Genomic DNA, 115,343 nt, shown 5'->3' with positions numbered 1-115,343 from the left:
TACTGGCACTCTCGGAGGCTCCTTGCAGATCGTGGGTCACCGCCGCCCGGCGGCACGCACACCACACGTACGATGCCATCGTAGGCGAGACTCAGAATGGTCTAGGTCACCCTGCGACGCAATCCCGGCCCGCGTTCAACCCTCTGACACCCGTCCGGGACAATCATCCTGAACACTCTGAGGGGAGGGGCCCAAATTGTCCGATGAGTACGGCTCGCACGCCGGACGGCCGAGTTCCTGGCTGGCGGTCACCGTGATCTTCGCCGGCTTCACCGTGGGCGGAGTCGCGCTCTGCCTGGGACCGCAGTGGGTGCTGTTCTGGGTCGGAGCCGCGATCATCGCGGTCGGCCTGGTCCTGGCCGCGCTCGTGCACCTTTTCGCCGACGTCGTGGTGGACGCGCCGCGCGTCCTGCCCGAGATCGTGGACTACTCGGTCTTCGGCAGCCGCACGAACAAGCGCCGCGGCGGCCTGGCCGGCGAGGCGAAGAAGGCGGTCATGTCCGACGCGCAGCAGGGCGCGCACGGCTGATCCCCACCCGCGTCCCGCCGGAGCAGCGCACCCCGCGCACCCGACGGGACGGCGACCGGCCACCGCGCTCGGTGCTCGGCGATCGGCGATCGCACCGCGGTCGTCCGACCCGATCGGCGGCCTCGACCGTCCGGCCCGCCGGACCTGGATCCGCGTTCCTCCCCCGAGAAGGGACGCCCCTCCAGGCCCCGGCGGGCCGACGCGTTTCCAGGGGCCGATCCTCACCTCGGCCTGCCGGCCGCCGCATCCCCAAGGGCCGTTACTCATCTCGGTCTTCCGGAGTCGTCCGGATCTCGGCGAGTTCCCCGACCCTCGTCACGTTCAGTGCGCTCCTGTGACCGAGCGTGCATTCCCTTGTGACCCACCATGACCTGGACGCGCTTCACGAACTCCTGAAGGACGACACCGCAGCCGAGCCCGTTGATCACGGCAAGGAAACTCGAGGAACCGCGTCCCGAGGGGGCTGGTCGCGTCGAACGCGCCCACCATCCGGGCGAGGTCACATCGGCGGCGGCGTCCCGCCCCCGGCCGCCTGGACGGCAGGCTCCCGCCCCCGGCCGCCTGGACGGCAGGTTCCGGCGGCAGGATCGCCGGGGCGGGTGCTCCAAGCCCCGGCCCCCGGGCCAGTGCGCCCCTCAGGCCCTTTCGACGAGCTGCTTGATCGCCGGTTCGGCGCGTTCGACGCGGACCGAGTCGCATCCCACCCACTCGGCGGCGCCGCGGAGCGCGACGCGCAACGCCTCCGCCCCCTCCTCCAGACGGGCGGCCGACCTGGTGAGACGTGGTTCGAGGGAGACCTGCCGCGCGACGAGCGTCGTCCCCTCGCGGGCCGGGTCGACGCGTCCGATCAGGCGTCCTCCGGCGAGCAGCGGCATCGTGAAGTAGCCGTGCACGCGCTTCGCCTTCGGGACGTACGCCTCCAGCCGGTGATCGAAGTCGAAGACGCGGGACGTCCGTCCCCGGTCCCACACCAGCGAGTCGAACGGGGACAGCAGCGTCGTGGCGTGCCTGCCGCGCGGCGGCGTCACCAGCGCCTCCGGATCGGCCCACGCCCGCTGCCGCCAGCCCTGGACCCGCACCGGCACCAGCCCGGACGCCTCGATCACCGCGTCCACCTGCTCGGCCTTGATCCGGTAGTAGTCGGCGAGGTCGGAGCGGGTCGCCACGCCGAGCGCCCGTCCCGCCAGCCGGACGAGCCTGGTCAGGCACTCGGCATCGTCCGGTTCGGCTCCGTACAGGTCGTCCGGGACGACCCGCTCGGCCAGGTCGTACACGCGCCGCCAGCCGACCCGCTGGACGCACGCGACCTCACCGATGTCCCAGAGCCACTCGATGCCGATCTTGTGGTCGCTCCACTCCCACCAGTCGCCTCCGGCCTTGGCGCCGCCGAGTTCCCTGGTCGTCAGCGGCCCTTCCGCCTTGAGCTTCGCGCGGATCTCGTCGCACACCCCGTCCGGCACCTTGTGCCAGCGGACGCCCTTCCGCCGGAACTCCCGCCGCCGGAAGGCCAGGGTCGGCCATTCCTCGATCGGCAGGATCGACGCCGCGTGCGCCCAGTATTCGAACGCGAACGGCCCGGTCGCTTTCGCGCGCCTGTTGATCGACCGCCGATCACTCGCGCCCACCGGAGTTTCGCCGTTCCGCGCCGTCCCGCGATCAACATCCCGCGCGGGCGCCGCCCAATAGGCGTTCTCGATCTTCTCCTTCGGCATCGCGCCGAGTCGCGCATAGGGGACGAGCTCATGCGACCGCGCGAGCACGGAAATCGTGTCCAACTGGACAGCCCCGAGACGCGAGAGCACACCGGGCACCCCGCCGCGCCGCGCGTCCGCGCCCAGCAGTCCCTGAGCTCGCAACGCCAGACGCCGCGCCTCGTCCGCGCTCAGCTCTGCCTCGGCCGTGTCGGGGGTCATGGTCTTGGAGGTCACCCCGCGATCGTAGGCCACGACACCGACAAAACCCACACACCGGTGTCGATCCACAAGACGGAACGGGCCGCCACCAAAGTCGATCCACAAGGCAGGACGGGTCTCACCAGTGTCGCCCCGCCCCACCCAGCCCTGCCCCCAAGCACGGCAGCCGAGGGCCCCAACCGTGTCCACACCCCACAAACTGCACCGACACCCAACCGGAACAACGTTCGCCCCACCCAGGAGCATTCGCCCCTCACACTCCGGCAACGGGCGTCACCTCAGCAACCCGTACAAACTCAGCCAGAGCGAGCGCTCCCAGCGCCACCCACGCCCACCGCACGCCGCGCGATGGGCGCCGTCCACAATGACCGCCCCTGACGAACGCGCGCGGCATTCGCCTCGACGGATGAGCGGGGAGCAGCGCGAGCAGCGCGAGCAGCGCAGGCAGCGCGAGCAGCGCAGGCAGCGCGAGCAGCGCAGGCAGCGCGAGCAGCGCAGGCAGCGGAGCGGCGCAGGCAGCGCGGGCAGCGGAGCGGCGCAGGCAGCGCGGGCAGCGGAGCGGCGCAGGCAGCGCAGCAGCGCGAGCAGCGCGAGCAGCGCGGACGGCGCGAGCAGCGCGGACGGCGCGAGCAGCGCGGACGGCGCGAGCAGCGCGGACGGCGCGAGCGGCGTGAGCGGCGGGGTGGCGTCAGGATGGGACGCACGTGTGACCAGGACGCTGCCGGCCTCGCCAAAGACCCGCGCGGCAGGCGGCCATCCTCATGCGACCCGCTGATCTACCAGCAACGCCAAGGGGTCGTGCGGCTCAACCTGCTCGAACACCACTGCGCACAGGCAACCCGCTTCGACAAGCTCGCCGTCCGCCACCAGGCCACCGTCCACATCGCCGCCATCAACGGGCGCAGGCAACACGACCCAGACGTCGGAGGCGAGCTAGACAAACCTGGCCGCCTCGCCACTCAGCGCCCTGCGCCGCAAGGGCCCCTCGCACCGCCCCACACGCGGAACCACCGGTTCGGATCGGCACCGCTTCGGGCCACCCACGCAGACAGACGCAATTCGGCACGCCACACCAGCAACGCGTCCTCAGCCGAACCTTCGGCGACCACTCCCCAGGCGGACGGAACCCGCACGCCCCCGCCCCCGGCACCCTCGGCCCAGGCCTTCGACGGCTGCCGTATCGCTCCCTTCCGGCAGAGGCGGGAGCCGGGTGCGGCGCACCGACCTCGCATCACCCGGAAGCTGGACGCGGCTCAGGCGACGTCCAGCGGCCCGATCGCGCGGATCTGTCGGCGGACGGCCGTCAGGTGATCTCCAGAAGCTTCTCCCGGACGGCGTACACCACGGCCTCCATCCGGGAGTGCAGCTGGAGCTTCTCCAGGATGTTCCGGACGTGGTTCTTCACGGTGTTCTCGGAGATGAACAGCTCCCGGGCGATCTCCCGGTTGCCGAGCCCGCGCGCGACGAGCCGCAGGACCTCCATCTCGCGGTCGGTCAGCCGAGGTGCCGGGACCTGCTGCGTCCGCTCCTCGCTGCGCTTGGCGAGCGCGGCGAACTCGGTGATCAACTTGGACGCCATGGACGGGCTGATCAACGACTGACCGCCGTGCACCGCGCGCACCGCCTGCGGGACCTCGTCGATCGAGATCTCCTTCAGCAGGTAGCCGCTGGCCCCGGCCTTGATCGCCTCGAAGAGGTCCTCCTCCTCGTCGCTGATCGTCAGCATCACGATCTTGGCGCTGGGCGCGGCGTCCTTGATCGCCGTGCACGCCTCGATGCCGCTGCGCCGCGGCATCCGGATGTCCATGAGGACGACGTCGGGCAGCAGATCGCCCGCCATCTGGACGGCCTCGTGCCCGTCCCCGCCCTCACCGATCACCTCGATGTCCGGTTCGGCCTGGAGCACCATCTCCAGACCACGCCTGAAAAGGGCGTGATCGTCCACGATCAGTACCCGGATCGGATCCCCCACCTGCGCATCCTCTCCCTGCGCACCACCGGCCGACGCCTCCGCGCTCACACGCGCGGCGCCGCCGCCCGGCCCACCACTTCCACTGCCACCGGCCGAAGCGCCGCCGCTCCGGCCTCGGGCTCCGCTCGCCGACCCCTCGGAGACCATCACCCGGGGAGCCGCACCACCTCCGGCGGCACCGCCTCCCGCCACGCCTCCGGCACGAACCGCGCCGGACGCGGAGACCGTCACTCCACGGGCCCGATCGTCCCGTCCATGACCGCCTCGCGCCACGTCCCGCACACCGCCGACCCGCGCACGACCGGCCGTTCCACGACCGTCCACCACCAGCTCACGACCATTCAAGACAGGCCCATCCGCCTCACGATCGGCCATCGCCACATCAACCGGCGCACACCCACCCAACGAACGAGCATCCAAGCCAGATCCCCCAGCCACAGCCCTTTTCAAGAGCCGCCGCCCCCTGGTCCGCCGCCCGGCGCCACTCGCCGGCCGCCGACCTCGTCCGGAGACGAGCCCGGCACCGGCCTCAGTGCCCAACACCTCGTCAGCATCCCGCGCGGAGCCCCGCCGCCGCAGAGCATTCGCCCACGCAGGCGCACCCAGACCGCCCCGCGCAGCCTCGGCAAGCGTCATCTGTCCCACACGACACTCCCGCGCCCTGCCCGCAGCCAACCCAAGCGTCCGCGACGCACCGCGCCCACAACAACACGCCAAGGCCGCCGCGCCTGTCGCCCCCAAAGCCTCACCTACGAGAATCGCGCCCGCCGAAGCAAACCCGTCTCCCGCATCCGCCCCGACCGCCAAGACCCGACAAGCCGAACACCCAAACGAACCCGAGGGCCCGCGGGGCAGGGTTCGAGGCTCCGGCCCCGGCCCCCGGAAGCCCGACTGGCCCGGGAACCCCAAGGGGACCTGGAAACCCGAGGTGGCCTGCGAACCCACGCGAACCCGGGAAGCCGAGCAAGCCCGAAAGACCGGATCGCCGGGCGAAACCGAGCGGCCCCGTGAAGCCACGTGAGCCTGCGAGACCGGACGCCCCTGCGGAACCGGGCGAACCCGTGGAACCGGGAAAGCGTGTGAACCAGGGGGGCGAGCCTGTGGGAACGGGCGGACCTGTGGCCCGAGGTCCAGGTTGACGTTCCGATAGCCGCCCAGAAACAGAGCAAGCGCCCCAACGCTGATGCCCATCGGGCAAGCCTGCGCCGTCCGGCAGGCCTGCGAAACCGAAAGGGCCCGCAGAGCCGAAAGGGCGTGCGGAATCGAGAGGGCGTGCGGAGTCGAGAGGGCCTGCAGAACCGGAAACGCCCGCGAAGCCCGGGGGGCCTGCAGAACCGGAAGGGCCTGCGGAGCCCGGGGGGCCTGCGGAGCCTGAGGAGCCCGCGGAGTCGAGAGGGAACGCGGAGTCGAGAGGGCCTGCGGAGCCTGGGTGGCTGGGGAGGCGGCGGGGGTGGGCGGGGGCGTGAGGCGGGGGGCCGGTGCGGCGGGTTGGGGAGTGAGGGCCCGTGGGCGCGCGGCGGACGGGGCGGGGCCCGGCCGGCGCGGGGGCGCGGGGGCGCCTCGAGCCTCGGGGTTCTCGCTCACCAGAGTCGCGGCGTGGAGGTGAACGCCGCTTCCCCCCTTCACTGTCAGTGATCTGGGTCAGCCGGGGAACCGGAGGCCGGTGTCGCCCCCGGGGGAACGCTTGGCGTGGCGGCGGCTGGACCGGTGGTGCGGCGCGGATCCTGGGGCCGCGCCGCACCACCGTCCCGAGCTCGGCGGGCGGTCCGTACCGCCGCCGTCACGGCTTGCTGGTAACGCCTTTCTAGATCATGACACGATCCGGGCGGTGACGTGACGCAAGTGCCACATCACTCTTCGACAAGACGGATGACTCCGTAGTCCCAACCCCTTCGCCTGTACACCACCGTGGGATGGCTGGTGGCCTTGTCACGGAACAGGAAGAAGTCGTGCCCGACGAGTTCCATCTCGAACAGGGCCTGCTCGATGCCCATGGGCTCGGCCTTGTGGAACTTCTCCCGGACGATGACCGGGCCGTCGCCGTCCATGGGGATCGGTACCAGGTTCTCGTTGAGCTCGGTCGCCACGGCCTCGTAGCCGTCGGACTCCGGCTCGGTCGCGCCGGAAGGTTCGGGCTCGTGGACCGGAGCGGCCGCGACCTCGGCGGGAAGGTCCTCGGGCAGTGGCTCCATCGTGGCGAGTTTGGCCTTGCCTTTGCCGCCGTTGTGGGCCTTGCGGCGTTCGGCATCGCGGCGCATTCTCGACTCGAGCTTGTCGAGGGCCAGGTCGAGCGCACCGTAACGGTCGTCCGCGGCGGCCTCCGCCCGGATCACCGGGCCCCGCGACCGGATGGTCAGCTCCACCCGTTCGCGCTGGTCGGCGAGGCGTGGGTTCCGCTCCTGCGACACCTCCACATCCACGCGGATGACCCTGTTGTTCAACCGCTCGATCTTGGCGAGCTTGGTGTCGACGTGCTGCCGGAACCGATCACTGACGTCGGTGTGCCGGCCCCTGACGATGATGTCCACGCGGGACCCCCCTTCTCCCGGTTGCGAGGTCCGTCCGGAAGGGGCTCGACGCCACCTCCGGACGCCACAGCTCGGTGGGTCGCACCCGCCCGGCCGACCTGGTCTTCGCCCCCACATCCGCCTGCTGAGGGGCTCGCGGCTCTCTCGCCACTACTGCCCTTCTCCCGGTTCGGGGGATGTCGGATCCCCCGGCGGGGCAGGACTTACCTCTAAGGCGCACCGTGATCAGTCGACGAGAAGTCGCCTTACGTGGGCCGTTTCGCCTGCGCCTGGCATCGGCTAGCCGGACCGCATCACGCGCTCGCGACGAGCGCTGCGATCCAACGCAACCACGGACCCGGGCGGGTGCCATGCCTGGAACGCTAACCCCTTACGCCACGAATGTCAGGGGGGTGAACGGAGGAAAAACTCACGTACGGTCATCGAGGCACCCCCGATCCGGCCCTCGAAGAGCCCCCTGGAGGCCCTCCGCACGCCGCGCATCCCCGTGCCCGCAGGGCTTCCCGACGATCACCCCTCGCGCAGGTCAGAGTGATGCTCCCGGCAAGCGAGTTGGGAAAATATCTACCTTGCTCCTGACTCAGAGTGACTGTTGATTCCACAACCAATGCGACCACTGCCAACAAGACGGGCAGCCAGCTGTCACCGTCGGTAACTATCGACGTGCCGAGCATCTCCCGTGAAGAAAGTCACCCTCCCCCGAGAAACCGCCGGGGAGTCGCCGCGACCGTCGCCGCTCCGACCACGTCCGCGCCCGCCTGCCGCAGCACCCGGACCGCCTCCGCCACCGTGGCCCCCGACGTCACCACGTCATCCACGACAACGACCCGCCACCCCACCAACGGCCCATCCACACTCGCCCCCGTCCCGTCCTCCAGTCCCCCGACCACACGCCCGCTCACAAACTCCCCCGACCCCCCACGCACGCGCCCGCCGACACCTCCACCCACACGCCCACTCGCCCAATCAGGTAAGCGCTCGGTCTCATCGGCAGGGGAGCGCCTGATCGCGGGCCCAGGTGGTCGCTTGGCGGACCCCTGGGCCATGTCCGTGGACCCGCTTCCGGCCGGATCTCTCGAGCTGTGACTCGCCGGGGCCGGGGCCACTCGCCGGGCCGCACTGGCGCCTTTGCCTCGCCTCACTTCAAGGTCCGGGGCGGCGGCATGTTCGCCGTCACCGGCAGGCTGGCTATGACACGCCGCTCCACTCCCGTCCTGGCTTCCGGGCCCCGCCGTGACGGCGCCCAGCGAATCGACATCCCAGGGCGAAGGACGCGTATCGCCGTCCGGCTCTCCCCTGCGCGCCCGATGCCGCGGATGCTCCAGCCATTCCTCAGCTCCGGTGCTCCCGGCTTCGGCGCGTGGCACCCCGTGCCCTCCACTCGTGTCCCGTGCGAACCTCATCGGAAATGCCGTGTCGTCAATCGACGACCGGCTTGCCGATGAGCCCGAACCCACGTTCCCGTTCGAGCGTGGGCTCGATCGCTGCACCGTCTCGGCGCCCACGTTCGGTTCCGTCTCAGTCGTCAGCGTCGCCGTTGCCGGATTCGTGGTCGGACGCGTCCGGAAGCCTCGGCCTGGATTCGGCAACGCGCCTTCCAGGTTCGGCGGGTTGGGACGTATGTCCTCGGCGGAACCAGTGGACCGCTGAGGAGCCAGGTCACCGTGTTTGGCGTACAGGACGCGTATCTCGCGGCGTGAAAGAGCCATGGCTCCGGTCATGTTCGTCTTCCGGTCCGCCTGGCCGAGACCCGCCTGATCCGCCACGGCGCGCCGATGGCGAAGCAGAGGAGCACCGAGCACCAGGAAGCCCTCGGCGCGCAATTCCCGGACGGCGACGGCGGCCATTCGGCGGGTCGGGTCGTGTCCGCGCTTGCGAACGGAACGCACTGCCGAAGGCACCGGAACCACGATCACCGGCTCGTCGCGCTGCCACCAGAACACCGCCTCCTCGCCGGAACCGTCCGTCCCGTGCTGGAGATGATCAGCGGGAGGGGACGTGGTCGGAGCACAGGGCGGGGCGCTGGGCCGTTCGAGAGTCCAGGCCGCGAGTCGCGTCGGCGACCGCTCGTCGCGCCAGGGGAGATCGTTGCCGGGCGGCGGGTCGGCGGTCAGCGCCAGGACGGACTTGATCGCGGTGGCCAGGGCCCGCCCCAGCGGGCGAGCCAGGCCCGTCCGGCCAGACTCCTTGTGCGCGGCGATGAGAGCCCTGATGGGGCCTTCATAGGACGTGACGGTCCAGACGGGTGGGTTGAGGGTCGGAAGGCCCGCAGAGGGCACAGGACGGGCCGGAAGCTCCAGCAGAGCGGCGCAGGAGGGGCACAGCAGGCCCCTGGCGGTCCGGCAGCCTGCGCAGCGCTGGGGCAGCAGCAGGTCGAGAAGATCGCGTACGAACATGCATTCGACGATGCCGCCTCACCCACGACACTCACCAGCCGAACGGCATTCTGTGGATAAGTCGACGACACCCAGGTCTCGCCGGTACGGACGCCCACATACGCACTGCATGCGATCCGCTGGTCAAGGCCGCCACACGTAAGGGCATGCGACAGCACACGAAGCCGCCGGACGACCCGCAGAGGTCACCTGGCCAATCAGTTGGCGTAGGTCGGATCGCTACCCGCGACGCTGCATGCCCATTCGCTGTCACGGTCCCTGAAGGAGGACTGGTGGCAGACCAGGCGCTCGCTGGAGCTCTTGGTGCCGATCAGTACGGGACCACCCGGAACGGCCGCGATGCTCACGGGTTCCCCAAGCGAACCAACACCCAAGGAGGTGACGGCGGAGCCGTCCACGGGCATCAGGTAGGGCAGCACCTGGGTGCCACGCGTCTTGCGGCCCAGGACGGCGAGTGTGTTGTAGTCCCGCCACGACAGGTCGTCCGTCTCAGCGAGCTCGGAGCTGACCGGGACGAAGGATCCGACGTCGATGCGGTCGCCACTTCCCGCGATTCGGCCGAGCTGGACCTGTTTGCGGTTTTCATCGATCTTGGCGACGACCGCGACCCGCACTCCGTCGCGCGCGACCTGGAGCGCGTAGATTTCGCGGCCGTCAAGGCCCCAGTGCCAGACGGGCTTCAGGGTTTTGCCCCGTTCCCGCTTCCAGAGCATGGACTTGCCGGGACTGGTCTCGACCGTCCAGAGGGTGCCTTGCCGGTCCCAGCAAGGCGGCGTGAACCGACCTTCCGGGTCCTTTGCCGTACGCAGGGCACGCGGAACGCCGTTCGAGGTGATGTCGGCGATCAGCAGCTGCTTCCCGTCCGGGCTGAGGCCGGCTGCCTCGTGCTGGTCGGGCGACACGGCAGGACGCACCATCCGGCCCGGCGCGTTCGTGACGACAGGCATGGGGATGAAGCTGTTCAGGTTCAGCGTGGACAGATGTCCCGCAGCCCCGATCGTGTACGCGCGATGGTCACTGCTGGCGGGTCCGTCCGGGCTGTAGGCCTGCCAGTCGCTGAAGGTCTGGACATCGCTCTTGCCGTCCGGTGTGACCACACCGCGGCCCTCGATCCGCAGCCTCCACTGCTTGATCTCCGACAGCGGGCCAAGGCTCCAGGCGAGCTGGGCCGACATCTGGTTGACGTTGCCGCTCGCCGCCTCCTTGCTGAGATCGACGGTCGCGACGTCCTTGTCCAGGGAAAGGCCGACCAACTTGGTACCGCGCGGGAAAGCGCTCCAGACGGTGCCCCTGAGCCAGGAGGAAGGCCCGGCGATAACGGCCTGCACGAGGCGCTGCGGAAGGTCCTCCCGGTTCACCAAGGGAAGGAAAACCCCATTGGGAACGAGCGTGTGCTTGTCCGGTGCGAAGTAGTAGAGGTTGAACGTACGGAAGACCTGTTCGACGTCGCTCTTGTTGAGCAACATGGTCTGGCCCAGCGCATCCGGTAGGGCGGAGATGCGCCACTGGTGCTGAGCGTTTCGCGTGACCTGATAGTCGGCCTGAACATTCTTCTGGAGGGCCGTGTACTGGCCGTCAGTGGTGATGATGCCGAGTTGGGTGCCGATCAGCCTGATCGTCACCTGGTCGTCGCCCGTCCCGATGAGCCTGAGGTCGGGCCGGTCTGCGAAAACCGCGATCGAAGGCCTCGGCCCGGGACGCCAGCTATTGGCGTTGGCCAAATACTCCTTGGCGACCTTGTGGTCGTCGTCGAAGCTGGCCGATGCCGACAGGAAGCCCGAAACGATGTCCCTGGGCGACCAGTTGTTCTGGGGAGCCACGGGGATCAGGCGCACGTACGACTCGTCCGCCTGCTCGGACCGTTCCTGCGCCTTGACGGACGTGACCCGCCCACCCCCCGGCATGGCCGCGCAACCGGACGCGCAAAGCGTCAGCGCTGCGGCGGTGACCACGGCCGCAGGCCCTTTCAGCGCGTTTCCCCACCAGCGGACCGGACTCCCCAGGCACCTACGCACAGCTGAAGCCTCCGAAGCCGCAGGAGTGATTCTCGGGCGATGGGCGGTCATCAGTCACCCGCCTCCAGCTCGGCGAACAAAAGCCGGGAGCCGCCCGCGCCCGGAGGGACGAGCGGGAGGGGGGAGCCACGAAGCTCGGCTCCTGCGGTACGCGGGAGCGAGAGGCGGAACTGTGATCCCTGAGCGGGCTCGCCCCACGCCTGGAGCCACCCACCGTGGAGCTGAGCATCTTCCTTGGAGATCGACAGGCCGAGACCGGTGCCGCCGGTCGTGCGCGCACGAGCGGGGTCGGCACGCCAGAACCGGTCGAAGACCATCTGGCCTTCCCCCGGCTTGAGGCCGACACCATGGTCACGGACCGTGACGGCCACGGCGTCCCTGTCGGCGGCGACGGACACCACGATGTCCTCGCCCTCGCCGTGTTCCACCGCGTTGACCAGGAGATTACGGAGAATGCGCTCAACGCGCCGCCGGTCGACCTCGGCCATGCACGGCTCGCCGGGCAGTTGCAGGACGATCTTGGAGCCCTTGCGCTCGGCGAGGCCCTGGACGTCGCCCACCGTGCGCAGCACGAGGTCCCGCATGTCCAGGGACTCCGCGTCCAGGGTCGCGGCCCCGGCATCGTGTCGGGAGATCTCCAGGAGATCGGCGAGGAGCGACTCGAAGCGTTCCAGCTGGCTTTGGAGCAGTTCCGCCGAACGGCCCACGGCGGGGTCGTCGAACGTGTCGCGGTGGTCGTAGAGCATGTCACCGGCGATCCGGATGGTGGTCAGGGGCGTGCGCAGTTCGTGCGAGACGTCAGACACGAACTGGCGTTGCACCTGTGAAAGATCCTCCAGTTCCCGGATCTTCTCCTGGAGATTGGCCGCCATGTCGTTGAAGGATCTGGCAAGACGGGCCAGATCGTCCTCCCCGCGCACGCGCATGCGCTCTTCCAGCCGTCCGGCTGCGAGCCTTTGCGCGCCCTGCGCGGCCAGCCGCACCGGGATGACCACCTGGCGGGTCACCAGGGACGCGATGGCCGCCAGCAGCAGGACCAGCACGATCCCGACCCCGGCCAGGGAGCGGCTGACGATCGTGAGGGTGTGCTGCTCCTGGACGAGCGGGAACAGGTAGTAGACCTCGTAGTGGCTCGTCTTGCCCGCGACGATCAGACCCCGCTCAGAGGGCCTGTGGCCGATGTAGGACAACTTGCCGTATGTGTAGGCCCGCGTACCCGTGGTGCCGCTTCTCAGCTCGTCTCTGAGCCTCTGAGGGACGCTCTGGGCCCGCAGCTCGTTGGTGGCGTACCCGTCGATGTAGGTCTGGGTGGTGTCCCGGACGTAGACCTCGTACAGCCCGGACGGCCCGCTGCGCGACTTCAGCCCGTTCGCGGCGCTACGGAGCCTGTCCCCGCTGTCGTTGGAGACCCCCACGTCCCGCTGGAGGCTCCCCAGGCCCTCGTCCAACTGCGCCAGAGCGGCCTTGGTCTTGCCGTCCATCAGCGCGGTGGTGATCTGCTGCATCAGGAAGAACCCGAGGATCGCCACCACGATCGCCGAGATGAACAAGGTGGACGTGACCACCCGGACCTGGATGGAGCGCCTCCAGCGCGCGTACGCGGCGCTCGCGACGCGACGCGCGACCCGCTGCCCCCTGCCGAGCCACCGCCGGACCGGCCACCACACGACACGCCGGATCCGCCCGGCCGGCGCGGGGACGACGGCGGGCGGGACGGCGGGGGCGGCGGGGGCCGGTGGGGTCATCAGGCGGCAGCGGTCAGGCCGGACCGGCCTTGTAGCCGACGCCGCGCACGGTCACCACGATCTCCGGACGCTCCGGGTCCTTCTCGATCTTGGCGCGGAGCCGCTGGACGTGCACGTTCACCAGCCGGGTGTCGGCGGCGTGCCGGTAGCCCCAGACCTGCTCGAGCAGCACCTCGCGGGTGAATACCTGGCGCGGCTTACGCGCGAGCGCGACCAGCAGGTCGAACTCCAGCGGCGTCAGGGGGATGTGCTTGTCGCCCCGCTTGACCGAGTGGCCGGCCACATCGATGCCGATGTCCCCGATCTGCAGGGTCTCCGGGGCAGGCTCGTCAGTGCGACGCAAACGCGCGCGCACACGAGCGACGAGCTCCTTCGGCTTGAACGGCTTGACGATGTAGTCGTCCGCACCCGACTCGAGGCCGAGGACCACGTCCACCGTGTCGCTCTTGGCGGTGAGCATGACGATCGGCACACCGGACTCCGCCCGGATCTGCCGGCAGACGTCAATACCGTCCGCGCCCGGGAGCATCAGGTCGAGCAGGACCAGGTCGGGCCGGGTTTCCCGGAACGCCTCCAGGGCCTTGTCGCCATCGTGGACGAACGACGGCTCGAAGCCCTCGCCCCTCAGCACGATGCCGAGCATCTCGGCCAGCGCGAGGTCGTCATCGACGACCAGTACACGTCCTCTCATGGCCCTCATCGCTACAAAGTCGGGGACGGGTGGACAGCGCGGCGACCGGAGCACGGCCATGCCACGCCAGGTAGAGGTATGTCCTGGCGTGCAAGGTTACCTGTCTTTGCCGAATACATGACCCCTCCCACGTTGTGCTTCGCTCGCCGCCTTGCCCGGGCCCAGGAGGCCCCAACGGCCCGTCAAGTTGGCCATACCCGCTCCAGGCCCCGGCGCAGAGGCCGGATTTTAAACAAGGACTCCCGGAGCGCACTGAAAGTTGACTGTTTATACATGGGCATCGCCGCCGGCGCTCTGTCCTCATGCATGCGATAGCACCTCACACAGCCCATAAGGACGGGTGTCTGGTCACTCCTTGAGCCGGTATGGCCGCCTCATGGCAGGATGGCCCGACACACGGACGGGTCAGGGAGCTGGGATGGCGGAATCGGGCGGCAGGAGACGCCTCGTGCCGCGCGGGGTCGACGTGCCGTTCCGGCCCATGTCGATCTCCGAGATGCTGGACGGGGCGATCGCCGGGATCAGGCACAGCACCCGGACCGTCCTCGGGGTCTCCGTAGCGATCTCCACGGTCGTCCAGGTCACCGGATCGCTGATCTCCTACTACTTCATCGGCCAGGAGGCCCGCGGGGAGGTCACTCCCAGGGTTCTGCTCCGATCTGTCGGAGCGCAGGCGACGCTTGGCGGGATCGACCTGATCCTGACGGCTTTCGGGATCCTCTTCCTGTCAGGGCTTCTGGCGCCGGTTCTCGCGCGCACGATGTTCGGCCTGGACATCTCGCTGCGGCAGGTGTGGCTGGACGTGCGCGCCCGGTTCGGGCAGCTCCTGTTGATGGCCTTCGTGTTGATCGTGATCTCTCTGGCTGCCCTGGCCTTGCCTGCGCTCCCGTTCGCGTTGGCAGCAGCCGGCAACGCCCACCCGGCCATTGGGGTGCTTTCAGCGCTGTTCGGGTTTCCGGCCGGTGTGGTTCTGATGCTGTGGCTGTACGTCCTGCTCGTGCAGAGCGTCCCGGCCCTGGTCATGGAACGGCAGGGGATCGGCGGGGCGCTCGCGCGCGCACGACGGCTCTCCAAGGGGCGCTGGTGGCGGACCTTCGGAACGCTACTGCTCGCCATGCTCGTCACGGTCTTCATGGGGTTCTTCGCATTGCGGATCCCGTTCCTGATCGCGCAGGTGGTGCTGTTCGGCGACTCAGGATCCGGGAGCGACCAGGTACTCCCGGCCCTGGCCTTGGACACGGTCGGACGCATCGTGAGCTGGTCCGTGGTGCTGCCCTTCGACGCCGGGGTGATCGCTCTGCTCTACATGGACCGGCGGATGCGTCGCGAGGGACTTGACCTTGATCTCGCGACACGTCCCGCGCCAGAAGGCGATGAGGACTTTTTCGAGCTTTGGCGTCCGTCCGTGCCGTCCCGGCCTGCTCCCTATGCTCCGCCGGTAGCCCCCGCCCCAGGGATGGCCCATAGGCAAGGGGCACCTTGATCACCATGTTTCTGGACCCGCCCCCAGTGGATCGGGACACCGCGCGGGAACTGGCCAGGCGCGAGTTGGAAAAGCCCGTTTACCAGCGGGACAAGCCGTCCTGGTTGGAACGCACGCTTGACCGGCTCGCCGAATGGCTACGCGATCTCTTCTCGCACGCGCAGGCGCCCAACGCAAAGGGCGGCGGTAGTGAAGGCTGGCTTTCGATCGGGGTGATCGTCCTCCTCGTCGTCATCGCGGTGGCACTCGTGTTCTGGCTCATGCGCGGTGGCCGAAACCGCCGGTCCAAGGACGATCCCTTGCTGGACGACGAGCCGTCCACGTCGTCCGACCACAGGGCCGAGGCCGAGCGCCTGGCCGCCGCCGGGCAGTGGCCTGGAGCCATCCGCGAGCGTCTCAGGGCGATGGCCCGTGATCTGGAGGAGCGCGCGATCCTCTCCCCGCGCCCGGGCAGGACCGCCGACGAACTCGCGACGGAGGCGGGCACGGCGCTCCCGGACCTGGCGGACGATCTTCGGGCGACCGTGCGGATCTTCAACGACGTCTGGTACGGCGACCGGCCCGGTAGCGCCGAGGAGTACGCACGCGTCAGGGCCGTTGACGACCGCTTGCGTTCGGCGAGGCCAAGGTCGCTCGACGACGCGGAGCTGGAGCCCGCCGATGGCTGGAGTTCGCGGTGGTGACGGCGGTGGAGCCCACGGCGGGGCAGGTCGTCGGCCGGCGCTGGCGGTCCGCGCGAGGGATCGTGCTGGTCCTGCTGTGCCTGGTGGTCATCGGGGTGGTCGTGGCCGCCCTCAAACCGTCGCGTAAACCGGATGATCTGGACCCGGGTTCGCCGAAGCCCGGTGGCACGCGGGCGCTCGCCGAGATCCTCAAGAGCCGCGGAGTCGGCTTCGACGTGGCCCGTAACGCTTCGGACGCCACCTCCCGCGCGGGCGCGGGCACGATCACGGTGGTGGCCCGGCCGGAGCGGCTGACCCGTTCGGACCTGGACCGACTGCGCGGAACGGCTGGGGACCTCCTGCTCGTCGAGCCGGGCCGCGAGGTCCTGTCCTCGCTCGCCCCCGGCGTCGAGCAGGACGGCCCGACCTTCGTCCTCCAAGCGCACCCGCAGTGCGGCCTGCAGGGGGCCACGCTCGCCGGGACGGTCGCGTTCGGTGAGTCCGAAACCTATGTCGCGCCGTCGGGCGCTACCGCGTGTTACCCGGAATCGGGGAAACCGCGTCTCGTCCAGTACCAGGTGAGTGGCCGGGCGGTCACGGTGCTCGGAGCGGCCAGGCCGCTCACCAACGGGCACCTCACGGACGAGGGCAACGCCGCGCTCGCGATGAACCTGGTCGGAGCGCGTCCGCAGGTCATTTGGCTCATCCCGGATGTGCGTCACGCGAGCTCGGGCGAGCGGGCCGGCGACCGTACGCTTACCGACCTGCTACCGCCCGGGGTCAAGTTGTTCTTCCTCGGCTTGGTGGTCGCGGTCATCCCCATCGCGCTGTGGCGGGGACGGAGGCTTGGACCGGTGGTCGCCGAGGTGCTTCCGGTGGTCGTCCGCTCATCCGAGACCGTGACTGGCAGATCCCGCCTCTATCGTGCTCACCGTGCGCGCGGGCGCGCGGCCGAGGCCCTTCGCGCAGGCGCACGAGACCGGATCGTCCCCTTGCTCGGATTGCCGCGAACCGTCGCGCAGATCTTGCCCACACAGGATCCGGGCGCCGCGCGCGAGGTCGTCATGGCCGTCGCGGCCCGCACCGATCATGACGAGCGGACGGTCGCCACCGCGCTGTACGGTCTTGACCTCGGCCAGGTCACCCAATCCTGGCCTACCGGACAGTCCGACCCTGGCGGTGCCGAGCCCGTGGACGACGCCGGCCTGCTCGCGCTCGCCGATCTTCTCGATGACCTGGAAAGGCAGGTACGCCAGTCATGAGCCACTCGGCCTCGCCCGGCTGGGGTGGGGAGCCCGCTGGGAACGCCTCAGGCGCGCCCTCGGCGCCGTTCTCCGGGGAACCCTCCGCGCAGCCCGCAGGAGCCGCCGGCGTGGACGCCACAGCCGTTGACCACTCCGCTGCGGCCCTCTCGGACTCCGTTCCTGCTGACTCCGTACCCATGGGTTCCGGCGCGGTCGGTTCCGCTGCGACGGGCGCGGACCCGCGCGCGGCGCTCACGGCCCTGCGCGGCGAAGTGGCAAAGACCGTCGTCGGGCAGGATCCGGTGGTCACCGGTCTGGTCATCGCATTGTTGTGCCGTGGCCATGTGCTGCTGGAGGGCGTCCCCGGAACGGCCAAGACGCTGCTGGTGAAGACCCTTTCGCGCGCGCTTGACCTGACCTTCAAGCGCGTCCAGTTCACGCCGGACCTGATGCCGGGGGACGTGACCGGATCCCTGGTCTACGACAACCGCACGGCGGAGTTCGAGTTCCGCGAGGGCCCGGTCTTCACCAACCTGCTGCTCGCCGACGAGATCAACAGAACGCCGCCCAAGACCCAGGCGTCCCTCTTGGAAGCCATGGAGGAGCGGCAGGTTTCGGTGGAAGGCGCCGCGCGCGCTCTGCCAGACCCGTTCGTCGTGTGCGCGACCCAGAACCCCATCGAGTACGAGGGCACCTATCCCCTGCCTGAAGCCCAGCTCGACCGGTTCCTGCTGAAGCTGACCGTCCCGGTGCCTACGCGCGACGAGGAAATCGCGATGCTCCAACGGCACGCGGCCGGATTCGACCCGCGCGACCTGTCGGCGGTGCGTCCGGTCGCAGGAGCGGCCGACCTTGCGGCTGGACAGGCTGCTGTCAGGACCGTCCATCTGGATCCCAAGATCGCCGCCTACGTGGTGGACCTCTGTCGAGCGACCCGTCAGGCCCCCTCCCTGCAACTGGGTGTGTCACCACGTGGCGCGACGGCGCTGTTGGCGACCTCGCGCGCGTGGGCGTGGCTGATGGGCCGCGACTATGTGACGCCGGACGACGTCAAAGCGCTTGCCAGGCCGACGCTGCGGCACCGCGTCCAGCTGCGGCCCGAGGCTGAGTTGGAGGGTGCGACCGCCGACGGCGTGCTTGAGGGAATCCTCGCCCACGTCCCCGCTCCCCGCTGATGGCGCTGACCGGGCGGCTCGGGCTGCTGGCACTTGTCGCGGCCTTCGTTCCGTTGCTCGTGCCCAGCGGGGCCGTCCTGCTGGGCCTGTGGGGCCTTCTGCTGCTCGGTGTGGTCATCGACCTGTGCCTGGCGGGAAACGTTCGGGCGCTGCGCTTCCACAGGGAAGGCGACACGCGCGTGCGTCTGGGTGAGAAGGCGAACGCCGGGCTCATCGTGGAGAACACCGGAAAACGGCGCGTCAAGGCCGTCCTGCGGGACGTGTGGCCACCGTCCGCGGGGGTTTCCCCGCGTACGGCGAAAATCAACGTCCCCGCAGGGGAACGCCGCCGCATCGACCAGACCTTCACGCCTACGCGTCGCGGCGACCGGGAGGCCGTGACAGTCGTCGTCCGTTCAGTGGGACCGCTCGGTCTTGCCGCCCGCCAGCTTTCCCGCTCCGCACCACGGACGCTCCGAGTCCTGCCCGCGTTCCCCTCCCGGCGGCATCTGCCGTCGCGCCTCGCGCGCCTGCGCGAACTGACCGGGCTGCACTCGACGATGATCCGAGGCCAGGGCACCGAGTTCGACTCCCTGCGCGAATACGTCGTCGGCGACGACGTTCGCTCCATCGACTGGCGGGCCACCGCGCGCCGTAACGACGTGGTCGTCCGTACTTGGCGTCCCGAACGCGACCGCCGCCTGTACCTGGTCCTCGATACGGGACGCACCTCGGCCGGACGTGTCGGGGACATCCCTCGCCTGGACTGCTCGATGGACGCGGCCCTGCTGTTGGCGGCCCTCGCCTCGCGCGCGGGCGACCGAGTGGACCTCCTGGCCTATGACCGGACGGTCCGCGCGCGCTGTGAGAACGCCTCCCGGACGGGCCTGCTGTCCGAAATGGTCGAGGCCATGGCCCCGCTGGAGCCCGCCCTGATCGAGTCCGACGCCGCCGGGATGGTCTCCGCGATCATGTCCCGGGTGCGCCGCCGGAGCCTGGTCGTCCTGCTCACGGAACTGAACCCGGCCGCCTTCGAGGAGGGCCTGCTGCCGCTGCTGCCGGGCCTGACCGCCCGGCACCTCGTCATGATCGCGGCCGTGTCCGACCCGATGGTGGACGAGATGGCCGTCGCACGAGGTGACCTGGCCGCCGTCTACGACGCGTCCGCCGCAGAGCGCGCACGCGCGGACCGTCGCCGCCTCACCGCCGAGCTGCGCTCGTACGGTGTGGAGGTCGTGGACGCCCCGCCCGACCGCATAGCGCCGGCCCTGGCTGACGCGTACCTCGCCCTCAAGGCCGCAGGTCGCCTCTAACCGGACGCTGCCGGACGTCGCTCCATCGTTGGCGCTCGTCGCTTGCTGTGGTCACCCTGCGGCAGGGGCGACGGCGGGCTGATCCAGCGAATCGCCGGTCTCGCCAGAGCGAGTCGCACGACGGCCCAGGGCGATGACGTAGGCGAGGAAGGTGGCTTCTGCGACGACACCGATCCCGACCCGAAGCCACGTTGTGTGCACGTAGCCGGTGACGAAGCCCTCGATCAGGCCGGACACCAGCAGAACACCGATGAGTCCGAGCGCGATGCTGGCGAGCGCGCGTCCCTCCTCAGCCAAAGCGCGCGCACGCGTACGTGGGCCCGGGTCGATGATGGTCCAGCCGAGTTTCAGTCCGGCGCCACAGGCGAGGTAGACGGCTGTGAGCTCGAGAAGACCGTGCGGCAGGATCAGCCCGAAGAAGACATCACCCTTGCCGTAGGCGAACATCAGGCCCGCGTTGACGCCAAGGTTGAGCTGGTTGGTCAGCAGCACGAAAATCGTCGGGATCCCTAGGAGGATGCCGAAAATCAGTGCCGTCGCCGACACCCAGGCATTGTTGATCCAGACCTGGAACGCGAACGATGCCGCCGAGTGCTCGGTGTAGTAGTTGGCGAAGTCATGGTCGACCAGGTCGCGAATCTCGTGTGGGGCCAACAGCGTTGCCTGCGCCGTGGGGTTGTGCACGATCCAGATGGCCAGGGCCAAGGACAGGATGTTGCCGAGGACCGCGTTGCCGATCCACCACCAGCGCATTCGGTAGGCGGCGGCAGGGAACGACACCGTGACGAAGCGCGTCATGTCGCGCCACATGGGTGCCTGCGCGCCCGCGACGGCCGCTCGTCCGCGCGCGACCAGCGATGACAGGCGAGCGACAAGGGCCGGATCGGGCGCGCTGGAACGGATCGCCGAGAGGTGCGTCGCAGTCCGCTGATACAGCTCGACCAACTCGTCGATTTCCGCACCCGTGCGCTTGCGGGAGGAGTTGATCAGCTTCTCCAGCCGCTGCCACTCTGCGTTGTGCGCGGCCACGTAGGCATCGACGTCCACCCGGGGGAGCTTAACGCCCTAGGCTGTCCGAAACACGACGAGTGTCGCCGTGGCCCGTAAGTAAGGTCCGGCGTACGGCAAATGAGGTCATGGTGGCGCGTGCGGTGGAGGACGGGGAGCTCGTCGTCGGTGAGGCCGTCGCGCTCGACCTGCGTGTCGCCCGCCTCGCCAGCCGCGGGTGCGCCCTCCTGCTCGACCTGTTCGTGCAATTCACGGCGTTGAACTTCGCCTTCGTCCTGGTCGGGCTGGTCGGGACCGTCGCGGATTCCGCATGGGTCGTCGGACTGTCGATCCTCGTGATGGCGCTCGTCCTGGTCGGTTACCCGTGCGCGTTCGAGACGCTCACACGCGGGCGCACGCTGGGCAAGCTCGCCCTCGGGCTGCGCGTCGTGGCCGACGACGGCGGACCTGTCCGGTTCCGGCAAGCCCTCGTGCGCGCGCTGGCCGGGGTGATCGAGTTCTGGACGCTCTATGGCGCGCCAGCCCTCCTCACCTCGTTGTTCAACCGGCGCGGCAAGCGCCTCGGCGACCTCTTCGCCGGAACCCTGGTCATTCAGGAACGGGTGTCGGCCGCCGGTATGTACGGGCCGGTGGCCTGGATGCCGCCGTTCCTCTCGGGCTGGGCACGGACGCTGGAACTGTCCCGCCTTCCCGACGAACTGGCGATGACGGCGCGGCAGTACCTCGCCCGGTTCTGGGAGCTCCTCCCAGAGGTTCGCGACTCGCTGGGCGAACGCATCACGGGAGAGGTCTTCACCGTCGTCGGGCCTCCCCCGCCTCCTGGCGTCCGGCCCGAAATCCTCCTGTCCGCGGTTCTGGCGGAGCGCCGTCACCGCGAGGAGCTGCGCCTCGCGCGCCAGCGCGAACTGCGCCTCCGCCGCGCCGCCCGCGACCCGCTGGCACCGCCGCCGGTCCCTGCCGGAGGCCCGGCCAAGGGCCAGCCGATGCCCGTTCCCCCTGTCCCTTCTGTTCCCGCCGGACCTCCTGGCGCGCCCGTCCCCCCGGCCCATCCCGGAGGGTGGCCGACGGCCACAGGTGTTCCCGTTGGTGGCCCCTGTCCGGTCGGCGCTCCCGTGCCGTCCGGGCCTTATCCGGTTGCGCCTGGCCCGGTCGCCCCGCCAGCAGGTCCGTACCCGCACGGCTGAGCTTCGGTCGATCCTTTCTCTCGGCGAGCGTCTTCCGTGTGTGCGTGAGCTCTTGAGTTGTGTTCCCTGGGCGCAAGCTCGGTTGTGAGCGAGTTATCCACAGATCGGCACCTTGGTGGCACTCTGGGTGACGACCGCGGAATTCTGGACTCCTCGGCCCATGGACAGCGGTGGCCGCCACCGCCTAACCTCCGAGGAAATTTCATGTTTGGTCGGTCGCTTGCTCAGGGAGCCTCACCGTGCCTCGTCCCGTCGTCACCGCCGTCGTCCGCCTGGCGCTCACCGCGCTGCTCATCACGGTGCCCACAGCCGTCCCGTTGGCCGAAGCGGCGTCGGCCGACCAGGGCGACGGGCTGCGCCAGATCACCGACGGCCAGGGGCGGGCACTCGTCCTGCACGGGCTCAACACCGCCAATGACGCCAAAGGACCGTCCGGCCTGCCCTGGATCGAACGCCGCAACGTCATCGCCGAACGGCAGAACCTCGGAAGCAACGTCGTCCGATACGTCCTGCAGTGGAAGAACATCGAGCCGAGCCCCGGGCGCTACGACGACCGCTACCTGGACGAGGTCGCCCGGCGCGTGGCCTGGTACCGCGAGCAGGGCATCAACGTCGTCCTCGACATGCACCAGGACATCTACGGCCCGGCGGCCTGCAAGGGGGCGGGTAACGGCGCCCCGGCCTGGGCGACGATCACCGACGGGCTTCCCTGTACGCCGCAGGACCCGTGGGTGCTCACCTACCTGCAACCGGCCGTGCTCCGCGCCTATGACAACTTCTGGAACAACACCGGTAAGCACCCGGAACTCATGCAGCACTACGTGGCGATGTGGAAGCACGTCGCGGCTCGTTTCGCCAAGGATCCAGCCGTGCTGGGCTACGACCTGATGAACGAGCCGTTCGGCGGGACGAAGCAGTTCGGCTTCTTCGAGGGCCCGGTGCTCACGCCGTTCTACCAGCGCATCGTGAACGCCATCCGCAAGGTGGACCACGACAAGTGGGTCTTCGTGGAGCCGCAGGCCCTTGGCGTCAACGAAGGCCTCGACACCGCCCTCGGCCAGGTCCGCGACCCGCGCGTGCGTGCGCCCTTGACCAAGCTCGTCGGGCAGGGCGGCCAGCGGACGGCGGGCACGAGCCTGACGCGGCTGTCCGACCCGAGCTCACGCATGGTCCTCGCCGCCCACTTCTACCCGGGCGGCGTCGACATCGGCGGCGGCTACACCGGAATCTCCAAGACCCTCGTCCAAGCCGAATTCGTCCTCTGGCGCCAGAACATGACGAATGCGGCCCGACGCCTCAACGCCCCACTGTGGATCGGTGAGATCGGCGCCATGTCCTTCTCCCAGCCGGGAGCGGCCGACTTCACGCGCGACTGGCTGTCGATGAGCGACGACCTCCGGGTCGGCTGGGCGTACTGGTCGAACGACCCGCAAGCCCAGGGCCCGAAGGAGACCTATGCTCCCCTCGACCGCGAGGGCAGGTTGACCGTCGTCGGCAAGGTTCTGGCCCGTCCCTTCCCCCAGGCGGTCGCCGGCACCCCCACGAAGATCTCCCTCAGCTCCAGCACCTTCACGGTGACCTGGCGCTCCGGCTCCGGCGCGTCCGGCCCCACCGAGATCTGGCTCCCCGCAACCGTCTACCCGGGCACCCCCAAGGTGAGCGCCACCGACAAGAAGCGGCACTGGGACCCCACCCGCCGCGTCCTGTCGGTGTGGAACGACCCAGCGCGCACCACCCACACCATCACCGTCACCCCGTCCTGACCCACACAAATACGCCACCCTGCCTTACCGCCATCGACACCACCGAACCCGAACCGGGAGGAAACGACACCACGCCCCACTACGTCTTCGCACCCACATGCCCTTCACGACTTCCGGGGTTCGCTCCCCACGACCCGGCCTGGGCATCACGCCGTGCGCCGCATCCGCTGACACGCGCGCCCTCGGCAACCACGCGCCCAAACGTTCTCGCCCATTCCCCCGGTCACCGTTCTCGCCCATTCCCACGGTCACGAAGGCCGCACCCCGGAACGTCGTGCACCAAGCGCCGTGGGCCTTGTTGGATGACCGTGGGCGGCTGTCGGGCCGGTTTGGGCGGGGCTCGTTGTGCCGAGTGGGCTCGTTCGGTGTGTCTCGAACGGTGCTCGGGTCAGCTCGTCAGGAAGTTGGGAGGGCCGTCCAGGTCGATCAGTTCGATGCCCGGAGCATCCAGGATGACGTCGCCTGCTAGGTGAACGTGTTGGAGCTCTCCGGTCGACAGGTCCGCCACCTCGTACTGCTCAACCGGCAGGGGCCCGGTCTCGGTCTCGTGCCTTGTCACGGAAGCGAGCCGCCAACGCGATGATTCGGTCAGCGTCGCCAGCGCGAACCCGCTCACACGCACAAGCCGCACGTCCACCGCCGTCCCGGCCAGCAGGGCATTGTGCTCAGAGGCGTCGACCTCTGCGCCGCTGGACGACTCGGTTCCTGCCCATTCCGAGGGGCCGGGTTCGGTTCCCCTCGGGCCGTCCACAGGTGCGGGCTCCTCTGACGTGATGTTCCAGGACTCGGACGACGTGGTGCCTGGGGACTGGGCCTCCGAGGTTGTGTCGTTCGAGAGTGTGTCTTCGGTGTTCGCGTTTGGACTTGCGTCGTCTGGGGGCGTGGCGCTTGGTGCTGTAGTGCCTGGGATTGTGGTGTTCAAGTCGGACGGGTGCGGGCGTTGCGGTCGCACCTCGGCTAGGTAGCGCGCGATGGCGATGGCGAAGGCTGGGGACTCCCCCAGGAATCCTGATGCTGGTGTCGAGTGCTCGGTGGCCTCGCCGGACGAGGCGGCGCGGACCCAGGCGACCTCGCGTCCGGTGACGCCTCCGCGTAGCCACCAGTCGGGTGCGACGAACTCGACCCTGATCTGCCGCCACCGCGCGTCCACGACGAGGTCGACGCGAGTCCCATCCGTGCGGGACGCGACGTAGCGCCAGCCCCCGGGGCCGGGAGCGCATTGGAAACGCTCCTCGGTTCCGTCCTCCAGGTGCAGGTAGGTTCCGCGTGGCACCCGCCGACGCTATCTCAGTCCGAGGCATCCCGAGCCAGGAGCCACCTCGACCCAAGCCAACCGTGCAAGGGACACCCGCCCCTAGAACGGACGGATCGAGGTGCCGCCCCACCGGCACTCCGGAGTACGACAGCGGGCGGGTGAGGGGCCTGGGGGTGGAGGGCCCTGAAGTGACGCGGCCCGACGTGACGCGGCCCGGGTGAAACGGGCCGCGTGTGTAGTGGGCCGCGTGTGTAGGGGGTCGGGTGAAACGGCCTGCGTGGAGGGGGTGGGGGGTGGGTCAGGTTGTGCCCAGGCGCCAGGAGTGGAGGTAGTCCTCCTGGTCGGGGGTCAGGGCGTCTATGGCTATGGACATGGAGGCCAGTTTGAGGCGGGCCACCTCGGTGTCGATGTCCTTGGGGACGTCGTGGACGGCGGGTTGGAGGGTGGGGGCGGATTCGGCGAGCCAGGCGCAGGTGAGGGCCTGGTCTGCGAAGGACATGTCCATGACGGCGGCGGGGTGGCCCTCGGCGGCGGCGAGGTTGACCAGGCGGCCTTCGGCCAGCAGGACGAGGCGACGGCCGTCGGCGAGGACGTACTCGTCGGCCTGGGGGCGGACGCCGTGGTGGACGGCGACGGCGAGGTCGGCCAGGGCGCGGACGTCGATCTCGACGTCGAAGTGGCCGGAGTTGGCGAGGATCGCGCCGCTCTTCATGACCGCGAGGTGCTCGGCGGCGATCACGTCGCGGTTGCCGGTGACGGTGATGAAGACGTCGCCCGCCGGGGCGGCCTCGGCCATCGGGAGGACGGTGTAGCCCTGCAGGGCGGCGTCCAGGGCCTTGACCGGGTCGATCTCGGTGACGACGACGCGGGCGCCGAGGCCGCGGGCGCGTTCGGCGAGGCCGCGGCCGCAGTACCCGAAGCCCGCGATGACGATGGTCTTCCCGGCGAGCAGGGTGTTGGTGGCGCGGACGATGCCGTCCAGGGTGGACTGGCCGGTGCCGTACCGGTTGTCGAACATGTGCTTGGTGTCGGTGTCGTTCACCGCCACCATCGGAAAGCGCAGCGCGCCCTCGCGGGCCATCTGGTGCAGCCGGATCACGCCGGTCGTGGTCTGCTCGCAGCCGCCGCGCACCGTCCCGAGCAGGTCGACGCGTTCGGTGTGCAGCGTGTTGACCAGGTCGCAGCCGTCGTCCAGGACCAGGTCGGGGCCGGTCTCGAGGGCCTGGTGGATGTGCCGGTAGTAGCCCTCGCGGTCGGTTCCGGCGCGTGCGAAGACCTGCGCGCCGTACTCGTGGACGAGCGCCGCGGCCACGTCGTCCTGTGTGGAGAGCGGGTTGGATGCGGCGAGGGCGACGCTCGCGCCGCCCGCCTGGAGGGTCCGGATCAGGCCCGCGGTCTCCGTCGTGACGTGCATGCACGCCGCGACGCGCAACCCGGTCAGTGGAAGCTCGGTCTCGAAACGCTCGCGGATCTGGCGCAGCACCGGCATGCTCCGGTCCGCCCACTCGATCCGCTTGACGCCTTCGTACGCCAGCGAGGCGTCCGCGACGTCGCTCATCCGATCCCCCTCAGTGTCCGCCTCTGTACCCGTCCGGCGCGTCCGGCACGGCCCGCACGCCCGGCACGGCCCGCACGTCCGGCACGGCCCGCACGGCCCGCGCGTCCGGCATGTCCGCTGGATGCGACGGAGCCGCCGCGCTACCGGTTCCCCGGCAGGCGCGGCGGCTCCAGGCTCGTTCGGACCCTACCCCGCGTCCCGTGTGGCGGCCCGTGCCGCCGGGCCCGTTGGAAGCAACTCCTCAGGAACGCGGGCGCCGGAGATCAGTAGCGGTAGTGCTCCGGCTTGTACGGGCCCTCGACGTCGACGCCGATGTAGTCGGCCTGCTCCTTGGAGAGGGTGGTCAGCTTGACGCCCAGGGCGTCCAGGTGCAGGCGGGCGACCTTCTCGTCCAGGTGCTTCGGCAGGACGTACACGCCGACCGGGTACTCCTCGGTCTTGGCGAACAGCTCGATCTGCGCGATCACCTGGTTGGTGAACGAGTTGGACATGACGAACGACGGGTGGCCGGTGGCGCAGCCGAGGTTCATCAGCCGGCCCTCGGCGAGGACGATGATCGAGTGGCCGTCGGCGAACCGCCACTCGTGCACCTGCGGCTTGATCTCGATCTTCTCGATACCGGGGGTGCGGGCCAGCCCGGCCATGTCGATCTCGTTGTCGAAGTGCCCGATGTTGGACACGATCGCCTGGTGCTTCATCTGCGCCATGTGGTCGGCGCGGATGATGTCCTTGTTGCCGGTCGTGGTGACGAAGATGTCGGCGATGCCGACGACGTCCTCGAGGGTCGCGACCTGGAAGCCGTCCATGGCGGCCTGCAGCGCGCAGATCGGGTCGATCTCGGTGACGATGACGCGCGCGCCCTGGCCCTTGAGCGCCTCGGCGCAGCCCTTGCCGACGTCGCCGTAGCCGCAGACGACCGCGACCTTGCCGCCGATGAGGACGTCGGTGGCGCGGTTCAGGCCGTCCAGGACCGAGTGGCGGCAGCCGTACTTGTTGTCGAACTTGGACTTGGTGACCGAGTCGTTGACGTTGATCGCCGGGAACTTCAGCGTGCCCGCCTTGGCCATCTCGTACAGGCGGTGGACGCCGGTCGTGGTCTCCTCGGTCACGCCCTTGACGGACGCGGCGGTCTCGGTCCAGCGGCCGGGGGCGTCGGCGATGGTGCGGCGGAGCGTGTCGAGGATGATCTTCCACTCCTCGGGGTCGTCCTCGGAGGCGGACGGGACGGCCCCGGCGGCCTCGTACTCGGCGCCCTTGTGGACGAGCAGGGTGGCGTCGCCGCCGTCGTCCAGGATCATGTTCGGGAAGGAGCCGTCCGGCCAGCGGAGCGCCTGGTCGGTGCACCACCAGTACTCCTCCAGCGTCTCGCCCTTCCAGGCGAAGACCGGGACGCCCTTCGGGTCCTCGACGGTGCCGTCGCGGCCGACGACGACCGCCGCGGCGGCGTGGTCCTGGGTGGAGAAGATGTTGCAGGACACCCAGCGCACGTCGGCGCCGAGGTCGACCAGCGTCTCGATCAGGACGGCGGTCTGGATCGTCATGTGCAGCGAGCCCATGATCTTGGCCCCGCGCAGCGGCTGGGAGTCGGCGTACTCCTTGCGGGTCGCCATGAGACCCGGCATCTCGTGCTCGGCGAGCCGGATCTCCCGGCGGCCGAAGTCGGCGAGCGAAAGGTCTGCGACCTTGTAGTCCATGCTTCCGTTGCTCCTCTGTTGCGATCCTCGGACACGCCGTACGCGAGCGAGTCTAGGGGCGGAGGCGCGCGTCGAGAACGGTCGGCCATGACTACCTGACACAAATTTGTCAGAATTAGTCCCATGCGCATCACGGAGGCCGCCCGGCGGCTCGGCACCTCACCCCGCATGCTCCGCTACCGGGAACGGCTGGGGCTGCTGCCGCCGACGCGCGACACCGGGGCGAGCGGCGGCCACCGCCGCTTCGGGGACGCCGAGCTGCGCGCCGTCGCGCTCGCCCTGGCCCTGGAGAAGCGGTTCGACATCGGACCCGCCGAACTCGCCTTCGGCCTGCGCGTCCTGGCCGAGCCCGAGGTGCAGGCGCGCGTCCGTGAGCTGGGCGAACGCATCGGACGCCTGTCAGCCCCGCCGGCCCGCGCCCTGGACTTCGAGAAGGAGAAGGCGTTGCGCCTGCTCCGCCGCCCCGGACTACGCTCAGGCAGGACACACCCCTGACGAACCCCCGAAACCCGATCGGGCCGCACGCCCGCCGCCGCCCCTGGCTGTGCAGACCCCGCCACCCCGGCACCGGCCCCCGGCACCGGTCGAGCAGGCCGCCCGGCCCCCGGCGTCGGTCGAGCGGGCACCCCTCCGACCTTCCGAAACCGGGCGCGAAGGACACCCTGCGCGATATCCAGGCCCCGAGCCGAACGGAGCGGACCGACCAGGCATGAGGAACAAGATCCAGCTGCTCGTGGGCGTCGTCGCGGGCGTCCTGCTGTTCGGCTGGGGCGTCTACCGGCTCGTCGCCCCGCCCGGCTGCGAGGGCGTGCGCATGGGCCCGGACGACCTCTGCCGGACGTCCACGCGCGGCCGCGTCCACACCCAGACGTACGAGGAGCGGAAGAGCTCGCTCCACATGTGGGGATACGTGCAGGTCGCCGGGGGTCCCGCGCTGTCCGCCGCCTGCCTGGTCGGCATGGTCGTCTCGTCCCGCCGCCACCGCGCGTCCCAGCCCGGCCCGCCTCCGCCCGGCTCGTCCCAGCCTGGCCCGCCTCCGCCCGGCTCGTTCTAGGTCAACCTGCGCCCGCGCCAAGTCCGCCCAGGTCAAGGCGCGGTGCTCGGACCGGCCCCGGCGCGCAGAGGAAACGGATCTACTCGGACGCGGCGCTCTCGCCCGGGACGACCAAGCCGGACTCGTAGGCGAGCATGACGGCCTGAGCGCGGTCGCGCAGGTTCAGCTTGGTGAACACCCGGGCGACGTGGGTCTTCACGGTGTGCTCGCTCACGACGAGGCGGCCCGCGATCTCGCCGTTCGAGAGGCCCGCCGCGATCAGGACGAGCACCTCGGTCTCGCGCGCGGTCAGCGTGGACAGTGCGGCCGGAGGGGTCGGACGCGTCCGGCGCTGCTTGGTGAACTCGCGGATCAGACGGCCCGTGACCTGCGGCGCGAGCAGCGAGTCGCCGCGCGCGACGACGCGGACGGCGGAGACCAGCTCGTCGGCCGTCGCGTCCTTCAGCAGGAAGCCGCTGGCGCCGACGGCGAGGGCCTCGTAGACGTACTCGTCGACGTCGAAGGTGGTCAGGACCAGGACGCGGGTGCCGTCGCCGCCGGGTCCGCCGAGGATGCGGCGGGTGGCCTCGATGCCGTCCATGCCGGGCATCCGGATGTCCATGACCACCACGTCAGGGGCGTGCTGCTCGGCCAGCCGGACCGCCTCACGGCCGTCCCCGGCCTGCCCGGCGACCGAGATGTCGGGCTGCGCGTCCAGCAGGGCCGCGAACCCCGCGCGCACGATCGTCTGGTCGTCCACCACCAGGACCTTGATCACGACGGCGCTCCCCACGCCCCGGCGGCCGGCACCGGACGAGGTGGGGCGGGGCGGACTAGTGCGTGTCTCAAGGTCGGCGCCCGTGGCGAGCGGCGTCCAGGTGGCTTTGAGACACGCCCTAGCGGCGGCACGGGTGCGGTCGCGCCACGGCGGTCAGCGGCTCGTCCCTGGGTCACGGGCGGGGTCCTCCCTCGTCAGCGGCAGTTCGGCCTCCACCACGAATCCGCCGTCCGCGGCGTGTCCGGCGGAGAACCGTCCGCCCAGCATGGTCGCACGTTCCTTCATGCCGAGAAGGCCATGCCCGCCGCCGGACGGCACGCTCCCACCCCCCGGCGGCGCGTACCCAGGCCCAGACGGCACGGCTCCAACCCCTGACGGCATGTGTCCCGCCCCGGACGGCACGTTCCCGGCCCCGGACGGGACGTTCCCCGCCCGGGACGGCATGCTCCCCGTCCCGAACGGCGCGTTCCCAGCCTGGGACGACACGTTCCCAGGCCCGGTCGGCGCGTTACCAGGTCCGGTCGGCGCGGGTCCGGAGCCGAAGGGCGCGTTCCCGGGGCCGGACGCTTCGGCTCCGAGGTCCAGGACGGTGGTGCCGCCTGCCGCGTCCCGCGGGTTGAGGATCATCGTCCGCCCGTCCGCGCCCTCGTCGCGGACCCGGACGGCGAGCCGGTCGGGCAGGTAGGTGAGCTCGATGTGGACGTCCGCGCCGGGCGCGTGCCGCCGCGCGTTGGTCAGCGCCTCCTGGACGATCCGGTACGCCGACAGCTCGACCGTCGTGGACAGCGCGCGCGGCTGTCCCTGGACGACCAGGTCGGCGCGACCGCCCGCGCCCTGGTGCTGGTCGACCAGTTCGGGGAGCCGGTCCAGCCGGGGCTGCGGCGCGGATTCGGCCTCCGCGCCGGCGTCGGCGCGGAGCACACCGAGCAGGCGCCGCATCTCCACCAGCGCCTCGCGCGCGGTCCGGGCGATCTCCGTGTAGCCCTCACGGGCCTCAGGCGACAGGCTCTCCATCGTGTACGGCGCGGTCTCCGCCTGAACTGCGATCATGGACACCGAGTGCGCCACGACGTCGTGCAGCTCACGCGCGATGCGGGCCCGCTCGCGCATCACCGCCTGCTCCCGCTGAACGGCGTTCAACCTGGTCAGAGTCTCGTTGTTGCGTTCCTCGGCGGCGGCTTCGGTGCGTCCGGCCCGCTCCACCGTCCGGCGGGCGTCGCCGAGGCCGGTCGCGGCCAGGACGGCCACCACGGCCGCGGGCCAGGGGACGTCCCCGAGGGTGTCGGTGGCGAGGTAGACGACGGCGACGGTTGCGACGCCGCCCACGGCGAGCACCCCCGCGGACTGGCGCGGCAGCTGCCGGGCCAGCGCGTACAGCGTGTACAGGGCCGCCAGGACGGTCGTGACCAGCACTTCCTGCCCGGTGAGCAGGCTCGCGGCGAACGCGCCGAGGGCGACGGCCGCGACCGGGCGCAGGTACTCGCGCCGCCACACCAGCGGCAGCGTGGAGGCGACCGCGAACCCGCCGGTGATGCTGATCGGCGTCCGCGAGCCCGGCGCGAGCTCCGCCAGCGCCGCGATCGTCAGCGCGAAACCGGTCAGCGGGGCGAAGTACCAGGATTCGGTGAACTCCCGCCATCCGTTGATCCACCGGGGCAAGGGAGCCGTCACCGTCGTCGAGGCCCCCGTCGGGCCCCCGCCGGACGGCCCCTGTACGCCTCCAGGATGAGGCCCGGGTACACCTGAGGGGGACTGGGCGCGGGGCCCGTTGAGGCGGGCGGAGACCCGGCGTCCGAGGGGACGCAGCACCACGCCGAGGCCGGTCAGGATCCAGAGCAGCAGCTGGCCGACACCCGCGACGACCCGTCCGGACAACAGCCATGCGTGGCGCGCGAGGGCGGGGCCGAACGCGGTCGGCGGGACGGGGTTCTCAGACTGGTCGTCGCTGGTCACCCCTCCAGTGTGACCGCAGGGCGAAGTGCCCTGCCTCACCGTGCGGAGCCATGCGGAGGACCTGTATCCCCCTGGAGGACGACATGTGTTCCCTCCCTGAGGGGGACGTCAGAACGACGGCCGCGGCCGTAATGTCTTAACCGTGACCGACACGGTGACTCCGCCGACATAGGGGGTTCGGCGGGCTGCCGAGGTCACGCGATGCCGTCCGGTTTTCAGGGGTCCGGTCGGCGTGCATGGAAGGCGCCCCGCGTCGGCCGGCCAGCCTCCCTCCGGGGGCATCGCCGATCTTGCCTGGGCTGGGGTCGACCGGCATCCGGCCGGCCGACGAGGGGAGCTGCCTTCCCAGATCTACGGGGCTTTTGCCCACCGCTCCCGCGCTCCGCGCACGTCTCACCGGACAATCGCTGTCCGGAGGGACCAATGGCTTTTCAACGACACGGCGTCCGCACGCTCACGTCCACCGCGCTCCTGCCTCCACTGGCCACAGCCGCGGCACTGGCAGCGCCTTCAACGACTGCGGCGGCGTCTTCCCCGACATCAATGCCGACGACGGCCGCGGCGCTGGGCGCGCCGCCTTCGACAACCGGCATCGACACGGCGTCCTGCGCGCCGGACGCGCATCCGCACACCGGATCCTGCCGGTTGATGGCCGGAACACCCGGAATCGCCGCGCGCCCGAACACCCGGACGCCCCGGAAGGCGGAGTGCCGGTGCTGGCGCTTCGTCCGCCCGGAGGGCCTTTCGGGCGAAACAGCCCTGACCGGGGTCACCGCACCGTCCACCAGGACGGCCTGGGCCGTCGGACGGGACGGAACCGCCCCGCTGGCCGTGCACTGGACGGGCTCACGCTGGCGCCGGACTCCGCTGCCCCTGCCCGACCGGACCGTCCTCGGCGGGATCTCCGCCGCCTCCGCGAACGACGCGTGGATCGTGGGGACGAGCGCCGACGGCAACGCCCGGACCGTCCACTGGAACGGGAGGCACTGGATCCCCGGCGCGCTCCCCGCCTCCGGCGGCAAGCCGAACTCCGCCCGGGGAGTGGCCGAGCGCGCTCCCGGCGACGTGTGGGCGGTCGGGAGCGGCAACGGTTTCGCCGGAACCATGGCCGTGACCTGGCACTTCAACGGACGGGCCTGGACGGTCACGCCCACCGGCTCAGGGCCCGGCAGCACGCTGAACGCCGTCGCCGCGCACGCCCACGACGACGCCTGGGCCGTGGGAACCGCGGGAACCCGCCAACTCCTGCTCCACTGGAACGGCCGCTCCTGGGCCGCCACGACGCCTCCGCAGTCGGCCGCCGACGCGACACCGTCCGCCGTGGCCACCGACTCCCCGAACAACGCCTGGGTGGTCGGCACGACCTCCGCCGGCGCGTCCCTCGTCGAGCACTGGGACGGCGGCAGCTGGTCGGTCGTCCCCGCCCCGCTCCCTGGTTCCGGCCGCCCGGCGGCCCGAGCCCGCGTCCCCGAAGCGGCGAACGGGCCCACGGCCGCCGTCACGGACGGCCAGGACGGGGTCTGGATCTCCGGCGCGGACACCGGCTCACGTCCCTACCTGGCGCACTACAACGGGACGGCCTGGGACATCTCCCGCCCGCCGATGCCCAAGGCGGGCTCCGGCCGGGAGACGTCCGGCGTGATCAGCGCGCTGGCCCTCGTCCCCGGCACCCAGGTGATCCGTGCCGCCGGAGCCTTCAGGGCCCCTGGCGTCACCCGCTCCCAGGCCCTGACCTGGACCAACACCCCACGCCCACGCTGACCGTCCCGGACCGACCAGCCCACGCAAGACCGGTCTGCATCGACCATCTAGCGCTGACCGCACCATGCTGACCGTCGCTCGCCCGGCGCGCCGAGACGGCCGGGCGGGGGACGGCAAAGTCAGGTGGTCGGCGTGGGGTGGGTGCCGGAGCGGTCGATGTCGGGCTCGAGGTAGATCAGGGCGGCCTCGGGGAACCGGGCGCGGACCTTCTCCTCGGCGGCGTCGATGCCGCGCGCGACCTCGGCGGCCGTCTCGTCGTGGTGCACGGCGATCTTGGCGGCGATGAGGAGTTCCTCGGGACCGACGTACTCGGTGCGGATGTGGATCACGCGGTCCACCTCGGGCACCGACTCCAGGGTCTCGATGATCTTCACCTGGGTGTCCGGGTCGGCGCCCTCGCCGATCAGCAGGCTCTTGGTCTCGATGGCCAGGATGGTCGCGACCGCGGCGAGCAGCAGGCCGATCGCGATCGTGCCGACGCCGTCCCAGATGCCGTTGCCGGTCACCACGGCCAGCCCGACGCCGAGCAGCGCCAGGATGAGGCCGATGAGGGCGGCGGCGTCCTCCAGCAGGACGACCGGGAGCTCGGGGGCCTTGGCCCGCCGGACGTACTCGACCCACGAGCGGGTGCCGCGGGTCTGGTTGGCCTCGCCGATCGCGGTCCTGAAGCTGAGGCTCTCCAGCCCGATCGCGACGATCAGCACGCCGAACGCCCAGACTGGGGACTCGACCTTCTCCGGGTGCTGGAGCTTGTGGACTCCCTCGTACAGCGAGAACGCCGCGCCGATGGTGAACAGCACGACCGCCACGATGAAGGCGTAGAAGAACCGCTCACGGCCGAAGCCGAACGGGTGCCGCTCGGTGCGCTCGCGCACCGAGCGCTTGCGCCCGACGAGCAGCAGCACCTGGTTGCCGGAGTCGGCGACCGAGTGGATGCCTTCGGCCAGCATCGAGGACGAGCCCGTGAAGGCGAACGCGACGAATTTCGACACCGCGATTCCGAGGTTCGCTGCCAGGGCGGCGATGATCGCCTTGCCTCCGCCTTCAGCACTCATACGTCCGCAATCCTCGCCTTGAGCTCCTGGATGGTCGCCACCGGCGTCGGGTCGACGCCCAGTGCGATCGCCAAGTAAACCGTGACATAGTCAGCAACGGCTACAAGTGTCGCCATTCTCTCCAGCGGGTGGTCACCCTCCGCGCGGACCTCGGTGACGGGAACCCCGCGCGCGGCGGCGAGTTCGAGCGACACCTCGCGCCGCTTCGCGACCTGCGGATGTTCGTCCGTGTCGCGCATCACGACCAGATGCAGGCCGTGCTCGGCCTCGTCGGCGCGGTCGCGGAAGAAGTCGTCCGGGTCACCGGCGCCGCCGCCCGCGCGGCCGAAGAACCCGTCGAAGGCGACGACCTGGTTGTGGTTGGCCTCGGGCAGCTCGCCGAAGACGCCTGGGTACTTGGCGTTCTCGTTGAGCTGGCAGCACATCCGGTACGCGGCGACGCCCGCGAGCGGGGACGAGCCCCACACCATCGGGAAGTCGCCCGCGAGGTCGAGGGCGATGCGCTTGGCCGGGTTCACGAACGGCTCGCTGGCCGGGCGGCAGCGGTGCGCGACGTCCTCCAGCCGGGTGGCGGTGGACTCGAGCACGCCGTCCGGGACGTCGGCGAGCCGCAGCGCGCGGGCCGCCATCAGCAGCGGGACGGTCAGCCCCCACAGCGTGGCGCGGGGCTGCCCCACCGACCGGACCGGGACGAACAGGCTGCGGGTCTGCTCGGCGAGCCGGGACAGGGGCGACTCGGTGCCGCCGACCAGCAGCAGGCGGCAGCCGCGCCGGGCCGCCTCGGCCGCCACCGCGAGGGTCTCCTCGGTGCCACCGGAGCAGGACACGGCGATCACCAGGTCGGCCGCGCCGACCCAGCCGGGCAGCCGGTGCCCGCGGACGGTCAGCACCGGCACCGGGCAGCCGGGCCCGCACACGGCGGCCAGGACGTCGCCGGAGATGCCGGAGCCGCCCATGCCGGTCACGATGACGGCGCGGGGACGGCCCTCGTCGGCGATCCGGTCGATCCCGGCCTCCGCCGCCAGCAGCCGAGCCTCGCGGATCTGCGCGGCGGACGAGGCGACCTGGCGGAGCATGCCGCCCGGGTCGGCGGCCTCCACCGCGTCGGCGGACTCCAGCCGGGATTCGTCGACGCCGCTCCGGCCGGCCGGGGCCGCGGGGGCCTCCCGATCCTCCGGTGCGGCGCTCACGGGGTGGGCGTCCGGGCCTCGTCGACGAGCAGCACGGGGATGTCGTCGCGCACCGGGTAGGCGTACTTGCACGTCCCCGTGCAGACCAGCTCACCGGCCTTGTCGTCCTGCTCCAGGGCCCCGCCGCAGTTCGGGCAGGCGAGGATCTCCAGCAGCCACGAGTCGAGCTTCATCGTCACTTCTCCCTCACGATCGCCAGGACCTCGTCACGCAGCCCGGTCATGGTCGTCTCGTCGTCGGCCTCCGCGTTCAGGCGGAGCAGCGGTTCGGTGTTGGACGGGCGCAGGTTGAACCACCAGGCGCCGCCGGTGACGGTGAGCCCGTCCAACTCGTCGATGGTCACGCCCGGGCGGCCCTCGAACACCTCGCGCACGCGCGCGGTGGCGGCGGCCTGGTCGGCGACCTCGCTGTTGATCTCACCGGAGGCCGCGTACGGGCTGTACTCGGCCAGCATCTGCGACAGCGGGCCGGACTGGGTGCCGAGTGCGGCGAGCACGTGCAGGGCGGCGAGCATGCCGGAGTCGGCGAACCAGAAGTCCTTGAAGTAGAAGTGCGCCGAGTGCTCGCCGCCGAACACCGCGCCGGTCTCGGCCATCGTCTGCTTGATGAACGAGTGCCCGACCCGGGTGCGCACGGGGACGCCGCCCTGCGCGGTGATGATCTCCGGGACGGCCTTGGAGCTGATCAGGTTGTGCACGATGGACGCGCCCGGGTGCTTGGCCAGTTCGCGCACCGCGACCAGCGCGGTGATCGCGGACGGGGGGACGATCTCGCCCCGCTCGTCCACGACGAAGCAGCGGTCGGCGTCGCCGTCGAAGGCCAGGCCGATGTCGGCGCCGGTCTCGCGCACCTTGGCCTGCAGGTCGCGCAGGTTCTCGGGCTCGATCGGGTTGGCCTCGTGGTTCGGGAAGGTGCCGTCGAGCTCGAAGTACAGCGGCACCAGGTCGATCGGCAGGCCGCGGAACACGGTCGGGACGGTGTGCCCGCCCATGCCGTTGCCCGCGTCGACCACGACCTTCAGCGGCCGGACGCCGGACAGGTCGACCAGCTTCTTCAGGTGCTCGGCGTAGCCGTCGAGCATGTCCTGCCGGGTGATCGTCCCGGGCTCGCCGTCGTGGGCGGGGACGCCGTTCGCGACCATGTCGCGGATCTCCGTCAGCCCGGTGTCGCGGCCGACCGGGCGCGCCCCGGCGCGGCACAGCTTGATGCCGTTGTACTTGGCCGGGTTGTGGCTGGCGGTGAACATGGCGCCGGGCACGTCGAGCGCGCCGGAGGCGTAGTAGAGCAGGTCGGTCGAGCCTAGCCCGGCCTCGATCACGTCGGCGCCCTGGGCGGTCGCGCCGCGCGCGAACGCGGCGGCCAGCGGCTCGGACGAGGTGCGCATGTCGTGGGCCGTGACGACCGTGCGGGCGCCGGTCACGCGGACGAAGGCCGCGCCGACGCGCTCCACGGTCTCGGCGTCGAGCTCGTCCGGGACCACGCCCCGGATGTCGTACGCCTTGAAGATCTTGGCGAGGTCGCCCACTCCTGCTCCCCGGTTTGCCGACACTGACGGGACCCGAGCCTACCGGCGGCGGGCACCGCGGGGCGGAGCACACCCGTCCTGTGGATAACTTCGGCGAACCCCTGGGCCCCGCCCACCGAACCGGCGGGGGATGTGGCCGATGCCTCCCCGAGCGCTCAGGCGGCGCCAGGAGGGGCTCAGTCGGTGCTGCGCAGGACGCGGAGGTGGCCCTTGCGTCCGACCTCCGTGGCCTGCCCTATGGGCTCCTCGCGGTCACTGGGGGCGGGACGGCCCGCCTCGCGGACGGCGTCGGCGAGGGCCTCCAGGTCGTCGGCGCTGGGCTCGGTCTCGGTCTCGACGGGGAGGCGGACCAGCTCCCAGCCCATGGGCGCGGTGAGCCGCTCGGAGTGCTCCGCGCACAGGTCGTAGCAGTGCGGCTCGGCGTACGTGGCGAGCGGCCCCAGGACCGCGGTCGAATCGCGGTACACGTACGTGAGCGTGAAGACTGCAGGCGCCTTGCAGGCGGTGCGGGAGCAGATGCGGACGGGGCTCACGATGGCCGACCGTACCCCGCCGCGACGGCGTCCGCCACCACCGCCGCGGCACGTGTCGCCGTTACCGGTCCATTTCCGCGATAACGATCACAATCCGTGAGCCCGCCGGTCGGGCGGGGTGAAAGCGCGCGCGGGGTACTCTGGACGTGTGCGATCCCGTGTGGCAGGCGCGGGCCGCCCTTCGGCCGGCCCTCAGACGCGGCGCCGTGACCGGCACGGCCGCGGCCTTCGTGGCCCCCTCACGCCGCCGCGTTCCCCGATCTCGCGCACCCGTGCCGAACGGTTCGACGACCTGGTGGCCGACGAGGTGCGCCGTATCGCTCAGCGCTGGGGCCGTGAGCTGGCGCAGGTCGAGTTCGCGGTCGAGGACGTCCCCGACGCTCCGCTCCCGCCGGACGGCCCTGTGCCGCTGGGCGCGACCTTGCCCGGAGACGGCGGACGCCCCGTCCGCGTGGTGATCTACCGCAGGCCCGTGGAGGCGCGAGCGACGACCGAGCGCGACCGGGCCCGCCTTGTTCGTGATCTTCTCGTGGAAGAGGTCGCCGACCTGCTGGGCATGTCCCCCGAGACCGTCGACCCCAGCTACGAGGAATAGCCCCCGGCCCGGGCCTGTACCGATGGCCCGGACGCCGCGTGATCGCTCTCAGTCCAGTGTGTGGTGCGAGTCGTGGGCGGGCGGGAGCATCTGGGCCAGCGGCGACGGGGGCACGGGTTCCGCCGTGACCAGCCCGGACGTGACGAGGGTGCTCCCGGCGTAGAGCGGCCCGTCGGCGTCGACGCGGAGGCCGGTTGCGGCCAGTCCGCGCGTCCCCTTCAGGAAGTAGGACGTTTCGATCGTCCGCCCTGCCGGGACGGCCAGGGTGCGGGGTTCGCCACCGCCCACGGGCGTGAGGGTGACCGTGACGGCCCGGGTGAGCGCGGTCAAGATCAGGCTCCCGCCGAGCCGGGCGTCCGGGATCGCGCCGGGCCCGGTGCCCGGCCCCAGGGGCGCGGACGCGGCGCCGAAGGCCACATCGGGCCCGCGTGAGGCCGAGAACCCGGCGACGACGGGCTTGTCCGAATCGACAAGGATCGCTGCCGGACGGCCCGCCAGAGCCCCATGAAGGTCGAAGGTCGTCACGGTGCGGGGGCGGCCGGGCGAGGCGTTGTCCTGGCTCTGGCCGTTCAGCGCGACGGTCCCGTTGGGGCCGACGAGCCGGACGCGGATCTTCGCGTTCTCCTCCCCCGGCACCGCGACCAGCAGCCTTCGGTCGCCTGGGCCGCTCGGAACCCCGGGCAGGACCAGCGAGGTCGCGGGCGTGGGCGGGACCGGCTCCCAGTCGATGCCGTGGCCCGGGGAGACCCTGACGCGCAGGGCCGCGGCGACGCGTCCGGAGGTTGCCCGTACCCGCAGAGCGAGGTCCCGCGCGGCTTGGACGACCGCGCCCAGCCCCTCCCGAGATTGTCCGATTCGGACAACTCGGGTGCTGTGCGGGGCTACGACCACGCCTTGACCGTCGAGCGTGTCGAGGGGCCCTTCACCCGAGAGCGCGGACAGGTCCACGGACGCGGGGGTGCCGTCCACGTTGGTGAGGTGGAGCTCCAGAGCCTCGGCGGCCAGCGGGCCCGGCCCCAGGAACCACTGGTCGAAGCCCGGCTGGACGCAGCGTGCGGCGGCGACGCCCCGGTCTCGCCCGTGCGGCCAGACGGTCGTCCAGCGTGCCGACAGGCCCGCTGCCAGGTCTCCGTCCGCGCGCACGATGACGGCGGGCTTGTTGCGCCCTCCGACGTCCCCGGCCCAGTGCTGCCCAGGCGACGTGAGCGTGGTCGGACGCGGTCCTTCCACGGAGACTCGTCCGCGCGCGTTCGGAATGGCGGCCGTCTGGACGCCCACCCGTCCGGCTTCTCCTCCTGGGCAGGCCATGACGACGCTCTTGATGGGCTCCTGGACGGGCTTCGCTGAGTGCTCTGGTCCAGGACGGGTCACATGCGCGGTTCCGTACAGCGCGGCCATGGCCACAGGGGCGGCAGCGGCCACGACGTACCTGTTCTTGAGCAGTCCTGTTTCGAACTTCATGACTGCTCCTCGTCACCAGCGCTGATGGCCGTTTCGTGCTTGAACGGGCGCAACTTGGTGTGCGCCGCCGGACGACGGCGTCGTCCAATGGGCTCGTCAGGCTTCCTACGAATCTGACGCGTCGCGCGCCGTAGCGCTGTGGCAGCAGTGGTCGGGGCCCGCCGCGCATGCGCGCGCGTGGCCTGGGCGGCTGTCGGCGTCGAATCGTCCGGACGGGCACCAGGCAAGGCCAGGATCAGGACTACCAGCGCGAACAAACCCTGGATGCCCACCCAGATCTCCCGGGTGAGCATGCTGTGCGACAGGGCGAAGGTGCCGCCCGACGCGGGGATCTCGTACGCGCGCGACCAGCCGTTCACCGCGTGACTCTTCAGCGAGCGTCCGTCGAAAGTGGCCTGCCAGCCTCCGTCGTCGGGCTCGGCCACAGTGAGTGTGCGTGGGCTGCTGCTCGGCGGAATGCGAACGCTCGTGCGCGCGGCGCGCGTCCCGCCGGGCAGGACCTTGACCGATGGGCCGTCCTGGAGGGTGAGGCGTCCTGCGGGCGCGCGGACCTCCCAGCTGGCAAAGTCGGCCGTGCGGCTCTGCCGGTTCAACTCGGGCGAGGCGTCCAGCAACGGCGTCAGCGGGTCGCGCCCCGGGTGCCTGACCAGCAGGTATCGGACGCCCAAGGCGCTGAACCCCGGGCCCTCGTCGGTGTCCGTGCCGCCCGCGATCCCGGAGACCAGAGCGTCCAGGCGCTTGCGCGCGGACGCGTCGTCCGGCACGGACGTGTCGGCCGGGCCGGGGGCCGTGCCGCGCAGGACGGTGTAGTTCACCTGTCCGGACGGCTCGTGGCGCAGCACGACCGTGCGCGCGCCCGTGGAGTCGTGCAAGAAGATCGGGACGGTATCGGGGTTGAAGCGGCTCACCGGGCCGCCCGCGCCGTCCACGATCCAGATGGCGGCGGCGAGCACAGGCGTCGCGCAGGCGGCGGCCAGCAGCAGCGCTCCCCCTGCGCGCACGAGGCGGCCCGTCCCGGCGAAGGCGAAGGCCGCGCGCCGGACACCGACCGAAGCGGCGATGACTGCCCCGGCTCCGGCGAACACCAACGGGACACCAGGCCAGTAGGGCCCGCTGTCGGCCCCGGACTTGGCGGTGAGCCCACTCAACAGAATCGCCGTCAGCAGGCCGAAAACAACCAGCGCCCACCCAGTCACGACGAACTGGCGTCGCTCGCGCACGAGAAGCGCCACGAGCGCGGCCACCGCGAGGCCCGCTGCCGCCCACGGCACGGCGGGGCCCCCGGGAACCAGTCCGAGCAGGTCGGCGGCGGACGCGGGCGCGCGCCCGGTCGGCAGTGTCCCGGCCTCCAGCAGGAAGCGCGACGGATGCAGGAACAGCCCGAGCGACCAAGGACCGAGCAGCAGCGGCGGGACGGCGACGACGATCAGCATGTTGCGCGCACCGCGATCCACCGGCAGCCCACGAGGGGCCGTGACCAGGACGGCGGCCAACACGACCAGAGGCCACGTCAGCGGCACGAACGCCATCGCAACGGTCAGGAGCAGCGCCGTCCCCCAGGCAGCGCGCCCCGAAGCCCGCTTGTCCACCGCATCCGTCAGTGCGCGGTAGGCGAGCAGGCCGATCAGCGGCAGCAGCGCGATCACAACGGAGGTGCCGAGCCGTCCGTCCGCGATGGCACCGGTGGCAGCGGGCAGTAGGGCGTAGGTTCCCGCAGCCCAGAGGCGTAGGGCAGCGCGGTAGGGCGTCCGCGGCGGAATCAATCGGCGCGCGGCGATCAGCGCGGTCACACCCGCGAGCGGCACGCTGCCAAGCAGCAGGACGCTCACCGCCAGCCACGGCTTACCGAACGCGAGCGTGGACGTCATCGCGAGCGCGGCCACCCATGGGGGCGTGCCAGCGTCCGTGCCCAATCCGGTCGGATGCCAGCCCGCCACATAGGCGGCCCACAGATCGGACGCACCACCGGTAGGCGCGGCAAGTGCGCCCCCGGTGAGTCGGGATCCGGCGGTGACCAGCGACCGTTCCGCCACGACGGCGACAAAGGCGAGTGCGATGACGAGCAGTACGCCCGGGCGCGCGAGGAAACGTTGAAGGATCGCGCGCCAACTGGCGTCCTCTGGAGGAGCTGCCTCGCGTTCGGCCGCTCTACGTGCATCTCGTTTGGCGAGCCATATGTGCAGCGCCTCGTAGGCACGCCTCCCCGCGACCCCGTGCGCCATCAAGCTCCGCTGGATGTACCTGTGGGCGTGCCTACGCCCCTCGGACCGCGCACGCCGTGCACGCCACAACCGCAAAGGCGACCGCAGTACGGCCAGGAACGCGCCGAATTCCTGTTTGGCCGCCTCCGGGCGCTTCAGCAGCAGCATCCACGCGATCTGCAACGCCGTGGACCAGACGATGCGCGCGAACGTCCTGGGCAGCGCCCTGGCGGGCCGGTTGGCGAGCAACGTCAGCAGCGCGTTCTGGCGGTCCAGGCGGCGGATCGGCGCGTCCGTCATCCCGATCTCGCGGAGACCGCGCCGCGCCGCCTCCGCGTGGTACACGACCGCGTCGGTGACGACGACCACCCGCTGCCCGGCTGCGTGCGCCCGGAAGCAGAGGTCCGCGTCGTCGCGGAACAGCCCGAACGAGGTCTCCAGGCCGCCGAGCCGGTCCCAGAGGTCGCGGCGGACGAGCATCCCGGCGGTGCTCACCGCGAGGACGTCGCGGTCGCCGTCGTGCTGGCCCTGGTCGAAGTCGCCGGAGTCGATGCCGGTGTCGCGTCGTCCGGCGGCGTCCATGGACTCCCCGGTGGAGAGCAGGACGCGCCGGTTCCTCCAGTCGCGCAGCTTGGGCCCGACGACGCCGATGCGCGGATCCGCGTCGGCGGCCTTCAGCAGGCACGCGAGCGCGTCCGGCGCGGGCGCGGAGTCGTCGTGCAGCAGCCACACCCATTCGACCTGGTCAGAGCCGCCGTCCGGCGAGGACTTGCCGGTGGCGGACGGCGAGGCCGCGTCGGGATCGCCGTCCGACGCGTTCGGCAGGGGCACCGCCGGGTGCCGCAGCGCTTCGGCGACGGCCTCGCCGTAGCCGGTCGTCCGCGGGAGCCGCAGGACGGCTTCGGGCCCGACGACCTCCGCGACCACGTCGGGGCCGCGGTCGGTGCTTCCGGTGTCGGCGACGACCAGCCGCTGGGCGGGTCGTGCCTGGGTGAGCAGTGCCTTCAGCGCCTCCGGCAGCCACCGCACCCCGTCGTGCGTGACGAGGACGGCGGTGACGACGTGCCGGTCGAGTGGGGAGGGCAACAGGTGATCGCTCCAAGGTCGGCGGCAGGTCCCCGCGCCGGCGCCCCCTGCCGACACGGCCGACCACTGTACGCGTGGCCGCCCGACTTCGCCCGAAACAGGGCAAAAGAAGAACGACGGCGCGGAGACCGCGCCGTCGTTCGTTCCGTCCTTCTCATTCCGCCGCACGCACCCCGGTCCGAGTGCCCGCACCGTGCCGCTGACGGCACAGGGAAGCGGTGCGCGGACACCAGGCCCGTGGGACGCGTGAGACCACCCGCCCGACCGCCGGAAGACGAAGTCCGGCGGTCAAGGCGGCGGTCAGACGGCCTGGCGCTTCAGCTTGCGGCGCTCACGCTCCGACAGTCCGCCCCAAATTCCGAAACGTTCGTCATGCTGTAGCGCGTACTCCAGACACTCGGCCCGAACCTCGCATGCGCGGCACACCTTCTTGGCTTCGCGAGTGGAGCCGCCCTTCTCCGGAAAAAACGCCTCCGGGTCCGTCTGCGCGCACAGGGCGCGCTCCTGCCAGCCCATCTCTTCGCCGTCTGTGCCGTGCGCCAGCGGGATCACTACCTCGCTCACAGCGCACCTCCTAGCCCGTGGAGCCCCCCTGGTCGATGCCTTCCCCCAGGCTCCATCCCCCGAGAAGGCATTGAACTACACCGACGAAATTACACGCGTGTAGCGCCCGCTCCGTCAAGCCGAACGAGTTTCCAAGTGGGCAAAGAGGGTTTTTAGGGAGATGACGCACGCCGGTTCAACGCGGTTTTGCTCCTGCGTGGAGGTGCGCCCACACCCCGCCGACCTCAGCGAATGAAAGATCGGAAAATCTCAGCGCGTCACTGCGGCGGACGGTTGTCCCGGTACCAGTCGCCGCCCTCTTCGGATCCGCCCTGCTGCTGACCCGGCTGAGCGGTCTGACCGGGCTGGCCCTGCTGGCCCTCGTGACCGCCCTGCGGCTGCTCGCCGCTGCCCCGGCTTCCGCCGTACGCGCGCGTCCACTCGCCCATCTCGTCCTCGTCGGCGCCCGCCTGCGGCTCGGCGCCCTGCTGCTCCGCACCGGGCTGCGCGGCGGCGGGCTGACCGTGCTGCTGGTAACCGGCCTGCTGGCCGTACGCCTGCTGCTGGCCATAGCCCGGCTGCTGGCCGTACGGCTGCTGCGGCGCGGCCTGCTGCCCGTAGGCGGCCTGGCCGTACTGCTGCTGCGCCTGCTCCTGACCGTAGGGCTGCTGAGCCTGCTCCTGGCCGTACGCCTGCGCCTGCCCCGGCTGCTGCCCGTAGACCGCCTGCTGGCCGTACTGCTGCTGCCCGTAGCCCTGCTGCTCGCCGTACGGCTGCTGGCCGCCCGGCTGCTGCTCGCCGCCGGGCTGGTAGCCGAAGCCCGGGTACTGGCCCGGGGCGGGCGGACCCGCCGGACGCGTCGGCTGCATGCCCTGGAGGATGGTCAGGACGTACCAGGCGCCGAGGCCGATCACCGCGAGCTTGGCCGCGCCGTACAGGAACGCCGAGAGCTTGCCGACGGCCGTGGCGTAGTCGGAGCCCGCGAACATGCTGGCCAGCCAGCAGATCACGCCGATCAGGGCCATTCCGCCGAGCACCCCGAGCGCGCCCACCACGATGGTGCGGGCCTGCGGCGTCGGGCCCTCCGGACGCGAGGTCGCCAACCAGACCGCGAACGCCAGCATGCCCGTGACCGCGACGTTGGTGAACGTCCCGCCGACGGTCTCGTTGAGCGCGTGGAAGGTGAACGGGCCGCGCCCGAACAATGCGACGATGCCCGCGAACAACTGGACTCCCGCCGAACCGAGCAGGACCCAGGCTGCCGGTTCGCGCAGGCGCTGGACGGCTTCCTTGTTCACGGTGACATCTCCCGGTGGTGACGGTTGCGTTTTCCGTATTCAGAAAAAGCTTCGCACATCCCGGCACGCCATGCCCGCAGCGGCCTCGTTCCAAGACCGTGTTCGTCCGCTCCCCCGGAACCGCGTGCGTTCCGGCCGGACGACCCGCGTCCGCGCCGGGGGCCCCGGGCGCACGAGCGGCACCCTCACCGCCCCTAGGCTGGGAACATGAGGATCGTGGCGCTGGCGGGCGGTATCGGTGGGGCCCGCTTCCTGCGCGGACTGCGGGCGGCCGCCCCCGAGGCCGACATCACCGTGATCGGCAACACCGGAGACGACATCTCCCTGTTCGGACTCCGGGTCTGCCCGGACCTGGACACCGTGATGTACACCCTCGGCGGCGGCATCAACGAGGAACAGGGCTGGGGACGGCGGGACGAGAGTTTCACCGTCAAGGAGGAACTGCTCGAGTACGGCGTCGGGCCGTCCTGGTTCGGCCTGGGCGACCGGGACTTCGCGACGCACATCGTCCGGACGCAGATGCTGGAGGCCGGGTACCGGCTCTCCGCGGTGACCGAGGCGCTGTGCGACCGGTGGCGGCCGGGCGTCCGGCTCATCCCGATGAGCGACGACCAGGTCGAGACGCACGTCGTGGTGGACGACCCCGAGCACGGCCGCCGGGCGATCCACTTCCAGGAGTGGTGGGTGCGGCTGCGCGCGTCGCTGCCGGCCGTGTCGATCACCCCGATCGGCGCGGACGAGGCGAAGCCCGCGCCGGGCGTGCTGAAGGCGATCGAGGCGGCGGACGTGGTGCTGTTCCCGCCGTCCAACCCGGTGGTGAGTATCGGGACAATCCTGTCGGTTCCCGGCATCCGGGACGCTGTGGCGAAGAAGACCGTCGTCGGCGTGTCACCGATCATCGGCGGAGCGCCCGTGCGCGGCATGGCGGACGCGTGCCTGACCGCGATCGGCGTCGAGACGTCCGCCCAGGCCGTCGCGGAGCACTACGGATCCGGCCTGGTCGACGGCTGGCTCGTGGACGAGGCCGACAAGGGCGTGGCCGTGGCGGGCATGGAGGTCCGCTCCCGGCCGCTGCTGATGAGCGGCCCCGAGGCGACCCGGGCGATCGCGCAGGCCGCGCTGGACCTGGCCCTGGAGCTGGCCGGATGAGCTTCCATGTGTTCGGCGTGCCCGGGATGCCCGAGATCGGGGAGGGCGCCGACATCGCCGCGCTGATCCCCCCGGACCTGGTCGAGGACGGCGACGTCCTGGTCGTCACGTCCAAGATCGTCAGTAAGGCGGAGGGCCGGGTGCTCGTCGCGGACGACCGCGAGAAGGCGATCGACGCGGAGACCGTCCGGGTCGTCGCCCGGCGTACGCACGAGCGCGGCGAGACGCGCATCGTCGAGACCCGGCAGGGGCTCGTGCTGGCCGCCGCCGGCGTGGACGCCTCGAACACCGAGCCCGGCACCGTCCTGCTGCTGCCCGTCGACCCGGACGCGTCCGCCCGGCGCATCCGCGCGCGCATGCGTGAGCTGACCGGCGCGAACGTGGCGGTCATCGTGTCCGACACCCTGGGCCGTCCTTGGCGGGAGGGCCTGGTCGACAACGCCATCGGCGCTGCCGGCATCTCCCCCTTGGACGACTTCCGCGGACGCACGGACAGCTACGGAAACCCCCTGCAGGCCACCATCACGGCCGTCATCGACCAGTTGGCCTCAGCAGGAGAGCTCGCCAAGGGGAAGGTCTCGGGCGTCCCCGTCGCGATCGTGCGCGGCCTCGGCAACCTCGTGACGGACGACGACGGTCCGGGCGCGCGTGCCCTTGTGCGGTCCCCCGAAGAGGACATGTTCCGGTTCGGTTCGAGGGACGTCCTGTACGCGCGGCGCACGATCCGCGAGTTCACGGACGAGCCGGTCGACCCGCGGGCCGTCCGGAACGCGGTCGCCGCCGCGATCACCGCCCCGGCCCCGCACCACACGACGCCGTGGCGGTTCGTCCTGCTGGAATCGGCCGAGTCGCGCACGCGCCTGCTGGACGCGATGCGCGACGCGTGGGAGGCCGACCTGCGTCGGGACGGCAAGTCCGAGGAGTCGATCGCCAAGCGGCTGAAGCGCGGCGACGTGCTGCGGCGCGCGCCGTACCTGGTGGTCCCGTGCCTGGTGATGGACGGCTCGCACGACTACCCGGACGAGCGCCGGTCGGGCGCCGAGCGCGAGATGTTCGTGGTCGCGACGGGCGCGGGCGTGCAGAACCTGCTGGTCCAGCTGGCCGTGCAGGGCCTCGGCTCGTGCTGGGTGTCGTCCACGATGTTCTGCCGGGACGTCGTCCGCGACGCCCTCGACCTCCCGGCCGACTGGGACCCGATGGGCGCCGTCGGCGTCGGCCACGCCGCCGCGCCACCGCGGCAGCGTCCGCCGCGTTCCCCGGAGGCGTTCATCGAGGTCCGCTGACACCTCGCTCGTCATGGCCCCGACACCGTCCGGTGTCGGGGCCTTTGCCGTTCTCGTCCCACACGGGTGTTAGTAGGGAGGTAGTACGGGAACAGTGCGGAGAATATTTGTCATCCGCCGCACTGTCGCCGTACTCACTTATTGATAACCGGAAGTGCGCGCGACTGATAATGGCCGGGGCTTCCGGCTTCACTGCGACCGAAATGTCCGATGCCGTCCGTCCGGCGGGCGGCTTCGACCCTTTCGGCGTCCGGGACGCCATAGAGCGTCGTGCGCTGTTTGGCCGGACGGCCCGCGCGGGCCGCGATGGCCTCCAGTTCGCTGATGGCCTTGAAGGAGCCGTTCTCGGAGCCCGCCATGCGGCTGATGGTCTCCTCCATGAGCGTCCCGCCGAGGTCGTTGACCCCGCCTCGCAGGACGCGCGTGCACAGTTCGTCGCCGAGCTTGACCCAGGACGTCTGGATGTTGGCGATCGACCCGTGCAGCAGGACGCGCGCGAGCGCGTGCACGGCGACGTTCTCCCGGACGGTCGGCCCCGGACGGGCGAGTCCGGCCAGGTAGATCGGCGAGTTGTGGTGGACGAAGGGCAGCAGCACGAACTCGCTGAAGCCGCCCGTCCGGTCCTGGATCGAGCGCAGCAGCCGGATGTGCGCGACCCAGTGCGCGGGCGTGTCGACATGGCCGTACATCATCGTGGACGTCGTCCGGATCCCCAGCTCGTGCGCGGTCGTGACGACCTCGACCCACTGGTCGGCGGGCAGCTTGCCCTTCGTCAGCACCCAGCGGACGTCGTCGTCGAGGATCTCGGCGGCGGTGCCGGGCAGCGAGTCCACGCCCGCCTCCCGCGCCGCGATCAGCCACTCCCGGATGGACAGGTCGGTGCGCGCGACGCCGTTGACGACCTCCATCGGGCTGTAGGAGTGCAGGTGGATCCCGGGTGCGCGCCGCTTCACCTCGCGCGCGAGGTCGAAGTAGGCGGTGCCGGGCAGGTCGGGGTGGATGCCGCCCTGCATGCAGACCTCGGTCGCGCCCGCCGCCCACGCCTCGTCCACGCGGTCGCCGACCTGCTCCAGGGAGAGCGTGTAGGCGTCGGCGTCCGTGCGGCGCTGCGCGAACGCGCAGAACCGGCAGCCTGTGTAGCAGACGTTAGTGAAGTTGATGTTCCGCGTGACGACGTAGGTAACGTCGTCGCCGACCGCCTCGCGGCGCAGGTCGTCGGCGAGGCGGGTGAGCGCGTCGAGTTCGGGGCCGTCCGCGTGGAGGAGCGCGAGGGCCTCGTCGTCGGAGACGCCGCCGGGGTCGCGTTCGGCCGCGGCGAGGGCGGCCTTGACGTCGGCGTCGAAGCGCTGCGGGGCGGACGCGATGCGCTCGCGCGCCGCGTCCCAGTCGCCGTAGACCGAGTCGAAGTCGTCGCGCCGGTCGGACGTGCGGCCCTCGGTGTCGATGGAAACGTGCAGGTCGGTGCGTCCGGACGAGGTGAAGCCGCCGTCCGGCTCCTGCCACGGACGGCCCTCGGGCACGGCGTCCTCGCGGGCGAGGCCGGTCTCCGGGTCGGCGAGCGCGGCGACGTGCCCGGCGAGACGCGGGTCGAGCCACGGCTCGCCGCGCCGGACGTACTCGGGGTAGATCGTCAGGCGCTCGCGTAGCGTGAAGCCCGCGCCCGCGGTGCGCGCGGCGAGCTCGTCGATCTGCGGCCAGGGCCGTTCCGGGTTCACGTGGTCGGGGGTGAGCGGCGAGACGCCGCCCCAGTCGTCGATCCCGGCGCGCAGCAGCAGGCGGTACTGGTCGTCCACGAGGTTCGGCGGGGCCTGGATGCGCGCCTTCGGGCCGAGGACGAGCCGCGCGACCGCGATCGTCGCGGCGAGCTCCTCGAGTTCGGCGTCCGGCGTGTCGCGCATCTTGGTGTCCGGTTTGGCGCGGAAGTTCTGGACGATGACCTCCTGCACCGCGCCGTACTCGCGCATCGTCCGGCGGATGGCGAAGATCGCGTCCGCGCGCTCCGCGGCCGTCTCGCCGATGCCGATCAGGATGCCGGTGGTGAACGGGACGTTGCTGCGCCCGGCGTCCTCCAGCACCCGCAGCCGGACGGCCGGGTCCTTGTCGGGCGAGCCGAAGTGCGGGCCGCCGCGCTCGCTGAACAGGCGCGTCGCGGTCGTCTCCAGCATCATCCCCATGGACGGCGCGACCGGCTTGAGCCGCTGGAAGTCGCGCCAGGTCAGCACGCCCGGGTTCAGGTGCGGCAGGAGCCCGGTCTCCTCCAGGACCCGGACGGCCATCGCGCGGACGTAGGAGAGCGTGTCGTCGTAGCCGTGGGCGTCCAGCCACTCGCGGGCCGGTTTCCAACGGTCCTCGGGACGGTCCCCGAGGGTGAACAGCGCCTCCTTGCAGCCCACCGCCGCGCCCTGGCGGGCGATCTCCAGCACCTCGTCCGGGCTGAGGTACGGCGCGTCCAGCCGGTGCGGGACGGTCGCGAACGTGCAGTAGCCACAGCGGTCGCGGCACAGGCGGGTGAGCGGGATGAAGACCTTCCGGCTGTAGGTGATCACACCGGGGCGGCCGGCGGCCGCGAGGCCCGCGTCGCGGGCGCGGCCGGCGTACGCCAGCAGGTCGTCGAGCCGCGCGCCCCGGGCGTGCAGCAGGATGGTGGCCTCGGTCGGGTCGAGCGTCTTGCCGTCGCGCGCCCGCGCGAGCGCCCTGCGGAGGGCGGTCTCTGAAGGAGTGGAGTCACGCATGGTCTCAACGTCCATGCGCGCACTCTATGCCAAGCGTCATATTCGCCAGGCGCGCGGGGTCCCGGATCGGGTACTCGTTTTCTCCGCCGCTGCTCAAATCCGGCGGAGCCCGTCCGTCTCCGCAGCTCGGCGGCGCGTGGGCTCCCGCCGCCTCAGGAGGAGGCGGGGACGCGCGGGCCTCGCGCCAGGGTGGGGCGGCGGCCGGTCAGGTCGCCCGCCGACACGCGCAGCGCGTCCAGCAGGGCCCGCACGGACGGCCGGACGTCGGCGCCCGCACGCGTCCACAGCACCATACGGCGGCGCAGCGGCTCGCCGTCGAGCGGGCGGGTGACGATGCCGGGCTGCTGGTCGGCGTACGCCAGGTCGGGCATGACGCTGACCGCGCCGCCGTGCGCGACCATCGCGAACATCACCATGATGTCGTTGGTGCGGTAGCGGACGTCCGGGTGGAAGCCGGCCAGGTCCACGCAGGCGCGTTCGAGCAGGTCGGCGTGGTTGGTGCCGATATGGCCGGTGACCCAGCGCTCGCCGGACAGGGCCGCCAGCGGGACGGGCTCCCCGGACGCGGCGAGCGGGTGCGTCTCCGGCAGCGTGACCTGCATCGACTCGCTCAGCAACTCCTCGGCGACCAGTTCCGGGCGGCGCGCCCGCGGCAGCCGCGGGTAGACGTCGGTGATCGCGACGTCGATCTCCTGCAGCGCGACCGCCTGCAGCACCCGGGCGTAGTCCTCGTCCAGGACGTCCACGGTGAGCTCGGGGTACTCGGCCGCGAGGCCCGGCAGCGCGGGCGCGAGGACGTGCAGCAGCGCGGTCTGGAACGCCACGATCCGGACGGTTCCGGCGACCCGTCCGGACGCGGCGAGCGCCGCCTCCTCGGCCCGGCGCGCCTCGTCCAGCAGGGACTGCGCGCGGGCGGCCAGCACCTCGCCCGCAGGGGTCAGCCGCAGCCGCCGGCCGGCCTTCTCCACCAGCCGCACCCCGACCTCGCGCTGCAGCTGCGCGAGCTGCTGCGAGACCGCGGACGGGCTGTACCCGAGCGCCTCCGCGACCGCGCCCGCCGTGCCGCGCTGCTGGAGTTCGCGAAGCACCCGCAACCTGCCCAGATCCAACATAGTGAAGGGATTCTTACACGAACGCTGAAGAAACTGTCGCTGGACCTGAACATTGGACGGGGTCAAACTGTGAGAGCGGCCGGGGGGACGGCAAGGCGTCCCCCCGCCCCGCACCCGCGCGGGAAGTCCGAGCCCAGGCCAGGGCTCACGAGCACATCCATGCGGAAGGACTTCTCAGATGTACGTCATCCTCGCCATCATCGCCCTCGCCGTCCTCGGCCCGCTGTTCGGACGCGACACCCGGGACGGCCTCGACTGGGCCCGCGGCAACTTCTGGCTGCGGCGCCGCACCACCCCGGACGTCCCGGTCAGAAGCTCCGGTAGTCACGGACGGGGAGCCTCGGGCCACGCCTCGGCGGACGCGCGCCGGTCAGTCCCAGCAGGCGTGTGACCCGGTGCCGGTGCCCCCGGTACGGCTCCAGGAGTTCCAGCATCCCGTCGTCGTCGGTCTTGCTGCCGGTGAGCGCCCAGCCCACCAGGCCGGGCAGGTGGTAGTCGCCCACCGAGACCGCGTCCGGGTCGCCGACCGCCCGCTGCCGGGTCTCGGCCGCCGTCCACACCCCGACCCCGGGGAGTGACCGCAGCCGGGACTCGGCCGCATTATCAACCGGGCCGCCAGGGTCGTTGTCGGCCGGGCCGCCGGGGTCGTCCACGCGCCCCCCGCCGTTCTCCAGCCGGGACGCGACCCGCGCCGCGCCGATGATCGTCCGCGCCCGGACGGCCTCGATCCCGGACCGGTGCCACTCCCAGGACGGGATCCGCGCCCACGTCTCCGGTGGAGGCGGAACCCGCAGGTCCAGCGCGTGCCCGCGGTCGGTGACCACGCCCCGCGGCACGGGTGCGGGCTCGCCGAACCGGCGCAGCAGGTAGCGCCAGGCCCGCCACGCCTCCGTGCTCAGCACCTTCTGCTCCAGGACGGCCGGGACCAGCGCCTCGAACACCCGGTTCGTGCGGCAGACGCGCAGGCCGGGGTGACGGCGCACCGCCTCGCGCAGAACATCGTGCTTCGGCTCGAACCCGGACAGGTCGTCGGCCGCGCCCAGCATCTCCGGCACCGCGTCGAGCAGCCACGCCGCGCCCGGACCCCACGCCGCCGCCTGGACCACGTCGGAGCAGCGCCGCACCCGGAGCGTGCCGGGACCGTCCGGCGTGCGGACGGCACGCCAGTACCCGCCGCCCGTGTCCACGGCGAACGCCGGGTCGCCGGTGCCGCGCCGGTGCGGCCCGAGAACCAGGCCGATGTCGACGGCCCACGGTGGCCGCCACTCCCGCTCCTGAATGCCGACCTCCCCCACGCCGAGCACGTCCCAAGCTACCCGCGGCCCACGACAGAACGGCCTCGCAGGCGTCCTGCCAGCGGGTTCTCAGACGCCGAAGGCGGCAGCGGTGATCGCGGCGAGGTGCTCCGAAGCGCTGCCGGCACCCGTGGAGTTGAGCGAGCACACGACGACGCGGCTCAGGTCGCGGGTCGCCAGGAGCCCGGTCGTGTAGCCGGGACGCGAGCCGACCTGCCCCCACGCCACCACGCCGTCCGGCCCGGCGACCCGCATCAGGCCGAGCCCGAAGCGGTGCTCGCCGTCGGACGGGACGTCCGGGACGCGGAACATCTCGTCCAGCAGGGGGTGAGGGACGACGCGTCCGCGGAACAGGGCCATCATGAACCGGGTCAGATCGGGCGCGGTCGAGATCAGGCCGCCCTCGGCCGCGGACCACGGGCTCTGCCGGGACACGTCGTGCAGGACGGTCCGCCCATCCTCCCGGACGGCGACGTGGCCGTTCACGTGCGGGCCGGGCAGGCGCGGGTCGCGGCGATCCGGCGCGAGGGTGCCCGCCAGCCGCAGCGGACGCAGGATCCGCCGGTTCGCCTCCACCGTGTACGCGTGCCCGGTGATCTGCTCGATCAGCACCCCGGCGATCCAGTACCCGAGCGGATTCTCCCGCTGGACGGTCCCCGGCTCGGCGGCCATCGGCCGCCGCACAGCACCCGCGACGAGCTCCCGCATCGTCCAGGAGTCGAGCCGGTGCGCCACGAACCACTCCGCGTCACCGGCCCCTGGTTCCTCGACGTCCGGCAGGCCGCCGGTGTGGTCGAGAAGCCGCCGGACGGTGATCGGCGGATACGACCCGGGCAGCAGACCGGGGACGTACCGCTGGACGGGCTCGTCCAGCCCGACCAGCCCCTCATCCACCAGCCGCAGGATCACAGCAGCGGTGAAGATCCTGGTCACGGGCCCGATCCGGAACCGTCCGCCCGGCGGAATCGGCGCCTTCGTCCGGACGTCCCGGACCCCGGAGACGCCCTGCCAGTTCCCGGCCGACCCGGTCACCTTGAGGATCGCGCCGGTCGCCGCCGGACTCGGCAAGCCGGTGATCGCCGCCTCCAGGGCGGCGGGGTCGAGCCGGGGAACCCGGCCGGCGACGGGACGCGCGCCCGCGCGAGTGGTCGCGACGATGGCGGAACCCGCCGCGGCGACCAGAGGGATGTTCAGCACCCCTTCAGATTCCGATGATCTTGCCCGGGAGAAATCATCCTCGCGGATGAAACGCCCGCCGCCGGCGGGAGGGATCAGGCGTCGCTGGAGAAGCGGACGGCGGTCGGCGGCAGCGAGATGCCGGGCCACAGCCGCAGCCCGTCGCGCAGCTCGTTGCCCGGGCCGACACTCGCGCCGTCGCCCAGGATCACGCCGTCCAGGACCGCTCCCGGGCCGACCCGCGCGCCACGGCCGATGACCGAGTCGCGGACGGTCGCGCCCTCGGCGACGAACGCGCCGTCCTGCAGGACGCTGCCGAGCACGGTCGCGCCCGCCTCGATCTCCGCGCCGCGTCCGACCGTCGTGCCCTCCCGGACGACCGCGCCGTCGGACACCACCGCGCCCGGCAGGATCAGCCGGTCGCCCGGCTCGCCGGGCATCGCGGGCGAGGCGATCCGGCCCAGGACCAGGTCGCAGGAGCCGCGCACGAACGCCTCGGGGGTGCCCACGTCCAGCCAGTACGCCGACTCGACGTAGCCCGTCACGGTCGCCCCGGACGAGATCATCGTCGGGAACGTCTCGCGCTCGACCGACACCACCTCGCCCTCCGGGATCGCGTCGATCTCCGAGCGCCGGAACACGTAGCAGCCCGCGTTGATCTGGTTGGTGACCGGACGGGCCGCCTTCTCCAGGAACGCCGTCACCCGGCCGTTCCCGTCGGTCGGGACGACGCCGAACCGGGACGGGTCGTCCACGGTGGTCAGGTGCAGGGTCGCGGCGGCGTCCGACCGGTCGTGCAGCTCCACCTGCGCGCGGACGTCGTGCCCGGACAGGATGTCGCCGTTCAGGATCAGCACCGGGTCGTCCGGGGCGGAGGTCAGCGCCGCCGCCGCGTTCCGGATCGCCCCGCCCGTGCCGAGCGGCTCCCTCTCGCTGACGTAGGCCAGCTCGACGCCCTGCGCCTTGCGCCCGAACGCCGCCTCGAACATCTCGGCCCGGTAGGACGTGGCGAAGATGATCCGGGTGACGCCCGCCTCGTGCGCACGCGCGAGCTGGTGCGCCAGGAACGCGACACCGGCCGTGGGCAGCAGCGGCTTCGGCGTCGAGATCGTCAACGGGCGCAGCCGGGTTCCCTGTCCCCCGACCAGCAGGATCGCTTCCACTGGGCTCCTTCAGCGCTGTCCGAACCGGATCGTCCGGCGAGCCTAACGCGTTCCGCGACGACTCGTTCCCCACCGTGAGCGCCCCAGGCGAACCCCCAGATCAGCCGGGATGGGACGCCGCGTAGTGGGACACCGCGCGGGTGTAGGAGTCCAGGTGGGCGCGGGCCGAACCCTCCCAGGTGAAGAGCTCCGCGCGGGACGAGGCGGCCTCGGCCAGTTCGAGGCGCTGATCCGGCGCGTCCAGCAGGGTCGACAGGGCCGCGGCGATCGCGGGCGGGTCGGGCTCGGTGTAGGCGACGGCGTCGCCGCCGACCTCCGGCAGCGGGCCGCGCCGCGTGGTCAGGACCGTCCCGCCGCAGGCCATCGCCTCCAGCACCGGCAGCCCGAACCCCTCGCCGCGGCTCGGCAGCGCGACGACCAGCGCGCCGCCCAGGAACCCCGGCAGCAGCGACCAGGGCAGATACCCCGACCGGACGACCCTCAGGTGCGTCGGGACGACCGCGAGCGCCGCGTCGACCTCGTCGTCCCAGCCGCCCCCGCCCGCCAGGACCAGCGCGGGCGGGTCGGGACGGCCCGCGCACGCCCGCACCCAGCCGCGGATCAGGTTCGGCACGTTCTTGCGCGGTTCCAGCGCGCCCAGGTAGGCCACGTACGGGTGGCCGTGCAGGCCGAGCCGGTCGGAGACCCTCTTGACCTCCTCCGGGGACGGCCGCCGGAACGCCTCGTGGTCGACGCCGTGGTAGGCCACGTCGATGTGGTCGGGGTCGGCGTCCAGCACCCGGACCAGGTCGTCCCGGACGGCCCGGGACGGCACGATCATCCGGGTCGCGCGGCGCGCCGCCGCCCGGGTCGCCGACTTGATGTAGGACGTCCGGAGCGGGTCGTGCCGCTCGGGCTCGGCGAACAGCGTCACGTCGTGGATCGTCACGACCGTCGGCAGCCCGGCGTGCACCGGGATCGCGTAGTTCGGCAGGTGCAGCACGTCCGCGCCGACCTCGTGCGCGACGCGTGGCAGGCCGGTCTGCTCCCAGGCGAGCCGCGCGGCCCGGTGCGCCAGCTCCGCCGGGCCGGACACGACGCGCGCGCCCGGTGCGAGCGCCGCGTACCGCTCCCGCTCCACCCGCTGGCACGCGATCGCCAGGTCGGTCCCCATGCCGTACAGCGCGCGCAGGAGGCCCTCGGCGTAGCGGCCCAGCGCGCCGCGGTCGGCGGGGACGGCGGTGGCGTCCAGAAGGATCCGCGGCGGACGGTCCTCGCGCGGCACGCTCTCGCGCGGCACGTCGTCTCGCATCATGATCCCACCCCCGTGACGTAGATCACTCTTGACGATTCGAGCCTACGCCGATCGGGCCCGCCCGGGGGGTTTCATCCGCGTTCGCACGCCGATGGGACCGGCCGTTCCCGGCGACGCCTGCGCCCTCGCGCGAGCACCGAGATGTCGATCGAGATGTGTCGGTCAGCCCCGCTTGCGGGCCTGGACGAGCACGATGCTGCCGCGCTCGTTCGGGGCCTTGGCGTCCGTCGCGGCCACCAGCGGCGCGAGCGGCGCGGCGGCGTTGAAACCGACCTTGCCGCCGTACGTCGACAGCGACAGGTACAGCCGCTCGGCCGCCGCCGTCCGGAACTGGTAGGAGTGCCGGACGAGGTCGAGCCCGCGCTCGTCCATCAGCCTGGCCAGCGACTCGTGCGTGTAGGTGTGCTGGACGTGGTACCTGGCCTTGTGCGCGTCGCGCAGCTTCGGCCAGGCGTCCGCGCGGCTGAGCACGTCGGCGGACATGAAGATCTGCCCGCCCGGCCTCAGCACCCGGGCCATCTCGTCCAGCGACGTCCCGCCGTCGTCGAAGTGCTCGATCGCGCAGACCGACAGGATCGCGTCGAACGAGCCGTCCTGGAACGGCAGCTTCAGCGCGTCGCACTCGATCAGCGCGGGCGGGTTCGCCAGCGTCTTGCCGTACTCCATCTTCCCGCGCGCCAGGTCGATCGAGACCGCGAAGGCCCCGCGCCTGCGGGTCTGCCCGGCCCAGTACCCGTCGCCGCCCGCGACGTCGAGCACCTTCCTGCCGCGCAGGTCGTCGCCCATCCAGTCGAGGAGCGTCCCCGCCTCGCGATACCGGCACACGTGCACCTGGTGCCCGACGAAGGCCACCACATCCGAGATCTTCATCGGCCCCAGCCTATAGACGAAGCCCGGCCCGTTGGGCGCCGCGCACGCCACATACCCGGCGGAACACGGCGCGTCCGCGTGTCGCAGGAACCCGCGGAAGGCGCGGGCGCGCGGGGTTCGGCGGGTGGTCGTGAGGGTCCCCTACGCTGGGGACGTGAATCCCAAGGCCCTCGCCATGCGCGTGCTGCGCGTCGTGTTGCTGCTGCTCGCGCTCGTGTTCTGCGTGTGGTCGCTGGCCTCGCAGTGGGACGACACCGTGCGCGCGTTCGAGCAGATGTCCTGGTACACGCTGCTCGGGGCGTTCGCCCTCGGATTCGGCGGGCTGGTCGCCTGGATGCTCGCCTGGCGGACGTTCCTGAGCGGCCTCGGATCGGACCTGCCGGTGGTCGCGGCCTACCGGATCGCCCTCATCTCCGGGCTCGGCAAGTACGTCCCGGGCATGGTGTGGGTGCTCGTCTCCCAGGTCGAGATGGCCCGCGAGTACAAGGTGCCGAGGGCGCGGAGCTTCTCCGCGACGGTGCTGGCGATCGCGACGTCCACGGCGTCCGGGCTGGCGGTGGCGGCGGTCACACTGCCGCTGACCTCGCCGGAGGCGCGGGACCGCTACTGGTGGCTGTTCCTGCTGGCCCCGGTCCTCCTGGCGTGCCTGCACCCGAAGATCGTCACGTGGGGCCTGAACCTGGCGCTCAGGATCGTGCGCAGGCCGCCGCTGGAGCACCCGGTGAGCGTCGCGTCCACGCTGCGCGCCGTCCTGTGGACGGTCACCGGCTGGGTGCTGTTCGGCGGCCACCTGTGGGTGCTGTCCGCGGCGGCGGGCGGGTCCGGGGCGGGGCTGCCGTTCCTGGCGACCGGCGCGTACTCGCTGGCCTTCGTCGCCGGGCTCCTGGTGTTCCTCGCGCCCGGCGGGCTCGGGGCGCGCGAGGCCGTGATGGTGCTGGTGCTGTCCCCGGTGCTGCCGGCCGGCGCGCCGATCGTGGTGGCGCTCGCGTCCCGGGTGCTGCTGACCGCCGCCGACCTCGTCGGCGCGGGCTCGGCGTTCCTGCTCCGCGGGCACGCGAGAGAAGATCTCCCGGACGGGAATGAACCGGCCCCCGCCGGACTTTCCCCGAGTACGCAGACGACGGGCACCCGGCCCACCAAGGAGCAAGCATGAGCGCCCCCATCACCGTCACCGACGCGACGTTCGACGAGCTGGTCCTCAAGAGCGAGACCCCGGTCCTGGTGGACTTCTGGGCGGACTGGTGCGGCCCGTGCAAGATGATCGCGCCGGTGCTGGACGCCATCGCGGCCGAGCAGGACGGCAAGATCGTCATCGCGAAGATGGACTACGACCAGAACCCGCTGACCCCGAACAGGTTCGGCGTGCTCGGCCTGCCGACCCTGCTGCTGTTCAAGGGCGGCGAGGTGGCCGAGCAGATCGTGGGCGCCAAGCCGAAGCGCGCGCTGCTCAAGGTGCTCGAGCCGCACCTGGCGTAACGCCTCAGGACGCCGGAGCGCCCGCGCCTCGCGTAACGCCTCAGGGCGCTCGGCCCCCTTGCCGCGCCCGGCGTGGCGGCTCAGGGCGCCGGAGCGTCGGGCGCCGGAGACGCGCCCGGCGGGGCCAGGTCAGGGGCGGTCTCGCCCGAGGGCCCGGCCGCTCCGGAGGCGTCGGGAGCGGACGCCGCGCCGGTGAGCGCGGCGAGATAGACGTCCCACAGCGGGCCGTGGTCGGGAGCCTCGACCGCGGCCCGCAGCCGTTCCGGCTCCCCCGGCCCGTAGAACCGCTTGAGCGCGGCGGCGAGCGAGGCGACGTCGTCGGGATCGGCGAGCAGGCCGTCCGACCCGTCGCGGATCTGGTCCGGGAAGCCGCCGACGCGGGTCGCGACCACCGGGACGCCGTGCTCGAACGCCATCCACACGTTCTGCGAGGCCGTCGCCGCCCGGTACGGCAGGACGAGCGCGTCCACCGCCCCGAACAGCTCCGGCACCTCCGCCGCCGGGACGTACCCGGGCCGCAGCTCGACCCGGCCGGTCAGCCCCAGCGACGCGACCAGCGCCTCGGTCTCGTCCAGGCCGCCCCAGAACTCGCCCGCGACGGTGAGCGACACGTCCTGCGGGCCCTCGGCGAGTGCCCGCAGCAGCACGTCCAGCCCCTTGTACGGCCGGACGATCCCGAAGAACAGCAGCCGCTTCCGGACGCCGTCCGCCCGCTCGACCCCGCCGGACGGGGTGGGCAGGTGCGCGGGCATCTCCGCCACCCGCACCGGACGCGTCGTCAGCGTCCGCGCGAGCCTCGCCTGCTGCTCCGAGTGCACCAGCACCCGGGACACCCGGTTCAGCAGCGCCTTCATCAGCGGACGGTCGTACTGCCGCTGCTCGTGCGGCAGGACGTTGTGGCACAGCGCGACCACCGGCGTCCGCTTCCCGACCCCCGCGAGGATGCCCAGGTAGGCGGGCACCTGGATGGGGCTCAGGACGGCCAGCACGACCAGGTCGCAGCCGCGCAGCGACCGTCCGGCGCGCCACCAGCCGTCCGGGCGCCGCCAGTCGAGCCGGCGGAGCGTGTCCGGGAACGGCTCGCCCTCCGGCTCGGAGATCGTCTGCTGCCCCGGGTACAGGAACCCGGGGTACTGCGCCCGCCACGACTCGACGACCACCTCGTGCCCGGCGGCGGCGAGCCGGTGCGCCAGCTCGGTGGTGTGGTGCGCGCCGCCGCCCTTGTACGGGAAGGCCGGCCCGACGACCGCGATCCGCATCCGCTAGTCCCCCCGTGACCGCACGATCAGGTCCGCGAGCAGCGCCATCGATCCGATGATCAGCCCGGTGACGAAGATCAGGATGGTGTTGCTGGCGAAGTACCCGAAGTGCCAGACCATGTCGAAGACGCCCTTGGCGAGGCCGATGACGATCAGCCACAGCGCCAGCGGCATCAGCACCTTGAGCGGGTTGAAGTACATCACCATGCGCAGCACCTGCAGGATGTACCGGTAGGCGTCCTTGACGAAGTGGAACTTCGAGGTGCCCGCGCGCTTGGCGTAGTCGATCGGCACGTACGCGACGTGGTGCTGGTTCGACAGGAACGCGATGGTGATCGTGGTGACGCAGGAGAACCCGGGCGGCAGCAGCCGCAGGTAGGGCAGCGAGACCTCGCGCCGGAACGCGCGCAGCCCGGAGTTCAGGTCCGGGATCCGGGTGTTGGTGAGCCGCTCGGCGACCTTGCGGATGAACCACTTGGCCGGGACGCGCAGCAGCTTGTGGGTGCCCTCCTCGGACGTCCGCGCGCCGACGACCTGGTCGATCGAGGCGTCCTGGTCGAGCATGGCGACCAGCTCGGGGATCCGCTCGTTCGGGTAGGTCATGTCGGCGTCGGTCCACACGACGATGTCGCCGCGGGCCTGCTGGGTGCCGATCCGCCGGACGGTCCCGGACCCGCTGTTGTGCCGGAACGCGACGACCTTCATGCTCGGGAACCGCGGCTCGGCCTCGCGCAGCCGGGCCAGCGTGTCGTCGGTGGAGCAGTCGTCCACGGCGAGCAGTTCGTAGGCCATGCCGCTGTTGTCCATGGCCTTGGTGATCCGCTCGATCTCGTCGAGGACGTGGTCCTGCTCGTTGTAGCAGGGCAGCACGATCGTCACGTGGACGGGCCGGTCGTCCTCCGGGACGGTCTGGAACGCGTCCCCGGGCTCGGCGCGGAACACGGCGTCCGTCTCGGCGACGAACCCCGCGACGGCCTCCTCCGCGTCCGCCAGGGCGGTCGCGGCGTCCTGCGGGGCGCCGTTCGCGACACCGCCACCGGCTTCGCCGGCGAGGCCGGGCGCGGGTTCGGCCGCGGGCTCGGCCTCGGTCGTGGTCTCGGTGGCCGCGTCGGTCGTGGATGCCGCGTCCGGAGCGTTCTCCGGGGCGCGGGTGGTCGTCGAGGCGGCGGGCTGGGTACTCACGCAGGGCGAGGATAGTCGGTCACGGACGCGGGGGCTCGGTGATCCACACGTCGAGATTCAGTGTCCACGTGCCCTTCGGGGGCTTGACGAGGGTCCGCTCGTCCTGCCGGGTCCGGAGTGTCATGGCGTGCACCGGCTGCCCGTAGGGGGTCACCTCGCCCGCCGTCGCGCCCAGCAGGACGGGCGTCCGGCCCGCGTCGTAGATCTTGCCGACGACACGCCAGACGTCCGCCGGGGTGGCCTCCGGGGAGATCCGCGCGGACGGCTCGCCGCACATGCTGCGCAGAACCTGGAGGAACTGGTCGGCGTAGCTCTGGTCGAGGATCACGACCGAGCGGCCCGGCCCGATGCGGGCGCACAGGTCGCGGACTGCGGCGACCTCGTGCTGGTGTGTCCGGACCATCATGAACGGCGCCGACGACAGCCCGATCGGGATCCCGAGCGTCGCGCAGGAGGCCAGGGCGACCACGGCGGTCGGACGGCGCCCGAACCCGGTGCGGCGGACGCGCCGGACCAGCCACGCCGCCGCCCACACCGCGAGCAGCAGCAGCCCGGGGATGACGACCGCGATGAGCCGCCGGGACGCCCACGGGTGGTCCGGGGTGATCCCGGGCCGGTAGAGCACCAGGACGGTCGTCCAGACGATCACCGCGTAGGGCAGCAGCCACTCCGGGGTGCGGCGCCGCAGCAGCCGCCGGGCCAGCAGCGCCGCGCCGAACGTCGCGGCGAGCAGCGCGGGCACCCCGATGTACCAGATCACCCAGTGCATGGACTGCTCGGAGTACTGCCGGGTGCCGTCCAGCGGCAGGTGGTTGATCCGCTGGACCTCCTCGATGAAGTGCGCGTTCTGCGTGTCGTCGGGGTTCGCCGGGACCCGCCGGACGGTCTGCAGCCACGGCCGTGCGACCAGCGCCGCGACGACGGCGAGGGTGAGCCAGGCCGCCAGGTCCGGGACCCGGCCGCGGGCGACGACGGCGGCGACCGCGCGCAGCCGCGGCCCGGTGCGCTCCCACCGCAGCAGGACGACCAGCGCGGCGGTCAGCGCGACCAGGACGACCACCATCCCCAGCAGCGGCACCAGCGACGCGCGCAGGTAGACCAGGTAGGGACGGGACAGCAGGAAGCCCTCGGCGAGGCCGAGCCCGGCCCCGGCGGTGAGGCCGAGCGCGAGCGGCAGGCCGGTGCGGCGGCGCCGCGCGACCAGCAGCCCGGCGAACACCACCACGGGCAGGACGTCGCGGAGCCCGTCGATCCGGACGAGCACGATCAGCCCGAGCATGCCGCCCGCGAGGAACGCCTTGGCCCGCGCGGAGCTCGGCATGAGCCGCCAGTACCGTCCGGTGCGGCGCGGCTCGTCCACGGCCTGGGCGCGCACGTCGTAGAGCATCGCGAGGCCGCCGAACAACAGCACCATCGCGGGCAGCTCGCTGTAGGTGGAGCGGGACACCCAGATCATCGGCAGCGTCAGCGCGAGCAGCAGCGCCCCGGCGGGGGCCCAGCGCGGCCCGACCAGCCGGGCGACCAGGCCGCCGAACGCGAGCACGGCCGCCGCCCCGAGCAGCGGCGCCATCAGCAGCATCGCCCGGACGCCGCCGAGCCAGCCGCCGAACGACAGCACCAGCGGCAGCCCGGCCATGAACTGCGGGTCGATGTCGTCCCCGACCTGGTAGAAGGCCAGCGAGCCGAAGCCGAGCGCCGGGTCGCCGCCGCCGAACGCGGCCCGGTCCTGCGAGATCGGCAGGGAGCCGTGGTCGTTCAGCCAGAGCGCGAACTGCACGTAGGACGCCGGGTCGCGGCGCACGATGATCTGCTCGGAGCACATCACGACCTGGACGACCAGGAAGGCGACCGCGACGAGCAGCACGCCGAGGGCCGACCAGCGCGGCACCGGCCCGATCGGCCCCGGCCGCGGCTCGTCCGCGACGCGCGGCGCGTCCCTCAGGCCGAGCCACAGCACCACGCCCGCGACCGGCACGAACAGGACGAACGCGGGCCCGAAGTCGAAGACGCCCGCCAGCAGCAACGGCGCGGACACCGTCAACCACGCCACCAGTAGAAGGGCGGGTGCGACGGTGATGCGGGCGAGCAGCCGCCCCGCGCTCATCGGTGGATTCCCCGGACGTCCATCGAAGCGGAGCGTATCGGCATCGCCTGGGCGGCGACGCCGCGCGACGCCCCGCGACACCGTGCGACGCCGCACCGTGCGACACCGCTCGACGCCGTGCGACGCCGTGCGACGCCGTGCCGCACCTGCGGGCGCCCGAGGTCGGCGGGATCCGGGGCCGGGGCGTACGCTCCGTCCATGACGGCTCCCAAGATCGCGACCGACCCCGCGGGGCTGCTGAGCGCCCGTGTGGAGTCGGACCCGTCCCGGCCCTTTGTCACTTTCTACGACGACGCGAGGAACGAGCGCGTCGAGCTCTCGGCCCGGGTCTTCGACAACTGGGTCGCGAAAACCGCCAATTTCCTCGTGGACGGGCTCGGCGCGCAGCCGGGCGACAAGGTCGTCCTGGCGCTGCCCGAGCACTGGCAGACGCTGGTGTGGCTGGTGGCGTCGTGGTCGGCGGGCCTGCACGTCCACCTGGACGGGCCCGGCAAGGTCGAGGGGCCGTACCTCCTGGCGGTGGCCGAGGAGGACCTCGCGGACGTGGACGATTCCGAAGCGGACGAGGTCATCGGCCTCTCACTGCACGCGCTGGGCGGCCCGATGGCGGACGTTCCGCCCGGAGTGACCGACTACGCGGTGGAGGTTCGTGCCCATGGCGACCGGTTCCGGCCGGAACGCTCCTATGCCGACGACCCCCTGCTCACTGTGACAAAGGCCACATACTCGGGGGCGGAACTGGTCACCGAGGCACGGACGTCCGCCGCGCGCTGGGCCTTGGACGCACGGGACAGGCTCTTGGTTCACGTGCCCCTCACCACCCACCCAGGGGTACTGATCACCCTGCTCGCACCGCTAGCCTCAGGATCTTCCGTCATAATCCAACGAAACTTTGACAAAGCGTCGCTAGATCGGCGTTTGACCCTGGAGCATGTGACCGCAGTGGCCGGAGTACCGGCCGGAACCGCCGCACCGAATGCCGGATCCGGACCCGTTCGACGGCTCGACTGACCTAATCTCTGACTGATTCCGCGACCCCCACGGGCGGGCCCGACCCCCATCACGGAGCCGATGAACGACAACCCCATGTACATGGAGTACGTCGACGACGCCGACTCACCGGAGCCGGCGCGCCGACGCGGCTGGCGCATCCTCGGATGGGTGAGCATCGGCCTCTCGGCCGTCATGGTCGCCGGCTCCCTGACGACGTACGGCATCTACCGCCAGGCCTTCGGCAACATCGCGCACGAGGACACCAACGCCCTCGTCGGCCCCAACCGGCCGAAGAAGCTGAACAACGCGATGAACATCCTGATGCTCGGGTCCGACAGCCGGGCGGGCGCGAACGCCGCCTACGGACGCAGCATGAAGGACGAGGCGCCGCGCTCCGACACGATCATCCTGTTGCACCTCTCGCCGGGCGGCGGGCAGGCGTTCGGGGTCAGCTTCCCCCGCGACCTCATGGTGTCGATCCCCTCCTGCAAGAAGACGAACGGCGCCACCACGCCCCCCCAGGGCAAGGCGCAGATCAACTCGGCCTACACGCTCGCCGGGCCGTCCTGCACGGTCAAGACCATCGAGAGCATCACGAACCTGCGGATCGACCACTTCATGGAGGTCAACTTCGTCGGGTTCAAGTCGATCACCAACGCCATCGGCGGCGTGCCGGTCTGCCTGCCCAAGGCCGTCGACGACCCCAAGTCGAAGCTGCACCTGTCCAAGGGCAAGCACGTGATCAAGGGTGACCAGGCGCTCGCGTACGTGCGCGTCCGGCACGGCCTCGGCGACGGCTCCGACCTCGGCCGCATCAAGCGCCAGCAGAAGTTCATGGGCGCGCTCGCCAACAAGGCGATGAGCGCGGGCGTGCTGAGCAACCCGAGCAGCCTGCTGAAGCTGATCAGCGCGGGCACCAAGTCCCTGAAGACCGACAGCGAGCTCAGCCCGAGCACGATGATGAAGATCGGCTCGGGCATGCAGGGCATGACGTCCGGCAAGCTCCGCTTCATCACCGCCCCGTGGGGCCCGGACCCGGCCGACCCCAACCGCGTCGTGCTGAGCCAGCCCGGCGCGGACAACTTCTTCAACGCGCTGCGCAACGACCGCTCGGTGCCGGAGGAGAAGAAGCCCGCCGCCGGAGCCGCGCCCAAGATCCCGGCCTCCCAGGTGAAGGTGCGCGTCTACAACGCCAGTGGCGCGGCCGGGCAGGCCGGCCGGGTCGCCGAGCTGCTGCGCCAGCAGGGCTTCCAGGTCGAGGTCGGCGGCAACTACTCGTCGATCAGCTCCAAGACCAAGATCCAGTACGGCGCCGGCGCCGACCAGCAGGCGAAGACGCTGGCCGCGAAGGTCCCGGGCGCCGCGTCCCCGGCCCCCGCGACGAGCGGCGGCCTGTCCGGCATGGTCGACCTGGTCATCGGCACCGACTGGACGAGCACCAGCCTCAAGGGCGGCAAGTCCGGCGGCCCGATCCCCAAGCAGCAGGGCGAGATCAAGGCCGACGACAACCTCTGCGACGGCAACTAGCCGCGCACCCCGCGGAGGCCGGGCCACGTCCCCCAGCCAAGGCCCCGGCCTCCGCGTCCGCCGAAGTCCCCACCCCGGCAAGGACCCATGACGTACACCGGCACCCCTCCCGCACCCCCGCGCATCGAGCACCCACCGATCCGGGTGGGCCCCCCGGGAGAGGCCCCGGCACCACCTCCGGTCACGGACGGGAACGCTCCACTCACCCCAGGCGACAGGCCGCGCAAGCAGCGCGACCCGTTCTTCGACAACGCCAAGTTCATGGCGATCCTGCTCGTCGTCATGGGCCACTGCCTGGCGCAGCTGGGCAACGTTCCCCTGGCCAGGACGCTGTACCTGGCCATCTACATGTTCCACATGCCGCTGTTCATCGTGATCACCGGCTACTTCTCCCGGAACTGGACGTTCTCGGCGGGCCGCACCCGCAAGCTGATCACGTCCGTGGGCGTGCCCTACGTGATCTTCCAGACCGCCTACACCGTCTTCGACTGGTCGGTCGGCCGGAACAAGCTCGAGATCAGCCTGCTCGACCCGTACTTCCTGACCTGGTTCCTGTGCGCGCTGTTCCTGTGGCGGCTGTCCACGCCGGTCTGGCAGCAGGTCCGCTGGCCGGTCGCCGTCGCCGTCGGGTTCTCGCTGCTGTCGTACATGAGCGATCTCGGCACCACGCTCGACCTGCACCGGGTGATCGGCCTGCTGCCGTTCTACGTGCTCGGCCTGTCGCTGAAGCCGCAGCACTTCGAGTACCTGAAGAAGCCCGTCCTGCGGCCGATCGGCGCGGCCCTGCTGATCGGCGCGGTCGGCGTGGCCTGGTTCGCCCGGGCCCGCATGGACCTGAACTGGCTCTACTGGAAGGACCCGCACAGCGACTTCGGCGTGGACAACATCACCGGCTCGGGCATGCGGCTGGCGATGATGGCCGCCTCGCTCGTCCTGATCGCGGCCTTCCTGACCCTCGTGCCGCGGCGGCGGACGTGGTTCACCAAGCTCGGCGCGACCACGCTCTACGCCTACCTGCTGCACGGCTTGATCACGCGCTTCCTCGGGTACATGGGCTGGTGGGACGTGTCCTTCCTGCACACCGTCCCCGGAGTGCTCGCCGTCCTCGCCGGCGCCTGCGTCGTGGGGACGTTCCTCTGCTCCAAGCCCGTCGTGCGCTGCTTCCGGTGGGCGATGGAGCCGAAACTCGACTGGGCCTTCCGCAGAACACCCGTCGGATAGCCTCTGCACCAAGCCGGATCCGGATCCGGGTCCGGCCTCCTCTAGACAGCCGTTGGAGTACCGTGTCACCGCTGTTGAGCGTCGTCGTGCCGTTCTACAACGTCGAGGCGTACCTTGAGCCCTGCCTGGAGTCGCTGGCCCGGCAGACGCTGAGCGACCTCGAAGTGATCATGGTGGACGACGGGTCGACCGACTCCAGCGCCACGATCGCCAAGAACTTCGCCGCCAAGGACGGCCGGTTCCGGCTCGTCCAGCAGCAGAACCAGGGCCTCGGCCCGGCCCGGAACGCTGGCGTGCCCCACTCGGCCGGCCGGTTCCTGGCGTTCGCCGACAGCGACGACATCATCCCGCGCTACGCCTACGAGCTGATGGTGGCCTCCCTGGAGGAGACCGGCTCGGACCTGGCCTGCGGCGGCGTCCGCCGGTTCGGCGTGAACGGCCTGACCCAGTCGCCCATGCACCGGAAGATCTTCCAGATCGACCGGAAGGCGACCCACGTCAGCGAGTTCCCCGAGCTGCTGAACGACCGGACCGCCTGGAACAAGGTCTTCCGGCGCGCCTTCTGGGACAAGCACTCCTTCGCCTTCCCCGCCGGCCTCTACGAGGACATCCCGGTCACGATCCCCGCGCACGTCCTGGCCGCCAAGGTCGACGTGCTGCACGAGGCGGTCTACCACTGGCGCATCCGCGAGTCGGGCGCCCGCTCGATCACCCAGCGCCGCACCGAGCCCGGCAACCTCGCCGACCGGATGCGGTCGGTCACCTCGGCCTCGACGTTCCTCGCCGAGAACGCGCCGGAGCTGAAGGACCGCTACGACCACTTCGCGCTCGCCGACGACATCCGGATCTTCCTCAACGTCGTCGACCAGGGCGACGAGCTGTACCGCGAGACCTTCTTCGACCTGGTCAACGGCGTCCTCGACCGGATGGACCCGCACGTCTACGACGATCTGCCCGCGATCGACCGGCTGAAGTTCCACGCCGTCCGGCAGCGGCTCATGCCCGAGCTGGTGGAGATCGTCTCGTTCGCCAAGAGCCACCCCGACCGCGGCAGCGCGATCCAGCTCCCCGAGCACCCCGGGAAGTGGTTCGGCGACTACCCCTACCTCGGCGACCCCCGCTTCCCGACCAGCCTCTACGAGCTGCGGGACGAGCTGCAGCTCAAGACCGGCATCGACGACATCCGCTGGCGGGACGGTCGGCTGCGGATCGAGGGGCACGCCTACATCGACCGGATGCACGTCCCGAACGAGTCCGACGCGACCATCGAGATCGAGCTCCGCCGCCGGCGCCTGCTGCTCAAGTCCAAGGTCCTGCGCCCGGACGTCGAGCGGATGCGCCGCCCGGACGTCACCGCCGAGAGCAAGCAGGCCACCGCCGACCTGTCCGGCTCCGGCTTCGCCTTCGAGGTGACCCCGGAGCAGCTCGGTTCCGGCGAGGGCACCTGGCACGTCTACGTGACCGTCAGCGCCCACGGCGTCAGCCGTCACGACCGTCTCACCGGCCCCAAGGGCGCCGGGCTGTGGCCGCCGCTCCACGAGACCTCGCCCGGCAAGCTGATCAAGCCCAAGTACAGCCAGGCCGGAGAGCTGCTCATCGGCGTCCAGTCCGTCCGGGCGAAGGTCACCTCCATCAGCGTGGACGGCACGCGTCTGCTGCTGACCGGCTGGGTCCGGCGCGAGGACGCGGCCTGCGTGACCAACGGCCACCTGGAGATCGCGCTCCGCCAGGGCATGGTCAAGGTCAAGCAGCCCGTCCGCAAGACCGGGACCGGCGACGGCGGCCGGGTGGAGTTCGCCGCCGAACTCGACATCACCGAGCTCGCCGCGCAGACGGAGGCGGGCGACTCCGCCGAGACCGGCGACAGCATCGACTGGGACGTGTCCCTGCGCACCAAGGGCACCACGCTGCGCCTCGCGGTCGAGGCCGACCTGGTGGACCTCCGCGCCGGCGTGGCCGGACGCGAGTACGACGTCATCGCCACCAAGTACGGCAACCTGACGCTGGTCGAGCGCGCGCCGCGGCTGGTGGTCACCGGCACCCGGTGGCTGGACGGCTCCACGATCGAGCTCACCGGCTCCAGCGCCGACGAGCGCAACCGGCCGGACCGGCTGATCCTGCGCATGCGCCGCTCCACCCTGGCCACCGAGGTGCCGCTGACCTGGGACGGCCCGCGCTTCACCGCGCAGCTCGACGGACGCAGCGGCGGGCTGCCGCTGTCCAGCGGGCGCTGGGACCTCTACGCCCCCGGCGAGCGCGGCGACCTCACCGTCGGCATCGACCGGGGCGCGCGCGGCGCGCTGCCCGAGCCCCACTTCGTGGGGATGCACGAGCTGGTGCTGAAGGCCCACCGGGGCGACCTGCTCCACCTGTTCGTCCGGCGGGCCCTCACCGACGACGAGCGCGGCCCCTACGCCCAGCGGCGCATGCAGCGCGCCCTGTACGGGGCGGCGAACACCGCGCCGATCCGCGACGTGGTGGTGTTCGAGAGCTACTTCGGCAAGCAGTACTCCGACAACCCGCAGGCGATCTACGAGGAGATGGTCCGCCGCGACCTGCCCTTCGAGTACGTCTGGGGCAGCAACGACGGCCAGTTCACCGTCCCGGTCGGCGACGCCCGCACGGTGCTGCGCGGCTCGCGGGACTACCACGAGCTCGTGGCCTCGGCCCGGTTCGTGGTCGACAACTGCCTCAAGCCGTCCGGGTACGCCAAGCGCCCCGGCCAGGTGTACCTCCAGACCTGGCACGGCACCCCGTACAAGCACATCGCCTACGACCTGGTGCGCAACGGCCGGATCGCCAGCAACACCACCAAGCTCAGCCGGTACGAGGAGGACGTGCCGCTCTGGGACCGGCTGATCTCCCCGAGCCCGCACGTCACCGGCATGCTGCGGGACGCCTTCCGGTACGAGGGCGAGGTGCTGGAGGTCGGCTACCCGCGCAACGACATGCTCTTCGCGCACGACGCGGACGCGCGCGAGCGGCGGGTCCGCGACCGGCTGGGCATCCCGTACGACCGTCCGGTGGCGCTGTACGTGCCGACCTGGCGCGAGGACATCTGGCTGACCGGCGGCCGGACCGCCGAGCTGGTGCTGCCCGCCGACCAGATCGCCGCCTCGCTCGGCGACTCGTGGGCGGTGCTCGTCCGGCAGCACCACATGGTCGCGGACCGGACGGTCGGGATCGGCGACGGCGTGGTGGACGTCACCCGCTACCCCGACATCTCCGAGCTCTACCTGATCGCGGACGTGGTGATCACCGACTACTCGTCGGTCATGTTCGACTTCGCCGCGACCGGCCGCCCGATCCTGTTCTACGTCCCCGACCTGGACTTCTACCAGGACGAGCTGCGCGGAACCTACTTCGACCTGACCGCCGAGGCGCCCGGCCCGCTGCTGCGCGAGCCGGACGAGGTGCTGGAGGCGCTGCGCGACATCGACGCGACCAGCCGCCGGCACTCCTCCGCGTACGCGGCGTTCCGGCAGAAGTACTGCGCCATGGACGACGGGCTCGCCTCCCAGCGGGTGGTCGACCACCTGCTGTCCCTGCGCACGGACTGATCACCCCGGCCGATCGGGCCTGGTCGGGCCTGATCGGGCCGCTGTCGGCCGATCGCCGTCCGGTCGATGATCATCAGTGACCCGCTGATCATCGACCGGTCCTGTCCCCCGCAGGGGCGCGACGCGGGTGCGCGGGCGCGGGCGGGTGGTCGCTTCGTGCCGGTCCATCGGGCGTCCGGCCGATTGTCCCGGACGCCCGAATGATCACTTCCCGGTGACGACTGGGCGACTTCGCGGAGTCTCGCGCGTGGAGGGCCGGTAGCATCAGGTGGCGCGGGGTTGCGACGTTTTTCCGAGGCACGGGGACCGGCCTCGATCCATTTTCTCGAAAGGACTGGCTCTCCATGGCGAACTTCACGCTCGATGACGTTCGGCAACGGACGTACAAAGCGCGTGACGCATGGTGGACGGTCTTGCTGGTCGATCCGCTCGCCTCGCGAATGGTCAAGTTCACGGCCAACAAGACCAACATCACTCCGAACCAGCTCACCGTCGGCGCGCTGATCCTCGGGCTGGGCGCGGGCGGCTGTTTCGCCGTGGGCACCTGGCCGATGCTGCTGGTCGGCGCGCTGCTCTACCACCTGTCGTTCACGCTCGACTGCATGGACGGCAAGATCGCGCGGCTGAAGGGCACCGGCTCGATCTTCGGCGCCTGGCTGGACTACATCTTCGACCGCGTCCGCGTGCTGGCCTGCGCGATCGCCCTGATGGGCGGCGCGTACGCGCGCACCGGCAACGTCGCCTACGTGTGGACCGCGATCGCCGTGGTGTTCCTGGACATGCTCCGGTACATGGACGCCCTGGAGATCTACAAGGTCCGCTCCCAGATGCGCAACAAGCTGCGCGACCTGGGCGCGCAGGCCACCACCCTGGAGGCCGCCGCCCGCGCCGCGCGCGGCGAGGTCCCGGGCGGCATGGGCGCCGCCGTGGACGCCGAGCTGTCGTCGGCCGAGCGGGCGCTCGGCAGCGACCCCGAGGCCGACATGGAGGACCGGGTCGTCGGCGACAACCCGAACATCGCGCTGCAGGCCGACTTCAACCAGAAGTTCCCCTGGTACGCGCGCGTCCGGGACGCCCTGCTGCGCGGCCGGATCCGTCCGCACCTGATCTCCGGCATCGAGTTCCAGATGGGCGTGTTCATCGTCGCCCCGCTGGTCGCCGCGGTCATCCCCGGCGCGATCATCCCGGTGACCGTGCTGTCCGGCATCGGCATGATGGCCTTCGAGCTGGTGATCATCTACAAGTTCTGGCTGTCCAGCCGGGCCTACACCAAGTCGCTCGGCAAGCTCGAGCGGCGCGTCGAGGAGGCGCGGGCCCAGGTCCCGCAGGAGGAGCTGGAGCGCCTCTCGCTCGCCTGATCCACTCGCGCGGTCCGTCCGGCCTTCCCGAACGGACCGCACTCTGGACGCCCCCGGCCGGTCACCGGCCGGGGGCGTCCGCCGTTTCCGGGTCCTTCTCCGTGCCCTGGTCCCCGGCGTCATCGGCCTCACCGGCTTCCTCAGCCTCTGGGGCCTTTTCAGCTTCCTCAGCCTCTGGAGCCTTCTCGGCCTCTTCAGCCTCGGGGTCCTCTTCAGGCTCCTTGGGCTCTTCGCCGTCCTCGGGGTCGTCCTTCACCTCGGGCTTCACCTCGGGGTCGGGCTCGTCCTCGGCCTCGGACTCGGCTTCCTCGGCCTTGGCCTTGGGGGCTGGTTCGTCCGTTTCCGGCTTCTCCGGCTGCGGTTCCGGTGCTTCGGAGTCGTTCTCGTCCGGTTCACCGGACGGGACGTCCGCCACGGCCTCGCTGGTGGCGGCCACGGCCTCACGGCGCGGCTCGCGGGCGAGGGCGAGCCCGGCGGCCAGGGCCGCGAACGGCGTGGCGGGCAGGACGTAGCGGTAGTCGAAGTCGGCCGTCGCCGCCGGGACGACCAGCAGCGCGAGCCCGATCCCGAACGGCAGCAGGACGTGCCCGCCGATCCTGCGGACCCGGACCACGACGCCGACCAGGCCGACGCCCAGCAGGATCCCGAGGAACGTGCCCGGCATGAAGTAGTGGCGCTGGTAGTCGCGCATGAAGCCGCCGTAGGGCTCCACGACGCGGGACTCGGCCGTCCGGCCGCCGTAGTCGTAGGCGGCCATGGCGTTCCACGTCCGGAGCGCGCCGCCCTCCGGGAACTGGTACTCCTCGACCGTGCCGGGGTTCGGGTAGTCCACGCGCTTCCAGGCGAACGCGCGCCAGGTGTCGCGCCAGACCGTCGCGGCGTAGTCCCCGGGCTGCTTCTCGATGGCCCGCATGGCGAACCGGCCGGCGAGCTCGTTGGTCCGGGGGTCGTCCATGTCCCAGGGCAGCTGGTCGAACGGCGAGTCGGCCATCCACATGGCCTGGAACGCCGCCGCGATCTCCGGATCCCGGATCACCTTGTCCTGGCAGAAGATCTGCAGCTCCGGGTCGGGCTTGATCTTCATGCAGTCGGCGAAGCCGGAGACCCGTCCGTAGAGGAAGACCTTGTCGGTCGAGGTGAACGACCACTGCCCGTAGTAGGAGTGGAACCAGAAGATGTAGCCGACCAGCGGCACGACGCCCGCGACGGCCGTCGCCGTGACCGTCCGCCAGCCCACCCGCCGGACGGCCAGGCAGAACACCAGGACGATCAGCATCGGCAGCCCGACCGACCGGACGTCCGCGGACGCGCCGACGATGAACCCGGCGAGCGCTCCGGCCCACAGGGGCGTCTTCCGCCACCACATCGCGAGCGTGATCCCGCAGGCCAGCAGGAACGTGAACGGCACGTCGGACATGAGCATGTGCTCGAGCTGGATCTGGTAGGCGTCGTAGAGCACCGGCACGGCCAGCAGGGACGCGATCACGCCGGGGACCCAGATCCACAGCCGGGGCGCGCCGCGCCGCAGCCCCCGGTACAGCAGGGTGTAGACCATCAGGCCCATCAGGACGCCCATCGCGTGCTGCATCACGAGCACGCCGTCGAAGCCGCCGAACGGCCGGACCGCCGCGAGGATGAGCGAGTACCCGGACGGCCGCAGCGGGGACGGCCGCAGGTCGAGGGCGCCGGTCACATACGTCCGGGAGTCCCCGAACCACAGGACGGACCCGAAGCCGAGCAGCGTGACGACCCGGAGCGCGATCGCCCCGCCCACCACGACCAGGAAGACGGTGTGCGCGGCGAGGAACCGGCCTATCGCGCGCGGCCGGGGCAGAAGCATCCGCGGCCGGAACCCGCCCGGCCGGAGTCGATCGAACCGCCCGGCCTTGCTCGGCCCGGACGTTTGGACGGCATCAAGGGAGGTCCGGTCGGACAAACCTGCTCCGATGTGTGCTAGGCGGGGTCAGCGGGGTGGGGCGGCCCCACGCCGAAAGGGGGATTCGGCCGCCACGTCGAAGGATAGTGCCGCCAGCAGGGTGATCATCAGGATCGGCGCGCGACGGTCCCGGTGATCCACTCGACGAGCCCGGAAGCGGCGCTGCCGTTCGCGGGGTGGTGGTCCCTCGCGTTCCAGTCGACGGCCGCGTCCACGTCGTCTCCGAGGCCCTGCAGGCCGGTCGCGAGGTTCCCGACGACGGTGAGGGGCACGTCGGTGCCGTCCGTCCCGGCCCGCAGCCACCAGTGGCGGGCCCGGTCCGGGTTCCGCTGCCGGACGAAGTCCATCGGGTTCCGCAGCATGCGGGCCGGTTTCGCGACCGCCGCCAGATCGGCCGCCTTCCGCGTCCCGGTGTGGTCGAGGAAGGCGTCGAGGGTGAACGAGATGCGGCTGTGCATCCAGTCGATCCAGGAATTCCGCTTGAGGTAGAGGGCCCGGTCGCCTTCCGGCAGCTGCTTCAGATAGGCGGCCCCGGCCGGTTCCAGGTATTTGGTGAGGATCCCTTTCCTGTCATACGCGAGATCGGCCTTCCCGATCTCGGTGACGGGCGCGGACGCGGCCACGGCGTAAACGAGGTCCGAAGCCTTGGCCGCGCCGATTCTCCTCAGGTCGTCGTCGTATTGTCCCCGTCCGGCGGACGCCCCGGCCAGCGCCGCCAGCCCGCCGCCCCGTCCGCTCCCGGACGCGACGATCCGCGCGTCGTCTCCGGGCAGTCTCCCCTTGTTGTGCCGGACGTACCGGATGGCGGCCTTGAGGTCCACGATCCCGTCCCAGGCCGTGTCCCGCACGCCCGAGGTCACCACGACGACGCCCGAGGCCAGCGCGATCCCGTTCTCGGCGGCCGGTTCCTCACCGCCGTTCGCGGTGGTCATCATGATCGGCGCGCGGCCGGAGTTCACGGCCTTTCCGTCCACCTCGACCGGGACGCGGACGCTCAGTCTCTGACGGGCCGGATCGGCGGGATGGGAGACATAGGGAATCCCCGAATACAGCCGGTATCTGACCGTCTTCCGAGACTTCCCGACCTTCACCGACGCGCTTTTGAGGAGATACCCGCCGCCGTCGAATCGCAGCGCGGACGCATCGCGGGTTCCGTCCAGGCCCCCGCATCCCGCGAAGCCGCCGACGCCCATCGCCAACACGACCCCGAGAACCGCGCGACGATCCACCTCGGCATGCCCCTTCCCGCCCGGACCGCATTCACCGGCAGCATTTCCCAGCAGCATTCCCTGGCAGCGTTACCCCGGCACCACCCCGAGAACACCTCAGGCCGAAACTTGCCCCACCGCCGACGGGCCGTCCCTGGCGTCCCAGGCGCAGCGTTCCTCACGTCCTCGGAGGTCCGCCCGGGGATGGGAGACGCATGGCGATGGCATGGGACGCAGATGAACCGATGCGGGGCGCCGTCCCCGTATCGTCACGGCCATGATCAACGGAGCGCATGTCGTCGTTCACAGCGTGGACGCCGACGCCGACCGCGCCTTCCTGCGCGACGTCCTCGGCTTCCCGCACGTGGACGTCGGCGGCGGCTGGCTCATCTTCCGCCTGCCGCCCACCGAGCTCGCCGCCCACCCCACCGACGGCCCGCCCGTCCACGAGCTCTACCTGATGTGCGACGACGTGACCGCGACCGTCGACGACCTCACCGAGAAGGGCGTCGAGTTCCCCGAGCCCATCACCGACGCGGGCTGGGGCCTGCTCACCCGCCTGCGCCTGCCCAGCGGTGCCCAGCTGGGTCTCTACGAACCCCGCCACCCCACCCCGCCGGGCCGGTAGCCCGCCAAAGGCCGGGGGCAGTGGTGGCCTACTCGGCGCCGCCGCCCAGGGACTCGAAGAGCTGCTCCCAGGAGTCGGCGATCGGGTCGGGGCCGTATTCGGCGGCCTTCTTGAGGGCGGCCTCGGAGAAGTCGCGGCGGAGGCCCTCGTCCTCGATCAGGCGGATGATGCCCTCGGCGAGGGCCTCGACGTCGCGTTCGGGGACGAGGAAGCCGTCGACGCCGTCGTTGACGAGCTCGCGCGGGCCGACCGGGCAGCTGAAGCTGACGACGGGCAGGCCGCAGTTCATGGCCTCCAGGAGGACCATGCCGAAGCCCTCGGACTTCGAGCTCATCGCGAAGACCGAGCCCTTGGCGAGCTCGTCGTCGAGGCTGTTGGTGGCGCCCATCAGGAAGACGTGGTTGTACAGGTGCTCGGCGAGGATCAGCTTGCGGAGCCGGGCCTCCTCCGGGCCGTCGCCGTGGATCCGGAGCGTCCAGTCAGGGTGGGTCTCGACGACCTTGGCGAACGCCTGGATCAGCATGTCGAAGCCCTTGTTGCCGTCGAGCCGTCCGGCGCTGACGACCTGGGTCCGGGAGAGGTCGGAGCGCGGGACGTCGAGGGCGTGCAGGGCGTTCGGGATCTGCTCGACCCGCAGGTCCGGGAACTCCGCGGAGTAGGCGACGCGGTCGCTCTCGGTGAGCGTGACCAGGGCGTCCATCTGGGTCAGGACACCGTGGTAGGCCTTGCGCCACTCGGCGTTGTGGTAGTCGAAGTTGGTGTGCTCCTGGACGATCCGGATCAGCGAGGGATCGGTGTAGCGCTCCACGAACAGGTCGATGGACGGCTTGGTCGTGACGACGATCCGGTCCTCGATGGTGGGCAGGTAGCGGATCAGCGCGTTGAGGCGGCGGCGCTGCTCCGCCTTCTCCGACACCCCGGCCGGGAAGGACGCGTGCCAGGAGGTGTCCTCCTCGCCGTCGAACCCGTCCCAGTCGACGTGCTCGCCGGAGCTGGAGTCCACCATCGGGATGATCCGGACGCGCTCGTCCAGCGGGAACGGCGTGTCCTCCCAGTACCGCATCAGGGAGACGATCTCGACGTCGTGGCCCCGAGCCACCATGCCGTTCGCCTGGTTGATCACCGTGCGGACGGTGCCGCCGATCCCGAAGGCGTTGAACAGCACGTAGGTCAGCTTCATGCGGAGCCTCTTCACTCTCCGGAGCCGCGCAGCGCGCAGCGGACGGACAGGTGGTCGCCGTCGGTGTAGTACGGCAGGACGGCGACGCCGGCCTCGGTCTGCTCGGGGAACGAGACGATCTTCTTCTTGCCGGGCATGTCGTCGTGGTGCCGGCCGACCCGCAGGGCGAGCCTGCGTCCGCCGCGCGCCGAGACCAGGTGCAGGTCCCAGTGCTCGCGGGGCAGCGCGTCCCGGACGGCCAGGTCGCGGACGGGCACGACGACCTCGAAGTGCGGGCCGTCGGCGGCGACCGGGAAGTACAGCCGGGGCGGGGTGCGCTCGGCGGTGCGGGTCACACTGCGCTTGAGCCGGTTGACGATCCGCTCGGTCACCGAGGGGGCGGGGGCCTTGCGGCGCTCGCGGGAGGTGAGGCGCAACGTCCAGGGCTCGTCCACGGGAGCCTCGTCCGGCGCTCCGCCGGAGACGACCGTGCCGAGGATGCGGATATGGCCGTCGCGCGGCCAGACCTGGCCGATCTCCGCGTGGGAGCCGGGCCCTTCGCTGGTCTCCGCAGCCATCCTCACCCTTTCGTTTCGCCGGTACGGACTCGAAGTATCACAGATCGCTGGAAGTGCTCGAAACAGCTTCGGAGAACCAGCCCAGGGCCGCCGCGAGGGCGGCGAGCGGCACTACCGGAAGCAGGTAGCGGTAGTCGAAATCGGCGGTGAACGGCGGAACGAGGAGCAGGGCCACGGCGGTGAGCCAGGGCAGCAGGGCGGGCCCGCCCCAGTCGCGCGCCCGCCGCGCGACCCCGGCGAGGCCGACGAGCAGCAGGCCGCCCAGGAGCGCGCCGGGAAGGTACGTGACCCGCTGGTAGGAGCGCATCCACCCGGCGAAGGGCTCGACGACGCGCGGGACGGCGGTGGCGCGACCGTAGGCGCGGGCGGGTTTCACGGCGGACCTGGGCTGCCAGGGCTTGGCCGGGAAGCGGTACTCGCCGACCGTCCAGGGGGTCGGGTAGGCGGAGCGGCTCCAGGAGAAGGAGCGCGCGGTGTCGCGGAGCGCCCGGCCCAGGTAGTCGCCGGGCTGGGCGAGGATGGCCGCCTGGGCGAACCGGGCGGCACGGGCGTTGCCCTGCACGTCCGCGACGCCGCCGGGCATGGCGCGGAACGGCGATCTCGCTCCCCACAGGGCGGCGTAGGCGGGGGCGACGCCGGGGGTGTCGTGCTTCCAGTCGTGGCAGAGGCCGGCCAGGTCGGCCGGTGGTTTGATCTTGGCGCAGTCGGCGAACGCGGCCGTCCGTCCGTAGAGGAAGAAGCCGTTGGTCGCGGCCAGTTCGAACCGTCCGTGCGCGGACTTGTACCAGCCCGCGTACCCGCCGACGCAGACGGCGAAGACCGCCACCATCGCCGCCAGGGGCCGCCACCCCGACGCCCACGCGGGGGTGGGGCGGCGCGCGGCCACCCGGACCGCGCCCCAGAGGACGGCGACGGCGAGCAGGGGCAGGCCGATCGTGCGGGTGAGGGCCGCGGCGGCGAGCAGCAGGCCCGCCAGGAGGCCGAGGCGCCAGGTCAGGCGGCGCTTCCACAGCAGGGCCGCGACGGCGGCCACGGCGAGGAACTCGAACGTGGCGTCCGACATGAGCATGTGCTCGAGCTGGATCTGGTACGCGTCGAACAGGACGGGCGCGGCCACGGCGGTGCCGATCAGCCCGGGAATTCCTGGCTTGTCGGGGAATCGTCCGCGCGTCCAGCGCCAGGTCACGGCGTAGAGCAGGACGGCCGTGGCGAGCCCCAGCAGGTGCTGCACGCCCGCGACCAGCCGGAGGTCGTGGAAGGGGTGCAAGGCCCACAGCATCAGCGAGTAGCCGGACGGCCGCAGCGGCGACGGGGTGAAGTGCAGGGCGCTCTTCAGGTAGCTGCCGGAGTCGCCGAACCAGAACGTGGTCGGGTAGCCGAGCATCGTGAAGACGCGCAGCAGCACGGCCGCCGCGAGGGCGGCCGTGAACACCACGTGCGGACGGAGCGCGGCACGCGCGCGCGGCAAAGTCACTTGCAGGCGCGCGCGCCTCCCCGTACCGGTCTCGGCGAACACGCGTCGCTCCGTCCCCGTCATGCGGGTGGCGCCCCGACCGTGCCACCCCGCCTAGCGACCAGCTTCCCCACTGGGGATACGAGCATGTCCGGCGGAGAGTTCCCGGCTCTCCTCCGCATGGACGCCGAAGACGAGATCCACCCAGGCGTCCTCGACGACCCGGAGCCCGTACGAGGCGCGGACCTGGGCGCGGCCGTACTCGCGTTCGTCCTCCCAGCGGCCTCCGGAGACCGTCGCGGCGATGGCGGCGGCCATGTCCTGCGGGGTGCGGTGGATCCAGCGGGTGTCGTAGACAGTGTCCACACCTGGCCACGGCAGCAGCGCGGGGATCGCGCCGGACGCCATGCCCTCGGCGGGCGCGAGGTGGAAGCTCTCGTCGTCGCTGGTGGACAGGACGAATCCGATCCGGCGCAGCCAGGCGGGGACGTCTCGCCCATACGCATCGAAAACGACGCCGTCCGCGAGGGTCTTGGAACGCCGGACGCGCCGGAACACCTGCTCGTAGTGCTCGCGCTCGTCAGGACGCTCCCAGATCCACCAGTACTCCCAGGGAAGCTTGGACTTGACGAACAGCGTGTAGCGCGGGTCGTCGCGACGCAGTTCCTCCAGGACGTCCAGCGCCAGGTCGAAGCGCTTACGGGACGGCGCGATCCCGATGATCCCGAGGTGGTACTTGGCACCGGGCAACTTGACACGGTCGAACTGCTCGTCGTCCACCCAGTTGGGGATGACTTGAACCTTGTGCGCAGGCCACCCCGTCGTCTCCAGCGTCAGGTCCGCGTAGTGGGGGCTGACGCAGATGACCTTGTCCACGGCGTCGATGTCGAGCTTCAGGGGCCAGCCCGAGTACAGCTCGAACCGGTGCAGCCGGACGAGCAGCTTCTGGCCGGGCCGCTTGTTCCGCGCGTACCAGAGGGCGTTCGGGCCGCACCATTCGCAGATGACGACGTCCGCCCACTGGACGAGTTCGAGACTGCGCTCCGGGTCGTGGGTCTTCAGCGCGGGCCACTTGTCCAGGCGGACCTCCATGTCCGGACGGTCACGCAGGTGGTCCAACAGCTTGGTGAAGAACTTGAGGTCGTGCCCCGCGACGACGACCTTCAGCTTGCCGTCGCGCCGCGGCAGGGGGAACGTCGTCTCCAGGTAGCCCCGCATACGGCGGACGGCGGCGTCCAGGCTGTAATCGGCCGCGGCGGCACGGCAGCGCTCCGCGGCCTGCTCGTACAGCTCGGGGTTCTTGCCTATGAGGGTGAGCGCGTCGACGACATCACTCTCGGACGAGGCGAAAAGCGGGTAGTCCTCGCCGAACAGCCGCTCGTGCATGGGGTTGCGGTTCAGCACGACCGGGACGCCCAGCGCGCCGCTCTCCAGCACCTTGGTCGAAAGCTCCAGGCTGGTGTCCATGGTCATGTCGCGCCACGACAGGGCCACGTCCCCGCTCGCCGTGAGGCGCATCGCCTCGGCACGCGGGTGCCCGCCGTGCCAGACGACGCCGTCCCCGCCCTCCAGGGCGGCCTTCATCGGAGCGGCGAAACCCGCTTCCTGATGGATTTTGTCGCCGACCATGTGCAGCTCGGCGTCCACGCCTCGCGCGCGCAGGAGCGCGGGCAGGCGTGTCATCTGCAGCGTGTTCCAGCGAGGGGCGAACTTGCCCGTGTAGACGAGACGCAGTTTCCCTGCGGGCGCGCCCGCCGCACGGGGTTCCAGGCCGTCCGGCAGGACGACCACCGGAGGGAACAGCACGCTCTTGCCCGCCGTCGCGGGAACCGCCGCTTCCATGAAGCCGCGCAGTTCCTCGGTCTGGCAGAGCAGCAGGCGCGACGCGTCCGCGATGCGCCGCAGGTCGCCCTTGGACTTGCCGTCGAACTCGGCCGCCGACTGCGGGACGTCGGTCAGGTACGTCCACAGGCGGCCCTTGAGCGGACCGGCGGCCAGCTGGGTCGCCAACGCGCGCCCGCGTACTACGGCCAGGTCGAACGGCTGCTGCGCGTCGATCCGCGCGATGACGGCCGCGGCCTCCGCGGGACGCATCGGGCCCTCACCGGTCAGGCCGTCCTCGTGTGGGGAGAGGACGGTCACGCGCGGGAGCGCGCGCAGGGGGTCGACCAGCCGTCCGGTCCGGACGGGCGCTTTCAGGACGAGCGTGACGTCGCAGCCCGCGCGGGCGAGCGTCTGCACCATGCCCTGAGCCCAGATGGCCGAGCCGTCGATCAGATTCAGGTCCACGTCGCCGTAGACGAGGGCGCGGGTCAAGAAAGCTCCTTCAGCGTGGCCACGGGATCCCAGTCCAGGACGGCCAGGGTCGGTGGCGGGTCATCTCCCCAGAGGACGACGGGGATCTCTCGTACGCGCGCGATGACGCGCGCCTCGTCCAGGTCGCGGTCCCGGTCGAACATGCCGGGGACGCCGAGATACGCCCACGGCCCACCCGGATCGCCCGCGCGCGCGTCGACGACCAGGGCGTCCACGTCGGCGGTCTCCAGAACCGTCCGCACGTCGTGCGGGTGGAGGGAGACGACGTCGTACCGTCCGGACAGCTCCGCCGCGGCGGCGCGGCCGAGGATGCCCGCGACGACCGGACGGTCCGACGGGCGCTGCACGAGCAGCCGGTCCTCGGGACGGTCGAACCGGTCGAGCCGCCGGGTCGCGCTCTCCCGCAGCGTCGCCGACTCCATCGGCCGGTCGCGCTTCTTCCACAGCTTGTACAGCTCGCGGGGCAGGCGCGCGGCGCGGCGTCGCGGATTGCGCGCGGCCCCGGCGACGAGCCGTCCGAACTGGACGGTCGTCGAGGTCTCCAGCGCGGAGAGCCGCCGCTCCAGCTCCTCGACGCGGGCGTCGCTCTCGCGCAGGGCCGCGCGCAGGCGGGCGGACTTGTCCCGCCCGGATCGATCAGACACGGAGGTACTCCAGGATGACGTCGGCGATGCGGGGTCCGGCGTGCCCGTCCCACAGCGGCGGCACCCGGTCGGCGGGCGGACGCTCGCCCTCCAGGACCTTCCGCGCGGCCGGGACGAGCTCCTCCAGCGACACCAGCCGGTTGGTGCCGTGGGTGATGGTGATCGGCCGCTCGGTGTTCGGCCGGACGGTCAGGCAGGGCACCCCGAGGACGGTCGTCTCCTCCTGGATGCCGCCGGAGTCGGTCACGACGGCCGCCGCGCCGCGCACGGCGGCGACGAAGTCGACGTAGCCGAGCGGGTCCAGGACGCGCACACGCGGGTGGTCGTCCAGCCCGGCGGCCATGAGGTTCACGCGCCCGCGCGGGTGCACGGGGATGACCAGGTCGGCCAGGTCGGCGACGCCGTGCAGCCGCTTGACCAGCGCGGTCGCCTTCGCCGGGTCGTCCACGTTCGCGGGCCGGTGCATCGTCGCCAGGACGTACCGCTCCGGCAGGCCGTGCTCGCGGCGCACGCGCGCGGTGTCGAACCGTTCCAGGTTGCCGAGCAGCGTGTCGATCATCGGGTTGCCGACCAGGTGCGCCCGGCCGACCGGGACCCCCTCGGCGGCCAGGTGACCGACCGCCTCCGGGCTCGTGACCAGGCACAGGTCGGACAGCTGGTCGGTGAGCCGCCGGTTGACCTCCTCGGGCATGGTCATGTCGAAGCTGCGCAGCCCGGCCTCCACATGGGCGACCGGGACGCCGAGCTTGGCCGCGACGAGGGCGGCGGCGATCGTCGAGTTCACGTCGCCGTACACGATGACCAGGGCCGGTGAACGCCGGATGAACTCCTCCTCCAGCCCGACCAGCAGCGCGGCGGTCTGGCCCGCGTGCGAGCCCGACCCGACGCCGAGGTTGACGTCCGGCTCGGGCAGGCCGAGCTCGTCGAAGAACACCTCCGACATCCGCCGGTCGTAGTGCTGGCCGGTGTGCACGACCGCCTGCCGCGCACCGCGTGCCGCGAGCGCGGAGATCACCGGCGCGGCCTTCACGAAGTTCGGCCGCGCCCCGAGGACGTGCACCAGTTCCCCCGCCTCGGCGCCCTGTCCCGGCGCCGCCGAGGCCGCACCTTGGAGTTCACCCACCGTTTCCCTCACCTGTTCACCCACCTGCGCTTTCCCTTCCGTTCATCGGACGCGCCTACGCTCGCCCGCCGTGTTGAAACGCTCCGTGTACATGTCGGCGCTGGCCGTCCGGCAGCTGCGCGACGACCCGTCCCGCGCCGGACGGCTGGCCGTCCGCCTGGCGGCCCGCGCCGCCCCGAGCCTGGGCCGCACGCAACTGGCGAAGCCCAAGCCCCGCGACCCGCAGCGCGAGGCTGCTGACCTGCGCGAACTCCTCGCCACTCCGCCCTATCCGGCGCGTCCGAGGGCCACCGGGGACGTGCGCGGCGTCCTGATGTTCGTGACCAACTCGCTGCCGGTCACGAACGCCGGGTACACCGTCCGGACGCACCGGATCGCGGTCGCCCAGCGCGAGGCGCTCGACTGGGACACCCACGTGGTGACGCGGCTCGGGCACCCCCTCGCGCAGGGCGTCGGCGACGCGCGGGCGCGCGTGGACGTCGACGGGGTCCCCTATCACCGGCTGCTGCCGTGGGGGCCGCCGTCCGGACCCGTGGGGGCCGTGGAGAAGGCCGCCGACCTGGCCGAACGCCTCGTCCGGGACGTGCGTCCGGACGTCCTGCACGCGGTCAGCGACCACCGGAACGCGGCCGTCGCGCTCGAACTCGGGAAGCGCCACGGTCTGCCGATCACCTACGAGGTGCGCGGGTTCCTGGAGGACTCGTGGCTGTCGCGGTCGCCGTCGCACCGCCCGTCCGACGACTTCTACCGGCTGACCCGCGAGCTGGAGACGCGCCGCATGCACGAGGCGGACGCCGTGGTCACGCTGGGCGAGGCGATGCGCGCCGAGATCGCCGGACGCGGCGTCGACCCGGCCAAGATCACCGTCGTGCCGAACGCCGTGGACACCGGCTTCCTCGAACCGCTTCCGGACGCCTCCGACCTGCGCGCCGGGCTCGGCCTGCCAGGCGGCGTCCCGGTCATCGGCCTGACCTCGTCCTTCTACGGCTACGAGGGCATCGACACGCTCATCGACGCCGCCGCGCTGCTGCGCGCCGGAGGCGACGACGTCACGCTCCTGCTCGTCGGGAACGGCCCGGAGCGCGCCGCGCTGGAACGCCGCTCCGCCGAACGCGGCGTTCGCGCGGTGTTCACCGGCCGGGTCCCCCCGTCGGACGTCCGTCGTTTCCACGCGCTCCTCGATGTCTTCGCGGTCCCCCGCCGGGCGGACCGGGTCTGCCAATTGGTCACTCCCCTGAAACCTCTGGAGGCGATGGCGGGGGGAATCCCAGTAATAGCAAGTGATGTCAGCGCCCTGCGCGAAATCGTGGAACCGGGCGTGACCGGCACGTTAACTCTTCCGGAAGACGCGGAGGCCTGGGCCAATTCCCTGGGAGAGCTCATTTACAGTCCCGAACTGAGAATGAAATTGGGGCGGGCCGCCCGGGAATGGGTGCGCGATGAACGCACATGGCACGCGGTGACCGCGCGCTACCGGGCCGCCCACCGCCCCTGAACTCCTGAAGCGAAGGGAGCCACCGGCGTGGATCTGGTGGTCATCGGGCTCGGCTATGTCGGGCTTCCGCTGGTGCGCGAGGCGTGCCGGGCCGGCCTCCGGGTCGGCGGATACGACCGGGACGAACGAGTCGTCTCGGGCCTTTCGGCCGGCACGTCGCATGTGGACGACGTGTCCGACGCCGAGGTCGCGGAGATGCTCGCGGCCGGGTTCACGCCGTCCCTGTCGGAGGAGGTGCTGGACGGCGCCCGCGCGGTGGTGATCTGCGTCCCGACCCCGCTCTCCGACGAGGGCGGGCCGGACCTCACCGCCGTGCGCGGCGCGTCGCGGACCATCGCCGAGCACCTGGCGGCCGGGACCCTGGTGGTGCTGGAGTCGACCACCTACCCGGGCACGACCGACGAGGTCGTCCGGCCGATCCTGGAGGAGTCCGGGCTGGTCGCGGGGGTGGACTTCCACCTGGCGTTCTCCCCGGAGCGGATCGACCCGGGCAATCCGGTCTACGGCGTCCGGAACACCCCGAAGATCGTCGGGGGCCTCACCCCGGCGTGCGCGACCGCCGCCGCCTCGTTCTACGGCAAGTTCGTCGAGCGGGTCGTCCAGGCCAAGGGCACCCGCGAGGCGGAGATGGCCAAGCTGCTGGAGAACACCTACCGGCACGTGAACATCGCGCTGGTGAACGAGATGGCGGTGTTCTGCCACGAGCTCGGCATCGACCTGTGGGACGCGATCGACTGCGCGGCGACCAAGCCGTTCGGGTTCCAGGCGTTCCGTCCCGGTCCGGGCGTCGGCGGGCACTGCATCCCGATCGACCCGAACTACCTGTCCTACAAGGTCAGGTCGCTCGGCTACCCGTTCCGGTTCGTCGAGCTCGCGCAGGAGATCAACGACCGGATGCCCCGGTACGTCGCCGAGCGCGCGCAGCAGTTGCTCAACCGCGAGGGCCGCGCGCTCAAGGACGCCCGCGTCCTACTGCTCGGCGTCACCTACAAGGCCGACATCGCCGACCAGCGCGAGTCCCCGGCCCGTCCGGTCGCGCGCCGCCTGCTCCGGCTCGGCGCGGACGTCTCCTTCCACGACCCGTACGTCGCGTCCTGGCAGGTGGACGGCGCCGACGTCCGGCCCTCAGGCGACGAGCTGGCCGCCGCCCTGGCGGACGCCGACCTGACGATCGTGCTGGCCGACCACGCCGCCTACGACCCCGCGCTGCTGACCCGGCACGCCCGGCTCCTGTTCGACACCCGGGGCCGCACCCGCGCCCTGTCCGGGGCGGGCGCCGAGCTTCTATGAGCGAACTCCACCTTCCCGCCGCCCGGAATTCATCGGCAATTTCCACGGCACGCGCAGAATCCCCGAAGGAAAACCGTCTCCCATCCGGAGTGAGTGGAATGCGGGTCTGCGTCTGCACGGTCGTGCACCATCCGGAGGACGCGCGGATTCTGCACAGGCAGATTCGCGCCCTTCTGGACGCCGGGCACGAGGTCACCTATATCGCCCCGTTCCGGGCGACCAACTCGACGCCGTGGCGGGAGGTGTCGCCGGTCGACGTGCCGCGCGCCACCGGCCGCCGCAGGCTGCACGCCCTGCGCGCCGCGCACCGCGCGCTGGTCGAACACGCCGCCTACGCGGACGTGGTCCTCCTGCACGACCCCGAACTACTGGTCGGCCTGCCCCGCGCGGTCCGCCGCAGGACGGTCGTCTGGGACGTCCACGAGGACACCGCCGCGGCCCTGGCCGCCAAGGGCTGGCTTCCCGGCCCGCTCGCCCCGCTGCTGAGGCCGCTCGTCCGCCGCCTCGAACTGCGCACCGAGCGCCGCCACCACCTGCTGCTCGCCGAGGAGGGCTACCGGGACCGCTTCCGCGGGCAGCACCCGGTCGTCCCGAACACCACCTACGTGGACGAGCGCCCGCCCGCCGCCCCCGGCGACCGCCGGGTCGTCTACATCGGCCATCTGTCGGTCGCCCGCGGCGCCCTCGACATGATCGAGACGGCCCGCCTGGTCGCCCCCGAGGGCGTCCAGGTCGAACTGATCGGCTCCGCCGACCCCGACATCCGCCCGGCGCTCCGCGACGCCCAGCTCGAGGGCGTCCTGCGCTGGTACGGCTTCGTCCCGAACGACCGCGCCCTGCGCATCGCCGAGGGCGCCATGGCCGGCCTCGCCCTCCTGCACGACGAACCCAACTACCGGCACTCCATGCCGACCAAGGTCGTCGAGTACATGGCCCGCGGCATCCCGGTCATCACCACCCCGAACCCGCCCGCGGTCGCCATCGTCGAACCGTCCGGCTGCGGCGAGGTCGTCCCCTACGGCGACCCGAAGTCCGCCGCCGACGCCATCCGCCGCCTCCGCACCGACCCGGCCCACCGCAACGCCCTCGCCGAACGCGGCCACACCACAGCCCGAGCCCGCTTCCACTGGCCCACCCAGGCCATCCCCTTCGTCACCCAACTCGAACTCTGGGCCAAGGGCGCCGGTCAGCGGGAGGCGGCCCTCCCGGGCGCCCAGGGGCTCGGCGGCACCGCGCCGATCACCAGGTCGAGCTGATTGCGGTCGGCCGGGTAGACGGTGCACGTGCAGCGAATGGGCGTCCGTCCGGGGTCGTAGCCGACCCGGTCGTGGACGATCACGACGCCACCGGTGTCGTGCAGCGAGAAGAAGGCGGTCTCGTTGGCGTCGGGCGGCCGGGCGGTCACGCGGTCGCGGTGGGCGACCTGCTCGAGCCCGAGGGTCTCCTTGAGGTAGGCGAACACGCCCTCCGGGATCTCCTCGTCGTCCAGCAGCCGGTCGGCGCCCCGGGTGACGTACTCCATGGGGTAGTACGTGGTCTGGAGTGACCAGGGCCTGCCGTCGACGAACCGCTCCTGGTGACGCAGCACGACCCGGGAGCCCTCCGGGAGCGCCAGCGCCGCGGCCACCCCGGGGCTGGACCGCTGGATCTCGACCCGTGGGTCCGTGCTCTCGAAGGCGTGGTCCTCCAGCCGCGCGTCGAACCGCCGGGCCGCGTCCCCGCCGCCGGACGGGAGCGGCAGGCTCACGAGGGTGACGGTGGTGGGCACCGTGCCCTCGAGGACGAACGTGCCGCGCCCCTGCGTCGTCTGGACCAGGCCGCGGCTCTTGAGGATCTTCACCGCCTCACGGACGGTGTTGCGTGAGGCGTTGTCGTACCCGGCCATGAGCTGCTCCTCGGTGGGCAGCCGCTCCCCCGCGGCGAACTCGCCTTCCCCGATCCGGCGCGCGAGATCGTCGGCGATGTCCCGGTACCTGGCTCCGGCCATGGGTCTCCTCGTTTCCGGGCGTCCGCCCACATGCTAGGCAGCCGAAGCCAGGCAAGTGGGCGAATCCGTCACGGAAGGGTGTGGAGGTTCTGGGCGGCGGAGCGGGCGAGGTGGGCGGCGGCGCCTGGAGGGCGGCTGGCGTCGACGACGACGATGTAGCGCTGGACGCGGAGGGCGATCGTGCCGGCGGACGGGCCGAGTTCGTAGGCGTCGTCGGCGCCGAGGTCGGTGCGGCGGCGGGCCTGGGCCTGGGTGGACTCCAGGGAGGTCAGCAGGTCGGCGGCGGCGGACGGGGTGGGGGCGACCCAGCGGACGGAGACCGTCGCGCCGTCCGGGGCGGGGCGCATGACCCCCGCGACGCCCGGCGGCGGGGTGGTGGGTGGGGGCTTCGGGGTGAGGTCGTCCGGGAGGTCGTACTGGCAGGCGACCGGCCTCGGCAGGCGGACGCCCGCGATCCGGGCGCGGACCGGGGAGCCCGGACGGACGCGGAGGCGGGCGGTGACCAGGTCGGCGGGCTTCAGCAGGGCGCAGGCGTCCGGCCAGGACGCGGCGGGCACGCCGTCCAGCTCGGCCGGGCCGCGGCCGGACGGTCCGCCGCGCAGCGCGATCAGGCGCGCCGCGCCGGACGGGCGGGGCGCGGCCTCGGGCACCGAGACGTAGAGCAGGCCGCCCGCCGCGGCCATCCACGGGCGGACGCCGACGAGGTCCGGGTCGACGGCGAACGGGACGGGCGCGGTGACCGCGGCGCCGGTCGCGGGGGTGACGATGTCGACGCCCGCGGGGAGCAGGCCGTCCGCGAGACGGGGGCGGAGGGCGTAGAGGCGTCCGCCCGCCTCGGTGAGGGCGGCGTAGGCGGGGGCCTCGCGGTCCCAGGCGACGCGGCCCTTCCGCAGGTCGATCGCCGTCATGCGCGCGGTGTCGTCCGGGTCGGCGGAGCGGACGACGACGAGCAGGTCGCCGGACAGGGCGCTCGGGCACATGCCCGCGCCACAGGCGTCGGGGTCGTTCCAGACGGCCGTCTGGTCGCCGTCCCGGTCGTAGACGCGCAGGGCCTCGCCGTCGGCGACCAGGACGGAGCGGCCGTTGACGGTGACGCCGGGCGCGTCGTCCGAGCCGAGGACGCGGTCCCAGAGGAAGACGCCGGTGGCGGGCTCGACGGCGAGCAGGTGGCTGCGGCCCACGCAGTCGAGCGCGAGCGCGGCCAGGTCGGGCGAGGAGCCGGACGGTTCGGGCGCGTCCTCGTAGAGGCGGCACTCCTCGGGGAGCCGGAGTTTCCAGCGCTGGACGCCGTTCGCGGCCGAGCGGCCGATCAGTTCGCGCCGGTCGGCCGAGGCGGTGAGGACGATGTCCGACCCGGACGGCCAGTGCAGCGTGGAGCGCGCGACCGTCGCCGGACGGCCGTCCCGGCTGCGCCAGAGCAGTCCGCCGGACAGGGCGTCGAAGCCGAGGAACTCGTGCTCGTCCGGACGGCCGTCCCGCTGGAAGAACGCGACGAGGCGGCCTCCCGTGGCCGTCCAGCCGAGCAGGTTCCAGCCGGAGCGGCGGTACTCCCAGCGGCGCGCGCCGGTGCGGGCGTCGCGGACCGAGAGGCCGCCGCCCGCGGCCGTGACGACCTGGCCGTCCGCGACCTCGTGCGCGACCGTGTCGTGCCCGGCGACGGCGGCGCGGCGCAGCGTGACCGTCTTGGTCCAGCTGGTGGTGAGGGGGCCGGGCGGCGGGCCGAGGCGGGGCTGGTCGTCCACCGGGTCGGCGGTGACGGTGTGCCGGACCAGGCCGTCCGTCAGCAGGTACCGGACGCCGCCCGCGCCGCCGAAGGCCAGCACGACCGCCGTCACGGCCGCGACCCCGCGCCTCCGCACGCGCACGCCGCGCCACCGGACGCGGATCCCGCGCCTCCGGATGCGGACCACCGCCGGTCACTCCCCTAGGTTGGACGTCACGACTCACTCGAGCGCGGATCCACCGCGCGCGACTCCCATCGGGCCCGGCCCTGGCCGCGCCCTCCACGGCCGCGCGGCGTCACCGCGCCCGGCGGAAAAGGAACCCGACGTGCGGACCTTCACCAGCTGGCGGACCTGGGACGCCGCCCGGGCGGACCTGGCAGGCCACCCGGCGCTGCCCGTCCTCACGCGCGCCGCGGAGGCCGCGCTCCGCTGGCACGGCGACCAGACCCGGCCCACCGGGGCACCCTACGCCGAGCACCTGCTGGAGGCGCTCGAGGTCCTCGTGCGGGGGGCGGGCGTCTCCGATCCTGCCACCCTCGCGGCCGTCCTGCTGCACGACGTCGTGGAGGACACCCCCGCCACCGTCGCCGAGGTCGAGGCCGAGTTCGGGGACGAGGTCGCCGAGCTGGTCGACTGGGTGACCAAGCCGCCCGCGGGCGGTCTCGGACGCAAGGAGAAACGCGCCGCGAAGGCCGCCTACCTGCGCAGACTCGGGGACGCGCCGGACAAGGCGATCCTCGTGAAGCTGGCCGACCGGGCCAGCAACGTGCAGACGCTGGAGAACATGCCGCCGGACTTCCAGCGCCGCTACTACGCCGAGACAATCACCTACATCCTGCCGCTGGCCGCACGGTCGCCATGGTTCGCCGAGTGGTTCGAGGAGTGGCGCCGGGCCTACGCCCACCTGCTCTGAGGAGCCCCTCCGCCCCCTGCTGTAATGGCCTGCATGGAACGGGAGTGGACGGTCGAGGAGTCGGTGCCGGTCGCGGCGTCCCCGGACGAGGTGTACGCGGCGGTGTCGGATCTGCGCCGGATGCCCGAGTGGAGCCCGGAGCTGTTCCGGGTGTGGATCCGGGACGGCGGCGAGATCGCCGAGGGCACCCGGTTCGTCGGGTTCAACCGGCTCGGCTGGCGCGTCTGGTTCACGACCTGCGAGGTCACGGCCGCGATCCCGGGCCGGGCGTTCGCGTTCCGGGTGACGACGTTCGGCATGCCGGTCGCGCTGTGGGGCTACCGGGTCGAGGGCATCGGCGACGGAGAGTCGTCCCGCCTGGCCGAGTACTGGCACGACCTGCGCCGCGACTCGCGCACGGCCGGGATCGCGTCCCTGCTCGGACGGGTCTTCACCGGCGTCGCCGCCGAGGACCGCGCCGAGCTGAACCGGCGCGGCATGCGCGCGACGCTGGACCGCGTCCGCGCCGCCCTGGAGGGCTGAGCGGCCCGGCGGCCGACCCCTTGAGCCCAAAACAGGAACCTGTTCTACTTGTGGCGTGCCCCCCGACGCCGCGTCCGACGCAGCGCCCGACGCCGCGCCCGATGCCATCCCCGAAGTCGCGCCCGCCCCGGCGGCCCACCTGATCCAGGGCGACCGCGTCACGCTTCCGGTCGAGATCCGGGACGCCGCCGTCGCGTCCGCGATGTTCCCCATCCCGGCCGCCGCCGCGCAGGCCGTGATCGCCTACTCCGGGCTGGAGGTCGCACGTCCCCTGGCGGGACGGGCGATCTGCTCGCTCGCGTTCGTCCGGTACGCGGACGGCGATCTCGGCCCGTACCACGAGTTCGCAGTCGCGTTCCTGGTCAAAGGGACGCCCCGGATCGGCGCGTTCATCCACTGGCTGCCGGTGAACCAGGCGTTCACCCTGGAGGCGGGACGGGCGATCTGGGGCTTCCCCAAAGAGATGGCCGACATCCACATGGACCTCGCCGCCCGCACCAAGCGCTGCCTCGTGCGCGTGGACGGGAGGACCGCCATAGAGATGCACGTCCGGCCCGGCTTCCCGGTCCCGTCCGGTAGGGGCGTTCCCAGCGTGGACGCCTACACGTCCATGAACGGCGTCACCCGCCGGACGCCCTGGACCGTCTCCCCCAGCGGCGTCCGGATGCGCCTGGGCGGCGGCACGTACCTCAGGCTCGGCGACCACCCCGTGGCGCACGAGTTGCGCGCGCTCGGCCTCGACCATGCCCGCGCGCTGTCCGCCGCCACCGTGGACCGGCTGCGAATGACCTTCCAGGAAGCGGTGGAGGCACGGCCATGACGGCCGTCCGGACGGCCCTGGTCACCGGTGCCGCGAGCGGGCTCGGAGCCCTCGCCGCCCGCCGCCTCGCCGCCGCCGGCTGGGACGTCGCCGCCGCCGACCTGGACGCGGACGGCCTCGCCGCGACCGCCCGCCGCTCGCCCAACACGCACGTCCGCGTCTGCGACGTCGCCGACGCCGAGGCCGTGAACGCCCTGGTCAGCGAGGTCGGGGCGGTGCACCGGGTCGTGCACGCGGCGGCCGTCGGGCCGATGGTCCCGGCGCTGGAGCAGCCCCTCCCGGACGTCGAGCACGTGCTGCGGACGGACTTCCTCGGCACCGTCCACGTCGTCCGGGCGACGCTGCCGGGGATGCTGGAGCGGGGCCGCGGCGAACTGGTCCTCTTCTCGTCGCTCGCGGCGCTGCTGCCCGTCCCGAAGACCTCGGCGTACGCGGCGGCGAAGGCCGCGGTGAACGCCTACGCGGAGGCGGTCGCGGCCGAGCACGCGGGCAGCGGCGTCGTGATCCGCTGCGTCTGCCCGCGCCAGGTGGACACCCCGGGCTTCCGGGCCGCGGCGTCCGCCGATCCGGCCGCTACCGGCCGTATGCGCGGCGTTCCGCCCGGCCTCGTCCTGGACGCCGTGGACCGCTCGCTGGCCGCCCGTCCCGCGCACGACCTGTACGTCCTCCCGGACCCGCTGACCAGGGCGGTGGCCCGAGCGCGGCGCTGGCTCCCCGGGCCCACCGCGCGCCTTGTGGGACGGGTCACGCTGTCACGCTGAGTGGACCTTGGACCGCGTAAGCTGTCTCTTTCGCATTCCCGGGGGCCGTCCCGGGACGCCGCCCGAAGCCGCGAGGAGCCGCAGCCATGTCGTCCGAGGTCACCGACCGTCCGCCCGGCAGTGCGACGGGCGAGGCCGCCGATGCCGGGGCGGCGGGGACGACCCCGCTGAAGGACCGCGAGATCGCCGCCGAGCAGCGTTTCGTGGACGAGGCGTACGTCCGGCTGGGCGAGATGCGCGAGGACGCCCGGGCCATGCTCCGCGAGGGCTTCCGGCAGTCCCTCGCCGGCACCAAGGGCTCCCTGGTCGACCGGGACGCGATGGTCCACCAGGCCGCGCAGCGCGCGCACGCGCTCGACATCGCCGACGACGGCCTGGTGTTCGGCCGCCTCGACCTGACCCCGCGCGAGTACGCCGACGAGGCGCAGCCGTCCGGGCAGGCCGACGCGCAGCCGTCCGGGCGGATCGTGGACGGCCGCGAGGTCCGCTACGTGGGCCGCATCGGCGTCCGCACGCGCGAGCACGACTCCCTGGTCATCGACTGGCGCGCCCCCGCCGCCGAGGACTTCTACCGCGCGACCCCCGAGGATCCTCGCGGCGTGATCCGCCGCCGCGTCCTGCACTCGCGCGGGCACAAGGTCGTCGACATCGAGGACGACCTGCTCGACCCGGACGCCTCCGACGGCCTGTCCGTGGTCGGCGACGGCGCGTTCCTGGCGTCCCTCGCGCGCACGCGCGAAGGCACGATGCGCGACATCGTCGCCACCATCCAGCGCGAGCAGGACGAGGTCATCCGCGCCCCCGCCGACGGCACCGTCCTCGTGCGCGGGGCCCCCGGCACGGGCAAGACGGCCGTCGCCCTGCACCGCGTCGCATACCTGCTCTTCAGGCACCGCCGCCGGTTCGGGTCGCGCGGCGTCCTGGTCGTCGGGCCGAACGCGCGTTTCACGTCCTACATCGAGCGCGTCCTGCCGTCCCTCGGCGAGGGCTCGGCGACGCTGCGCTCGCTGGGCGACCTCGTCCCGGGCGCGACCGCGACCGCGCACGACACCCCCGACCTGGCCCGGCTCAAGGGCGCGGAGGCGATGATCCACGTCCTGCGCCGCGCCGTGGCCGACCACGCCCCCGGCTCGCCGGACGAACTGCGGGTCGTCTACCGCGGCGTCGTGATCCGCCTGGACCGCGGCCGCCTCGACAAGGCCCGCGCCGAGGTGCACCGCCGCGCCCGCGGCTCGGTCAACACCGCCCGCGGACGCGCCGCCGACGTCCTCCTGGACGCCCTGTGGGACGCGTTCGGCCACCTCGGCGGCCCCCAGGCCGTCGAGGAGGACTCCGGCCAGGGCGAGCTGGCCCTCTGGAACTCGATCCTCGCCGCCGACGGCCTCGGCGAACTGGACACCGGCGGCCGTCCCGCCCCGCGCCTGGGCAGCCGCGAGGAGTTCGCCGCCCGGATCCGCGAGCAGCGCGCGTTCACCGACTTCCTCCAGGCCTGGTGGCCCATCCGCACCCCGCTGGACGTGCTGTCCGCGCTGTCCGACCCGTCCAGGCTGCGCCGCGCCGCCGGCCGCGACCTGGACCGCTCCGCCCTGGACGGGCTCGCCGTTTCCTGGGGCTCCGGCGTCCTCACCTACCAGGACGTCGCGCTCCTGGACGAGATCGACGCCATGCTCGGCTCCCCGCCCCGCCAGCCGCGCCGCCGCGCCGCCGCCGACGGCGACCCCTTCGTCGTGGACGGCGTGAACGTCCTGACCGGCGAGGCCGTCGCCGACGAGGACTGGGAGCCCGGCATGGACGAGCTGACCACCTCGATCGAGCGCATGGAACGCGCCCGCCGCGTGGACGACGGCGTCGTCGAGGAACGCCCCGAGTACGCGCACATCGTCGTCGACGAGGCGCAGGACCTCTCCCCCATGCAGTGGCGCATGCTCGGCCGCCGGGGCCGCCAGGCCAGCTGGACGATCGTCGAGGACCCGGCCCAGAGCGCCTGGGAGGACCTCCCCGCCGCCCGCGCCGCCATGGACGCCGCGCTCGGCGGCGAGCAGCCGTCCCGCAACCGCCGCGGACGCGGCCGTGGCCGTCCCGCCCCCCGCTCGGCCCGGACCGTCCGGCACGAGTACGAACTCACCACGAACTACCGCAACTCCATCGAGATCGCCGCCGTGTCGGCCCGCGTCCTCGCGAAGGCCCTCCCCGAGGCCCGCCCGGCCCGCGCCGTCCGCGAGTCGGGCCTGGACCCGGTCATCCGGATCGTCCCCGCCGAGGACCACCTCACCGCCGCCCGCGAGGCCGCCGAGGAACTCCTCTCCCAGGTGGACGGCACGATCGGCCTGATCGTTCCGATGCCGACCGCGGGCGCCTGGTCCGCCGCCGACCGCGACCGCCTCGCCGAGGGCCTGCCCGAACGCGTCCAGGTCCTGGACGTCCTGGAGGCCAAGGGCCTGGAGTTCGACGCCGCCGCCATCGTCGCCCCGGAGACCGTCGCGTCCCAGTCCCCGCGCGGCCTGCGCGTCCTGTACGTGGCCGTCTCCCGTGCCACCCAGCGCCTCACGGTCCTCACCGCCGACCAGAACTGGCACGACCTACTCCTGGGCCACTGACCACAATTCCCCCAAAAACACGTCCGTCCGGGCCGTTTCCGGTCCGGACCACGAAAAGGGGGGCCGCTCAGGCCAGGACGGTGAGGAGGTGGGCCGTCCGGCCGTCACGGCAGCTCGACGAGGGCGGGGGGCTCACTCGCCGGCCGGGTCGTCGGAGTGGATTCGGCGACGACGTCGGCGCCGTTCGAGGGCGGGGTCGCCGCTCAGCGCTCCTGGTCGTCCGCCCGGCGGGCGTTCTCCAGGAGGCGCGGCGCGTCGGGCCCGCCGTGGGGTGAGCCCTGCGAACCGGGCTCCTTGACGATCACTGGGTCAGCTCGTCCGGAGGGTTTCTGCGAGCTGAGGTCGGTGTGGTTCACATCGGGCCTCACAGGGTGGCCTCTTTCTGTGCGTCCCGCCTGGTCAGCCGATGGTGGACCCGACCAGGGCCGGGTCGGTGGCCGCTTCCTCCACGGCGCACCCGTCCAGAACCCGCCCCTCGGGGACGTGCCCATCCGGGATGCGCGCCTCCGGGACACGCCCGTGCGGCGGCGCGTCCGGGGTGGGGGCGTCGGCCGAGCGGCGCGCCCAGACGAACGGCGTGCTGTAGCTCGCCGGTCCGGAGCCGTCCACCTCCGGCCGCCAGAACTGGGCCCGGCGGCTCATGACGGCGAACCGCAGAAGGAAGACGACGCTGGCCAGCAGCCCGGTCATGGCCAACACCACCAGCAGATAGACGATCACGATACCGATCATCGCGATGACCTCCTCTTTGTCCTTTTCGTCCCTTTCATTGCGTTGATCGCCATCCGCCCCAGGGAGAGGGGATTCGCGATCGCCAGGTGTTCCGAACTTCTCGGAATATCCGCGCTGTCCTGCTGTATTGAGCGGCCTGAGCGGGTACTCTCAACCCACCGAGGTAACTCGTTCAGGTCATCCCAACCACTTGAACTAACCCATTTCCACGGATAGCAGGGTGCAAACATGCGATCATGGGGTTTTCGGGGATGAACCCAGCTATGAGGCTCATCCACCCATCAGGACCCGTCCGGATTGTTGGGATGTCTCACGCCGAGAAGCTCTGGAGGCGCCATGGCCGCCCGCTATGAGGAGATCGCCGCAGACCTGCAGCGGAAGATCCACGATGGGGAGCTCGGGCCCGGTGAGCAGCTCCCGACCGAGCAGGAACTCGCCAGGGAGTACGGCGCCGCCCGCAACACCGTCCGGGACGCCGTGCAGCGACTGAAGAACCAGCGGCTGGTCGAGTCCAGGCCGGGCCTCGGCACCTTCGTGGTCGAGCCGCCGGTGAAGTTCTCGATCACGCTCACCCCGTCCGAGGACACCGGCTTCAGCGGTGGCGAGGGCAGGGCCTGGGTCGACGAGGTCGCCAAGCAGCGTCGCCAGGCCAAGACCTCCGTGCCGACGGTGGAGATCAAGCAGGCGGACGAGCCGCAGGCGCGCGAGCTGGAGATCGAGATCGGGGACATGCTGGTGGTGCGGCACCAGCAGCGCTTCATCACCGACGACGGCGGGGACGTGCCCTGGTCGCTCCAGACGTCCTTCTACCCGATCGACCTGGTCGACCGCGGCGCCACGCGCCTGCAGCGCCCCGAGGACATGCCGGAGGGGACGGTCGCCTACCTGGAGGAGACCCTCGGAATCCGGCAGGCGCGATACCGCGACCAGATCTGGGTGCGCACCCCGAACGAGGTCGAGATCCGCTTCTTCGACATGCCCGCCGAAGGGACCGTTCCGGTCTTCGTGCACCGCCGCGTGGTGACCGACACCGAGGGAAATCCGTGCCGCTACACCCTCACGGTCTATCCCACCGACCGCAACGTGTTCGTGATCGAGTCCGAGCTTCCGCTTGACGATAGTGACATTTCTGGAGGCGGATCTTCGCGGAAATCAAAGTGAAGCGCCGCAGGGGCGGCGAATTGACGGCCGGAAGACCTTGATCGCCAACCATTTGACCGTTTGACCGATCATCGAGACCACCGAGAACGACGACCCACTCCCTTCGCAGCTATGGGCAGGCCGTCAGGGCCCGCCTGAACCAGAGATGGAGAGAACCGTGGCAGAGAATGTCGTGGTGAAGCCGCACGAGGACGCCAAGCTCGACGTCTTCCGGCCGTATCTGACCGAGTCCGTCCGCGCGCTGGAGGCGGCCGGCGTGGAGCCGACGGAGGCGTGGCTCGACCCGTGCGGGCCCCGGGACGCCACCATCGTCCTGGGCAGCCGCGCGCTGGTCTGGGACGAGGAGTCCGGCTGGCGCGTGGGCGGCTTCGTCAAGGGCGAGCCGGGCGTCCGGACGCAGCTCGAGGACGCGCGCTACCTCGGCGGCGGCGTGCTGATCGAGCCCGCCGAGGTGGCCGAGCGCATGGCGGCGGGCACGTCGGAGCCGTACCGCAGGTTCCGCGCGCACGAGGACGACCCGGAGAGCCTCGACGCCGAGGTGCGCGCCAGGTTCTCCTGAGCACAGCGGCATCCCCGGACCGGGAATGACTAAACGAGCGACCGGTCCGGGAGAACACCGAGCGCCGCCGTGCCGCCGGACGGACCGTCCGGGGGCGGCACGGCGGACGAGGGAAGAAACGCGTGCGCGATCCGCTCCGCGATCCAGCCCGTGATCCGGCCTGATGTCCGGCCCGCGGACCGCGCACGGGGAATCTCGCGTCCCCGACACCTCGTCCGTCCTCATCGCGTGAGTTACGGTGATTTTTGTCCGTAAGGGCAGATTGGACGGCCCGGCGCCGCTCCGGCGGTTCGTCACCGGGCCCCGGGACACCGCGCGAACGGGACTGAACGTGGGATCTGGCTTGCGACTCCGTCCGGCCTCCACCGGCGACCAGCCCACCGTCCTCAGGCTCATCGAGGACGCCGCCGGATGGTTGCGCGGACGGGGGATCAGACAGTGGAACGATCCTTACCCGAGCGAGGCGGAACGCGACGCCCGCGTCCGCGCCGCCCTGGCGGGGGGTGAGACATGGCTCCTGTGGGACGGCCCCGAACCGGTGGCGACGGTGTCGGCCACCCCGGTCCCGGACGAGCACCTCTGGACGGCGTGGGAGCACCAGGAACCCGCGATCTACCTGCACCGCCTCGTCGTCCGGCGGCGGTGCGCCGGACAGGGCCTCGGCGCGGCCCTGCTGGACTGGATCGGCGCGACGGCACGCCGCGAGCAGGGCTGCCAGTGGATCAGGATCGACGTCTGGGCCGACAACTGGAGTCTGCACGAGTACTACCGCGACCAGGGGTTCGTGTTCCTCCGCCAGTCGACGGCGATCGCGGACTACCCCGCCGGGGCGCTGTTCCAGAAGGACACCGGCGCCATCCTCCTCGATCCCGAACGGCCGCCCTTCGCGGTCGAGAGCGTGCCCGGGCGGAAGCGGAACGGGTACCGGGCGAAGGGGACGTCGCGGGGGGCTCGGAACGGGGCCGTTCAGCGGGCTGAGGCGAGCTGAGGTCGCCGGGGGTCAGAGGAAGCGGACGCGTTCGAGGTCGGACTGGTCCTGTTCGCGGACGTAGACCTTGCCGTCCTGCTGGATGACGTTCTCCAGGTAGGCGTAGACGCCGAGGGCGCGGTTGATCACGTCGGTCTTGGTGTCGCCGGTGAGGCGCATGAGCTCGGTGAGGGCGGCGGCGCCCTTGGCGGTGAGGTTGACGGTGACCCGTTCGCGCGCGCCGGGGCCCTCGGCTTGGGGGACCTGGTCGCGGCTCTGGTCCGCCGAAGGGGCTTCGGACTTGTTCATCAGCGGGTCTCCTCCACCGGGACGACTCCTCGCCCCGCTCGCGGCCCGTCGGCACCGTCCGCGCGGCCGGCCGCCACGCCCGGGGCGATCCCGGTGGCTGCCGCCGTGTGCGGCCAGTATGCGCCTCGGGCGTACGCCGGTCAACGCGGGTGAGGAGGGGCTTACCCGGTTTGTCGCGGTTCTACTCTTCTTACTTCCACGCCATGCATGCGATGTGCGCGTAACGTATGTACATCACTCACATCGCAGTCTACTCTCGTGAGAGTGGCCCGCACCGGGCGGGCACGTCGCGAGATCGGGGGCGTCCGATGCCCGAGACGATCGTGCTGGTCATGGCCACCCTGCTGGTCGCCGTGGCCCTGTCGCTCACGGCGGCGACGCAGCTGGCCATGCTCCGGCTGCTGCGCGGCCAGGACGGCCGGGGACGGGAGGAGCGCCCGGCCCCGGCCGGGAACAACCGGCTCTGGAACCCCCCGGACAAGGGCCGGGCCATGTTCCTGGTGAAGGGGCGGACCACGGCGAGCGCGCTGCTCGCTCCCCCGGCGAACGTGGTGCCGCCGCTCGCCCCGGAGGACGGGCGGCGCTTCCGCGCGGACGAGACCGTCACGGCGGGCGGGCTCTGGCGGGGGGCCAGGGAGTGCTCGATCATGTTCGTCGACATCGCCGGGTTCGGCGCGGCGCGGCGCACCGAACGCGACCGCCGGACGCTCCGGGACGTGACCTACACGCTCGTGCAGGACGCGCTGGACGGCGTCGGCGCGGGCCCGTCCGTCTGGTACCGCGAGGACCGGGGCGACGGCGCGCTGCTGCTCCTGCCGGACGGCGTGCCGGTCGAACGGCTGGTCGCGGGGGCCGTCCCGGCGATGCTGGACGAGCTGCGCCAGCACGACCGGGCCGCCGGGCCCGGCCTCGACCTGCGGCTCCGGGTGTCGATCGACGCGGGACGCGCCGCCGTGGACGAGCGCGGGGCCTTCGGCGACTCGGTCATCGCCGCCTCACGGCTCCTGGACGCCCCGCTGCTCAAGGACAGGCTCACCGAGCCCGGCGGGCTGCTCGGGCTGATCCTCTCCGCGCGCGTGCACGAGGCGCTCCCCGCGACGGACGCGTTCGAGCGGATCGACGTCCACGTCAAGGAGCACCGGCTCGTCGGCTGGACGGCCGTCTACGGCGGCGGCGTCGACCGCGGCCTCGAAGACGAGGGCGGCGACCGGCGCGCCGCGCTGCCGCCCGTCCGGCTGCACCGGGCCCGGAGGCTGATCCGGGCGGCCGGGCGGACGGCGGGCTAGCTGAGACGGCGGGCTAGATGATCGGCGGACGGCCCGTGCGGGTCATCCGCCAGGCGGTCTTCCAGGAGATCGGACGGCGCGGCCCCGCGGGCTTGCGCCACCCCTCCGCGAAGCCCTTGAACCAGGGCTTCAGCGCGCTCGGCTTGCGCTCGCGCAGGACCGTCATGCCGACCCAGACGCCCAGGTAGGTCAGGGCCAGCAGCCAGGGCAGGTTGCGCCGCGCCAGCCAGACCCGGTTCCGGGCGTTGTACTGGTAGAACATCTCGTGCCGCGTCGGCAGGACGGCCGGGTGGAACATCACCGCGGACGCGTCGTACACGATGTGGTAGCCCGCGTTGAGGACCTGCCAGGCGAGGTCGGTCTCCTCGTGCGCGTAGAAGAAGTCCTCGGGCAGGCCGCCGCCCGCGTCGAACGCGGCGCGGCGGACGGCGCAGGCGCCGCCGAGGAACGTGGTGACCGCGGACGACCGTTCCGGGTCACCGGCGCGGAGCCGGGGCACGTGGCGGCGCTCGCCGCGTCCGCCCTCGGGGTCGCGGACACGGAACGAGACGATCCCGAGGGACGGGTCGGCGGAGAACCGGTCGCGCAGGTGGACGCCGAGCCGGGGCGAGCGGTACCAGCCGTCGTCGTCCAGGAAGAGGACCAGTTCGCCGGTGGACGCCTCGACGCCGCGGTTGCGTCCGCCGGGGATGCCCAGGTTGCGGGGCAGGCTGAGCGTCTTCACCCGGGGGTCGTTGAACGGCGCCTCGCCCGCCCGCTCGCCGACCGGGTCGACGCCGTTGCCGACGAGGACGACCTCGACGTCCACGTGCTCCTGGTCGAGCGCGCTCTGCACGGCGCGGGCGAGTTCGACCGGGCGGTTGCCCATCGTCAGGACGACGACGCTGAGTTTCACTTGAGCCTCCGCGAGGCCAGGATGCTGATCAGGTGCAGCAGGGTCTGCACGACGGCGACCGCGGCGACGGCGACGCAGAGGACGCGCATCGCGGCCGGGGTGTCGGTCTTGAGCACGACGTCCAGCACGGCCGCGCCCAGGATGAACAGGGACAGCTCGACGGCGCCGATGATCCGGTGGAAGCCGAGCATGGACGCGGCCTGCCGGGCCAGCGCGATCTTGGTGGAGCGGGGCCGCAGCGCCCGGTCGCCGCCGGACGGGTCGGCCTGCATGCCGGACTTGGCCCGCGCGACCACCACGTTGTCGGTCTCGGCCTTGATCAGCGCCGCGCCGAGCGCGGCCAGCAGGCCCAGCTCGACGTAGCCGCCGTTGCTCCAGCCGCCCTGCGCGGCGAAGCCGAGCCCGGTCAGCAGCGCGACCTCCGACAGGTAGTGCCCGATCCGGTCGAGGAAGACGCCCGCGACCGAGGTGCGCCGCAGGTACCGGGCGACCTCGCCGTCGATGCAGTCGAGCAGCAGGTAGACCTGGATGAGGACGGCGCCGCCCAGCGCGGGCCAGATCGCGGCCGTCCCGGTCGCCGGGAGCGACACGACCGCCCCGGCGAGGACGCCGCACGCCATCATCATGTAGGTGAGCTGGTTCGGGCTGAACCCGAGGCGCAGCGCCATCCAGGAGACGTAGGGCGACAGCGACCGCATGTAGTAGCGGCCGGCCCAGTGCTCCTCGTTGCGCCGGTCCTTCAGGCCGGGCGGCTGCCCGTAGCGCCGGACGTCCCGGACCTTCGCCGTCTTCCGCGACGGGCGGTCGTCCAGAGGCGGCGCGAACGCGGCCTCCGGCTCGGTCGGACCGGGGGGTGTGGGGGGGCGTCCCCCCTCGGTCGGAACGGTCACGTCAGCCTCCGTAGGCCCGGACATAGTCGTCCACCGCCGCGCGGGTCGCGGCGGCGTCGAGGTCGAGGTGTTCCAAGATCGTATAGCGGCCGGGACGGGTCTCCGGCGCGAACTTCACGGCCGCGGCGAACTGCTCCGCCGACAGCCCGACATCGCCCGGGACGCGCGGCAGGCCGTGCCGTCCCAGGCTGTTCAGGATCTGCTCCAGCCGCTCCTCGCCCGTCCCGAGGTGGGTCGCGCGCAGGTGGTAGCAGAACGCGGCGCCGAGCCCGGCGAGTTCCCCGTGGTTGGCGGTGCCGGGGAACAGCCGGTCGATGGCGTGCATGATCTCGTGGTCGCCGCCGGACGCGGGCCGCGAGTCGCCCGCGAAGGACATCGCCATCCCCGACAGCACCAGGCCCTCGGCGAGGACGGTCAGGAACTCGTCCGACTCGACCGACCTGGGCTGGTGCAGCAGCGCCTCGGCGGCGGTGCGGGCGACGGTGAGCGCCATCCGGTCGACGCGCTCGCCGACGGCGTCGGCGGCCAGCAGCCAGTCGTCCACGGCGGAGAAGTTCGAGACCACGTCGCCGATCCCGGCCCGGACGAGCCGGTCCGGCGCGGCCCGGACGTAGTCCAGGTCGACGATCATCGCCAGCGGCATGACGACGCCGAACGAGCCCTTGCCGCTGTCGTGCTCCAGGGACGCCACCGGCGAGCAGATGCCGTCGTGGGACAGGTTCGTCGCGACCGACACCATCGGGATGCCCGACAGCGTCGCGGCGTACTTGGTCGCGTCGATGGTCTTGCCGCCGCCGATCCCGACGACCGCCTCGTACTGCCCGGAGCGCAGCTTCCCGCCGAGCTCGACCGCCGCGTCGACCGTCCCGCCGTCCACCTGGAAGACCTCGCAGGCCGACAGGGACGTGCGGACGTGCTCGGCGATCTTGACGCCCTGCCCGGGGCCGACCGCGATCGCGACGCGGCCCTCGGTGGCGATCCGCCCGTCGGCGAGCAGGTCGCCCAGGCTCGCGACCGCGCCGCGCCGGACGTCGATGGACAGCGGCGCGTTCAGCATCCGCGTCAGCAGTGGCATGAAGCCTTCTTCCTCGGGCGGGGGGTCGAAGAGCCCGGGTCGGGGCGGTGTCCGGGTGCGGACCTCGGTGCGGTGCGCCTCCACCCGCCGGAGCGGGCGACGCCCGGTGCGGGTGTGCCGCCCGGTCGCGGCGGGCCGCGCGAGACGGCGTCGCCGCCGCACCCCGGACGCGGGTCGTGCGGCGGCGACGGGACGGCTAGTAGGTCTTGGCGATCTCGCGGGCCTTGGCCAGGTCGTCGTGGTTGTCGACCTCGACCCAGGCGACCTCGCCGATCGGGGCGACGCCGATCTCGCCGCCGCGGTTCACGAGCTCCTGGTAGCCGTCCTCGTAGTAGAGGTCGGGGTCGCGCTCGAAGGTGGCCTGGAGCGAGTCGGCCAGCGCCTCGGCGGCGGCGGGCTCGATCAGGGTGGCCCCGATGTACTCGCCGTTCGCGGTCGCCGGGTCCATCAGCTTGGTGATGCGCTGCAGGTTCCCCTCGCCGTCGAGGATGACCTTCATCTCCTCGTCCGCGAGAGTTTTCACGTTGTCCACGGCCAGGAGGATCTGCGGGCCGCGGTTGGCCAGTAGCGTCTTCTCCACGCTCACCGGGTGGACGGTGTCGCCGTTGACGAGGAGGACGCCCTTGGCGAAGTGCTCACGGGCCAGCCACAGCGAGTAGGCGTTGTTCCACTCCTCGGCCTTGTCGTTGTGGACGAGGGTGAGGGAGACGCCGTACTTCTTCTCCAGCTCGTCCTTGCGGTCCTCGACCGCGGACGCGCGGTAGCCGACGACGATCACGACGTCGGTCAGCCCGACCTCCGCCAGGTTGGACAGGGCGATGTCCAGGATGGTGGTCTCGCCGTCCACGGGCACCAGGGCCTTCGGCAGCGTGTCGGTGTAGGGGCGCAGCCTTCGGCCCGCTCCCGCAGCCAGCACCATCCCGATCATGTTCCCTCTTCCTCCAGGTCGTCCATCACTCCGCCGCCGCGCGCGGGGTGCGTCCAGCTGAGGACGCTCTCGCACGCGAACAACACGCCAAGGTAGGCGGCGAGCGCGGCGTACGCGAACGGAAGAAACCCGGAGAGCCCGAAGAGGGCGACCACGAGCATCCGCCCCTCCCAGCCGAGCCCGGCCGGGAACAGCCAATCCGCCGGCCAGAGTCCCTGGCGGGTGCGGTACACGGTGTCGTAGTGGTGGAACGCCAGCACGCCGAGCAGCAGGAAGACCAGCGGCGCGGGCACGCTCTGAGCGAACCCCAGTACGGCCAGGTAACCATACTCGATGGCGCGGATGATAGGCGGGACGAGCCAGTCGAGACGTCCGGTATGTCCGTGGGCGGAGGCCAGTCCGGTCAGCATCAGGACGGCCACCGGGGCGAACAGCGCGAGGGAGTGCTGCTCCCCCAGACCCGTCCCGAGCAGCACCGCCGACACCGCGAGCGCGACCAGAGCGCCCGGCAGCGGCGGCAGGTGGCCGCGCGGAAGCGTCCCGAGGGCCGCGCAGATCGGGCCGTCGTCCCGGTAGGCGCGCAGCCGGACCGTCCCGGTGAGCGGCGTCCCCGGCGCGAACGGCCCGCCGAGCCGGGTGGTCGCGCCGGGGCGGGCCGCGGCGGCTTGGGGCGGCGTGCCGGGGTTGCTCGTGGTGGTCTTGGGCGCCTCGGCGGGCGGGTCGGTCGCGGTCATCCGTGCAGGGCCCTCATCGCTCGTCCGGTCAGGGTGTAGCAGGCCGCGATCCAGCCCCAGACGAGCAGGACGGCGAAGGTGAGGCGCGCGTCGCCGAGGGCGGCGGTCAGCGAGATCACCGCGAACCGCTCCCCGATCGGCAGCACGATGATCTTCTTCGCCCAGTGCGCCACCGGGACGCCCGCGGTGGCCCGGGACAGCCGTTCGGCCGTCCCGGCGGGCGCCGGGCGGGAGGTTCCGCCGGTGCCGCCCGGGTCGTCCGCGACGGTCAGGGGTGTGGCCGGGGTGTCCGGCGCGGGCCGCCGGGGCCGGTCGCCGAACGAGAAGTCGATCATGTGTCGGACGGTCTGCAGGACCAGCGCGGCGACGGTGAGGATCCACACGTTCGCGACGTGCGGGCCGCCGTCCCAGGCCGCCGCGGACGCCCCGACCGCCAGGCCCGCGTAGACCACGTACTCCTTGGCGCGGTCGAGCACGGAGTCCAACCAGGCCCCGAGGCGGCTGTACCGGCGGGTGTAGCGGGCGAGCTGGCCGTCCACGCAGTCCAGGACGAACGCCAGGTAGAACAGGACCGCGCCGGTGATCATGCCGCCGCGGGTGCCGCCCGCGAACCAGAACGCGGCGAGGGCCGCGAGCCCGGCCGAGGCGAGGGTCACCTTGTTCGGCGTGAGGCCGAACCACGCGGCCAGCCTCACCAGGAGCGGCGACCACGAGCTGACCGCGTAGGTCGCGAACCAGCCGTCGTCGCGCTTGACCGCGGCCCGGAGCCGGACCCGCCGCTCGTCGGCCCTCTCCGCCGTCTCCACGGCCGCGCAGGCCTCCTCCGGCGTGGCCACACGGCGGCACACCAGCTCCGGGACGGTCGCCTGCGCGGTGACCGGCATTCCCGCGCGCACGAGGCCGACCAACATCAGCTCGAGGGCGTCGTACTCCTCGTCCGGGGACGAGGAGAGCGCTATGGGAGGCGGGAGGGCCCCGGGGAGTTCGAGGAGTTCGGCAAGGCTCTCGGCGACGTCGGCGGCCTGGACGGTGCGCTGCTCGCCGACGCGGAGGGGGCCGGGGAAGCCGGCCGTGGGCGCGGACACCCGGTGGAACGCCGAGCCCGCCGAGGCGACGCGTCCGGCGGCGTCCACCCGGACGGGACGGGCCCGGCCACCGGCCCAGCGGACGGTCACGGCGGTGACGGGCCGGTCCGCGGCGTCCAGGACGAGGCGGGCGAGCTGCTCGTCGCTGATCACCAGGTCGCCGGGCAGCAGGACCACCGAGGCGCGCGCGCCGCGCGCGAGCCGGGCGATCTCCCGCAGGTCGGCGGCGGTGTCCTCGCACTCGACCGGGTCGTGGCCGTCCTTGCGGAGCGGCGGCGCGAGGTCGGGGCGGGTGATCAGGCGGCGCTCGGCCACGCCGAGCCGGTCGAGCTGGCCGAGCAGCCTGCCGAGCACGGTCACCGACGCGGTCCCGGACGCGCCCGGTGGTGGGACGGGCACCGCCGCCGCCGGGATCGGGTCCGGGCCGGGGGCCCGCCCGGTCGCGATGATCACGGCGAGGGTCATCGGCGCCTCCGGCCGGGTCGGAACACTGTCGTGACCGAGCGTAGTGACAGCGCGACCGTCCGCGTCGCAGCGGCGTGTCCGGTAGAAAAGATCCGGAACGGGTCGAGCCGCGCACCCGGGCGCGGCGGCGGTGTGGCGACGGGTGTCGCCGCGGGTGATCCGGGGACGAGCGTTCCGGTGACGAGTGATCCGGTGATGAAGGGAAGTCGATGGCGACGACGGTCGCGGTGGTGCTCGCGGGCGGCATCGGGCAGCGGATGGGCGCGGGCCGCCCCAAGCAGCTCATCGAGATCGGCGGGCGGCCGATCCTCTCCCTGTCGGTGGCCGCGTTCGACGGGCATCCCGGCGTGGACGAGATGCTGGTCGTGATGGCCGCCGGGCACCTGCGCGACGCCGCCGCGATGGTCGCTCCGTTCCGCAAGGTCACCGGGGTGATCGAGGGCGGCGACAGCCGGACCGCCTCGTCCGCCGCCGCGCTGCGGGCCCTGGCGGGCCGTCCGGACGACACCCGCGTGCTGATCCACGACGCGGCCCGCCCGTTCGTCGGCCGGGCCGTCATCGACCGCGTGCTCGCCGGGCTGGAAGGCTACGACGCGGTCGCGGTCGGGGTCCCGTCGTCCGACACGATCGTCGAGGTCAGCGGCGGGATGGTCGCCGCGATGCCGCCGCGCGAGTCGCTCGTGCGGTTCCAGACGCCGCAGGGGTTCCGGCTCGGCACCGCCCGCGCGGCCTACGAGCTCGCGCTCGCCGACCCCGCGCTGCGCGCCACCGACGACTGCGGGATCGTGCACCGGTACCTGCCGGACGTGCCGATCACCGTCGTCCTCGGCGACGAGCGCAACCTCAAGGTCACCCACCCGCTCGACATCGTCATCGCCGAGCACCTCGCCGCGGAGGATTCATGATCTTCGACAGTCCCCCCGCCGTCATCGGCCACCGCGGCCTGGGGGCGGGCACGCTCCCCGGCCCGGACGGCGTCCCGGTCGCGGAGAACACCCTGGAGTCGATGCTCGCGGCCGTCCGCGCGGGCGCGTCCTGGGTGGAGATCGACGTCACCCGGACCGCCGACGACGCGCTCGTCCTGCGGCACGACCCGACGACCCCGGACGGCGCGTTCATCGTCGGGCGGACCGCCGAGGAGACCGGGCTGCCCCGGCTGGAGGAGATCTTCGACGGCCTGCCGCCCGGGGTCGCGGTCGACGTGGACGTCAAGACCGTCCTCGAGGACGCCGTGGACGCCCCGTCCCGGCGCACCGGGGCGCTGCTCGCGCCGATCCTGCGCCGCGAGGCCCGGCGGCGTCCGCTGCTGGTGACCTCGTTCGACCCGTCCCTGCTGACGTTCCTGAAGGACGAGGTCCCGGACGTCCCGCTGGGCCTGCTGACGTGGCTGCGGTTCCCGCTGTGGCACGGCGTCCCGGCCGCCGCCGGGCTCGGCTTCCAGGCCGTCGCCGTGCACACCGCGTCCTGCGGCTTCGACCACCCCGACACCCGCCTGCGCCCTCTCGACCAGGTCGTCGACATGGCGCACAAGGCGGGCCTGACGTTCATGGCGTGGTGCCCGACCGCCGAGAACGCCCCGTCCTACGCGGCGGCCGGGGTGGACGCCATGGTCGTCAACGACGTCCCGGGCGTCCTGGCGGCCGTCCGCTAGCTAGGCGGGCGGCGGCGGGGTGCCCGGCGGGGTCTGCGGCGGCGCGGGCGGGTACGCGGGCGGCTGCCCGAACGGCCCCGGCGAGGCCCCAGGGCCCGCCGCTCCCGGTCCGGGCATCCCGGAGGGCCCGGGCATTCCGGAGGGGCCCGGCATCGCGGGCCCTGTCATCCCCGGACCGGCCTGGCCGTGCAGCACCGGGCCGGGCATCCCCGGCCCCGAGACGCCCGAGAACGCCACGCCCGAGCCCGGCCCGCCCGCGATCGGGCCGCGCCACCGGGACGGCGGCACCGACAGCACGATCAGCACCAGGCCCGCGAGCAGCATCATCCCGGTGGAGAGCATGCTGATGTAGTTCATCATCCACCGCTCCCTGACGTGCGTCACGACGTTGTCCATGACGAACCTCGGCGCGATCAGCCAGGCGACGTTCACCACGACCAGCACCACACCGGGGATCAGCGACGCCATCGGCGACAGGCGCGGGAGGCACAGGACGCCCAGCAGCACCGCCAGCAGCGCCACCACCAGGATGAGGACCAGTCCCCTCCCGGTCCCGTGCCTCATGTACTGGATCAGGACCGTGCGCTGCCAGTCGGCGTACCGGTTCGCCACCAGGGCGAACCAGCCGAGGAGCACCGCGGACGCGACGAGCCCCACGAGGACGCCGAGACCGTGCCGGGCACCGTTGCTCATGAGCCACCTCCGGATGAGCGGGCCCCGTGCGGCGGGGCCGACCGTTCGGACGCGACTCGGCGGCGCCCCGTTCCATGACGTTGGTCGGAAATGTCAGGTCAGGCCGGAACGTTGGCGCGGCCCGCCGCCGAGAACACGTCCGTCCCGGGGCGGGCCGACGCCTGACCTCGGATTACGAGGCGCCCGCGGCGTGCCGTCCGGCGTCGGACGGACCCGGGTCCGGACGCTCGAACAGCGGCGGGGCGTCCTGGCGGGGGGCGACGGGCGCGTCGCCGGGCGGGGTCCACGACGCGACGGCCGGACGCTCCCCGGCGTCGCCGGTGAACGGGAGCGAGTCGTCGGCCGCGCGGGAGCGCCAGCGCGAGGGCGGGAAGGACGCGAACACCAGCACCGCGCCGAGCACGAGCAGCAGCCCGCTGCGCGCGACGACCGCGAAGTCGAGGGCGGTCTGGGACTTGCTTCCGGGAAGGTCGTCCAGCTTGAGGAGCGCCTGCATCGGGCGGACCGCCCAGAACGCGCCGTAGCCGAGCAGCGGCGCGCCCGCGATGAGGGAGGCGAGGGGCGAGAGCCGGGATCCGCACAGCAGCGCGACCACCAGGCCGATGGCCGCCAGCACGCCCAGGACGATCAGCCCGTCGGTGACCGATCCGTCCTTGTAGGTCCTGGCGATCGTGTTCTGCTGCGAGTTGATCCGGTGGGCGCCGAAGATCAGGAGTGCGCCGAGCGCGGGGATCGCGAGGATCCCCGCCAGTACACCGAGGCCGTGACGGGCTCCGTTGGACATGAACACCTCCGGGGGAGCGAAGCTTGGTCGGTCAACCTAGCCCCGGAGGTCCAAGATCACGTCCTCTTGGAGGTAATTGTCAGGATTTGTTCGGTTTGGCCTGTCCCAGTCCGGGCGGACTGGTGAGGAAGCCCACGCCCCACGAGATGTGCATGGTCGCGAACACCAGCGGCAGGCGGAGCCAGGCGGCGAACGGCATCCCGCGGCCCTCCAGGGCCGCCCCGGCGATCATCGCCAGCGCGTACCCGCCGGGCAGGATCCAGCCCGGCCAGAACCCGAACGCCCCGGCCACCACGCCCACGACCATCGCCACGACCGCCAGCGGCGGCGCGAGGTAGCGCAGGTTCAGCGTGCCCTGGTGCTCGCGGCCGACCACCCGGCGCCAGCGGCCCGTGTGGTAGTACTGCTTGGCCAGCGCCCGCAGGTTCGGCCGCGGCCGGTAGGTGACCTTCATCCGCGGGGTGAAGAAGATCTTCCCGCCGGTCTGCCGGATCCGGTGGTTCATCTCCCAGTCCTGCGCGCGGACGAACGTCTCGTCGTAGAACCCCACCCGCTCCAGCGCGCTGCGCCGGAACGTCCCGAGGTACACGGTCTCGACCTCGCCCGGCTCGCCGCCGGTGTGGAACCGCGCGTTCCCGACCCCCAGCTTGGAGGTCATGGCCCGCGCCACGGCCTGCTCGAACGGCGTGACGCCCTCGGCGGCCATGATCCCGCCGACGTTGTCGGCCCCGGTCTGCTCCATCGTCTCGACGGCGGCCCGGACGTAGTCCGGCGGCAGCAGCGAGTGGCCGTCCACCCGGACGATGATCGAGTACTGGGACGCGCGGATCGCGATGTTCAGCCCCTGCGGCGTCCGTCCGGTGGGATTCGACACCACCCGGATCCGCTGGTCGGAGGCGGCGAGCTCGCGCGCGATCTCCTCGGTCCGGTCGCGGGACGGCCCGATCGCGAGCACCAGCTCCAGCTCACCGGGGTAGTCCTGGGTCAGCGTGTGCCGGACCGCGTCGTCGAGGTGGCGTTCCTCGTTCAGCACCGGCATGACCACCGACACCGCGGGCCAGGTGCGCTCGGCGTGCTCAGCGGAACGGACGTCCTGCAGGTCGCTCTGGGTATGCGAAGGCGGGTTCATCTGATCCTGGGTTCAAGGCGGGTCAAGTCGGCGCCACGTTACTGCACGGACACGAGGTCCAGGAAGCGAACGAATCGCCGCCGTCCACTTTAGAGTGGTGCGGACTCGCGTCGGCACGGGGTGTTCAGGAGGCGGCGGCCAGCATGACGGACGGGCACGACTCGAACCGTGGTTCCCGGGGGGGCGACGACCCGCTGGAGCGGTACTTCCGGCCACGGCCGGGCGGGGTCCCCGGCGGATCCCCTGCCGCCGAGGACGGCGAGATCGACGGGGTCACCGTGGACGGGGTGCCCGCGCCGCGGGTCACCGTGGACACGCCGCGCGGCCCGCGCCGTCCGGACCGGGGCGGCGATCCCGGGCTCGGCCCGCGCGCGGTGATGAGCGCGCGGCGGCAGCGGCGATTCCTGGCGATCACCGGGACGATGTCGGCGTTCGTGCTGCTCACGGCCGGTGGCGCCTGGGCGTTCCAGAACTACGTGACCGGCACGATCGACAAGGTGGCGGTCGGCGGGCTCGGCGGCGCCAAGGACGCGCCGAAGGGCGCGATGACCATCCTGGTGGCGGGCGTCGACCGGCGCGAGGGCCTGACCCGGGAGCAGCAGCGCAAGGCCAGGCTCGGGCACGAGCCCGGCGAGCGGTCGGACACGATGATGCTCGTCCACGTGAACCGGAACCACGACAAGATCAGCGTGGTCAGCCTGCCGCGCGACTCCTACGTGCTGATCCCCTCGCACAGGTCGAACGGGTCCGAGGGCGCCAAGGGCGCGGAGATCCCGGCCCGGTACGGCAAGCTGACCTGGGCCTACCAGTTCGGCGGCCCCGACCTCACGGTGGCGACGATCAAGGAGGCCACCAATGTCCCGATCGACCACTACGTCGAGGTCAACTTCTACGGCTTCGTGAACATGGTCGACTCGCTCGGCGGCGTGGACGTCTGCACCGAGCAGGCCATCAGCGACCCGAAGTCCGGGCTCGAGCTCCCCGCCGGGAAGTCCCATGTGGACGGCCTGAAGGCGCTCGCGTACTCGCGGGCCCGCTACACCCTCGGGGACGGCACCGACCTCGGCCGCATCGACCGGCAGCAGGCGTTCATCTCGTCCCTGATGAAGCAGGCCCTCAGCAGCAAGACGCTGAGCGACCCGGTGAAGTCGACGAAGTTCCTGAGCGCGGCCCTGCACTCGCTGCGCGTCGACAAGAAGCTGGCCGACGACCTGCCGAAGCTCGCCGACCAGATGAAGGGCGTGTCCACCGACGGGGTCACGTTCGCGAAGGTCCCGCTGTCGAACCCGGGCTTCAACACCGTCCTGTGGAACTCGGCGCAGCCGCAGTCGACCGTCCAGTGGGACAAGTCGGCCGCGGGCGACCTCTTCTCCCGGATCCGGCACGACAAGCCGCTGTCCGAGCCCGCGCCGAAGCCGCCCGCGACGCAGCCCGCGTCCCCGACCGCCGATCCGGACGCGCCGACCATCGCCCCGAAGGACATCGACGTCCGCGTCCTGAACGCGGTCGGCACGCCCCGGCTCGCCGCGCGCGCCGGTGGCGACCTGCGCGAGGTCGGTTTCCAGGTCACGGTCGTCCCGGGCATCGCCGAGCGCGGCCGGTCCACCACCCTGATCCAGTACGGGCCGGGCAAGGCCGACTCCGCCAAGACGCTCGCCGCCGCGATCCCGGGGGCGAAGCTGAAGCAGGTCAGCGGGCTCGGCTCGCGCGTGCAGGTCCTGGTCGGCGACGACTGGAACGGCGCGAAGAAGGTCCACGTCACGCCGTCGTCCGGGCCGTCCGCGACGGGCTCGCCGTCCGGCTCCGGATCCGACGCTCCCGTCGAGGCCAAGACCGCCAGCGACAAACTCTGCAAGTAGCCGGACGACAGACGCGCCCCGACTCCCACCGGAATCGAGGCGCGTTCTGTGGTTCCGGGGCCTACTTGAGGAGCTGGCGGGCCATGACCATGCGCTGGATCTGGTTGGTGCCCTCGTAGATCTGCGTGTTCTCGGACGTGCTCCCCACAGCCTTGATCAACTCTCTCGCTCCGCCACCTGGTCTGCTATGCAAGCCCTCGTCACCCCTCGTTGTCTCTCAACGTCTCCGGATGCCTCACGGAACAGGGCCGGAACAGATCGGGGAAGGCGCGCGAGCCGCAGTAGTCAGTGGTAGGCGGCGATCGCGGCGAGATACAGGCCAAGGCTGGTGGCAGCGGCTCCCGCACCCGTGAGGGCGGCGCTGGCGGCCCCGACTCCGGCCCAGCGGGCGAGCAAAGCGATGGTGGTGGCGATGTGGATCGCAACCGAGGCGGCCAGCAACAATCCCATGATCTGAACGGTGGTGAGCACGCGAACCCTTCCCAAGGTTGATGTCGGTCTTGGATCAGCCTTTAGCCGTCTGGGAGGGCGATGCTGGGGTGCGATGAGTCCGTGACCGTTGTTGGCAAACGCCCCATTTCAAAGGAGGCGAGCGCGACGCGGCGCGATGATGGTGCGATGAGCGGCGACGACCACGGGGCAGACGGCAAGCGCAGCTCTCAGCGGCGAATCAAGCAGCCAGCGCTGCCGCCCGGTCCATTGCGTGAGCTGAAGGACTGGGTGTACTGGCTCTATCAGCAAGCTGGGGCCCCGTCGCTGGACACGATCCATCGCGGGTGCGAGCACGACGGGACGGCGGAGGTGGCTGGCTGGCCGGGCCGTGACACCATCCACCGCATCATCGCCGCGGCGGCGGTTCCGCCATCGCAGCCCGACACCGTGGCAGTCGCCCGCGTCCTGGCGCGCCTAGCCCGCCAGGACGCGGACGAGGCCGCCGCTCGCACCCGAGACCTATGGCTGCAAGCCCAGACCTCCATCCCGCTCGGCACGCCGTTGGATCAGGTCCGTGACCCGTTCGACCTACATGTGCACCGGCCGATCGTTTCGGACGAGACGGCCGGGGTGCCGCCGCTGCCGCCTTATGTGCGGCGGGCCCATGACGACTGGCTGGCTGCGGTGGTCGACCACGCCCGCTGTGGGCAGAGCAGGATGGCGGTGCTGGTTGCGGGGTCGTCGGCGGGCAAGACCCGAGCCCTGTGGGAGGCGCTGGAGCCGCTGCGGCAGACGGGTAGGTGGCGACTGTGGCATCCCTTCGACCCGACTCGGCCAAAGGCGGCGGTCGCGGGGCTGGACCAGGTTGGGCCATCCACGGTGGTATGGCTGAACGAGACCCAGGAATACCTTGACGCCCCCGATGACTTCCCCGAGCAGATCGCGGCCAAGCTGCACAGCCTTCTGACCGATCCAACCCGCGCCCCGGTATTGGTGCTTGGCACACTATGGCCCGAACATCACGCGGCACTGACCCGTCGTCCAGGCACGCAGGTGACCCAGCTTCTGGACAGCGCGACCATCCGGGTACCCGAGACCTTTCAAGGCGCTGACCTGCACGCCATGACTCAGGCAGCCGAGGCCGATGCGCGGCTGGCCAGCGCGGTGGGGCAGGCCGAAGGCGGGCACATCACCCAGTACCTGGCCGGCGCGCCGAAGCTGCTGGCTCGCCTGAACGACGCCCCGGCTGCGTCCCGGGCCGTCATCGAAGCGGCGATGGACGCCCGCCGGATGGGACATCGCAACGCTTTACCGCACGCACTGTTGGAGGCCGCCGCACCCGCCTACCTGACCGACCTGCAATGGAACGGGCTCAGAGAGAACTGGCTGGAGGATGCGTTGGCCTACACCAGTGAGCCCTGCAAGGGGGCTCGCGGACCGGTTACCCGCATAGGCCCTGCTCGTATCCCCTCGGCCCGCCGCGCCAACCACCCCTCAACCGCAGCAGACGGCGCGATGGGTGAAGGCGGGCCGACGTACCGGCTAGCCGACTACCTGGAACAACATGGCCGCCACCACCGCGCCGATCAGATTCCCCCGCCCGCTTTCTGGACCGCAGCCGCCGCACGCGCCTGCCCCGACGACCTGGACACCCTCGCAAGAGCAGCCGAGGAGCGCGGACTGCTCCGTGACGCGGCCCAGCTCTACAAACATGCCACCGGCTACGGCGACTCGCACGCCGCTTACAAGCTGGTCAAACTCCTGCAACAGGTGCACCCCACCGACCGTCACGCCGCTCATTGGGCTGCAACGCACAGCTCCCTTACTGACCCGGTCGGCGTGGCCCGTTTGCTGAAGATCTTGCGGAAGGTGGGGGCGGAGGAGCAGGTCATGGTCTTACTGGCCCGCGCCCCCGCCACACACACCGCCCTCACCGACGCCTCCGCCATAGCCGAACTGCTGAGCGGCCTGCGGGAGGTGGGGGCGGAGGAGCAGGTCGCTGCGCTGGCCAAGCGCGCCGCCGTACACGTTCCTGCCATCGCCCTGCTCGGCGTGGCCAGGCTCTTGGTCAGCCTGCGGAAGGCTGGGGCAAGCGAGCAGGTCGCTGCGCTGGCCAAGCGCACCGCCGCGCACAGCGCTTTCCTCAACTTGTCCAACGTGACCTTGTCACTGGACGTGCTGTGGCAGGCAGGGGCAGGCGAGCTGGTCTCTGTGCTCGCCGAACGGGCCGCAGCGCACACCCCTATCAACGAGTTGTTCCGTGTGACTGGCCTGCTGCGCCAGCTGCGACAGGTGGGGGCGGAGGAACAGATCGCCGTCTTGCTGGCCCGCGACCCCGCAGCACACGCTCCCCTCACCAGCACGTCCGGCGTGGCCGATTTGCTGGACAGCCTGCAAAGAGTGGGAGCAAATGCGCAGGTCGCTGCGCTCACCAAGCGGGTCGCCATGCAAAGCCCCCTCCCCCTCCCGTCCGACGTGGCCGAGCTGGTGGACAGCCTGCGGCAGGTGGGGGCAGAGGAGCAGGCCGCGACGCTCACCGGCCGTGCCGCCGCGTGCCTCCCCCTCACCAATGCAGCTGATGTGGCTGAGCTGCTGGACATCTTGCAGCAGGTTGGGGCGGAAGAACAGGTCGCGGCATTGCTAGCCCGCAACCCCGCCGCGAATATTCCACTCACCAACGCG

Annotated in this window: 94 protein-coding genes (1 of these 94 only partly in view); 39 read left to right on the top strand and 55 right to left on the bottom strand. The window is 71.8% G+C overall.

From position 1 onward, the window contains the following. Positions 1 to 9: the start of a preprotein translocase subunit SecA gene (secA, locus tag P696_RS0133245; RefSeq protein WP_026415714.1), read on the bottom strand. The gene continues 2,838 nt to the left of window position 1, outside the view; the window shows 9 of its 2,847 coding nt (coding positions 1-9); its start codon is at positions 7 to 9; its stop codon lies off the left edge, out of view. A gap of 187 nt (positions 10 to 196) precedes the next feature. Here secA and P696_RS0133240 point away from each other — a divergent pair, with 187 nt between their 5' ends. Continuing rightward, the gene (locus tag P696_RS0133240; protein ID WP_026415713.1) at positions 197 to 529 is read left to right on the top strand and encodes an HGxxPAAW family protein; all 333 of its coding nucleotides are present in this window, start codon (positions 197 to 199) and stop codon (positions 527 to 529) included. Positions 530 to 1,164: 635 nt separating this feature from the next. Here the strand turns inward: P696_RS0133240 and P696_RS49725 are convergent. Then, a complete protein-coding gene (locus P696_RS49725) occupies positions 1,165 to 2,457 on the bottom strand; it encodes a winged helix-turn-helix domain-containing protein (RefSeq protein ID WP_245627908.1) in 1,293 nt (430 codons plus the stop codon). A gap of 391 nt (positions 2,458 to 2,848) precedes the next feature. Here P696_RS49725 and P696_RS0133230 point away from each other — a divergent pair, with 391 nt between their 5' ends. Beyond that, complete coding sequence (locus tag P696_RS0133230) at positions 2,849 to 3,217, top strand: hypothetical protein (protein WP_026415712.1); 369 nt, start codon at positions 2,849 to 2,851, stop codon at positions 3,215 to 3,217. A gap of 528 nt (positions 3,218 to 3,745) precedes the next feature. On the opposite strand, the gene P696_RS0133220 is transcribed toward P696_RS0133230, so the two are convergent. The 6 genes from P696_RS0133220 to mtrA all read right to left on the bottom strand — a co-directional run bounded on the left by P696_RS0133220 (position 3,746) and on the right by mtrA (position 13,789). Next, positions 3,746 to 4,414 carry a response regulator gene (locus tag P696_RS0133220; protein WP_122193060.1) on the bottom strand — a complete coding sequence of 223 codons (669 nt, stop codon included), beginning with the start codon at positions 4,412 to 4,414 and terminating at the stop codon, positions 3,746 to 3,748. A gap of 1,850 nt (positions 4,415 to 6,264) precedes the next feature. Continuing rightward, on the bottom strand, positions 6,265 to 6,942 hold the full coding sequence (gene hpf / locus P696_RS0133210) for a ribosome hibernation-promoting factor, HPF/YfiA family (RefSeq protein WP_026415710.1): 678 nt from the start codon (positions 6,940 to 6,942) through the stop codon (positions 6,265 to 6,267). Positions 6,943 to 7,631: 689 nt separating this feature from the next. Continuing rightward, a complete protein-coding gene (locus P696_RS58920; protein WP_281175025.1) occupies positions 7,632 to 7,988 on the bottom strand; it encodes a phosphoribosyltransferase family protein in 357 nt (118 codons plus the stop codon). A gap of 1,547 nt (positions 7,989 to 9,535) precedes the next feature. Continuing rightward, complete coding sequence (locus tag P696_RS0133200; protein WP_026415708.1) at positions 9,536 to 11,290, bottom strand: LpqB family beta-propeller domain-containing protein; 1,755 nt, start codon at positions 11,288 to 11,290, stop codon at positions 9,536 to 9,538. Positions 11,291 to 11,403: 113 nt separating this feature from the next. After that, positions 11,404 to 13,098, bottom strand: a complete 1,695-nt coding sequence (mtrB, locus tag P696_RS0133195; RefSeq protein WP_026415707.1) for an MtrAB system histidine kinase MtrB — start codon at positions 13,096 to 13,098, stop codon at positions 11,404 to 11,406. A gap of 13 nt (positions 13,099 to 13,111) precedes the next feature. After that, positions 13,112 to 13,789, bottom strand: coding sequence for an MtrAB system response regulator MtrA (gene mtrA / locus P696_RS0133190; RefSeq protein ID WP_026415706.1), 678 nt, complete (start codon positions 13,787 to 13,789; stop codon positions 13,112 to 13,114). Between the two features lie 418 nt (positions 13,790 to 14,207). On the opposite strand from mtrA, the gene P696_RS49720 reads away from it, so the two are divergent. The 5 genes from P696_RS49720 (at position 14,208) to P696_RS0133165 (ending at position 19,645) form a co-directional block, all read left to right on the top strand. Then, positions 14,208 to 15,272 carry a hypothetical protein gene (locus P696_RS49720; RefSeq protein ID WP_064744173.1) on the top strand — a complete coding sequence of 355 codons (1,065 nt, stop codon included), beginning with the start codon at positions 14,208 to 14,210 and terminating at the stop codon, positions 15,270 to 15,272. Between the two features lie 5 nt (positions 15,273 to 15,277). Next, positions 15,278 to 15,955: a DUF4129 domain-containing protein gene (locus P696_RS0133180; protein WP_026415705.1), complete on the top strand. Its 678-nt coding sequence runs from the start codon at positions 15,278 to 15,280 to the stop codon at positions 15,953 to 15,955. Continuing rightward, a complete protein-coding gene (locus P696_RS0133175; protein ID WP_026415704.1) occupies positions 15,949 to 17,196 on the top strand; it encodes a DUF4350 domain-containing protein in 1,248 nt (415 codons plus the stop codon). The genes P696_RS0133180 and P696_RS0133175 overlap by 7 nt, the downstream gene beginning before the upstream one ends. A 179-nt stretch (positions 17,197 to 17,375) precedes the next feature. After that, positions 17,376 to 18,353: an AAA family ATPase gene (locus P696_RS0133170; protein ID WP_026415703.1), complete on the top strand. Its 978-nt coding sequence runs from the start codon at positions 17,376 to 17,378 to the stop codon at positions 18,351 to 18,353. Beyond that, on the top strand, positions 18,353 to 19,645 hold the full coding sequence (locus P696_RS0133165) for a DUF58 domain-containing protein (RefSeq protein ID WP_026415702.1): 1,293 nt from the start codon (positions 18,353 to 18,355) through the stop codon (positions 19,643 to 19,645). Before P696_RS0133170 ends, P696_RS0133165 begins: the two co-directional genes overlap by 1 nt. A gap of 51 nt (positions 19,646 to 19,696) precedes the next feature. On the opposite strand, the gene P696_RS0133160 is transcribed toward P696_RS0133165, so the two are convergent. Then, positions 19,697 to 20,692 (bottom strand): stage II sporulation protein M, encoded by a 996-nt coding sequence (locus P696_RS0133160; protein WP_026415701.1) that lies wholly within the window; start codon positions 20,690 to 20,692, stop codon positions 19,697 to 19,699. 89 nt (positions 20,693 to 20,781) lie between these two features. Between P696_RS0133160 and P696_RS0133155 the strand changes: the two genes are divergently transcribed. After that, positions 20,782 to 21,837: an RDD family protein gene (locus tag P696_RS0133155; protein ID WP_034488235.1), complete on the top strand. Its 1,056-nt coding sequence runs from the start codon at positions 20,782 to 20,784 to the stop codon at positions 21,835 to 21,837. A gap of 239 nt (positions 21,838 to 22,076) precedes the next feature. Continuing rightward, positions 22,077 to 23,600 (top strand): cellulase family glycosylhydrolase, encoded by a 1,524-nt coding sequence (locus P696_RS0133150; protein WP_026415699.1) that lies wholly within the window; start codon positions 22,077 to 22,079, stop codon positions 23,598 to 23,600. A gap of 388 nt (positions 23,601 to 23,988) precedes the next feature. Here P696_RS0133150 and P696_RS56500 read toward each other — a convergent pair whose 3' ends face one another. The 3 genes from P696_RS56500 to ahcY (P696_RS0133135) form a co-directional block, all read right to left on the bottom strand. After that, positions 23,989 to 24,873, bottom strand: coding sequence for a hypothetical protein (locus P696_RS56500; protein ID WP_157430074.1), 885 nt, complete (start codon positions 24,871 to 24,873; stop codon positions 23,989 to 23,991). A 280-nt stretch (positions 24,874 to 25,153) separates the two neighbouring features. After that, positions 25,154 to 26,413: an adenosylhomocysteinase gene (gene ahcY, locus P696_RS0133140; RefSeq protein WP_026415697.1), complete on the bottom strand. Its 1,260-nt coding sequence runs from the start codon at positions 26,411 to 26,413 to the stop codon at positions 25,154 to 25,156. 263 nt (positions 26,414 to 26,676) lie between these two features. After that, a complete protein-coding gene (gene ahcY / locus P696_RS0133135) occupies positions 26,677 to 28,107 on the bottom strand; it encodes an adenosylhomocysteinase (RefSeq protein WP_026415696.1) in 1,431 nt (476 codons plus the stop codon). Positions 28,108 to 28,230: 123 nt separating this feature from the next. Here ahcY (P696_RS0133135) and P696_RS49710 point away from each other — a divergent pair, with 123 nt between their 5' ends. Both P696_RS49710 and P696_RS0133125 read left to right on the top strand, forming a co-directional pair. Beyond that, positions 28,231 to 28,602: a MerR family transcriptional regulator gene (locus P696_RS49710; protein ID WP_034488232.1), complete on the top strand. Its 372-nt coding sequence runs from the start codon at positions 28,231 to 28,233 to the stop codon at positions 28,600 to 28,602. A gap of 214 nt (positions 28,603 to 28,816) precedes the next feature. Beyond that, entirely contained in the window at positions 28,817 to 29,161 is a 345-nt protein-coding gene (locus P696_RS0133125; protein ID WP_026415695.1) for a hypothetical protein, read from the top strand. A 79-nt stretch (positions 29,162 to 29,240) separates the two neighbouring features. Here the strand turns inward: P696_RS0133125 and P696_RS0133120 are convergent, their stop codons facing one another. Continuing rightward, positions 29,241 to 29,918: a response regulator gene (locus P696_RS0133120; RefSeq protein ID WP_026415694.1), complete on the bottom strand. Its 678-nt coding sequence runs from the start codon at positions 29,916 to 29,918 to the stop codon at positions 29,241 to 29,243. Between the two features lie 153 nt (positions 29,919 to 30,071). Further along, the gene (locus tag P696_RS0133115) at positions 30,072 to 31,871 is read right to left on the bottom strand and encodes a sensor histidine kinase (protein ID WP_026415693.1); all 1,800 of its coding nucleotides are present in this window, start codon (positions 31,869 to 31,871) and stop codon (positions 30,072 to 30,074) included. Between the two features lie 543 nt (positions 31,872 to 32,414). On the opposite strand from P696_RS0133115, the gene P696_RS0133110 reads away from it, so the two are divergent. Further along, complete coding sequence (locus P696_RS0133110) at positions 32,415 to 33,632, top strand: hypothetical protein (protein ID WP_026415692.1); 1,218 nt, start codon at positions 32,415 to 32,417, stop codon at positions 33,630 to 33,632. A 119-nt stretch (positions 33,633 to 33,751) separates the two neighbouring features. Here the strand turns inward: P696_RS0133110 and P696_RS0133105 are convergent, their stop codons facing one another. From P696_RS0133105 to P696_RS0133085, 5 genes are all read right to left on the bottom strand, one after another. Then, positions 33,752 to 34,687 carry a cation diffusion facilitator family transporter gene (locus tag P696_RS0133105; RefSeq protein ID WP_026415691.1) on the bottom strand — a complete coding sequence of 312 codons (936 nt, stop codon included), beginning with the start codon at positions 34,685 to 34,687 and terminating at the stop codon, positions 33,752 to 33,754. Then, a complete protein-coding gene (locus tag P696_RS0133100; protein ID WP_245627907.1) occupies positions 34,684 to 35,877 on the bottom strand; it encodes a bifunctional phosphoglucose/phosphomannose isomerase in 1,194 nt (397 codons plus the stop codon). The genes P696_RS0133105 and P696_RS0133100 overlap by 4 nt, the downstream gene beginning before the upstream one ends. Continuing rightward, entirely contained in the window at positions 35,874 to 36,056 is a 183-nt protein-coding gene (locus P696_RS49705; protein ID WP_034488228.1) for a Trm112 family protein, read from the bottom strand. The genes P696_RS0133100 and P696_RS49705 overlap by 4 nt, the downstream gene beginning before the upstream one ends. Beyond that, positions 36,053 to 37,402, bottom strand: coding sequence for a phosphomannomutase/phosphoglucomutase (locus P696_RS0133090; protein WP_026415689.1), 1,350 nt, complete (start codon positions 37,400 to 37,402; stop codon positions 36,053 to 36,055). Before P696_RS0133090 ends, P696_RS49705 begins: the two co-directional genes overlap by 4 nt. A gap of 176 nt (positions 37,403 to 37,578) precedes the next feature. Beyond that, positions 37,579 to 37,935, bottom strand: a complete 357-nt coding sequence (locus P696_RS0133085; protein WP_026415688.1) for a DUF3499 domain-containing protein — start codon at positions 37,933 to 37,935, stop codon at positions 37,579 to 37,581. A gap of 295 nt (positions 37,936 to 38,230) precedes the next feature. Between P696_RS0133085 and P696_RS0133080 the strand changes: the two genes are divergently transcribed. Beyond that, a complete protein-coding gene (locus P696_RS0133080; protein WP_342669048.1) occupies positions 38,231 to 38,530 on the top strand; it encodes a metallopeptidase family protein in 300 nt (99 codons plus the stop codon). 48 nt (positions 38,531 to 38,578) lie between these two features. Here P696_RS0133080 and P696_RS0133075 read toward each other — a convergent pair whose 3' ends face one another. From P696_RS0133075 to P696_RS53215, 4 genes are all read right to left on the bottom strand, one after another. Further along, positions 38,579 to 39,991: a DUF5719 family protein gene (locus tag P696_RS0133075; protein ID WP_157430073.1), complete on the bottom strand. Its 1,413-nt coding sequence runs from the start codon at positions 39,989 to 39,991 to the stop codon at positions 38,579 to 38,581. Beyond that, positions 39,988 to 43,278, bottom strand: a complete 3,291-nt coding sequence (locus tag P696_RS49700; protein ID WP_051468454.1) for a glycosyltransferase — start codon at positions 43,276 to 43,278, stop codon at positions 39,988 to 39,990. Before P696_RS49700 ends, P696_RS0133075 begins: the two co-directional genes overlap by 4 nt. Positions 43,279 to 43,578: 300 nt before the next feature. Beyond that, positions 43,579 to 43,794, bottom strand: coding sequence for a WhiB family transcriptional regulator (locus P696_RS0133065; RefSeq protein WP_153537861.1), 216 nt, complete (start codon positions 43,792 to 43,794; stop codon positions 43,579 to 43,581). A 305-nt stretch (positions 43,795 to 44,099) separates the two neighbouring features. Then, the gene (locus P696_RS53215) at positions 44,100 to 45,119 is read right to left on the bottom strand and encodes a hypothetical protein (RefSeq protein ID WP_051468453.1); all 1,020 of its coding nucleotides are present in this window, start codon (positions 45,117 to 45,119) and stop codon (positions 44,100 to 44,102) included. A gap of 207 nt (positions 45,120 to 45,326) precedes the next feature. Between P696_RS53215 and cofD the strand changes: the two genes are divergently transcribed. Together cofD and P696_RS0133050 are read left to right on the top strand one after the other, a co-directional pair. Beyond that, positions 45,327 to 46,268 (top strand): 2-phospho-L-lactate transferase, encoded by a 942-nt coding sequence (cofD, locus tag P696_RS0133055; RefSeq protein ID WP_026415684.1) that lies wholly within the window; start codon positions 45,327 to 45,329, stop codon positions 46,266 to 46,268. After that, a complete protein-coding gene (locus P696_RS0133050) occupies positions 46,265 to 47,551 on the top strand; it encodes a coenzyme F420-0:L-glutamate ligase (protein ID WP_026415683.1) in 1,287 nt (428 codons plus the stop codon). The genes cofD and P696_RS0133050 overlap by 4 nt, the downstream gene beginning before the upstream one ends. A gap of 134 nt (positions 47,552 to 47,685) precedes the next feature. Here the strand turns inward: P696_RS0133050 and P696_RS49690 are convergent, their stop codons facing one another. From P696_RS49690 to P696_RS0133010, 7 genes are all read right to left on the bottom strand, one after another. Continuing rightward, on the bottom strand, positions 47,686 to 50,298 hold the full coding sequence (locus P696_RS49690; RefSeq protein ID WP_051468452.1) for a bifunctional FO biosynthesis protein CofGH: 2,613 nt from the start codon (positions 50,296 to 50,298) through the stop codon (positions 47,686 to 47,688). Between the two features lie 137 nt (positions 50,299 to 50,435). Then, positions 50,436 to 51,395 (bottom strand): LysR family transcriptional regulator, encoded by a 960-nt coding sequence (locus P696_RS0133040; protein WP_026415682.1) that lies wholly within the window; start codon positions 51,393 to 51,395, stop codon positions 50,436 to 50,438. 308 nt (positions 51,396 to 51,703) lie between these two features. Beyond that, entirely contained in the window at positions 51,704 to 52,699 is a 996-nt protein-coding gene (locus P696_RS0133030) for a DNA-3-methyladenine glycosylase family protein (protein ID WP_245627906.1), read from the bottom strand. Between the two features lie 60 nt (positions 52,700 to 52,759). Beyond that, on the bottom strand, positions 52,760 to 53,887 hold the full coding sequence (locus P696_RS0133025; RefSeq protein ID WP_170026655.1) for a serine hydrolase domain-containing protein: 1,128 nt from the start codon (positions 53,885 to 53,887) through the stop codon (positions 52,760 to 52,762). Positions 53,888 to 53,961: 74 nt separating this feature from the next. After that, positions 53,962 to 55,029, bottom strand: coding sequence for a mannose-1-phosphate guanylyltransferase (manB, locus tag P696_RS0133020; protein WP_026415679.1), 1,068 nt, complete (start codon positions 55,027 to 55,029; stop codon positions 53,962 to 53,964). 100 nt (positions 55,030 to 55,129) lie between these two features. Beyond that, positions 55,130 to 56,323, bottom strand: a complete 1,194-nt coding sequence (locus tag P696_RS0133015) for a glycosyltransferase family 4 protein (RefSeq protein WP_245627905.1) — start codon at positions 56,321 to 56,323, stop codon at positions 55,130 to 55,132. A 162-nt stretch (positions 56,324 to 56,485) separates the two neighbouring features. Next, positions 56,486 to 57,193: a class I SAM-dependent methyltransferase gene (locus P696_RS0133010; RefSeq protein ID WP_026415677.1), complete on the bottom strand. Its 708-nt coding sequence runs from the start codon at positions 57,191 to 57,193 to the stop codon at positions 56,486 to 56,488. A 154-nt stretch (positions 57,194 to 57,347) separates the two neighbouring features. Between P696_RS0133010 and P696_RS49685 the strand changes: the two genes are divergently transcribed. Next, positions 57,348 to 58,346: a lysylphosphatidylglycerol synthase transmembrane domain-containing protein gene (locus P696_RS49685; RefSeq protein ID WP_245627904.1), complete on the top strand. Its 999-nt coding sequence runs from the start codon at positions 57,348 to 57,350 to the stop codon at positions 58,344 to 58,346. After that, positions 58,343 to 58,669 (top strand): thioredoxin, encoded by a 327-nt coding sequence (gene trxA / locus P696_RS0133000; protein WP_026415676.1) that lies wholly within the window; start codon positions 58,343 to 58,345, stop codon positions 58,667 to 58,669. The genes P696_RS49685 and trxA overlap by 4 nt, the downstream gene beginning before the upstream one ends. 80 nt (positions 58,670 to 58,749) lie before the next feature. Here the strand turns inward: trxA and P696_RS49680 are convergent, their stop codons facing one another. From P696_RS49680 to P696_RS0132985, 3 genes are all read right to left on the bottom strand, one after another. After that, positions 58,750 to 59,928, bottom strand: a complete 1,179-nt coding sequence (locus tag P696_RS49680) for a glycosyltransferase family 4 protein (protein WP_084338590.1) — start codon at positions 59,926 to 59,928, stop codon at positions 58,750 to 58,752. A gap of 3 nt (positions 59,929 to 59,931) precedes the next feature. Further along, positions 59,932 to 60,870 (bottom strand): glycosyltransferase family 2 protein, encoded by a 939-nt coding sequence (locus P696_RS0132990; protein WP_026415675.1) that lies wholly within the window; start codon positions 60,868 to 60,870, stop codon positions 59,932 to 59,934. A gap of 259 nt (positions 60,871 to 61,129) precedes the next feature. Continuing rightward, positions 61,130 to 63,214 carry a hypothetical protein gene (locus tag P696_RS0132985; protein ID WP_026415674.1) on the bottom strand — a complete coding sequence of 695 codons (2,085 nt, stop codon included), beginning with the start codon at positions 63,212 to 63,214 and terminating at the stop codon, positions 61,130 to 61,132. Between the two features lie 198 nt (positions 63,215 to 63,412). Here P696_RS0132985 and P696_RS0132980 point away from each other — a divergent pair, with 198 nt between their 5' ends. From P696_RS0132980 to P696_RS0132960, 5 genes are all read left to right on the top strand, one after another. Further along, a complete protein-coding gene (locus P696_RS0132980) occupies positions 63,413 to 64,225 on the top strand; it encodes a TIGR03089 family protein (RefSeq protein ID WP_026415673.1) in 813 nt (270 codons plus the stop codon). A gap of 60 nt (positions 64,226 to 64,285) precedes the next feature. Continuing rightward, positions 64,286 to 65,734 carry an LCP family protein gene (locus P696_RS0132975; protein WP_034488225.1) on the top strand — a complete coding sequence of 483 codons (1,449 nt, stop codon included), beginning with the start codon at positions 64,286 to 64,288 and terminating at the stop codon, positions 65,732 to 65,734. 87 nt (positions 65,735 to 65,821) lie between these two features. After that, complete coding sequence (locus tag P696_RS49675; protein ID WP_084338588.1) at positions 65,822 to 66,955, top strand: acyltransferase family protein; 1,134 nt, start codon at positions 65,822 to 65,824, stop codon at positions 66,953 to 66,955. Between the two features lie 74 nt (positions 66,956 to 67,029). Further along, positions 67,030 to 70,515 (top strand): bifunctional glycosyltransferase/CDP-glycerol:glycerophosphate glycerophosphotransferase, encoded by a 3,486-nt coding sequence (locus P696_RS0132965; RefSeq protein ID WP_051468451.1) that lies wholly within the window; start codon positions 67,030 to 67,032, stop codon positions 70,513 to 70,515. Between the two features lie 413 nt (positions 70,516 to 70,928). Beyond that, positions 70,929 to 71,873 (top strand): CDP-alcohol phosphatidyltransferase family protein, encoded by a 945-nt coding sequence (locus P696_RS0132960; protein ID WP_342669047.1) that lies wholly within the window; start codon positions 70,929 to 70,931, stop codon positions 71,871 to 71,873. Between the two features lie 61 nt (positions 71,874 to 71,934). Here the strand turns inward: P696_RS0132960 and P696_RS49670 are convergent, their stop codons facing one another. Together P696_RS49670 and P696_RS0132950 are read right to left on the bottom strand one after the other, a co-directional pair. Then, complete coding sequence (locus P696_RS49670; protein ID WP_051468450.1) at positions 71,935 to 73,713, bottom strand: hypothetical protein; 1,779 nt, start codon at positions 73,711 to 73,713, stop codon at positions 71,935 to 71,937. A gap of 203 nt (positions 73,714 to 73,916) precedes the next feature. Beyond that, positions 73,917 to 75,038, bottom strand: coding sequence for a hypothetical protein (locus P696_RS0132950; RefSeq protein WP_157430071.1), 1,122 nt, complete (start codon positions 75,036 to 75,038; stop codon positions 73,917 to 73,919). A gap of 256 nt (positions 75,039 to 75,294) precedes the next feature. On the opposite strand from P696_RS0132950, the gene P696_RS0132945 reads away from it, so the two are divergent. Then, positions 75,295 to 75,645 carry a VOC family protein gene (locus P696_RS0132945; protein ID WP_026415668.1) on the top strand — a complete coding sequence of 117 codons (351 nt, stop codon included), beginning with the start codon at positions 75,295 to 75,297 and terminating at the stop codon, positions 75,643 to 75,645. Between the two features lie 28 nt (positions 75,646 to 75,673). Here the strand turns inward: P696_RS0132945 and P696_RS0132940 are convergent, their stop codons facing one another. The 6 genes from P696_RS0132940 to wecB all read right to left on the bottom strand — a co-directional run bounded on the left by P696_RS0132940 (position 75,674) and on the right by wecB (position 82,855). Next, positions 75,674 to 76,825, bottom strand: coding sequence for a glycosyltransferase family 4 protein (locus P696_RS0132940; protein WP_026415667.1), 1,152 nt, complete (start codon positions 76,823 to 76,825; stop codon positions 75,674 to 75,676). Between the two features lie 11 nt (positions 76,826 to 76,836). Continuing rightward, complete coding sequence (locus P696_RS0132935) at positions 76,837 to 77,382, bottom strand: hypothetical protein (RefSeq protein ID WP_026415666.1); 546 nt, start codon at positions 77,380 to 77,382, stop codon at positions 76,837 to 76,839. Between the two features lie 37 nt (positions 77,383 to 77,419). Then, on the bottom strand, positions 77,420 to 78,856 hold the full coding sequence (locus P696_RS49665) for a hypothetical protein (RefSeq protein WP_157430070.1): 1,437 nt from the start codon (positions 78,854 to 78,856) through the stop codon (positions 77,420 to 77,422). 93 nt (positions 78,857 to 78,949) lie between these two features. After that, complete coding sequence (locus P696_RS49660; protein WP_157430131.1) at positions 78,950 to 81,079, bottom strand: glycosyltransferase; 2,130 nt, start codon at positions 81,077 to 81,079, stop codon at positions 78,950 to 78,952. Positions 81,080 to 81,147: 68 nt separating this feature from the next. Then, complete coding sequence (locus P696_RS49655; RefSeq protein WP_034488221.1) at positions 81,148 to 81,795, bottom strand: hypothetical protein; 648 nt, start codon at positions 81,793 to 81,795, stop codon at positions 81,148 to 81,150. Continuing rightward, entirely contained in the window at positions 81,788 to 82,855 is a 1,068-nt protein-coding gene (gene wecB, locus P696_RS0132915) for a non-hydrolyzing UDP-N-acetylglucosamine 2-epimerase (protein ID WP_026415665.1), read from the bottom strand. The genes P696_RS49655 and wecB overlap by 8 nt, the downstream gene beginning before the upstream one ends. Before the next feature lie 133 nt (positions 82,856 to 82,988). On the opposite strand from wecB, the gene P696_RS49650 reads away from it, so the two are divergent. The 3 genes from P696_RS49650 (at position 82,989) to P696_RS49645 (ending at position 86,959) form a co-directional block, all read left to right on the top strand. Next, positions 82,989 to 84,413, top strand: a complete 1,425-nt coding sequence (locus P696_RS49650) for a glycosyltransferase family 4 protein (RefSeq protein WP_245627903.1) — start codon at positions 82,989 to 82,991, stop codon at positions 84,411 to 84,413. 27 nt (positions 84,414 to 84,440) lie between these two features. Next, positions 84,441 to 85,703 (top strand): nucleotide sugar dehydrogenase, encoded by a 1,263-nt coding sequence (locus P696_RS0132905; protein WP_026415664.1) that lies wholly within the window; start codon positions 84,441 to 84,443, stop codon positions 85,701 to 85,703. Between the two features lie 98 nt (positions 85,704 to 85,801). Continuing rightward, positions 85,802 to 86,959: a glycosyltransferase gene (locus tag P696_RS49645; RefSeq protein WP_051468448.1), complete on the top strand. Its 1,158-nt coding sequence runs from the start codon at positions 85,802 to 85,804 to the stop codon at positions 86,957 to 86,959. On the opposite strand, the gene P696_RS0132895 is transcribed toward P696_RS49645, so the two are convergent. Beyond that, on the bottom strand, positions 86,890 to 87,690 hold the full coding sequence (locus tag P696_RS0132895) for a GntR family transcriptional regulator (RefSeq protein WP_026415663.1): 801 nt from the start codon (positions 87,688 to 87,690) through the stop codon (positions 86,890 to 86,892). The two genes, P696_RS49645 and P696_RS0132895, sit on opposite strands and share 70 nt — an antisense overlap. Before the next feature lie 68 nt (positions 87,691 to 87,758). Then, complete coding sequence (locus P696_RS0132890) at positions 87,759 to 89,600, bottom strand: outer membrane protein assembly factor BamB family protein (protein ID WP_026415662.1); 1,842 nt, start codon at positions 89,598 to 89,600, stop codon at positions 87,759 to 87,761. Between the two features lie 139 nt (positions 89,601 to 89,739). Here P696_RS0132890 and P696_RS0132885 point away from each other — a divergent pair, with 139 nt between their 5' ends. From P696_RS0132885 to P696_RS0132865, 5 genes are all read left to right on the top strand, one after another. After that, positions 89,740 to 90,327 carry an HD domain-containing protein gene (locus P696_RS0132885; protein WP_026415661.1) on the top strand — a complete coding sequence of 196 codons (588 nt, stop codon included), beginning with the start codon at positions 89,740 to 89,742 and terminating at the stop codon, positions 90,325 to 90,327. A gap of 33 nt (positions 90,328 to 90,360) precedes the next feature. After that, entirely contained in the window at positions 90,361 to 90,849 is a 489-nt protein-coding gene (locus P696_RS0132880) for an SRPBCC family protein (protein ID WP_026415660.1), read from the top strand. A 55-nt stretch (positions 90,850 to 90,904) separates the two neighbouring features. After that, on the top strand, positions 90,905 to 91,669 hold the full coding sequence (locus P696_RS0132875) for an acetoacetate decarboxylase family protein (RefSeq protein WP_245627902.1): 765 nt from the start codon (positions 90,905 to 90,907) through the stop codon (positions 91,667 to 91,669). Beyond that, positions 91,666 to 92,430 (top strand): SDR family NAD(P)-dependent oxidoreductase, encoded by a 765-nt coding sequence (locus tag P696_RS0132870; protein ID WP_026415658.1) that lies wholly within the window; start codon positions 91,666 to 91,668, stop codon positions 92,428 to 92,430. Before P696_RS0132875 ends, P696_RS0132870 begins: the two co-directional genes overlap by 4 nt. A gap of 86 nt (positions 92,431 to 92,516) precedes the next feature. Beyond that, positions 92,517 to 95,027, top strand: coding sequence for a HelD family protein (locus P696_RS0132865; RefSeq protein ID WP_084338580.1), 2,511 nt, complete (start codon positions 92,517 to 92,519; stop codon positions 95,025 to 95,027). Between the two features lie 399 nt (positions 95,028 to 95,426). Here P696_RS0132865 and P696_RS0132855 read toward each other — a convergent pair whose 3' ends face one another. Further along, positions 95,427 to 95,759: a hypothetical protein gene (locus P696_RS0132855; protein WP_026415656.1), complete on the bottom strand. Its 333-nt coding sequence runs from the start codon at positions 95,757 to 95,759 to the stop codon at positions 95,427 to 95,429. Between the two features lie 336 nt (positions 95,760 to 96,095). Here P696_RS0132855 and P696_RS0132850 point away from each other — a divergent pair, with 336 nt between their 5' ends. From P696_RS0132850 to P696_RS49635, 3 genes are all read left to right on the top strand, one after another. Further along, positions 96,096 to 96,920, top strand: coding sequence for a GntR family transcriptional regulator (locus P696_RS0132850; RefSeq protein ID WP_026415655.1), 825 nt, complete (start codon positions 96,096 to 96,098; stop codon positions 96,918 to 96,920). A 157-nt stretch (positions 96,921 to 97,077) separates the two neighbouring features. Next, complete coding sequence (locus P696_RS49640; protein ID WP_157430069.1) at positions 97,078 to 97,479, top strand: DUF6292 family protein; 402 nt, start codon at positions 97,078 to 97,080, stop codon at positions 97,477 to 97,479. 343 nt (positions 97,480 to 97,822) lie between these two features. Further along, on the top strand, positions 97,823 to 98,467 hold the full coding sequence (locus P696_RS49635; protein ID WP_170026651.1) for a GNAT family N-acetyltransferase: 645 nt from the start codon (positions 97,823 to 97,825) through the stop codon (positions 98,465 to 98,467). A 12-nt stretch (positions 98,468 to 98,479) separates the two neighbouring features. On the opposite strand, the gene P696_RS0132835 is transcribed toward P696_RS49635, so the two are convergent. Continuing rightward, on the bottom strand, positions 98,480 to 98,755 hold the full coding sequence (locus P696_RS0132835; protein ID WP_026415654.1) for a ribbon-helix-helix domain-containing protein: 276 nt from the start codon (positions 98,753 to 98,755) through the stop codon (positions 98,480 to 98,482). Between the two features lie 308 nt (positions 98,756 to 99,063). Between P696_RS0132835 and P696_RS0132830 the strand changes: the two genes are divergently transcribed. Further along, positions 99,064 to 100,041, top strand: a complete 978-nt coding sequence (locus P696_RS0132830; RefSeq protein WP_026415653.1) for a nucleotidyl cyclase domain-containing protein — start codon at positions 99,064 to 99,066, stop codon at positions 100,039 to 100,041. Positions 100,042 to 100,054: 13 nt separating this feature from the next. On the opposite strand, the gene P696_RS0132825 is transcribed toward P696_RS0132830, so the two are convergent. From P696_RS0132825 to P696_RS58910, 6 genes are all read right to left on the bottom strand, one after another. Further along, entirely contained in the window at positions 100,055 to 100,936 is an 882-nt protein-coding gene (locus P696_RS0132825) for a glycosyltransferase family 2 protein (protein WP_026415652.1), read from the bottom strand. Next, the gene (locus P696_RS0132820; RefSeq protein ID WP_084338576.1) at positions 100,933 to 101,850 is read right to left on the bottom strand and encodes a CDP-alcohol phosphatidyltransferase family protein; all 918 of its coding nucleotides are present in this window, start codon (positions 101,848 to 101,850) and stop codon (positions 100,933 to 100,935) included. Before P696_RS0132820 ends, P696_RS0132825 begins: the two co-directional genes overlap by 4 nt. Further along, positions 101,828 to 102,901 carry an iron-containing alcohol dehydrogenase family protein gene (locus tag P696_RS0132815; RefSeq protein WP_084338574.1) on the bottom strand — a complete coding sequence of 358 codons (1,074 nt, stop codon included), beginning with the start codon at positions 102,899 to 102,901 and terminating at the stop codon, positions 101,828 to 101,830. The genes P696_RS0132820 and P696_RS0132815 overlap by 23 nt, the downstream gene beginning before the upstream one ends. Positions 102,902 to 103,097: 196 nt before the next feature. Next, positions 103,098 to 103,829 carry a phosphocholine cytidylyltransferase family protein gene (locus P696_RS0132810; RefSeq protein ID WP_026415649.1) on the bottom strand — a complete coding sequence of 244 codons (732 nt, stop codon included), beginning with the start codon at positions 103,827 to 103,829 and terminating at the stop codon, positions 103,098 to 103,100. Next, on the bottom strand, positions 103,826 to 104,563 hold the full coding sequence (locus P696_RS58915; protein ID WP_281175015.1) for a DUF5941 domain-containing protein: 738 nt from the start codon (positions 104,561 to 104,563) through the stop codon (positions 103,826 to 103,828). The genes P696_RS0132810 and P696_RS58915 overlap by 4 nt, the downstream gene beginning before the upstream one ends. Then, positions 104,560 to 106,113 (bottom strand): CDP-alcohol phosphatidyltransferase family protein, encoded by a 1,554-nt coding sequence (locus tag P696_RS58910; RefSeq protein WP_026415648.1) that lies wholly within the window; start codon positions 106,111 to 106,113, stop codon positions 104,560 to 104,562. The genes P696_RS58915 and P696_RS58910 overlap by 4 nt, the downstream gene beginning before the upstream one ends. A gap of 209 nt (positions 106,114 to 106,322) precedes the next feature. Between P696_RS58910 and P696_RS0132795 the strand changes: the two genes are divergently transcribed. Both P696_RS0132795 and P696_RS0132790 read left to right on the top strand, forming a co-directional pair. Next, the gene (locus P696_RS0132795) at positions 106,323 to 107,018 is read left to right on the top strand and encodes an IspD/TarI family cytidylyltransferase (RefSeq protein ID WP_026415647.1); all 696 of its coding nucleotides are present in this window, start codon (positions 106,323 to 106,325) and stop codon (positions 107,016 to 107,018) included. Continuing rightward, on the top strand, positions 107,015 to 107,764 hold the full coding sequence (locus P696_RS0132790; protein WP_026415646.1) for a glycerophosphodiester phosphodiesterase: 750 nt from the start codon (positions 107,015 to 107,017) through the stop codon (positions 107,762 to 107,764). Before P696_RS0132795 ends, P696_RS0132790 begins: the two co-directional genes overlap by 4 nt. Here P696_RS0132790 and P696_RS53210 read toward each other — a convergent pair whose 3' ends face one another. The 3 genes from P696_RS53210 to P696_RS0132775 form a co-directional block, all read right to left on the bottom strand. Continuing rightward, positions 107,765 to 108,457 carry a hypothetical protein gene (locus tag P696_RS53210; protein WP_026415645.1) on the bottom strand — a complete coding sequence of 231 codons (693 nt, stop codon included), beginning with the start codon at positions 108,455 to 108,457 and terminating at the stop codon, positions 107,765 to 107,767. Positions 108,458 to 108,629: 172 nt separating this feature from the next. After that, positions 108,630 to 109,241 carry a hypothetical protein gene (locus P696_RS49620; protein ID WP_034488215.1) on the bottom strand — a complete coding sequence of 204 codons (612 nt, stop codon included), beginning with the start codon at positions 109,239 to 109,241 and terminating at the stop codon, positions 108,630 to 108,632. Positions 109,242 to 109,320: 79 nt separating this feature from the next. Beyond that, a complete protein-coding gene (locus P696_RS0132775) occupies positions 109,321 to 110,280 on the bottom strand; it encodes a glycosyltransferase family 2 protein (RefSeq protein WP_034488605.1) in 960 nt (319 codons plus the stop codon). Positions 110,281 to 110,513: 233 nt separating this feature from the next. On the opposite strand from P696_RS0132775, the gene P696_RS0132770 reads away from it, so the two are divergent. After that, positions 110,514 to 112,229, top strand: a complete 1,716-nt coding sequence (locus tag P696_RS0132770) for an LCP family protein (protein ID WP_026415643.1) — start codon at positions 110,514 to 110,516, stop codon at positions 112,227 to 112,229. A gap of 285 nt (positions 112,230 to 112,514) precedes the next feature. Here the strand turns inward: P696_RS0132770 and P696_RS0132760 are convergent, their stop codons facing one another. Further along, on the bottom strand, positions 112,515 to 112,700 hold the full coding sequence (locus P696_RS0132760) for a hypothetical protein (RefSeq protein WP_034488213.1): 186 nt from the start codon (positions 112,698 to 112,700) through the stop codon (positions 112,515 to 112,517). Between the two features lie 147 nt (positions 112,701 to 112,847). Here P696_RS0132760 and P696_RS57105 point away from each other — a divergent pair. Further along, positions 112,848 to 115,343: hypothetical protein (locus P696_RS57105; RefSeq protein ID WP_211245912.1), on the top strand; the 2,496-nt coding region annotated here is incomplete at its 3' end.

The sequence above is a fragment of the Actinomadura oligospora ATCC 43269 genome, from assembly GCF_000518265.1.
GTDB lineage: Bacteria > Actinomycetota > Actinomycetes > Streptosporangiales > Streptosporangiaceae > Spirillospora > Spirillospora oligospora.
This window is presented reverse-complemented; position numbering and strand designations above follow the sequence as displayed.

Coding starts and splice junctions, on each gene's coding strand:
- P696_RS0133230 (WP_026415712.1), top strand. CDS start 2,849: ATGAGCGGGGAGCAGCGCGAGCAGCGCGAGCAGCGCAGGCAGCGCGAG.
- P696_RS58920 (WP_281175025.1), bottom strand. CDS start 7,988: ATGGCCCAGGGGTCCGCCAAGCGACCACCTGGGCCCGCGATCAGGCGC.
- mtrB (WP_026415707.1), bottom strand. CDS start 13,098: ATGACCCCACCGGCCCCCGCCGCCCCCGCCGTCCCGCCCGCCGTCGTC.
- mtrA (WP_026415706.1), bottom strand. CDS start 13,789: ATGAGAGGACGTGTACTGGTCGTCGATGACGACCTCGCGCTGGCCGAG.
- P696_RS49720 (WP_064744173.1), top strand. CDS start 14,208: ATGGCGGAATCGGGCGGCAGGAGACGCCTCGTGCCGCGCGGGGTCGAC.
- P696_RS0133180 (WP_026415705.1), top strand. CDS start 15,278: ATGTTTCTGGACCCGCCCCCAGTGGATCGGGACACCGCGCGGGAACTG.
- P696_RS0133170 (WP_026415703.1), top strand. CDS start 17,376: ATGGGTTCCGGCGCGGTCGGTTCCGCTGCGACGGGCGCGGACCCGCGC.
- P696_RS0133165 (WP_026415702.1), top strand. CDS start 18,353: ATGGCGCTGACCGGGCGGCTCGGGCTGCTGGCACTTGTCGCGGCCTTC.
- P696_RS0133155 (WP_034488235.1), top strand. CDS start 20,782: ATGGTGGCGCGTGCGGTGGAGGACGGGGAGCTCGTCGTCGGTGAGGCC.
- ahcY (WP_026415697.1), bottom strand. CDS start 26,413: ATGAGCGACGTCGCGGACGCCTCGCTGGCGTACGAAGGCGTCAAGCGG.
- ahcY (WP_026415696.1), bottom strand. CDS start 28,107: ATGGACTACAAGGTCGCAGACCTTTCGCTCGCCGACTTCGGCCGCCGG.
- P696_RS49710 (WP_034488232.1), top strand. CDS start 28,231: ATGCGCATCACGGAGGCCGCCCGGCGGCTCGGCACCTCACCCCGCATG.
- P696_RS0133125 (WP_026415695.1), top strand. CDS start 28,817: ATGAGGAACAAGATCCAGCTGCTCGTGGGCGTCGTCGCGGGCGTCCTG.
- P696_RS0133110 (WP_026415692.1), top strand. CDS start 32,415: ATGCCGACGACGGCCGCGGCGCTGGGCGCGCCGCCTTCGACAACCGGC.
- P696_RS0133105 (WP_026415691.1), bottom strand. CDS start 34,687: ATGAGTGCTGAAGGCGGAGGCAAGGCGATCATCGCCGCCCTGGCAGCG.
- P696_RS0133075 (WP_157430073.1), bottom strand. CDS start 39,991: ATGAAGTTCGAAACAGGACTGCTCAAGAACAGGTACGTCGTGGCCGCT.
- P696_RS0133065 (WP_153537861.1), bottom strand. CDS start 43,794: ATGGGCTGGCAGGAGCGCGCCCTGTGCGCGCAGACGGACCCGGAGGCG.
- cofD (WP_026415684.1), top strand. CDS start 45,327: ATGAGGATCGTGGCGCTGGCGGGCGGTATCGGTGGGGCCCGCTTCCTG.
- P696_RS0133050 (WP_026415683.1), top strand. CDS start 46,265: ATGAGCTTCCATGTGTTCGGCGTGCCCGGGATGCCCGAGATCGGGGAG.
- P696_RS49690 (WP_051468452.1), bottom strand. CDS start 50,298: ATGGACGTTGAGACCATGCGTGACTCCACTCCTTCAGAGACCGCCCTC.
- P696_RS0133040 (WP_026415682.1), bottom strand. CDS start 51,395: ATGTTGGATCTGGGCAGGTTGCGGGTGCTTCGCGAACTCCAGCAGCGC.
- P696_RS0133015 (WP_245627905.1), bottom strand. CDS start 56,323: ATGATGCGAGACGACGTGCCGCGCGAGAGCGTGCCGCGCGAGGACCGT.
- P696_RS0133010 (WP_026415677.1), bottom strand. CDS start 57,193: ATGAAGATCTCGGATGTGGTGGCCTTCGTCGGGCACCAGGTGCACGTG.
- trxA (WP_026415676.1), top strand. CDS start 58,343: ATGAGCGCCCCCATCACCGTCACCGACGCGACGTTCGACGAGCTGGTC.
- P696_RS49680 (WP_084338590.1), bottom strand. CDS start 59,928: ATGCGGATCGCGGTCGTCGGGCCGGCCTTCCCGTACAAGGGCGGCGGC.
- P696_RS0132985 (WP_026415674.1), bottom strand. CDS start 63,214: ATGAGCGCGGGGCGGCTGCTCGCCCGCATCACCGTCGCACCCGCCCTT.
- P696_RS0132980 (WP_026415673.1), top strand. CDS start 63,413: ATGACGGCTCCCAAGATCGCGACCGACCCCGCGGGGCTGCTGAGCGCC.
- P696_RS0132975 (WP_034488225.1), top strand. CDS start 64,286: ATGAACGACAACCCCATGTACATGGAGTACGTCGACGACGCCGACTCA.
- P696_RS49675 (WP_084338588.1), top strand. CDS start 65,822: ATGACGTACACCGGCACCCCTCCCGCACCCCCGCGCATCGAGCACCCA.
- P696_RS49670 (WP_051468450.1), bottom strand. CDS start 73,713: ATGCTTCTGCCCCGGCCGCGCGCGATAGGCCGGTTCCTCGCCGCGCAC.
- P696_RS0132945 (WP_026415668.1), top strand. CDS start 75,295: ATGATCAACGGAGCGCATGTCGTCGTTCACAGCGTGGACGCCGACGCC.
- P696_RS0132940 (WP_026415667.1), bottom strand. CDS start 76,825: ATGAAGCTGACCTACGTGCTGTTCAACGCCTTCGGGATCGGCGGCACC.
- P696_RS0132935 (WP_026415666.1), bottom strand. CDS start 77,382: ATGGCTGCGGAGACCAGCGAAGGGCCCGGCTCCCACGCGGAGATCGGC.
- P696_RS49660 (WP_157430131.1), bottom strand. CDS start 81,079: ATGGTGCAGACGCTCGCCCGCGCGGGCTGCGACGTCACGCTCGTCCTG.
- P696_RS49645 (WP_051468448.1), top strand. CDS start 85,802: ATGCGGGTCTGCGTCTGCACGGTCGTGCACCATCCGGAGGACGCGCGG.
- P696_RS0132895 (WP_026415663.1), bottom strand. CDS start 87,690: ATGGCCGGAGCCAGGTACCGGGACATCGCCGACGATCTCGCGCGCCGG.
- P696_RS0132880 (WP_026415660.1), top strand. CDS start 90,361: ATGGAACGGGAGTGGACGGTCGAGGAGTCGGTGCCGGTCGCGGCGTCC.
- P696_RS0132870 (WP_026415658.1), top strand. CDS start 91,666: ATGACGGCCGTCCGGACGGCCCTGGTCACCGGTGCCGCGAGCGGGCTC.
- P696_RS0132865 (WP_084338580.1), top strand. CDS start 92,517: ATGTCGTCCGAGGTCACCGACCGTCCGCCCGGCAGTGCGACGGGCGAG.
- P696_RS0132855 (WP_026415656.1), bottom strand. CDS start 95,759: ATGATCGGTATCGTGATCGTCTATCTGCTGGTGGTGTTGGCCATGACC.
- P696_RS0132850 (WP_026415655.1), top strand. CDS start 96,096: ATGGCCGCCCGCTATGAGGAGATCGCCGCAGACCTGCAGCGGAAGATC.
- P696_RS0132835 (WP_026415654.1), bottom strand. CDS start 98,755: ATGAACAAGTCCGAAGCCCCTTCGGCGGACCAGAGCCGCGACCAGGTC.
- P696_RS0132830 (WP_026415653.1), top strand. CDS start 99,064: ATGCCCGAGACGATCGTGCTGGTCATGGCCACCCTGCTGGTCGCCGTG.
- P696_RS0132820 (WP_084338576.1), bottom strand. CDS start 101,850: ATGTCCGGGCCTACGGAGGCTGACGTGACCGTTCCGACCGAGGGGGGA.
- P696_RS0132815 (WP_084338574.1), bottom strand. CDS start 102,901: ATGCCACTGCTGACGCGGATGCTGAACGCGCCGCTGTCCATCGACGTC.
- P696_RS0132810 (WP_026415649.1), bottom strand. CDS start 103,829: ATGATCGGGATGGTGCTGGCTGCGGGAGCGGGCCGAAGGCTGCGCCCC.
- P696_RS58915 (WP_281175015.1), bottom strand. CDS start 104,563: ATGACCGCGACCGACCCGCCCGCCGAGGCGCCCAAGACCACCACGAGC.
- P696_RS58910 (WP_026415648.1), bottom strand. CDS start 106,113: ATGACCCTCGCCGTGATCATCGCGACCGGGCGGGCCCCCGGCCCGGAC.
- P696_RS0132795 (WP_026415647.1), top strand. CDS start 106,323: ATGGCGACGACGGTCGCGGTGGTGCTCGCGGGCGGCATCGGGCAGCGG.
- P696_RS0132790 (WP_026415646.1), top strand. CDS start 107,015: ATGATCTTCGACAGTCCCCCCGCCGTCATCGGCCACCGCGGCCTGGGG.
- P696_RS53210 (WP_026415645.1), bottom strand. CDS start 108,457: ATGAGCAACGGTGCCCGGCACGGTCTCGGCGTCCTCGTGGGGCTCGTC.
- P696_RS49620 (WP_034488215.1), bottom strand. CDS start 109,241: ATGTCCAACGGAGCCCGTCACGGCCTCGGTGTACTGGCGGGGATCCTC.
- P696_RS0132775 (WP_034488605.1), bottom strand. CDS start 110,280: ATGCCGGTGCTGAACGAGGAACGCCACCTCGACGACGCGGTCCGGCAC.
- P696_RS0132770 (WP_026415643.1), top strand. CDS start 110,514: ATGACGGACGGGCACGACTCGAACCGTGGTTCCCGGGGGGGCGACGAC.